At 59.1% G+C, this 111128-nt stretch carries 110 protein-coding genes, 6 tRNA genes and 1 pseudogene (2 of these 117 running past the window's edge); 65 read left to right on the top strand and 52 right to left on the bottom strand.

All coding sequences use genetic code 11. From position 1 onward, the window contains the following. A protein-coding gene (gene recB, locus L0Y14_RS13970) for an exodeoxyribonuclease V subunit beta (RefSeq protein WP_006474746.1) crosses the window boundary here: on the top strand, positions 1-1664 show its final stretch. Its footprint begins 1873 nt before the window's first position; only the last 1664 of its 3537 coding nucleotides appear in the window; its start codon lies off the left edge, out of view; it ends in the stop codon at positions 1662-1664. After that, positions 1661-3496, top strand: a complete 1836-nt coding sequence (recD, locus tag L0Y14_RS13965; protein WP_251859217.1) for an exodeoxyribonuclease V subunit alpha — start codon at positions 1661-1663, stop codon at positions 3494-3496. Before recB ends, recD begins: the two co-directional genes overlap by 4 nt. A 40-nt stretch (positions 3497-3536) precedes the next feature. On the opposite strand, the gene L0Y14_RS13960 is transcribed toward recD, so the two are convergent. Both L0Y14_RS13960 and thiO read right to left on the bottom strand, forming a co-directional pair. Continuing rightward, positions 3537-3612 (bottom strand) — tRNA-Thr (locus L0Y14_RS13960). Between the two features lie 53 nt (positions 3613-3665). Next, positions 3666-4754, bottom strand: coding sequence for a glycine oxidase ThiO (gene thiO, locus L0Y14_RS13955; protein ID WP_006474748.1), 1089 nt, complete (start codon positions 4752-4754; stop codon positions 3666-3668). A gap of 239 nt (positions 4755-4993) precedes the next feature. On the opposite strand from thiO, the gene L0Y14_RS13950 reads away from it, so the two are divergent. From L0Y14_RS13950 to L0Y14_RS13920, 7 genes are read left to right on the top strand one after another with little or no spacing between them, the layout of a single operon-like run. Next, the gene (locus L0Y14_RS13950; protein ID WP_240991645.1) at positions 4994-5533 is read left to right on the top strand and encodes a GspH/FimT family pseudopilin; all 540 of its coding nucleotides are present in this window, start codon (positions 4994-4996) and stop codon (positions 5531-5533) included. A 3-nt stretch (positions 5534-5536) separates the two neighbouring features. After that, a complete protein-coding gene (gene pilV, locus L0Y14_RS13945; RefSeq protein WP_005959911.1) occupies positions 5537-6073 on the top strand; it encodes a type IV pilus modification protein PilV in 537 nt (178 codons plus the stop codon). Between the two features lie 8 nt (positions 6074-6081). Further along, the gene (locus tag L0Y14_RS13940) at positions 6082-7101 is read left to right on the top strand and encodes a PilW family protein (RefSeq protein ID WP_251859216.1); all 1020 of its coding nucleotides are present in this window, start codon (positions 6082-6084) and stop codon (positions 7099-7101) included. Beyond that, positions 7098-7778 carry a pilus assembly PilX family protein gene (locus L0Y14_RS13935; protein WP_005959740.1) on the top strand — a complete coding sequence of 227 codons (681 nt, stop codon included), beginning with the start codon at positions 7098-7100 and terminating at the stop codon, positions 7776-7778. The genes L0Y14_RS13940 and L0Y14_RS13935 overlap by 4 nt, the downstream gene beginning before the upstream one ends. A gap of 20 nt (positions 7779-7798) precedes the next feature. Further along, positions 7799-11617, top strand: a complete 3819-nt coding sequence (locus tag L0Y14_RS13930) for a pilus assembly protein (RefSeq protein WP_006474754.1) — start codon at positions 7799-7801, stop codon at positions 11615-11617. A 41-nt stretch (positions 11618-11658) separates the two neighbouring features. After that, positions 11659-12024, top strand: coding sequence for a hypothetical protein (locus tag L0Y14_RS13925; protein ID WP_005959744.1), 366 nt, complete (start codon positions 11659-11661; stop codon positions 12022-12024). Positions 12025-12043: 19 nt separating this feature from the next. Further along, positions 12044-12523 carry a type IV pilin protein gene (locus L0Y14_RS13920; protein ID WP_005959745.1) on the top strand — a complete coding sequence of 160 codons (480 nt, stop codon included), beginning with the start codon at positions 12044-12046 and terminating at the stop codon, positions 12521-12523. Between the two features lie 169 nt (positions 12524-12692). Here L0Y14_RS13920 and L0Y14_RS13915 read toward each other — a convergent pair whose 3' ends face one another. The 5 genes from L0Y14_RS13915 to L0Y14_RS13895 all read right to left on the bottom strand — a co-directional run bounded on the left by L0Y14_RS13915 (position 12693) and on the right by L0Y14_RS13895 (position 19962). After that, positions 12693-13310: a c-type cytochrome gene (locus tag L0Y14_RS13915; RefSeq protein ID WP_005959746.1), complete on the bottom strand. Its 618-nt coding sequence runs from the start codon at positions 13308-13310 to the stop codon at positions 12693-12695. Positions 13311-13392: 82 nt separating this feature from the next. Next, positions 13393-14382, bottom strand: coding sequence for an oxidoreductase (locus L0Y14_RS13910; RefSeq protein WP_006474755.1), 990 nt, complete (start codon positions 14380-14382; stop codon positions 13393-13395). Positions 14383-14386: 4 nt separating this feature from the next. Next, on the bottom strand, positions 14387-15910 hold the full coding sequence (locus L0Y14_RS13905; RefSeq protein ID WP_006474756.1) for a fumarate hydratase: 1524 nt from the start codon (positions 15908-15910) through the stop codon (positions 14387-14389). A 30-nt stretch (positions 15911-15940) separates the two neighbouring features. Beyond that, on the bottom strand, positions 15941-17113 hold the full coding sequence (gene odhB / locus L0Y14_RS13900; protein ID WP_006474757.1) for a 2-oxoglutarate dehydrogenase complex dihydrolipoyllysine-residue succinyltransferase: 1173 nt from the start codon (positions 17111-17113) through the stop codon (positions 15941-15943). Beyond that, entirely contained in the window at positions 17110-19962 is a 2853-nt protein-coding gene (locus L0Y14_RS13895) for a 2-oxoglutarate dehydrogenase E1 component (protein WP_050799380.1), read from the bottom strand. The genes odhB and L0Y14_RS13895 overlap by 4 nt, the downstream gene beginning before the upstream one ends. A gap of 171 nt (positions 19963-20133) precedes the next feature. Here L0Y14_RS13895 and L0Y14_RS13890 point away from each other — a divergent pair, with 171 nt between their 5' ends. Then, entirely contained in the window at positions 20134-20355 is a 222-nt protein-coding gene (locus L0Y14_RS13890) for a hypothetical protein (RefSeq protein WP_006474759.1), read from the top strand. Positions 20356-20368: 13 nt separating this feature from the next. Here the strand turns inward: L0Y14_RS13890 and L0Y14_RS13885 are convergent, their stop codons facing one another. Together L0Y14_RS13885 and L0Y14_RS13880 are read right to left on the bottom strand one after the other, a co-directional pair. Further along, entirely contained in the window at positions 20369-20818 is a 450-nt protein-coding gene (locus tag L0Y14_RS13885) for a thermonuclease family protein (RefSeq protein WP_006474760.1), read from the bottom strand. An 18-nt stretch (positions 20819-20836) separates the two neighbouring features. Beyond that, positions 20837-20913 (bottom strand) — tRNA-Arg (locus tag L0Y14_RS13880). A gap of 174 nt (positions 20914-21087) precedes the next feature. Here L0Y14_RS13880 and L0Y14_RS13875 point away from each other — a divergent pair. From L0Y14_RS13875 to L0Y14_RS13860, 4 genes are all read left to right on the top strand, one after another. Beyond that, positions 21088-21164, top strand: a tRNA-Pro gene (locus tag L0Y14_RS13875). A 9-nt stretch (positions 21165-21173) separates the two neighbouring features. After that, positions 21174-21250: transfer RNA gene (locus tag L0Y14_RS13870), tRNA-Arg, on the top strand. Between the two features lie 28 nt (positions 21251-21278). Next, positions 21279-21354, top strand: a tRNA-His gene (locus tag L0Y14_RS13865). Positions 21355-21408: 54 nt separating this feature from the next. Next, positions 21409-21484 (top strand) — tRNA-Lys (locus L0Y14_RS13860). Here the strand turns inward: L0Y14_RS13860 and L0Y14_RS16725 are convergent. The 4 genes from L0Y14_RS16725 to L0Y14_RS13845 all read right to left on the bottom strand — a co-directional run bounded on the left by L0Y14_RS16725 (position 21443) and on the right by L0Y14_RS13845 (position 23645). Then, positions 21443-21742 (bottom strand): hypothetical protein, encoded by a 300-nt coding sequence (locus L0Y14_RS16725; RefSeq protein WP_420887024.1) that lies wholly within the window; start codon positions 21740-21742, stop codon positions 21443-21445. The genes L0Y14_RS13860 and L0Y14_RS16725 overlap by 42 nt on opposite strands. 202 nt (positions 21743-21944) lie before the next feature. Continuing rightward, the gene (locus L0Y14_RS13855; protein ID WP_040819559.1) at positions 21945-22628 is read right to left on the bottom strand and encodes a hypothetical protein; all 684 of its coding nucleotides are present in this window, start codon (positions 22626-22628) and stop codon (positions 21945-21947) included. 3 nt (positions 22629-22631) lie between these two features. Continuing rightward, positions 22632-22886, bottom strand: coding sequence for a hypothetical protein (locus tag L0Y14_RS13850; protein WP_006474761.1), 255 nt, complete (start codon positions 22884-22886; stop codon positions 22632-22634). 432 nt (positions 22887-23318) lie between these two features. Next, the gene (locus tag L0Y14_RS13845) at positions 23319-23645 is read right to left on the bottom strand and encodes a hypothetical protein (RefSeq protein ID WP_006474762.1); all 327 of its coding nucleotides are present in this window, start codon (positions 23643-23645) and stop codon (positions 23319-23321) included. Positions 23646-23892: 247 nt separating this feature from the next. Between L0Y14_RS13845 and L0Y14_RS13840 the strand changes: the two genes are divergently transcribed. The 4 genes from L0Y14_RS13840 to L0Y14_RS13825 are packed head-to-tail and all read left to right on the top strand — an operon-like array spanning position 23893 to position 25453. Continuing rightward, the gene (locus L0Y14_RS13840; RefSeq protein WP_006474763.1) at positions 23893-24426 is read left to right on the top strand and encodes an RNA polymerase sigma factor; all 534 of its coding nucleotides are present in this window, start codon (positions 23893-23895) and stop codon (positions 24424-24426) included. Beyond that, complete coding sequence (locus tag L0Y14_RS13835) at positions 24423-24773, top strand: hypothetical protein (protein ID WP_005959759.1); 351 nt, start codon at positions 24423-24425, stop codon at positions 24771-24773. Before L0Y14_RS13840 ends, L0Y14_RS13835 begins: the two co-directional genes overlap by 4 nt. Next, entirely contained in the window at positions 24760-24957 is a 198-nt protein-coding gene (locus L0Y14_RS13830; protein ID WP_006474765.1) for a hypothetical protein, read from the top strand. The genes L0Y14_RS13835 and L0Y14_RS13830 overlap by 14 nt, the downstream gene beginning before the upstream one ends. Further along, positions 24950-25453, top strand: a complete 504-nt coding sequence (locus L0Y14_RS13825; RefSeq protein WP_005959760.1) for a DUF3106 domain-containing protein — start codon at positions 24950-24952, stop codon at positions 25451-25453. The genes L0Y14_RS13830 and L0Y14_RS13825 overlap by 8 nt, the downstream gene beginning before the upstream one ends. On the opposite strand, the gene L0Y14_RS13820 is transcribed toward L0Y14_RS13825, so the two are convergent. Genes L0Y14_RS13820 through L0Y14_RS13800 form a run of 5 tightly spaced genes read right to left on the bottom strand, consistent with a single transcriptional unit; the run spans position 25450 to position 32584 of the window. Then, the gene (locus L0Y14_RS13820) at positions 25450-25749 is read right to left on the bottom strand and encodes a circadian clock KaiB family protein (protein WP_005959761.1); all 300 of its coding nucleotides are present in this window, start codon (positions 25747-25749) and stop codon (positions 25450-25452) included. The two genes, L0Y14_RS13825 and L0Y14_RS13820, sit on opposite strands and share 4 nt — an antisense overlap. Positions 25750-25761: 12 nt before the next feature. Further along, positions 25762-26148 carry a response regulator gene (locus tag L0Y14_RS13815; protein ID WP_005959762.1) on the bottom strand — a complete coding sequence of 129 codons (387 nt, stop codon included), beginning with the start codon at positions 26146-26148 and terminating at the stop codon, positions 25762-25764. 51 nt (positions 26149-26199) lie between these two features. Further along, positions 26200-28533 (bottom strand): PAS domain-containing sensor histidine kinase, encoded by a 2334-nt coding sequence (locus L0Y14_RS13810; RefSeq protein WP_240991647.1) that lies wholly within the window; start codon positions 28531-28533, stop codon positions 26200-26202. Beyond that, the gene (locus L0Y14_RS13805; protein WP_005959764.1) at positions 28530-29798 is read right to left on the bottom strand and encodes an urea ABC transporter substrate-binding protein; all 1269 of its coding nucleotides are present in this window, start codon (positions 29796-29798) and stop codon (positions 28530-28532) included. The genes L0Y14_RS13810 and L0Y14_RS13805 overlap by 4 nt, the downstream gene beginning before the upstream one ends. Beyond that, a complete protein-coding gene (locus L0Y14_RS13800) occupies positions 29795-32584 on the bottom strand; it encodes a sensor domain-containing protein (RefSeq protein WP_005959765.1) in 2790 nt (929 codons plus the stop codon). Before L0Y14_RS13800 ends, L0Y14_RS13805 begins: the two co-directional genes overlap by 4 nt. 226 nt (positions 32585-32810) lie before the next feature. On the opposite strand from L0Y14_RS13800, the gene L0Y14_RS13795 reads away from it, so the two are divergent. The 4 genes from L0Y14_RS13795 to L0Y14_RS13780 all read left to right on the top strand — a co-directional run bounded on the left by L0Y14_RS13795 (position 32811) and on the right by L0Y14_RS13780 (position 37206). After that, a complete protein-coding gene (locus tag L0Y14_RS13795) occupies positions 32811-34031 on the top strand; it encodes an argininosuccinate synthase (RefSeq protein ID WP_006474768.1) in 1221 nt (406 codons plus the stop codon). A 229-nt stretch (positions 34032-34260) separates the two neighbouring features. After that, complete coding sequence (locus tag L0Y14_RS13790; RefSeq protein WP_240991648.1) at positions 34261-34404, top strand: aliphatic amidase expression-regulating protein; 144 nt, start codon at positions 34261-34263, stop codon at positions 34402-34404. 150 nt (positions 34405-34554) lie between these two features. Further along, entirely contained in the window at positions 34555-34728 is a 174-nt protein-coding gene (locus L0Y14_RS13785) for a hypothetical protein (protein WP_240991649.1), read from the top strand. 153 nt (positions 34729-34881) lie between these two features. Further along, positions 34882-37206: a putative bifunctional diguanylate cyclase/phosphodiesterase gene (locus L0Y14_RS13780; RefSeq protein WP_006474771.1), complete on the top strand. Its 2325-nt coding sequence runs from the start codon at positions 34882-34884 to the stop codon at positions 37204-37206. Here L0Y14_RS13780 and L0Y14_RS13775 read toward each other — a convergent pair. Genes L0Y14_RS13775 through L0Y14_RS13765 form a run of 3 tightly spaced genes read right to left on the bottom strand, consistent with a single transcriptional unit; the run spans position 37203 to position 39577 of the window. After that, positions 37203-37592, bottom strand: a complete 390-nt coding sequence (locus L0Y14_RS13775) for a gamma-butyrobetaine hydroxylase family protein (RefSeq protein ID WP_005959771.1) — start codon at positions 37590-37592, stop codon at positions 37203-37205. The two genes, L0Y14_RS13780 and L0Y14_RS13775, sit on opposite strands and share 4 nt — an antisense overlap. Then, a complete protein-coding gene (hemH, locus tag L0Y14_RS13770; protein WP_006474772.1) occupies positions 37592-38644 on the bottom strand; it encodes a ferrochelatase in 1053 nt (350 codons plus the stop codon). The genes L0Y14_RS13775 and hemH overlap by 1 nt, the downstream gene beginning before the upstream one ends. Before the next feature lie 6 nt (positions 38645-38650). Beyond that, entirely contained in the window at positions 38651-39577 is a 927-nt protein-coding gene (locus tag L0Y14_RS13765) for a hypothetical protein (protein ID WP_006474773.1), read from the bottom strand. A 123-nt stretch (positions 39578-39700) separates the two neighbouring features. Here L0Y14_RS13765 and L0Y14_RS13760 point away from each other — a divergent pair, with 123 nt between their 5' ends. The 14 genes from L0Y14_RS13760 to L0Y14_RS13695 all read left to right on the top strand — a co-directional run bounded on the left by L0Y14_RS13760 (position 39701) and on the right by L0Y14_RS13695 (position 55279). Beyond that, positions 39701-40204 (top strand): 2-thiouracil desulfurase family protein, encoded by a 504-nt coding sequence (locus tag L0Y14_RS13760; protein ID WP_138921836.1) that lies wholly within the window; start codon positions 39701-39703, stop codon positions 40202-40204. Between the two features lie 84 nt (positions 40205-40288). Beyond that, positions 40289-40711 carry a substrate-binding domain-containing protein gene (locus tag L0Y14_RS13755; protein ID WP_240991650.1) on the top strand — a complete coding sequence of 141 codons (423 nt, stop codon included), beginning with the start codon at positions 40289-40291 and terminating at the stop codon, positions 40709-40711. Further along, positions 40698-41912: a TonB-dependent receptor gene (locus L0Y14_RS13750; protein ID WP_139042053.1), complete on the top strand. Its 1215-nt coding sequence runs from the start codon at positions 40698-40700 to the stop codon at positions 41910-41912. Before L0Y14_RS13755 ends, L0Y14_RS13750 begins: the two co-directional genes overlap by 14 nt. Positions 41913-41917: 5 nt before the next feature. After that, entirely contained in the window at positions 41918-44779 is a 2862-nt protein-coding gene (locus tag L0Y14_RS13745) for a bifunctional diguanylate cyclase/phosphodiesterase (RefSeq protein WP_005959777.1), read from the top strand. Between the two features lie 84 nt (positions 44780-44863). Continuing rightward, the gene (locus tag L0Y14_RS13740; RefSeq protein WP_005959778.1) at positions 44864-45577 is read left to right on the top strand and encodes an SDR family NAD(P)-dependent oxidoreductase; all 714 of its coding nucleotides are present in this window, start codon (positions 44864-44866) and stop codon (positions 45575-45577) included. A 51-nt stretch (positions 45578-45628) separates the two neighbouring features. Beyond that, positions 45629-46321: a rhodanese-like domain-containing protein gene (locus L0Y14_RS13735; RefSeq protein WP_006474777.1), complete on the top strand. Its 693-nt coding sequence runs from the start codon at positions 45629-45631 to the stop codon at positions 46319-46321. Between the two features lie 135 nt (positions 46322-46456). Then, positions 46457-47251, top strand: a complete 795-nt coding sequence (gene pssA / locus L0Y14_RS13730; RefSeq protein WP_005959780.1) for a CDP-diacylglycerol--serine O-phosphatidyltransferase — start codon at positions 46457-46459, stop codon at positions 47249-47251. 335 nt (positions 47252-47586) lie between these two features. After that, entirely contained in the window at positions 47587-49137 is a 1551-nt protein-coding gene (locus L0Y14_RS13725) for a 2-isopropylmalate synthase (RefSeq protein WP_005959782.1), read from the top strand. Positions 49138-49158: 21 nt separating this feature from the next. After that, complete coding sequence (locus tag L0Y14_RS13720; protein ID WP_040819574.1) at positions 49159-50022, top strand: uracil-DNA glycosylase; 864 nt, start codon at positions 49159-49161, stop codon at positions 50020-50022. Continuing rightward, a complete protein-coding gene (gene rimI, locus L0Y14_RS13715) occupies positions 50019-50483 on the top strand; it encodes a ribosomal protein S18-alanine N-acetyltransferase (protein WP_005959784.1) in 465 nt (154 codons plus the stop codon). Before L0Y14_RS13720 ends, rimI begins: the two co-directional genes overlap by 4 nt. 73 nt (positions 50484-50556) lie before the next feature. Continuing rightward, positions 50557-52140 (top strand): peptide chain release factor 3, encoded by a 1584-nt coding sequence (locus L0Y14_RS13710; protein ID WP_005959785.1) that lies wholly within the window; start codon positions 50557-50559, stop codon positions 52138-52140. A gap of 103 nt (positions 52141-52243) precedes the next feature. Next, entirely contained in the window at positions 52244-52474 is a 231-nt protein-coding gene (locus tag L0Y14_RS13705; RefSeq protein ID WP_005959786.1) for a BolA family protein, read from the top strand. A gap of 132 nt (positions 52475-52606) precedes the next feature. Then, positions 52607-52816, top strand: a complete 210-nt coding sequence (locus L0Y14_RS13700) for a hypothetical protein (RefSeq protein WP_005959787.1) — start codon at positions 52607-52609, stop codon at positions 52814-52816. A gap of 372 nt (positions 52817-53188) precedes the next feature. Continuing rightward, on the top strand, positions 53189-55279 hold the full coding sequence (locus L0Y14_RS13695) for a putative Ig domain-containing protein (protein ID WP_240991651.1): 2091 nt from the start codon (positions 53189-53191) through the stop codon (positions 55277-55279). Between the two features lie 133 nt (positions 55280-55412). On the opposite strand, the gene ispH is transcribed toward L0Y14_RS13695, so the two are convergent. From ispH to L0Y14_RS13680, 3 genes are read right to left on the bottom strand one after another with little or no spacing between them, the layout of a single operon-like run. Continuing rightward, complete coding sequence (ispH, locus tag L0Y14_RS13690) at positions 55413-56354, bottom strand: 4-hydroxy-3-methylbut-2-enyl diphosphate reductase (protein WP_005965666.1); 942 nt, start codon at positions 56352-56354, stop codon at positions 55413-55415. 17 nt (positions 56355-56371) lie between these two features. After that, complete coding sequence (locus L0Y14_RS13685) at positions 56372-56851, bottom strand: FKBP-type peptidyl-prolyl cis-trans isomerase (RefSeq protein ID WP_006474782.1); 480 nt, start codon at positions 56849-56851, stop codon at positions 56372-56374. Then, on the bottom strand, positions 56844-57611 hold the full coding sequence (locus L0Y14_RS13680; protein WP_040819568.1) for a ketopantoate reductase family protein: 768 nt from the start codon (positions 57609-57611) through the stop codon (positions 56844-56846). Before L0Y14_RS13680 ends, L0Y14_RS13685 begins: the two co-directional genes overlap by 8 nt. Positions 57612-57718: 107 nt before the next feature. Here L0Y14_RS13680 and L0Y14_RS13675 point away from each other — a divergent pair, with 107 nt between their 5' ends. The 4 genes from L0Y14_RS13675 to rimO all read left to right on the top strand — a co-directional run bounded on the left by L0Y14_RS13675 (position 57719) and on the right by rimO (position 60935). Then, positions 57719-57910 carry a hypothetical protein gene (locus tag L0Y14_RS13675; RefSeq protein WP_005965660.1) on the top strand — a complete coding sequence of 64 codons (192 nt, stop codon included), beginning with the start codon at positions 57719-57721 and terminating at the stop codon, positions 57908-57910. A 495-nt stretch (positions 57911-58405) separates the two neighbouring features. Continuing rightward, positions 58406-58738, top strand: coding sequence for a hypothetical protein (locus L0Y14_RS13670; RefSeq protein ID WP_005965658.1), 333 nt, complete (start codon positions 58406-58408; stop codon positions 58736-58738). Continuing rightward, the gene (locus L0Y14_RS13665; protein WP_005965655.1) at positions 58735-59598 is read left to right on the top strand and encodes a tetratricopeptide repeat protein; all 864 of its coding nucleotides are present in this window, start codon (positions 58735-58737) and stop codon (positions 59596-59598) included. Before L0Y14_RS13670 ends, L0Y14_RS13665 begins: the two co-directional genes overlap by 4 nt. An 11-nt stretch (positions 59599-59609) precedes the next feature. Continuing rightward, positions 59610-60935, top strand: coding sequence for a 30S ribosomal protein S12 methylthiotransferase RimO (gene rimO, locus L0Y14_RS13660; RefSeq protein WP_005965654.1), 1326 nt, complete (start codon positions 59610-59612; stop codon positions 60933-60935). A 209-nt stretch (positions 60936-61144) separates the two neighbouring features. On the opposite strand, the gene L0Y14_RS13655 is transcribed toward rimO, so the two are convergent. Then, positions 61145-61360, bottom strand: coding sequence for a YgaP family membrane protein (locus L0Y14_RS13655; RefSeq protein ID WP_005965650.1), 216 nt, complete (start codon positions 61358-61360; stop codon positions 61145-61147). A 102-nt stretch (positions 61361-61462) separates the two neighbouring features. On the opposite strand from L0Y14_RS13655, the gene L0Y14_RS13650 reads away from it, so the two are divergent. Then, the gene (locus L0Y14_RS13650) at positions 61463-63040 is read left to right on the top strand and encodes a bifunctional aminoglycoside phosphotransferase/ATP-binding protein (RefSeq protein WP_005965648.1); all 1578 of its coding nucleotides are present in this window, start codon (positions 61463-61465) and stop codon (positions 63038-63040) included. Between the two features lie 37 nt (positions 63041-63077). After that, entirely contained in the window at positions 63078-63416 is a 339-nt protein-coding gene (locus L0Y14_RS13645; protein ID WP_005965646.1) for a hypothetical protein, read from the top strand. Between the two features lie 6 nt (positions 63417-63422). On the opposite strand, the gene L0Y14_RS13640 is transcribed toward L0Y14_RS13645, so the two are convergent. Next, positions 63423-64298: a DMT family transporter gene (locus tag L0Y14_RS13640; protein ID WP_251859215.1), complete on the bottom strand. Its 876-nt coding sequence runs from the start codon at positions 64296-64298 to the stop codon at positions 63423-63425. A gap of 21 nt (positions 64299-64319) precedes the next feature. After that, entirely contained in the window at positions 64320-65261 is a 942-nt protein-coding gene (gene dusA / locus L0Y14_RS13635) for a tRNA dihydrouridine(20/20a) synthase DusA (protein ID WP_305790650.1), read from the bottom strand. 204 nt (positions 65262-65465) lie between these two features. Between dusA and L0Y14_RS13630 the strand changes: the two genes are divergently transcribed. The 5 genes from L0Y14_RS13630 to L0Y14_RS13610 all read left to right on the top strand — a co-directional run bounded on the left by L0Y14_RS13630 (position 65466) and on the right by L0Y14_RS13610 (position 70505). Then, complete coding sequence (locus L0Y14_RS13630) at positions 65466-65834, top strand: hypothetical protein (protein ID WP_040820033.1); 369 nt, start codon at positions 65466-65468, stop codon at positions 65832-65834. 384 nt (positions 65835-66218) lie between these two features. Beyond that, positions 66219-67316 carry a peptide-methionine (S)-S-oxide reductase MsrA gene (gene msrA, locus L0Y14_RS16720; RefSeq protein ID WP_305790609.1) on the top strand — a complete coding sequence of 366 codons (1098 nt, stop codon included), beginning with the start codon at positions 66219-66221 and terminating at the stop codon, positions 67314-67316. Positions 67317-67698: 382 nt separating this feature from the next. Then, positions 67699-69744, top strand: a complete 2046-nt coding sequence (locus tag L0Y14_RS13620; RefSeq protein WP_006475609.1) for a ribonucleoside triphosphate reductase — start codon at positions 67699-67701, stop codon at positions 69742-69744. Continuing rightward, positions 69731-69907, top strand: a complete 177-nt coding sequence (gene nrdD, locus L0Y14_RS13615) for an anaerobic ribonucleoside-triphosphate reductase (protein ID WP_006475610.1) — start codon at positions 69731-69733, stop codon at positions 69905-69907. The genes L0Y14_RS13620 and nrdD overlap by 14 nt, the downstream gene beginning before the upstream one ends. Further along, entirely contained in the window at positions 69894-70505 is a 612-nt protein-coding gene (locus L0Y14_RS13610; protein ID WP_050799412.1) for an anaerobic ribonucleoside-triphosphate reductase activating protein, read from the top strand. The genes nrdD and L0Y14_RS13610 overlap by 14 nt, the downstream gene beginning before the upstream one ends. Positions 70506-70517: 12 nt before the next feature. Here L0Y14_RS13610 and L0Y14_RS13605 read toward each other — a convergent pair whose 3' ends face one another. The 4 genes from L0Y14_RS13605 to argE all read right to left on the bottom strand — a co-directional run bounded on the left by L0Y14_RS13605 (position 70518) and on the right by argE (position 77280). Beyond that, positions 70518-73739: an EAL domain-containing protein gene (locus tag L0Y14_RS13605; protein WP_050799413.1), complete on the bottom strand. Its 3222-nt coding sequence runs from the start codon at positions 73737-73739 to the stop codon at positions 70518-70520. Continuing rightward, on the bottom strand, positions 73736-74716 hold the full coding sequence (locus L0Y14_RS13600) for a cytochrome-c peroxidase (RefSeq protein WP_040820036.1): 981 nt from the start codon (positions 74714-74716) through the stop codon (positions 73736-73738). Before L0Y14_RS13600 ends, L0Y14_RS13605 begins: the two co-directional genes overlap by 4 nt. 67 nt (positions 74717-74783) lie before the next feature. Continuing rightward, positions 74784-76118 (bottom strand): amino-acid N-acetyltransferase, encoded by a 1335-nt coding sequence (argA, locus tag L0Y14_RS13595; protein ID WP_005964157.1) that lies wholly within the window; start codon positions 76116-76118, stop codon positions 74784-74786. Positions 76119-76134: 16 nt separating this feature from the next. Next, positions 76135-77280, bottom strand: a complete 1146-nt coding sequence (gene argE, locus L0Y14_RS13590; protein WP_251859213.1) for an acetylornithine deacetylase — start codon at positions 77278-77280, stop codon at positions 76135-76137. Between the two features lie 79 nt (positions 77281-77359). On the opposite strand from argE, the gene L0Y14_RS13585 reads away from it, so the two are divergent. From L0Y14_RS13585 to L0Y14_RS13565, 5 genes are all read left to right on the top strand, one after another. Continuing rightward, the gene (locus L0Y14_RS13585) at positions 77360-77797 is read left to right on the top strand and encodes a secondary thiamine-phosphate synthase enzyme YjbQ (protein WP_005964151.1); all 438 of its coding nucleotides are present in this window, start codon (positions 77360-77362) and stop codon (positions 77795-77797) included. Between the two features lie 5 nt (positions 77798-77802). Beyond that, positions 77803-78519, top strand: a complete 717-nt coding sequence (locus L0Y14_RS13580) for a transcriptional regulator domain-containing protein (RefSeq protein ID WP_006475616.1) — start codon at positions 77803-77805, stop codon at positions 78517-78519. A gap of 95 nt (positions 78520-78614) precedes the next feature. Beyond that, entirely contained in the window at positions 78615-79022 is a 408-nt protein-coding gene (locus L0Y14_RS13575) for a PilZ domain-containing protein (protein WP_006475617.1), read from the top strand. A gap of 52 nt (positions 79023-79074) precedes the next feature. After that, positions 79075-80193: an FIST signal transduction protein gene (locus tag L0Y14_RS13570; RefSeq protein ID WP_005964140.1), complete on the top strand. Its 1119-nt coding sequence runs from the start codon at positions 79075-79077 to the stop codon at positions 80191-80193. Positions 80194-80221: 28 nt separating this feature from the next. Next, positions 80222-80419, top strand: a complete 198-nt coding sequence (locus L0Y14_RS13565) for a hypothetical protein (RefSeq protein ID WP_006475618.1) — start codon at positions 80222-80224, stop codon at positions 80417-80419. A gap of 4 nt (positions 80420-80423) precedes the next feature. Here the strand turns inward: L0Y14_RS13565 and L0Y14_RS13560 are convergent, their stop codons facing one another. Continuing rightward, a complete protein-coding gene (locus tag L0Y14_RS13560; protein WP_006475619.1) occupies positions 80424-80735 on the bottom strand; it encodes a YqfO family protein in 312 nt (103 codons plus the stop codon). A 184-nt stretch (positions 80736-80919) separates the two neighbouring features. Here L0Y14_RS13560 and L0Y14_RS13555 point away from each other — a divergent pair, with 184 nt between their 5' ends. After that, positions 80920-82608, top strand: coding sequence for a radical SAM family protein (locus L0Y14_RS13555; RefSeq protein WP_251859212.1), 1689 nt, complete (start codon positions 80920-80922; stop codon positions 82606-82608). 95 nt (positions 82609-82703) lie between these two features. Here L0Y14_RS13555 and L0Y14_RS13550 read toward each other — a convergent pair whose 3' ends face one another. From L0Y14_RS13550 to L0Y14_RS13545, 3 genes are all read right to left on the bottom strand, one after another. Continuing rightward, entirely contained in the window at positions 82704-82967 is a 264-nt protein-coding gene (locus tag L0Y14_RS13550; protein WP_005964128.1) for a hypothetical protein, read from the bottom strand. Between the two features lie 11 nt (positions 82968-82978). Next, positions 82979-83101, bottom strand: a complete 123-nt coding sequence (locus tag L0Y14_RS16385; protein ID WP_006475620.1) for a hypothetical protein — start codon at positions 83099-83101, stop codon at positions 82979-82981. Between the two features lie 166 nt (positions 83102-83267). After that, positions 83268-83951, bottom strand: a complete 684-nt coding sequence (locus L0Y14_RS13545) for a PEP-CTERM sorting domain-containing protein (RefSeq protein WP_005964125.1) — start codon at positions 83949-83951, stop codon at positions 83268-83270. Positions 83952-84157: 206 nt separating this feature from the next. Between L0Y14_RS13545 and L0Y14_RS13540 the strand changes: the two genes are divergently transcribed. Further along, entirely contained in the window at positions 84158-84925 is a 768-nt protein-coding gene (locus L0Y14_RS13540; RefSeq protein WP_240991731.1) for a poly-gamma-glutamate hydrolase family protein, read from the top strand. A 51-nt stretch (positions 84926-84976) separates the two neighbouring features. On the opposite strand, the gene L0Y14_RS13535 is transcribed toward L0Y14_RS13540, so the two are convergent. The 3 genes from L0Y14_RS13535 to L0Y14_RS13525 all read right to left on the bottom strand — a co-directional run bounded on the left by L0Y14_RS13535 (position 84977) and on the right by L0Y14_RS13525 (position 88613). Beyond that, entirely contained in the window at positions 84977-86254 is a 1278-nt protein-coding gene (locus tag L0Y14_RS13535; protein WP_006475622.1) for a peptidoglycan -binding protein, read from the bottom strand. A gap of 2 nt (positions 86255-86256) precedes the next feature. Beyond that, positions 86257-87129: a hypothetical protein gene (locus L0Y14_RS13530; protein WP_005964116.1), complete on the bottom strand. Its 873-nt coding sequence runs from the start codon at positions 87127-87129 to the stop codon at positions 86257-86259. A 143-nt stretch (positions 87130-87272) separates the two neighbouring features. Continuing rightward, positions 87273-88613 carry a GGDEF domain-containing protein gene (locus tag L0Y14_RS13525; RefSeq protein ID WP_251859211.1) on the bottom strand — a complete coding sequence of 447 codons (1341 nt, stop codon included), beginning with the start codon at positions 88611-88613 and terminating at the stop codon, positions 87273-87275. Between the two features lie 334 nt (positions 88614-88947). Between L0Y14_RS13525 and L0Y14_RS13520 the strand changes: the two genes are divergently transcribed. Together L0Y14_RS13520 and L0Y14_RS13515 are read left to right on the top strand one after the other, a co-directional pair. Next, positions 88948-89904 carry an SLAC1 anion channel family protein gene (locus L0Y14_RS13520; RefSeq protein ID WP_006475625.1) on the top strand — a complete coding sequence of 319 codons (957 nt, stop codon included), beginning with the start codon at positions 88948-88950 and terminating at the stop codon, positions 89902-89904. 279 nt (positions 89905-90183) lie between these two features. Further along, positions 90184-90768, top strand: a complete 585-nt coding sequence (locus tag L0Y14_RS13515; RefSeq protein ID WP_005964106.1) for a rhodanese-like domain-containing protein — start codon at positions 90184-90186, stop codon at positions 90766-90768. A 6-nt stretch (positions 90769-90774) separates the two neighbouring features. On the opposite strand, the gene L0Y14_RS13510 is transcribed toward L0Y14_RS13515, so the two are convergent. Then, positions 90775-91614, bottom strand: coding sequence for an alpha/beta hydrolase (locus tag L0Y14_RS13510; RefSeq protein WP_006475627.1), 840 nt, complete (start codon positions 91612-91614; stop codon positions 90775-90777). 10 nt (positions 91615-91624) lie between these two features. On the opposite strand from L0Y14_RS13510, the gene L0Y14_RS13505 reads away from it, so the two are divergent. Next, positions 91625-91915 carry a hypothetical protein gene (locus L0Y14_RS13505; RefSeq protein ID WP_006475628.1) on the top strand — a complete coding sequence of 97 codons (291 nt, stop codon included), beginning with the start codon at positions 91625-91627 and terminating at the stop codon, positions 91913-91915. A 91-nt stretch (positions 91916-92006) separates the two neighbouring features. Here the strand turns inward: L0Y14_RS13505 and L0Y14_RS13500 are convergent, their stop codons facing one another. Together L0Y14_RS13500 and L0Y14_RS13495 are read right to left on the bottom strand one after the other, a co-directional pair. Continuing rightward, the gene (locus L0Y14_RS13500; protein WP_006475629.1) at positions 92007-93197 is read right to left on the bottom strand and encodes a ribonucleotide-diphosphate reductase subunit beta; all 1191 of its coding nucleotides are present in this window, start codon (positions 93195-93197) and stop codon (positions 92007-92009) included. A gap of 112 nt (positions 93198-93309) precedes the next feature. Beyond that, positions 93310-96099, bottom strand: a pseudogene (locus L0Y14_RS13495) (ribonucleoside-diphosphate reductase subunit alpha); the annotation flags it as partial. 645 nt (positions 96100-96744) lie between these two features. Here L0Y14_RS13495 and L0Y14_RS13490 point away from each other — a divergent pair. Continuing rightward, entirely contained in the window at positions 96745-97140 is a 396-nt protein-coding gene (locus L0Y14_RS13490) for an ANTAR domain-containing protein (protein ID WP_039960203.1), read from the top strand. Positions 97141-97364: 224 nt separating this feature from the next. Then, the gene (locus L0Y14_RS13485) at positions 97365-97826 is read left to right on the top strand and encodes a CBS domain-containing protein (RefSeq protein ID WP_039960201.1); all 462 of its coding nucleotides are present in this window, start codon (positions 97365-97367) and stop codon (positions 97824-97826) included. A gap of 130 nt (positions 97827-97956) precedes the next feature. Here L0Y14_RS13485 and L0Y14_RS13480 read toward each other — a convergent pair whose 3' ends face one another. Continuing rightward, a complete protein-coding gene (locus L0Y14_RS13480) occupies positions 97957-98466 on the bottom strand; it encodes a DUF302 domain-containing protein (protein ID WP_005963135.1) in 510 nt (169 codons plus the stop codon). A gap of 55 nt (positions 98467-98521) precedes the next feature. Then, a complete protein-coding gene (locus tag L0Y14_RS13475; protein WP_039960199.1) occupies positions 98522-99133 on the bottom strand; it encodes a c-type cytochrome in 612 nt (203 codons plus the stop codon). A 500-nt stretch (positions 99134-99633) separates the two neighbouring features. Here L0Y14_RS13475 and L0Y14_RS13470 point away from each other — a divergent pair, with 500 nt between their 5' ends. Together L0Y14_RS13470 and L0Y14_RS13465 are read left to right on the top strand one after the other, a co-directional pair. Then, positions 99634-100422: a c-type cytochrome gene (locus tag L0Y14_RS13470; protein WP_005963131.1), complete on the top strand. Its 789-nt coding sequence runs from the start codon at positions 99634-99636 to the stop codon at positions 100420-100422. A 360-nt stretch (positions 100423-100782) separates the two neighbouring features. Beyond that, positions 100783-101373 (top strand): response regulator, encoded by a 591-nt coding sequence (locus L0Y14_RS13465; RefSeq protein WP_006475482.1) that lies wholly within the window; start codon positions 100783-100785, stop codon positions 101371-101373. A gap of 241 nt (positions 101374-101614) precedes the next feature. Here L0Y14_RS13465 and L0Y14_RS13460 read toward each other — a convergent pair whose 3' ends face one another. The 4 genes from L0Y14_RS13460 to L0Y14_RS13445 all read right to left on the bottom strand — a co-directional run bounded on the left by L0Y14_RS13460 (position 101615) and on the right by L0Y14_RS13445 (position 105375). Next, entirely contained in the window at positions 101615-102907 is a 1293-nt protein-coding gene (locus tag L0Y14_RS13460) for an FCSD flavin-binding domain-containing protein (RefSeq protein WP_040819936.1), read from the bottom strand. Positions 102908-102922: 15 nt separating this feature from the next. Further along, positions 102923-103537 (bottom strand): c-type cytochrome, encoded by a 615-nt coding sequence (locus L0Y14_RS13455; RefSeq protein WP_005963126.1) that lies wholly within the window; start codon positions 103535-103537, stop codon positions 102923-102925. Positions 103538-103833: 296 nt separating this feature from the next. After that, positions 103834-104775 (bottom strand): ankyrin repeat domain-containing protein, encoded by a 942-nt coding sequence (locus tag L0Y14_RS13450; RefSeq protein WP_005963124.1) that lies wholly within the window; start codon positions 104773-104775, stop codon positions 103834-103836. Positions 104776-104799: 24 nt separating this feature from the next. Beyond that, positions 104800-105375, bottom strand: a complete 576-nt coding sequence (locus L0Y14_RS13445) for a NapC/NirT family cytochrome c (RefSeq protein WP_006475486.1) — start codon at positions 105373-105375, stop codon at positions 104800-104802. 297 nt (positions 105376-105672) lie between these two features. Here L0Y14_RS13445 and L0Y14_RS13440 point away from each other — a divergent pair, with 297 nt between their 5' ends. The 3 genes from L0Y14_RS13440 to L0Y14_RS13430 all read left to right on the top strand — a co-directional run bounded on the left by L0Y14_RS13440 (position 105673) and on the right by L0Y14_RS13430 (position 107858). Then, a complete protein-coding gene (locus L0Y14_RS13440) occupies positions 105673-106191 on the top strand; it encodes a hypothetical protein (RefSeq protein WP_040819939.1) in 519 nt (172 codons plus the stop codon). Positions 106192-106257: 66 nt separating this feature from the next. After that, positions 106258-106944 (top strand): hypothetical protein, encoded by a 687-nt coding sequence (locus L0Y14_RS13435; protein WP_040819941.1) that lies wholly within the window; start codon positions 106258-106260, stop codon positions 106942-106944. After that, positions 106884-107858 (top strand): methyl-accepting chemotaxis protein, encoded by a 975-nt coding sequence (locus L0Y14_RS13430; RefSeq protein ID WP_006475487.1) that lies wholly within the window; start codon positions 106884-106886, stop codon positions 107856-107858. Before L0Y14_RS13435 ends, L0Y14_RS13430 begins: the two co-directional genes overlap by 61 nt. Before the next feature lie 4 nt (positions 107859-107862). Here the strand turns inward: L0Y14_RS13430 and L0Y14_RS13425 are convergent, their stop codons facing one another. Together L0Y14_RS13425 and L0Y14_RS13420 are read right to left on the bottom strand one after the other, a co-directional pair. Beyond that, the gene (locus L0Y14_RS13425) at positions 107863-108495 is read right to left on the bottom strand and encodes an MBL fold metallo-hydrolase (RefSeq protein WP_005963117.1); all 633 of its coding nucleotides are present in this window, start codon (positions 108493-108495) and stop codon (positions 107863-107865) included. Beyond that, positions 108495-108869, bottom strand: coding sequence for a thioredoxin family protein (locus L0Y14_RS13420; RefSeq protein ID WP_006475488.1), 375 nt, complete (start codon positions 108867-108869; stop codon positions 108495-108497). The genes L0Y14_RS13425 and L0Y14_RS13420 overlap by 1 nt, the downstream gene beginning before the upstream one ends. A 200-nt stretch (positions 108870-109069) precedes the next feature. Here L0Y14_RS13420 and L0Y14_RS13415 point away from each other — a divergent pair, with 200 nt between their 5' ends. Then, positions 109070-109774, top strand: a complete 705-nt coding sequence (locus L0Y14_RS13415) for a hypothetical protein (RefSeq protein WP_005963113.1) — start codon at positions 109070-109072, stop codon at positions 109772-109774. Between the two features lie 12 nt (positions 109775-109786). Here L0Y14_RS13415 and yacG read toward each other — a convergent pair whose 3' ends face one another. The 3 genes from yacG to L0Y14_RS13400 all read right to left on the bottom strand — a co-directional run. Next, positions 109787-109981, bottom strand: a complete 195-nt coding sequence (gene yacG / locus L0Y14_RS13410; protein ID WP_081417735.1) for a DNA gyrase inhibitor YacG — start codon at positions 109979-109981, stop codon at positions 109787-109789. A gap of 5 nt (positions 109982-109986) precedes the next feature. Beyond that, on the bottom strand, positions 109987-110754 hold the full coding sequence (zapD, locus tag L0Y14_RS13405) for a cell division protein ZapD (protein ID WP_006475490.1): 768 nt from the start codon (positions 110752-110754) through the stop codon (positions 109987-109989). A 153-nt stretch (positions 110755-110907) separates the two neighbouring features. Continuing rightward, a protein-coding gene (locus tag L0Y14_RS13400) for a dihydroorotate dehydrogenase-like protein (RefSeq protein WP_006475491.1) crosses the window boundary here: on the bottom strand, positions 110908-111128 show its final stretch. It continues 787 nt past the right edge of the window; 221 of the gene's 1008 nt are visible here — the last part of the coding sequence; the start codon falls outside the window, past its right edge — the gene reads right to left on this strand; its stop codon occupies positions 110908-110910.

Here is a 111128-nt window from a genome sequence, read left to right as displayed (position 1 = left end):
GCGATCTGGCTGCGTTGGCGGTGGACGAACTGGCCTGGGGGGAGCTGCTGCAGCGTTTTCGCCGCTACCGGCAGGCCTGGGTGCAGCAGGGGTTTATGGTTGGCTTTCAGGCACTGCTGCATCGCGAAGCGATCCCGCAACAGCTGCTGTCGCAGCCGGGCGGTGAACGGCGCATCACCAACCTACTGCAGCTGGCCGAGCTGCTGCAACTGGCCTCCCGCGAGCGGCCCGGCATCGACGGCGTGTTGCGCTGGTTTGCCGAACAGCGTGCCGATACCTCACCGTCGGATGAGAGTGAGCTGCGGCTGGAGAGTGATGCGGCGCTGGTGCAGATCGTCACCATCCACAAGAGTAAGGGGCTGGAGTATCCGGTGGTGTTCCTGCCCTTTCCCTGGGGTATCGGAAAAAAGAGCGATCTGCTGTTGTTCCACAATCCAGCGTCGGGCCGACTCTGTCTTGATTTGGGCAGCGATGATGCGGCGGCTCATCTGGCCTTGGCGGAGCGGGAGCGTCTGGCCGAACGGTTGCGGCTCTTCTATGTGGCGCTGACCCGCGCCAAACACCTCTGCGTGATGAGCTGGGGGCGGATCAAAGGTGCCGAGCAGTCGGCCCCCGCCTGGCTGCTGCACCAGACGAGTGATGGCGGTGAGCCGCGGGTCGCGATGCCGGAGACGCTGCAGGGGATCGCCGCAGATATCCAACGCCTGGCGGAGGAGACGGGCGCGGAGTTGCTGATCGAGGCGCTGCCGAATGAGGCGACAGCTAGCTACCGGTCGTCCGGGAAGGAGTGTGTCGGGCTGCGGGTCGCCGAACTCGCGGGGCTGGTGCCACATCGCTGGCGCCTGGCCAGCTTCTCCTCGCTGGTCGCCGGGGTGGAGAGTGAGTGGCCCGATCACGATGCCGCAGATGGCGGCATCGACACAGCCCGGCAAACGGCGCCGTTGGAGGATATCTTCCGTTTTCCCCGCGGCCCGCGGGCTGGCACCTTCATCCACAGCCTGCTCGAACACTGTGACTTCGGTGCCATCGACCAGGAGGGGCTGCAGGCTTTTGTGCAGCGGCAGCTGCAGAGCCACGGTTTTGAAAGCCACTGGGGCGAGGCCCTGAGCGGTATGTTGCGCGACCTGCTCACCACCGAGTTGGATCAGAACGGCTTGCAGCTGTGCCAAATTAGTCGTGCTGATCGCCTGGATGAGATGGAATTTTTCTATCCGCTGGCGAGCTTGAGCCAGCCGGGTTTGCAGGAAGTGCTGGCCAAGTTTGCCGACTATCGCAGCAGCGGCGAGGGTTTGAGCTTCGACTCGACCGAAGGGCTGATGCGCGGCTTTATCGACCTGGTTTTTCAGCATCAGGGGCGCTTCTATCTGGCCGACTACAAATCGAATCATCTGGGCAACCGCCCCGAGGAGTACCACTGTGAGGCGCTGGAGCAGGCGATGCAGGCACACCGCTACCGGCTGCAGTATCTGATCTACACTCTGGCGCTGCACCGCTATCTGCGGCAGCGTTTGCCTGACTACGACTACCAGCGTCACTTCGGTGGGGTCTACTACCTGTTTGTGCGCGGCATCCGCCCCGGCAGCCGCCACGGCATATTTTACGACCGCCCGCCCTTGGCGCTGATCGAGGCGTTGGACCGTCTCTGTGCGGAGGGGCAGGCATGAGTGGCACAGGCATGCGTGAGGCGCTGGCGGCAGGCAGCCTGCGCGAGCTGGATCTCTACTTTGCCGAGCGCCTCACGGCGAATCTGCAACAGGGGCGGGAGCTGGTGGCGATCGCCGCCGCGCTGGTCAGTCATGCGGTGGGGGAGGGTGATGTCTGTGTTGATCTGGCCAAGCATGCGGAACAGCGCCTGTTCGTGACCGAAGGCTTTTCCGGAGTGGCGGCACCGCCCCTGGCGGACTGGCTGCAGCAACTGGCCGACAGCCCGCTGGTGGGTGGACCGGGGCAGTCGCAGGCGCTGATCCTGGATGAGCAGCGCCTCTACCTGGGGCGCTACTGGCGGTTTGAAGCGGATCTGGCCGACCGGCTGCGGCAGCTGGCGACAGTGCCGCTTGAGGCTGTGGATCGGGTGTTGCTGCGTGGCGGGCTGCAGCGCCTTTTTCCCGACTGCGATGATGAGATCGACTGGCAGCGGGTGGCGGCGGCGATGGCGTTGCTGCGGCGGCTGTTGGTGATCTCCGGTGGGCCGGGTACTGGCAAGACCCACACCGTTGCCGCGATCCTCGCGCTGCTGATCGAGCAGGCTCAGGCGCAGGGACAAAGGCCACTGCGGATCGCTCTGGCGGCCCCCACTGGCAAGGCTGCGGCGCGCCTCACCGAGTCGATCCGCAAGCTGCGTGCCGGGCTGAATCTGAGCGAGGCGGTGCGCGAGGCGATCCCCGCTGAGGCGCTGACTCTGCACCGCTTGATCGGAGTGCGACCGGGGCGGGCGCAGCCCCGCTACACTGCGGAGAATCCGCTGCACCTGGATCTGCTGGTGGTGGATGAGGCCTCGATGATTGATCTGCCGCTGATGAACCGGGTGGTGGCCGCGCTGCCAGGCCAGGCGCGGCTAATCCTGCTGGGCGATAAGGATCAGCTTGCCTCAGTGGAGGCGGGTAGTGTGTTTGCCGATCTCTGCGGCCGCGGCGGCGAGCTGTTGTTGTCTGAGGCAATGCGTGAGGCGTTGGCACAGGTCGGTGTCGGTCAGCTGCCCGGTGCCGGCAGCACTGAGCCGATGGCCGACAGCATCGCCCTGTTGCGCAAGAGCTACCGCTTCGATCGGCAGAGTGGCATCGGTGAGTTGGCCGGTGCCATCAATGGCGGCGACACTGCGCGGCTGCGGGCAGTGTTGGCATCCGCCTCGGCAGAGCTGCGCTGGCGTGAGCTGGCGGAGTCTGAGCGCAACCGGCCGTTGGCCGAGTTTGCGCTGCAGGCGTTTGCGCCGGTGATGCAGGCGGCGGGGCCTGAAGCCGCCCTCGATGCACTGGATCGGGTGCGCATCTTGTGTGCGCTGCGTCAGGGCGCGGCTGGGGTGGAGCAGGTCAACCGTCAGGTGGCGCAGGCGCTGCAGGTGGCCGGGCTGATCCGCAGGGAGGAGGAGCACTATGCGGGACGGCCGATAATGATTAGCCGAAACGACTACCATCTGGGGCTGTTCAATGGTGATGTCGGTCTGCTCTGGCCCGATGCCGCCGCAGGCGGGGTGCTGCGCGCCTGGTTTCGCCTGCCGGACAACAGTCTGCGGCGGGTGTTGCCGGCGCGCCTGCCGCCCCATGAAACCGCCTTCGCGCTGACGGTGCATAAGTCCCAGGGCTCGGAGTTTGCGCGGGTGCTGCTGCTGCTGCCCGACAGCGACAGCCTGGTGTTGAGCCGCGAGCTGCTTTACACCGGGGTGACCCGGGCCTCCGGGACGGTGGAGCTGTGGGGGCGCTGGGAGATCCTGGCGGCAGCGGTGGGGCGCAGACTCAGCCGCGCCTCCGGCTTGTCGGAGCGGCTGCGGTTGCCGGGATGAGGCCTTTGGCCAGCCAGAATCCGGGCCCTGCTGGGAAGTATGGAGCCGATGAGCGGAATTGAACCGCTGACCTACTGATTACGAATCAGTTGCTCTACCGACTGAGCTACATCGGCCAAAAAGGGACGCAATTATAGACTTGGATGGTCTGAAGGGTCCAGGTCGGCTGTTACTCTCTCGCTGCGTCCAGCGCATAGGGGGCGGGGTCGAGGATCGGCTCCCGTTGCAACACCAGGTCGGCCATCAGGCGCGCCGAGGCGGGGCCGAGCACCACGCCATTGCGGTAGTGGCCGGCGTTGAGGTAGAGCCCCTCCATGCCTGGCACTGGGCCGATGAAGGGGATGCCCTGGGGTGAGCCGGGGCGCAGTCCAGCCCAATGGTGTTCGACCGGGGCATCGGCCAGCGCCGGGTAGTGATCGCAGGCGAACTGCCGCAACTCCTTTTGAGTCTCGGTTGTGGTGGTCTTGTCGAAGCCTTTGTGTTCCAGGGTGCTGCCGACCAGCACCCGGCCGTCCAGGCGTGGGATCAGGTAGCGCTGGTTGTGCAGCAGGATGCGGTTGACCCTGCCGGGGTTGGTTTTGAGCAGGATCATCTGCCCCTTTACCGGCTCGATGGCCGGTGGGATGGCGGTTTCGGCGAGCAGCTTCTGGCTCCAGGCGCCGGCGCAGATGATGACCCGTTCACTCTCGATCTTGGTGGTGCCTACGCGCACCCCCTGAATCTTGCCATTATGGCTGATCAGCTCGGTGATTTCGTGTTCTTCAAGGATGTTGATGTTGTGATCAATGGCGAGTCGGGCGGCCTTGACCAGCCGCGGATTGCGGACTTGGGCGACCTCGGGCATCCAGATGCCGCCCCTGCCGCCGGTCTTTAGCCCGGTGTCGTAGCTGACTGCCTCGTCGGCGGTACAGGAGTGGAGCGCTATGGCGTGGCGTTTGCCCCAGCTGAGTGCCTGGGTCTTGTCCTCCACCTCAAGCACCAGTAGGCCGCTGCGTTGGTACTCGGGGTCGATGCCGCTCTCCTGGTGGAGGGCTGCGGCCAACGCCGGATAGCGTTGCTGGCTCCAGGTCGCCAGTGCGGTGACCGCATCGGCATAGCGCCAAGGGTAGAGAGGGGAGACGATGCCGCCGCCGGCCCAGGATGATTCCCGGCCGGTCTCACGGCGTTCGATTAGGGTGATACGCATGCCGGCCTGGGAGAGCTCGTGGGCGGTGAGCATGCCGATAATGCCGCCGCCGATGATGAGACAATCGCTCATGGTTACTGCCTTCAAAAAAATGGTGCTGCGGTTTTTCGTCAGAGGAAAAAACCGATACTCTTTTCATTCTCCATCCACGGCGGGTGTGCGTCCAGCTGCCCAGTGGCGTGTTTGGGGTGGATGATATTGTGGGTTTTATCACATTCAGGCGCACCGTGGTGCCGTTTGTCGGGCAGATGGGGCAGCTCATCGGAACAGCTACCCCGGCGTTCGTGAGGTTTGCTATACAGATGCACAAGATGAAAAGTACACAAGGTTTTACCCTGATCGAGGTGATGACGGCGCTGGTGGTCGGGCTGATCATGCTGCTGGTGGGGATCCCTGCCTACAACGCGTTGATGGCAAGCAACCAGGTGACGGCACACGTCAACGACTTTGCCGGTGCAATACAGCTGGCGCGCAGTGAGGCAGTGAAGCGGGGCGGGGCGGTCACCATCTGTCCGCAGGCGGCGAATGGCAGCTGCAGCGGCGCCTGGGCTAATGGCTGGATGGTCTTCCCCGATCGCGATGGCGCCGGCGTCCGGGATATGAATGACCGGGCAGAGGATCCGGTGCGAGTCTGGCAGGTCGCAGCTGGCGATGTCACACCGACCTTCACCAATATGCCGGCTTATATCCGGTTTCTTGCCAGCGGTGAGTTGGATACTACCAATGCAGCGGGTGGGATGACCTTCAGCTTCGAGTTTCCGCACTGTGAGGGCAACCAAGTGCGGCAGTTCGCGATCTCCACTACCGGTCAGATGACGGTAACGAAGACGAGTTGCACAAGCGGGAGTTGAGGTATGTTCAAGCGAAACGGCAAAGCATACAGGCGGCAGCGGGGGTTTACCCTGATGGAGGTGCTGGTGACGATGGTGATCCTCTCCATCGGTCTGCTCGGGGTGGCCGGGCTGCAGTTTCGCTCCCTGCAGGGCAATGTGGGGGGGATGGAGGGCACTCTGGCGACCCTGATGGCGCTGGATGCGGCCGACCGGCTGCGGGCCAATCCGGCCGGTGTGAGCGCAGGGAGTTACGATCTGGCGGTTGCCGATGGTAGTGATCCGAATTGTATCACCAGCACCTGCACGGCCGCACAGGTGGCGCAGTACGACATCTGGCAGTGGCGTACCGAGCGGCTCTCACAGCTGCCACAGGGCCAGGGTGTAATTTGCCTCGACAGCACCCCGGATGATGGCGCCTCGGCCGCTGAGCATGCGTGTGATGGCCTAAATCCCAATGGTGTCTATGCGATCAAGCTCTGGTGGGACCATGATAAGGATGCCTCTTTGGCTAACGATGCCACCCCGCTGCGCCGATATGTGTTGAGCCTGATCCCCTGAGGTGTTGCATGAATAGCTATCTGAAAAAATATCCGATGCGACGCCTCTGTCAGGGTCTGACCCTGGTGGAGTTGATGATCGCCCTGGTGCTCAGCCTGCTGCTGATGAGCGGCGCCATCTCTATCTTCATGTCGAGTAAACAGACCTTTAAGTTGGAGGAGAATGTCTCACGCATCCAGGAGAGCATGCGCTACGTCGCCTCCCGCTTTATCAACGACTTTGCTGGCGGTGGCTTCTACGGCTGTGCCCAATCCTCCAAGGACGGCAACTCCAATGTCACCAATGTGGTGAGCTACTCTGGTGGCGATGACTGGAAGACGCCTCTCTATGACTTCGCGCAGCCGCTGATCGGTGTGGAGGGTGCCAGCGGTGCTCCCGATTCGCTGACCATGCACTACGCCAAGGCGGGGGTGGCAGTGCCGGTTACCACGAGTATGGGTTCACAGACCGGATCGGTGCCAGTCGACCAGAATGTGGCCACATACAGTGAGCTGGAGGCGGGGGATATCATCTCCGTTAGCGACTGTGACGCGCTGGCGATCTTCATGTTGACCAATGATCCGGGCAACAGCGGTCTGCTGGCCCACGACACAAACACCACCCTCAATAACGTCAGCAATAGTGAGGCGGGGATCCAGCATGTATTTGGTGATACCCGCTTCTCGGCCGCCACGGTCTACGAGATGGAGGCGGTCAACTATCAGGTGCTCGCCACGGGGCCGGTCGGTAGCAAGATTAGCGGCCTGTTTGCCACACGCTTGGGGGGCGAGCGGCAGCTGCTGATTGCCGGGGTGCAGGATTTTCAGATCACCTATGGGGTGGATCAGGACAATGATGGTTCTGCCGATCGATATACCGACTGGGACTCAGTGGGCAGTGCCAATCTCGATTTAATCACCAGTCTGCGGATCTTTCTCGAGATCAATCCGGGCACGCCTGTGGCGGATAGCCAAGGCAAGATGGCCGACGATGAGACCCGCGAGTTCACCTTCACCATCAAACTGCGTAACCGTGGAGGCACCATATGAGGTTTCCATCCGTAATCAAACCGCATCGGCAGCAGCGTGGCGCGGTGCTGGTGCTGGCGCTGATGCTGCTGGTGATAATGACCGTGTTGGGCATCTCGGGCATCGGCAACTCGGTGCTGGAACAGCGCATGGCGGGCAACTTCCATCAGTCGAATACCGCGTTGCAGGCGGCGGAGGTAGCGCTGCGAGTGGCGGAGCGCTGGCTGACGGCCAACATCACCAGCACGGCAAACCTGAGTAGTTTCAAGAGTGGTAGCACCGGCCTCTATTCGGCGATGCGGCATACGGTCAATATCTCCCCGCCACTACAGGCGGAAGACTCAGACCGGATCTGTGCCGGCACCGAGTCGGGCGGCTGCAGATTCGATCCGATCCGTGAGGAGCACTGGTGCAACGATGCGAGTCCTCCCACCTGCCCGCTTGGCAAGGGCTATGTCACCCTGGGACAGGATGACTTGGGTACCGGAGTGCTGCCCAGCTTCGACCAACAGGTGGCACAGCAGCCACGCTTTATCATCGAGTATGTCGGTCCGGCCGACGTCAAGATCGATCTGACCATGGGCAAGGTGAGTGCCAGTACCAGTGCCAGGCAGGCCTTTCGCATCACCGCCATCGGCTGGGGGCAGGACCGCGCCGCCCGGCAGGTGTTGCAGAGCCACGTTTTGATGCCCTTGTGAATAAATAGGAGGAGGGCGGAATGAAAAGCAGACAGACCTATCGACCAAGCTGGCGGGCCGTTTCCGCACGCCGTTTTTCGCGTCTGGCTGGCGCCGCACTGTTGGTGATCTGCAGCAGCCAAGGGCAGGCGGCCCCCGGTCCGCTGGCGCAGGTTCCACTGTTTCTGGCGCAATCAGTGCAGCCGAATATCTTCTTCATGCTCGACGACTCGGGAAGTATGAGTTGGGAAGTGTTGTTTCGGGAGGGAGTCGATACCAACAGGTGGTCACCCCGTACTTACAACCGCTACAACATCCGTTTCAATCCTTACCATGATTCGTTTAGCGCTACGGAGCGGGAGTACGCCAAACTAACCCTGTGCGCCGGCTTCAACGTCATGGCCTATGATCCGAGTAAGACCTATACCCCTTGGCGTGGTGTCGATATCGATGGAAACGCCTTCACCGACCAGTCGATCACCAATGCCCGGATCCACCCCTTTACCGGTGAGGCCAGGGCCGGCCTAAGCTGTGAGTCGACCAGCAATAACTTTTCATTCGCTGGTAGCGCCAAAGACATCAAAGATACTACAGGTAATGCGGGCTATACGTGCGACCTGACCAGCGAATTCAACCCCGGCGGTGTCTTCTACTACCCTTGGAACGATGCAGATGGTGATGGGGAGTATGACGAGGGTGAGTGCCCCATTGCTGACGATAACGCGAGGGTCTGGGTCAATACCGATCTCACCGCTGAGCAGCAGACCAATTTCGCTAATTGGTTTAGCTACTATCGTAAACGCCACTATGTAATGAAGCGGGCGATCTCCGAGGTGATCGAAGATTCGCGGGCTCGCCTCGGCTTGGGGCTGATCAATCAGAACGATAGTGTGCCGGGCAGTGGTTCACGTGAGGTAGGCACCCCGGTCGCCTCGGTGGATACGTTTACCAACCCCGATAATAATGCCACCGAGACGGCCAACAAGGCTCAGATCATGGCGAACCTGCTGCGCGGCCGAGTCGGTGGTTCGACACCGCTGCGCCGCGGCTTGGCCCGGGTCGGTGAGTATTTCATCGGCTCAAGCGGGGCAGATAGAGATCTGTTTGGCTTCACGCTGGGTGATGATCCAAACAGCGCCAACGGCTTTTCGCCGATCTTAAAGGCCGATCTGGGCGGCACCTGCCAGCAGAATTTTGCAGTGCTGCTCTCCGATGGCTTCTGGAACGGGGATGACCCCGGCGTGGGCAATGCCGACAATGATGGTGTGCCTGGAGGCTATGATCAGGCCTCCTATGGCGATGCCTTCAGCAACACCCTGGCTGATGTCGCCATGCACTACTATGAGCGGGATCTGAACGGGAATCTTGCCAATAATGTGGGTGAGGTTGATCTCGATATTGGTACGGACAGTAATCCACAACAACATCTGGTGACCTTCACGGTGGCCTTTGGCGTCACCGGCAACATCCCCTTGAAAAAGGCAGATGGCAGCGACTGTCTGCCCGGTAACCGTACCGACAGCCTGGCCACCCAGAACTGGCCCAGCGAGTGCGACCCGACTCTCGCCACCGGCTGGCCGGAGGCTGTCGGCGATACAAGCACCGCCGTGGATGACATGCTGCACGCCGCCTGGAACGGTCGTGGCCTTTATCTCAATGCGAAGAATCCCGAAGACCTGATCGCCAGCCTCAACCGGGCGATTCAGGAGATCACCTCCCGCGACTCCTCTTCGGCGGCAGCGGTGGCGGTGGACACGGTGGATGTCAGCGGTGGTGGCAGGATCTTTCAGGGGCGCTTCAACTCATCAGATTGGAGTGGCGAACTCTATGCCGCCGTTATCGATGCCAATGGTGTGGGGGCGGATGTCTGGGCTGCCCATGAGCTGCTGGCAAACCGTGCTTCACCACGGGTGCTGATCACTCGCAATGACACCGGTGGTATCCCGTTTGCCTTTCCGGCGGACTATACCGCACCGGCAGCAAACGAGATGACCGCTGCCCAGGTGGCCGATATCCTGGCGGCCGATACCGATCGCTCCAGTTTTGCCGATGAACAAGCGTTTGGCGAGAGTCTGGTTGCCTATCTGGCTGGAGCAACCGCCAACGAAGGTGACAGTAGCGGCCAGTTCCGCGCGCGCGGCGGTCTGCTCGGTGACATCATCCACTCCTCGCCGGTGTTTGTTGGAGCCCCCAATCCTGGGCTCTATCCCGACGGCATAGAGGGTGGCGGTGTTAACTCCTACTATCAGTGGGCAAATGTTGATGCAGCCAATCGTATCCCGATGGTCTATGTGGGGGCCAATGACGGCATGCTGCACGGCTTCCGTGCAGAGGATGGTGAGGAGGTGTTCGGTTACTTTCCGCAGCAGCTGTTCTCCAGCGCGACCGGTAAAGGGCTGCATTGGCTGGCTGAGCAGGGCTATAGCCACCGCTACTATGTCGATATGACGCCGACGGTGGCGGATGTGTTCATCGATACCGGTGATGGTGCTGGTGCGAGTTGGCACACCATTCTGGTGGGTGGGTTGCGCGGTGGTGGTCGTGGCTTTTTCGCCCTGGATGTCTCCGATCCCAGTGAGTTCACTACTACTGCCGGCGCTGCAGCGAATGTGCTTTGGGAGTTCACCCATGATGATCTGGGCTATACCTACAGCGAACCGACCATCGTCAAGACCAACGGACCCATTGTGGATGGGGTGAATACTGGACGCTGGGCGGTCATCTTCGGCAGTGGCTATGAGCCGGGACCAGCATCTGATGGCAGGGCCAAACTGTTTATCAAGTTCCTCGACAACGCTTTACCATCAGAGATTGTGATCGACACCGGAGTGGGGTCGATCGTCAATGGTGATTGCCAGAGTGCGGCCAGTGACTGCAACGGTCTCTCCACCCCGTCGGTGATCGATCTGAACGGCGATGGTATTGCCGACCGGGTCTATGTTGGTGATCTGCATGGCAATCTCTGGGTGTTCGATATCTCCAATGCCACCTCGGCCCGCTGGGATGATGCGGATCAACACTACCGGCTGTTCAGCGCTCAGGATGAATTCGGTAACAGACAACCGATCACCACCCAGCCGGCGGTGGCTTTCCACCCAACCGAACGGGGCCTCTCCACCGAGCCCAACGTGATGGTGTTCATCGGTACTGGTCAGTATGTCGCGGAGGGTGACCCCAGCAGCACCGGTGTGCAGAGCTTCTACGGTGTCTGGGATGCGGGTGCGAGCGTCGGCACTCTGGGTTTGGACGGGGTCCTGACCAATTCAAGAGACCAACTGATCGAGCAGACCCTTGAAGAGTCCCTGCAAACCTTCGGTGAGGGGGCGGATGCCGTTGAGTTGACGGTGCGCCTGCTGAGCAGCAATCCGGTCGATTATGATACAAAGAAGGGCTGGTATGTCGATTTCAACACAGCCTCCTCCAACAGTAGAGAGCGGGTCATTGTCAATCCAGGCATCTTCGGTGATCTGGTTTTCTATACCACCCTTGTGCCGGCGGAGAATCTATGCGGCACCGGTGCTGGCTACAGCTGGTTGATGGTGCATGATCTTGCCAGTGGCGGTGAGCCTAGTTTTGTAGCCCTCGATGTCTCGGGTAACAGCAATTATGGCGCGGAAGACACGGTGAACGGCAGAGAGGTGGCAGGTGTGAAGTCTGACAATATCTGGTGGCAGCCCTCGATCGTGAAGTCGGGTCCCGGTGAGGAGGGCACTATCGAGCTGCCCACCGACCGGGAGCAAAATGATGCTAATGGTGGCGGAGGCGGTGGTGGTAGCGACAATGTGACCGTCGATTCGATGGATGTGCAGGGTGGCAGCAGTACAGGCACCCGCTCATCCTGGGCCCACTACCAGTTTTGATCTGCTTGGCCGGCATCGGGCCAGTTGGATAGGAGAAGCACATGAATGGCAATAAGCGCAGAATAGGCCGAGGCTGCTGGCTGCTGGCGGCGGCCTTGCTGATGAGTGCGGCGTTGCCTGCTGTGGCAGGCAACTATGCGGTCAGGCCCATGGCAGGCATGCCGGGTATGCCTGCGGCGCAGGGAGTCGAGATCTCTGGTCCCTTTGATGGGGTTAACCTCAAGAGACGACGGATCTGGATTGATGATACCGTCTTTTCTATGTCGAGAAAGCTCAGGGTGGTGGGCACATCGAAGAAGCTGGGGCTGCTCTCTGACCTGCGTCAGGGTGAAGCGATCAAGGCCCTGGTGACTCGTGGAGAAGATAAAAATGGCCTGCGGGAAGTGCTGGAGATCCGCCGCCAATAGGCCGGGATAAGGAGAGACAATGATGAGATTTGATCGCGCCAACCAGGGCTTCACCCTGATCGAACTGATGATCACCATTGCGGTGCTGGTGATTCTGGTGGGCATTGGCTATCCGCTCTACAGCGAACAGTTGCAGAAGGCCCGCCGGGTGGATGCGCGCAGCGGCCTGATGCGGTTGGCGATGGCGGAAGAACGCTTCTACGCTCTGAACGGCAGCTATGCCTCTCAGGTGGCTCTGGGCAACGAATTCACCAAGATCATGAGCGAACTCGATTACGATAACGATGTGGATGGCAATCCTGACTACTACAGTTTCAGCATCACCCTTGATCCCGATGGGGATGCTGCCACTCCCGACTACAGCATCACCGCTACTCGTGTCGGTGCCCAGGCGGGAGATAGCGGCGATACTGACTGCGATACCTTCACGATCACTGAGACGGGGGCCAAGTCGGCGACGAATAGTGCTGGCGATGACAATACGGCCAGGTGCTGGTAGGGCCTTAGGGTGAGGGCCGCCGGGCTCAGATATAGGGCGGCTGGTGGCCGCCGCGTATCATAGATTGAATCAAGGATGGTGTTGGGCGCAGCCCAACCTATACATGTGCCATGTTCAATTGCCGGGTTGGGAAGAGGGTGACCCGCAGCCCGATGCGGTGTTATAGACCTCAGTTGATCTGTTGGCGGCTGGCATAGAATTCAACCAAGGCGCGCCGGTCGCTCTCATCGAGTGTGTTGAAGCGGCGCGCCATCTTTTTGGTGGTTGGGCGTGCGTTTGCGATGAACAGCTCGAACTGCCGCTCCAGATAGGGTTTCCACTGACCGGCGATGATACCGGTGTCGTCCTCAGGAAAGGCGCCGCCATCATGGTGGCACTCTTCGCACTTCTCTTCGTGGATACGCGCGCCCAGCGCAGCCAGATCCGCGTCATACTTCTGTGTTGCTGGCCTGAATGGCTGCTTGGCAAAAAACTCACCCAGCGCTTTGATCTCTTCCGGCCTCAGGGATTGGGTGACCCGGTTCATGTCGGTCTTGCCCAGGTGGGGGGTTTGAATGCTCTTTCCCTTCCGGTCGCCATACTTGTAAGAGAGCAGGGAGTCGAGCAGGTTGTTGGTGGAGAAGCCAGCAATCGATGGGATCTGGGGGCGATCGCTGTTACCTGCTGTGCCGTGGCACTCTAGACACTTATCAGTGAGTGCGGGCAGGTCTGCCTGAGTGGTGATGGGTATTGAGGCCAGCAGCAACAGGGTGCTGACGACAGCGATGTTCGGTTTTATCCTGATCATGGTACTGCTTGGTCATGGACTCCACTCTACTACTTTAAGGGTAGTAGTATACTTAAAAATTCCCTCTGATTGTTGATTAGTCTCAATTTGTTTGAACCAGTGTGCGTCCGTGGGTCTCGCCATTGAGCATCTTTTCGAAGATTTTGGGCAGCTCTTCCAGAGTTACAACCTGGCCGACAATATCCTCCAGATGGCGCGGGTGCAGGTCTGTGGCAAGCCGTTGCCAGATCTCTTCGCGAATCGAATAGGGGCAGTCAGCGCTGTTGATGCCGAGCAGGCTGATACCACGGAGAATGAACGGCATCACCGTGGTATTGAGTTCGTGGCCGCCGGCCAGACCAATGGCAGCAATGGAGCCCCAGGGCCGCACCGACCGGGTCAGGCCGGAGAGCATGGCACCGCCCACCGTGTCGACAATTCCGCTCCAGACCCCTTTCTCCAAGGCATGATGCCCCAGTTGCAACTGCTCGCGGGTGATTACCTCGCTGGCGCCCAGATGCTCCAGCCAGGCATGCTGCTGCGGCTTGCCGCTGACAGCCGTCACCGCATAGCCTTCGCCGTCGAAGATATTCACCGCCAGGCTGCCAACCCCACCGCTGGCGCCGGTGACCAGGATCGGCCCCATCTCCGGGGTCTGACCGTTGGCCTCCATGCGGTGCAGCGCCAGCGCGGCGGTGAAGCCAGCAGTGCCCAGCGCCATCGACTCGAGAGGCCCCAATCCCTCCGGCATGGGCACCGCCCACTCTGCTGGAACCTTCAGGTATTCGGCATAGCCGCCGTCGTCGGTGGCGGAGAGGCCATAGCCGGTGACGATCACCTCGTCCCCCTCGCTGAAGCGCGGATCGTTCGACTGTGCCACCTCGCCACAGCTGTCGATGCCGCCGGTGAGCGGGAAATGGTGCAGGATCTTGCCGCGCCCGGTACCTGCCAGGGCATCTTTGTAGTTGATACTGGAGTAACGGGTGCGGATCAGGATCTCGCCTTGCTCGGGTTCGACCACCTCGAGCTGCTCGATGCCGGCGCTGTGTTTACCCTGATCGTTGTGGATGCGGAAGGCGTTGTAGTGGGGCATCTTGCTACTCCTCAATCACTGGGATCTTGCCGATCCGCGCCCGCCACTCGGCAGGGCCGCTGGTATGGACTGACTCACCCCGGCTATCCACCGCCACGGTGACCGGGAAGTCTTTCACCTCGAACTCGCGGATCGCCTCCATGCCGAGTTCCTCGAAGGCGACCAGGCGCGAGCTGCGGATCGCCTTGGAGACCAGATAAGCGGCGCCGCCCACCGCCATCAGATAGACCGCCTGGTGCTTTTTGATCGACTCGATACCACTCGGGCCGCGCTCCGACTTGCCGACCATGCCGATCAGCCCCAACTCGCCCAGCATCATCTCGGAGAATTTGTCCATGCGGCTGGCGGTGGTGGGACCGGCGGGGCCGACCACCTCGTCGCCCACCGGATCAACCGGGCCGACGTAGTAGATGAAACGGTTCCGCAGGTCGACTCCATCGGGTAGCGGTTCGCCCCTGGTTAGCAAATCAGCGATGCGCTTGTGGGCGGCGTCGCGGCCGGTGAGCAGCTTGCCGGAGAGCAGGATGCGCTCGCCGGGCCGCCAGTCGGCGATCTCTGCCTTGGTCAGGTTGTTGAGATCGACCCGGCGGGCGTCGTCGGAGGCCTCCCAGGTGACCGCGGGCCAATCCTCCGCTCGGGGTGGGGTCAGCTCGGCCGGGCCAGAGCCATCGAGGGTGAACTCGATATGCCGGGTGGCGGCGCAGTTGGGGATGATCGCCACCGGCAGCGAGGTGGCGTGAGTGGGGTAGTCGCTGACCTTTACGTCCAGCACCGTGGTTAGTCCGCCTAGTCCCTGGGCGCCGATGCCCAGCGCATTGATCTTCTCATGCAGCTCCAGGCGCAGCTCCTCGGCGCGGTTGGCGGGCCCACGCGCCTGCAGTTCGTGGATGTTGATCGGCGCCATCAGCGACTCCTTCGCCAGCAGCATCGCCTTCTCTGCCGAGCCGCCGATGCCGATGCCGAGCATCCCCGGTGGGCACCAGCCGGCCCCCATCAGTGGCACCTGCTCCAGCACCCAGTCGACCACCGAGGCAGAGGGGGTGAGCACCGCAAAGCGGCTCTTGTTCTCCGAGCCGCCCCCCTTCGCCGCCAGCTTCACCTCCAGTTTGTCGCCGGGAACCAGCTCCATGTGGATGATCGCTGGGGTGTTGTCCTTGGTATTGGTGCGGGCGCCGGCGGGGTCTGTGACCATGGAGTAGCGGAGCAGGTTGTCGGGGTGGCTGTAGGCGCGCCGTACCCCTTCGTTGACCATCGCTTCCACGCTCATCTGCGCATCCCACTGCAGTTCCATGCCGATCTTGAGAAACACCACGGCCATGCCGGTATCCTGGCAGATTGGCCGGTGGCCCTCGGCGCACATCCGTGAGTTGACCAGGATCTGCGCCATCGCATCTTTGGCGGCGGGGGACTCCTCCCGCTCCCAGGCCTCGCCCAAGGCGTGCAGAAAGTCAGCGGGGTGGTAGTAGGAGATGAACTGCAGCGCGTCGGCGATGCTCTGGATGAAGTCTTCCTGGCGGATAGTGGTCATGCGACGGCTCCTGTTGTGCGAATGGACGCATTATACCTGCAACAGCAGCCTGGCCGGATCTTCCAGATGTTGTTTGATGGTGACCAGGAACTGCACCGCCTCGCTGCCATCGATGATGCGGTGGTCGTAGGAGAGTGCCAGATACATCATCGGCCGGATCACCACCTTACCGTTCTCCGCCACCGGCCGCTGCTGGATCACATGCATGCCGAGGATTGCGCTCTGCGGTGGGTTGAGGATCGGTGTCGAGAGCATCGAGCCGAACACCCCACCGTTGGTGATGGAGAAGGTGCCGCCGGAGAGTTCATCAAAGCTCAGGGTGCCGCTCTTGGCCTTATGACCGAACGCCTTGATGCCCTTTTCGATCTGCGCAAAGCTGAGCTGATCGGCATTGCGCAGGATTGGTACCACCAGGCCACGCGGTGAGGCGACCGCGATGCCGATATCGTAGTAGCCGTGGTAGATGATGTCGCTACCGTCCACTGAGGCGTTTACCACCGGGAACTGTTTCAGTGCCTCTACCGCCGCGCGGACGAAGAACGACATGAAGCCGAGGCGCACCTCGTGCTGTTGTTCGAAGCGCTCCCGGTAGCGGGCGCGCAGCTCGGTGACGGTCTGCAGGTTGACCTCGTTGAAGGTGGTGAGGATGGCGGCGCTCTGCTGCACCTGCAGCAGCCGCTCTGCGATTCGCTGACGTAGCCGGGTCATTGCCACCCGCTGCTCCGGCCGGTCGTTGTCGATTATGTCGAGTGTCTCGTGGGAGTCCGCTAGCGCAGGCGGGGCGCTCTGGCGACTGGCTGCAAGGTGGGCCTCCACGTCACTCTTGAGTATCCGCCCATGCTTGCCTGAGCCTGTGATCTGATGAAAATCGAGCCGATGCTCATTGATCAGGCGGCGCACCGCGGGGGAGAGTGCCGGCTCCTCTTCGCTGATTGGTGTTTCAGCCTTGCTGCTGACGGCTGACTCGCCAACCTCGATCAGTGCTAGCAGCTCGTTGGCCTTGACCGTCTCTCCCTCGGCAACACGAATCTCGCTGAGTATGCCGCTGGCAGGGGAGGGCACCTCGAGCACTACCTTGTCGGTCTCCAGGTCGACCAGGGATTCGCCCTCTGTAATCGCCTCGCCCGGTTGTTTGTGCCAGCTGAGGATGGTGGCATCGGCCACCGATTCGGGCAGTTCGGGGACCAGGAGTTCTCGGCTCATAGTTGATTCACCATGGGATTCATCTCGGGGTTGATGCGGCCTGTGAGGGCCTCGTCGATCAGGGTCTGCTGCTGCTGTACATGCACCGGGCGGTAGCCCACTGCCGGTGCGGCGGTGCGTGGGCGGCCGACAAACCAGAGCCGCAGCCCAGCGGCAACCTGCTCAGCAAAGCGGTGTTTGATCTGATTCCAGGCGCCCTGGTTGAGCGGCTCCTCCTGGCACCAGATTAGCTCCTCAGCGTTTCGATAGGGGGCAATGGCTTGGGCGAAATCGTCGCTGGGGAAGGGATAGAGTTGTTCGATGCGGATGATGGCGGTGTCGGTGATGCCGCGGGAACGGCGCGTCTCCAGCAGTTCATAATAGAGCTTCCCAGCGCAGAGCACGATGCGCTTGACTGATTCAGGGTCGATTGCGTCGATCTCGCCGATGACGTTGAGGAAGCCATCTTCGGTAAAGGCCTGGATCGGGGAGGTGGCGAGCCGGTGGCGTAGCAGGCTCTTCGGTGTCATCACGATCAGCGGATGACGGAACGGGCGCAGGATTTGGTGCCGCAGCATATGAAATATCTGCGCTGGCGTGGTCGGCACGCAGACCTGCATGTTGGCGTTGGCGCAGAGCTGCAGATAGCGCTCCAGGCGGGCCGAGGAGTGTTCTGCGCCCTGGCCTTCGTAGCCGTGGGGCAGCAGCATCACCAGGCCGCACAGCAGCCCCCACTTCTCGCCGCCGGAGGAGATGAACTGGTCGATCACCACCTGGGCGCCGTTGGCGAAGTCGCCGAACTGGGCCTCCCACAGGGTCAGGGCGTTAGGCTCGGCGGTGGCGTAGCCATACTCGTAGCCGAGCACCGCCTCCTCCGAGAGCAGTGAGTCGATCACCAGAAAGTTTGCCTGGTCGTCGGCCAGATGCTGCAGGGGGATATGGGGAGTGCCGTCGACCTGATTATGGATCACCGCGTGGCGGTGAAAAAAGGTGCCACGCCCTGCATCCTGACCGGAGAGGCGCACCGGGCAGCCCTCGGTGAGCAGCGAGGCGTAGGCGAGGGTCTCACCGAAGCCCCAGTCGATCAGCTGGTCGCCGTTGGCCATGCGCTGGCGCTCGCGCCAGATCTTCTCCACTCGGGGGTGCAGTTCAAACCCGCTGGGAAGTTCGAGCAGTCGCTGAGCGAGGGATTTGAACTGCTCTGTCGGTAGTGAGGTCGTGGCTGGGCAGGTCCAGGCCACACTGTGAAAATGCCTCCAGTCCACCGCAAAGCGGTTCTTCACCGCGCAGATCACCGGGCGGGATACCACCCGTCCCTGCTCCAGTGATTTGCGATAGTTTTCCACCATTGCCTGGGCCTGGGATGGGCTGATGATGCTGTCGGCTATCAGTTGCTGAGTGTAGATCTCGCGCACCGTGGGATGGCGGCGGATCTTCTTATACATCTCCGGCTGGGTGACCGCCGGTTCGTCCGCTTCATTGTGGCCGAGGCGACGGTAGCAGACCATGTCGATCAGCACGTCCTTGTTGAAGCGGAAACGGAAGTCGAGCGCCAGTCGGGTGACAAACAGTACCGCCTCCGGGTCATCGCCATTCACGTGGAAGATGGGAGCCTGCACCATCTTTGCTACATCGGTGCAGTAGAGGGTGGAGCGGGTGTCGAGGGGATTGCTGGTGGTGAAGCCGATCTGGTTGTTGATGATGATGTGGACGGTGCCGCCGGTGCTAAAGCCGCGGGTCTGGGAGAGGTTGAGGGTCTCCATCACCACCCCTTGGCCGGCGAAGGCAGAGTCGCCGTGGATCTGCACCGGCAGCACCTGTTCGCCCTTGCGATCGCCGCGGCGCTGCTGACGGGCGCGCACCGAGCCCTCGATCACCGGGTTGATGATCTCCAGATGGGAGGGGTTGAAGCCGAGGGCGATATGTACGATGCCGCCGGGGGTGTCGATGTCGGTGGAGAAGCCCTGGTGGTATTTGACGTCACCGACGTAGCGCGCTGGGTCACGCTCAATGCGGCCTTCGAACTCGTCGAAGATCTCCTGTGGCGGCTTGCCGAGGATGTTGGTCAGCACGTTGATCCGGCCGCGATGGGCCATGCCGATCACTGTCTCTTCGACTCCATTGCGCCCGGCGTGCTGGATCAGCTCATCGAGCAGCGGGATCAGGCTCTCGCCGCCTTCGAGGGAGAAACGCTTCTGCCCCACGTAGCGGGAGTGGAGGTGTTTTTCGATCCCCTCGGCGGCGGTGAGCAGGGTCAGTAGCCAGCGTTTCTCATCGACACTGGCCCCCTCGATTCGGGGGCGGCCCTCGATACGCTCCTGAATCCAACGCTTCTCGTGGGTGTTGGTGATGTGCATGTACTCCGCACCGATGGTGCCGCAGTAGACGCGCCGGACTAGCTCGATGATCTGTTTCAGCGGCATCCGGTCGGGGGCCGCCAGGGAGCCGGTGTTGAAGTGGGTGGCGGGATCGAGCCGGTCGAGTTGCAGGAAGGCCGGGTCGAGGTCGGGGACCGCGGGTTGGGGGCGCAGTTTGAGTGGATCGAGGTTGGCGTTCTGATGACCGCGCACCCGGTAGCCGTTGATCAGTCTGAGCACTGCGGTCTGCTGTTCTGCCGCTAGTGGCGACAGGCAGTGTTGGGCTGAGCTGGTGTTGGCGCGCTCGCGAGCTAGTTTGCGAAAGGTCTCGCGGACTGGGGCGTGCGGAGTGTCGACCTCTTCGCGTCTATTCAGCCGTGCGAACCGGCTTCGCCAGTCCTCTGGTACGCTCTCCGGGTCACGAAGATACTCTTCGTATAGAGCCTCGATAAATGCTGCATTGGCACCGGAGTAAGCAGAATCGATTTGGAGTTGTGTGAACAAATGACAAATCTCGGCATGAAAAGGCTGGAAATGGGTATAATGCCGCGTTTTGCTGTCGCCTATTGGTTAGGATGTTAGCACAGGGATCGAACATGGTTTGGACGGGTCGGGCTGCTGAAAAAATAGGAACCGCTCCTGTAATGTATAGACGAATTGCATGTGCTGCCAACGGTGGGGCAGGTGTCTGAGAAGAAGAAACCGGGCGTTGCGGATGCCTCCTGGGTGCGGCTTAATCCCGCTGCGCTGGAGGCCGATGTGGCGTTTTTTGAGGCTCGCCTCGAATTGGTGGGAGAGCCTAGTACCGCTTATGAAGTTGCCCAGCGCAAGGCCTATCTGGCGTTGTGTGATTCACTGCAGGAGATGATTGACCGGTTGCGCGGAGACTCGGAGCGCGCTGGATAACCCCCTGTTTTTGCTAGCGCCTGCGCCCCGATTTCCAGATTCCCATACCGTACTGACGTGCCCGTGACTCAGCCTGCCGATAACGCCGAGCGTGGGCTGGATCGAGCGTCGAATCCGGTACAAATCTGGCAAGTCCCGCCTGGACCATTCGCAGATTAATCTCAGCTCCCCCATGAAACAGCGTTCCCAGCAGCGCGCCGTCTGGCATCAGCGATGAGTAGATGACCGTGACAAAACGTCCAGCGACCAGTGTCTGGAGCAGCTTGCGGGCGTTGTTGGCCGAGTGGGAGGTGGTTGGTGGTTCGATATGAGCCAGCAGAATAATGCGCTGCCGGCCATCTTGAGTCGAAAGGTGCAGCTGGTTGCCGCTCTCGACAGCGATGACCTGGCCGGTGATGCTGGCAGATGTCTCTGCTGCGACCAGCCCGGGCGGCAGCAGGAGAAAGAGCAAAAAAAGATGCATGTCGCTTCAGCCTTAGATTGGCGCCCTCGAGAGGATTCGAACCTCTGACCTATCGCTTAGGAGGCGATTGCTCTATCCTGCTGAGCTACGAGGGCAGGCAACAATTATCAGAAGAAACAGTAGTTTATCGTGCGGTAGGTGATCGGGCAAGCCCGAAAAAAGAGATTCCGATGCGGCTAGTAAAAACAGATTTGACCTGGTCGAGTCAGATCAGTATGATGCCGGCTCTTCGCGCTCCCTGGGTGGGTTGTGAGGCAAGGCCCAGGATTCGGGGTATAGCGCAGTCTGGTAGCGCGCCTGCTTTGGGAGCAGGATGTCGGGAGTTCGAATCTCTCTACCCCGACCAATTAACTCTGCGCCCGTAGCTCATCTGGATAGAGCATCGGCCTTCTAAGCCGAGGGTAGCAGGTTCGAGTCCTGCCGGGCGTGCCAGTTCACTCCAGGCGACGACAGTTTTATGGTGGACGTAGCTCAGTTGGTAGAGCTCCGGATTGTGATTCCGGCGGTCGTGGGTTCGAGACCCATCGTCCACCCCAGGTGACAATACGGCTTTCAGCTACGCTGCGAACCGTTAGAATATTCAGCTTATTGGGCCGTTAGCTCAGTTGGTAGAGCAGTGGACTCTTAATCCATTGGTCGAAGGTTCGAATCCTTCACGGCCCACCAATAGAATAAAAGGCTTACATCATTTTTTGATGTAAGCCTTTTTTGTTTTGTGAGATGGGGGATCGAAGGATATGTTCTTGTGCTCCTAGTTACTGTGCGAGGATTGGCTGACAGTCGGGTGTGCTCATCTCGTTTATCGGCGAATGCATCGAGGACTTGTTCGGTGTTCGCCAATGTTACGGTTGCGTAAATCCAGTGCGGCTTGGCAGCAACTCTTTTGCGCTGCTTCCAGTTGATGTAACGCAAGGAGTGGTGCACCTGATGGACGATACAGAGCTGAATCTGGGGTGTAGGTAAACGGACTCAAGAGCTGAAGGATTATCCTTCACGGTTCTCCTACCCAAGATCATATTTAGCCGCTCCTGGCTATAGGTCCAAAGCCTGCGGGTGGAAAACTCCTCAACCTCAGCGCCTTATTGTTTTACAAGCTGCTCTATTTAGTCGACATTCCATCGCCAATCTACCTTGGAGGAATTTCGAGCCACAATTCAACGACGCCAGGACGCGGTTTCTTCCCGCGGTAGGAGATGAACGATTCCGCCACGACATTGAGTACGTCGTGATCAGAATACCCTAAGCTTTGCAGGGCAGCGGTGGCCTCATCCGCGAGGCGCTCTGCGGTCTCCTTGTCGTCGAGATGGAAATAACGGACCTCATGCTTTCTGGCTGCCCCGCCTTCGCGGTCCTCTCCAGGAACATAGTAGCCCTTTGCCTTTAGAGCGGCTGACAGGGCCTCAGCCTGTTCGCGATGTCCTCCAGCGAACTGGAAAAACACTGTCGTCTTGTTGCGCGCCTGTATGAGACGCTGCTCTGCCTTCGTGGCATCTGAAATTACAGTCAAAATAGCGGCGGTTCTTTGATTTGGTGTTTGTGCTAGTTCACTCTCGGAACCAAAGTCAGCGGCTGTGGTGATGGTGTTCAGTTGATTCACCTGTTCCGCCAGCACTTTCAGTTGGCTTGAAAAGGACTTTACGCTTGAGGCAAGCGGTTGTATTTCTTGCGAATATATGGCTATTAGATTCTGTGCAGTAACATTTAGTGCTTTTACCCTTTCAATAGTCTCATCTAGGTTTTCCGCCTGAGGTTGGAATTCATCTAGCTGTTTTTCTAGGCGCTGGATGACTTGGTTAGCACGCTTGGCCATGAATCAAGTCTCGGCCACCCGTTCTGTGATTTCGGCACGCTTGGCTTTTATTTCTTTGTCGATTGAATCTGCGATCTCCGATTTAATCTCGGACTTGATGTCAGAAACAATATCCCAGCTTACGAATCCGAGCGCACCGATAACGGCCAACCCAACAGTTGCATAGAGCCGGAATAATGCGGAACGGACCCGTTCGGTTACCCTCTCGGCGAGTTGCCGTTCCAGAAGTTCGATCCGATCATCGTCCATATCTGCCATTATTGTCCCCGCTTGTCGCCATACTCATTTCTTATGGTTCACCTCTAATTCTCCAGAATTAATGAGGTGCCCACTATATCGGGCAAGTTCCGAGTCCGAGTGCATAGTGTTGTTAAGGAGCCTCTATCATCGGAATTTGGTTCCGAGTTGGTAGATACACTTACATCTCTTTCGTGACATCTACAAATGAATCAATCTGGCTGAGAGCATAGACTAGGAAGCCTCTGAACAAGTCATGGACCTACATCTTGCTGCCAAAATACGAGTTCATGACTTGATTAGAGGCTCCTTAAGGGGCACAGCATCCTTAATGGAACGAATGCTGGCTGGTCGCCTCTTCCAAGTATAAAAGTCGCCGGATGTTACCCGGAGTCAATGACACTATTGATTGGTGCCTTTTTACGGATAGGTGCAATCCGTCCTGTTGCCAGCTTACTGCTGACGCAGTCTTGCCAACTCTTCGCGCAATTCCAGTCGTTCTGCTTTGATGTGCTGGCGCAGGGCTTTTCTGGCCTCGCGTTCCGTTTGTTCGCAGGCGCGATAGACGTGGCGATCTGCTGCCTGTTGAATGCATTGCTCGGCGCTCTCCAGGATCTTTATCCGCTCCAGGTGGCTCTCTGATTCGGTCGCCTTGAATCGCTCAAACAGGTTCTTCCGTGCTTCAGGATCAAGCTGGTGGAGTGGCGGGGCTGATGCCCCTGCTGCTGGTAGGATGCTGAGCAAGCCTAACAGAGTGATGGTGAGGATTTTTCTGCACATGGATAACTCCTGTAACGGTTCACTCCAGATAACGCAGCATGTACTGAAAGGTTGACAGGGTATTGAGGTTTTTTTCAGGGGGCATCCCATGTCAACCGTGGAATGAATGGCGCGTTATTAGAGGTAGAGATGCCTTGGGATGGAGCACTAGCCGTTGCTTGTTCAGTTGGAGTATGGTGCCGGCACTATCCCCGCTGGTGAATGTGGGAAGAATGGATGTCGAGAGAGAAGAGGAGCCTAACGGTCCATGCGCGCCGAAATGGAGCGGTTTCTGGGGGGCGTCGAACGACGCGCCTATCGTATGAGTGAAATCGCCACAGGGAATCGTGAAGAGGCTCTGGACATCGTGCAGGATGCGATGCTGGCGCTGGTGCGGAAATATTCGGACCGGCCCGAGGCGCAGTGGGCGCCGCTCTTCCACCGCATCCTGCAGAATCAGATCCGCGATTGGCAGCGCCGTCGCAGTGTGCGCCAGAAGGTCTTTACCTGGCTGAAGATAGGCAACGAGGAGGATGTGGCGGGCGAGCCCCTGGAGAGTCTGCCTGACCCACGCAGTGAGCAGCCGGAGCGGGGGTTGCAGCGGGAGGCGCTGGCCGAGACCCTGGAGCTGGCGCTCAGACGACTGCCGTTGCGCCAGCAACAGGCGTTTATGCTACGCGCCTGGGAGGGGCTAGATACTGCCGCCACGGCCGATGCCATGGGCTGTTCCGCGGGCAGTGTTAAGACTCACTATTCGCGTGCGCTGGCGGCCTTGCGGGGGCACCTGGAGGTGTATCGATGAACAAACAGAGTGATGAACAAGCGCTGATTCAGTTATTGCAGCGTCGTCTTGATGAAGGCGTGGAGCAGCTCGACAGCGACACCCGTGAGCGTTTGCGGCAGATGCGTCACACAGCCCTGGAGACACTGCCGCAACCCCGTGTCTGGTGGCAGAGCCCGCTGCTGGGTGGAGTCATGGCCACCGCCTCGGTCACGCTGCTGGTGCTCTACCTTTGGGTTGGTACACCGGTGGCTGTTGATGAGGGGTTGCTGCTGGATGACCTGGAGTTGCTCAGCAGTGAGGATTTGGAGCTCTCCAGTGAGCTGGAATTCTATCTCTGGCTGGAGAGTGAACGTGGCACGGGTTGAGTGGCAGCTTGAAATTGTCTGTGTGCTGGCGTGCTGGCTGATCGTCACACCGCTCAGAGCGGAGGAGATGCCGGCGCTAGAGTTGCTGGAGTTTCTCGGCAGCTACGACGATGAGGAGCGCAACATGATCGAAGATGAGATTGAAGAGATGGCTCCGGTATCAGTGAGAGACGACCATGATTAATCGACGCACGATTCTGTCACTGCTGTTCTGTTTGAGTTGTGGTGCCGCTCCGCTGGCAGCGGCTCCGAGTTGGGATGCGCTGAGTGGTGAGCAACAAAAGGCGCTTGGCTCGTTGCAGTCCGAATGGGATGCTCTGCCAGAAAAGCGTCGGGAAAACCTGCTGCGTGGCATTGAGCGCTGGCAGAAGATGACACCGGAACAGCGTAAGCGGGCCAAAAAACGTCTCAAGCGTTGGCAAAATCTCTCCCCAGAAAAACGTAAAAAGATCCGTCAGAAACTCAAGCGTTTCAGGGCACTGCCTGCGGAGAAGAAGAAGGCCCTGCGGAAGAGTTTCAGGCAGTTCCAGGCGCTGCCAGCGGATAAGCGCAAGAAGCTGCGTGAACGCTGGAACAAGCTCCCCCCGGAGCGCAAGAAGCGGTTGCAGGAGCGTGTGCAGCGGATGTCACCAGAGCAGCGCAAAGCCTTCAAGCGGCGCATCAAGCGCAGCCTCCCTTAATCGTTGTGGCCCGGTGAATCCTGTTGAATCAGCCCCAGCAGCAGAAGGATGTGGTGGGGATCACTCAGATCACCGATCAGGCGTTGGGTGGGAGCCGGCAGCTCTCTGATCAGCGTAGGGGTGGCGAACACTCCGTCGGCAACGGCCTTTTGTACGTCTTTGAGGATGTCAGTCACCTGCAGGTCAAACTGCACCAGTTCGGACTTCTCCAGTGCATGACTTAAGGCCCTGGCGAGTTTCTCGACCACCGGGTCGCCATTGGCGACATAGAGTTTCAACAGATAATGCGTGCTCATGGGGGCTCCGGCTCAGTAGCTCTGGGCCTGTTCCAGTACACCCTGGACGATCAGGCGGATCTGCTCTCCACTGAGGGGCTTCTGCCCCAGCCCGAATTGCAGCCCCTCTTTGGCGGCGGCGGCGAGCTCCTGCAGAAACTCCGGCATGAAGGCGGTGACGATGTAGATAGGGATATCTGGCGCCATGCCCTGGCGGATTCGGCGCAGGGTCTCGACACCGTCCATGCCGGGCATCTTCAGGTCGAGAAAGATGAAGTCAGGCACCCGCTGTTTGACCTGGTCGATACCTGCGGCGCCGCCAGCGGCGCTGCTAACCTCATAGCCGGTCTCTTCCAGGGCCAGTTCGAAGGCTTCGCGCACTGCTGCATCATCGTCAATGATCAGGATCTGTTTGCTCACCGCTTCTCTCTTCCTGTTGGATTTGTCTCATAAGTATAGTTTTTTGCCGCATCAATGGTTCCACTTTGGTAGGCAGATGTGGAAACAGGCGCCCCCGGTGGTGTTGTTTTCAGCCTGCAGGGTTCCACCAAAGCCTTCGATGATGCTGCGTGAGACCGACAGACCCAGGCCGGTGCCCTTGCCCGCCGGCTTGGTGGTGACAAAGGGATCGAACAGCCGCTCTGCCACCTCCGTTGCGATGCCTGGCCCGCTGTCGCTGATTGCCAGGCAGACCTGCCTCTCCTCGACGCTGGATTCGACCAGAATCTCGCGTTTGTCACTCTCGTCAATGGCGTCGCGGGCATTGATCAGCAGGTTGAGTAGCACCTGCTGGATCGCGTTTTTACGGGCATCGACAGCAGGCAGGGCCTTAGGGAAATCGATCTTGACGGTAATCTGGTGATGATGAAGGTCGGCGCTGATCAGGGCCAGGGTTTGTTGCAGGGTCTCGATCAGATTAACCGCCTGACTCCCTCCGTCGCTGGGGTGTGCGAAGATCAGCATGTTCTGCACGATAGTCTTGATACGGTGCAGTTCATCCTCCGCCTTGCCGAGGATCTCTGCTGATCTGGCGTGTTCGGTGTGCCTGCAGGCGTACTGCACATAGTTAACCAATGCCATCAAGGGGTTGTTGATCTCATGGGCGACGCCGGCGGCGAGGGTGCCGAGGGCGGAGAGCTTTTCGGTCTGCACTAGCGCCGACTGGGTGCGGTGGAGCTCCGCCAAGGCGCTGTTCAACTCATAGTTGCTCGCCTCGAGGGCCGCCTCAGTGTTGCGCAGTTCGGTGATCTCATACATCCAATGGACATAGAGCGGTTCACCTTGGGGGCCACTGCCAGCAGACATGGAGTGGGAGAGGAAGGTGCGCCCATCTGCCAGGGTGAGTTCCTCCCGGTGCTGGTCGACTGTGCTTGGCTTGGGGTCTGAGCCACCGGCCGCACAGTCGGGCAGTGGGCCGTCGCCTTTTGGAAAGAGTTCCCAGTAGAGTTTGCCCAGCACCCGATCGTGCTCTGCCTTAGCCTCCACCACATAGGCCCGATTGGCGCGCACCACCCGTCCCGCCTGGTCATGCAGAAACAGGGGTGAGCGAATGGTGTCGAACACCCGGTGCCACTCGGCCCGTGCCCGTTCAGACTCCTGACGCCGCGCCTCTGTCTCTACCTGGGCGGCGGTGAGCGCCTTCAGATTGGTCACCATGGTGTCGAAACTGCGCGACATCTCGCCCACTTCATCTTGTGCATCGGTGGCCAGGCGATGTTCCAGATCGCCACTGCCGATGCGCTCGGCCCCGCGTGCTAGCTGCTGGATCGGTCCAGTGATGCTGTGTGCGAGACGCATCGCCGCAAACACCACTGCCAGCACCAGCGTGATCAGAATTGCGATGGTCCAGCGCTGCAGCTGCCGGATTGGGGCAAACGCCTCGCGGGCATCAATCTTCGCCACCAGTCCCCAGTTCGGATAGGGAAGGTAGCGCCAGACCGCGAGGATCGGCTCGTCGCGATAGTCGACCGAAAGCGCAGCACCCCGTTCTCCCTGAACCGCCTTCTGGATCGGCATGCCTGCCTTTGAGTCAAAAGCGATCTGCATCTTAAACGCAGCGTCCGGGGCGAACTTGAGCGGTGCCAGGATGGTTGCTGCATCCGTGCTGCGTTGCGCGAGCACAATTTCGCCGCTCTCACCCAGCCCGCGAGTGTCACGGCTGAATGTGTAGATCGAATCCGCATTGATCTGGATGGCGACCACGCCGATAAACCGGTGGACGTCGTAGACTGGAGCGGCGATGAAAGAGGCCGGGCGGTTGGAGGGGGCATAGTATTTGAAGTCGGAGAAGGCCACGTCGAGCAGGGTGAAGGCGCGCTTGAAGGCTGCGGCCAGCTCGCTTTCCCGGTAGGGGCCGTTGAGCAGATTGGTGCCCAGAGTATCCTCGCCAGCCAGAGTCAGGATGATGTCGCCATCGGCGGCGATGAGGAACAGAGCGTCGTCGCCCGAGTTCTCTTTGAGGGTGTACAGATAGGGCTGGATCCGTGCTGTGGCCTGCTGGTAGTCAGGCGAGCCGATGCCGGAATCGTGAAAGATCGGTTCCAGTCGGGCGATCGACTCGGCCACCAGGGGACTGCTGGCGAGGATTGAGATGTCCTGCTTGCGCTCCAGGAAGAAGCGGTTGATGAGGGCGGCCCTGGCTTCGGCGGCGGCAGTGAGATCGTCGAAGGTCTGGCGGTAAAGTGTCTCTCGGGCAGTGGTGAAACCGAGCACAGTGATCAGCAGCAGTGGCAATAGCGCCACCGCCAGCACTGTCGTGAGGAGACGGGGGTAGAGACCCCGGGACAGCGGCCAGCGGCGCTTCATGGGGTGGTCGCCTTGGGGGCCTGCCAGTTGCCCTGCCAGCGCCGCTGCAACTGATCCAGAAAGCGGTTCCACTCGGCGCGGTTGCGCGACAGCGGATAGGGGTTGGGTTGACTGGGGCGGCCGGCGCTCCAGACGATATCGAAATCACCCTCGCTGTTGATTCGGCCGATGCGCGGCGTCTTCCAGAGGTGGCGGCTGATCGGATCGACGTAGACCATGCCGCTGGGGGCGTCGAATGCCTGGTTGAGGATCATTGAGCGCACCACCTCTACATTGGCGGTATGCGCCTCCCTGACCGCCGCGGCCCATAGCTGCACCGCCAGATAGCCGGCTTCCATCGGATCGGTGATGCGCCGCCCGGCGCTGTAGCGTTTGCGGAAGCGCTCGATGAAGGCCTGATTCGCCCCGTTTTCGATGCTCTCAAAGTAGTTCCAGGCGGCGTAGTCGCCGGCCACCTGCGGCAGGCCGATGAACTCCAGCATATTCTCGTCGATGCTGAAGGAGAGGGTGGGGATCTGTTCGGTGCTGATGCCAGCGCGGCGCAGGGCGCGGAAGAAGCTGATATTGCTGTCGCCAGTGATGGTGTTGAGGATCACATTTGGGCGGGTCTTGCTGATTTCCTCCACCAGTTTATCGACCTGGTGCCCTCCCAGTGGCAGATAGTATTCGCCGACGATCTCGCCACCGAGCGCGCTGCTCAGGTCGCGGATAATGGCGTTGGCGGTGTGGGGAAAGATAGAGTCAGATCCCACCAGGAAGAGCCGCTGGCCGAGGTTGTCGAGCGCCCATTTGACCGCCGGGATGATCTGCTGGTTGGGTGCTGCGCCCAGGTAGATGATGTTGGGTGATTGCTCCAGCCCCTCATACTGTACCGGGTAGAAGAGCAGATGGTTGTGGCGTTCCACCACCGCCTTGACCCGTTTGCGGCAGCCGGAGTTCCAGCAGCCAAACAGGGCGGCGACCTGCTCCTGGGTGATCAACCGCTCTGCCTCGCGGGCGAAGGTAGGCCAGTCAGAGCGGCCATCCGCCTCGATCGCCTCCAGCGGTCGGCCGAGCAGACCACCAGCGGCGTTGATCTCCTCCACCGCCAATTTCATTGCATCCGCCACCGGACGTTCGCTGAGAGTCATGGTGCCAGTGAAGGAGTGCAGGATGCCAATGCGGATCGGCTCCTGAAACGGGCGTTGGTCAGTGTAGAGATACCAGAGCCCGAGTGCTGTCGCGCTCGACAGCAGCAGGCTGAGCAGGGTGGCGTAGCGTTTCATAGAAACTGCTTAGCAAAGTGCTCTGTTGGAACGGGGCGGCCCAGCAGGTAGCCCTGGCCGTAGGGGCAGTTGTGCTGGAGCAGAAACAGCCGTTGCTGTTCGGTTTCTATCCCCTCGGCGATGACCCGCAATCCCAGACTCTGGCCGATGCCGATCACCGCTGAGGCAATCGCGGCGTTACCCGGGTCGCCGGGGATGTCGTGGATAAACGACTGGTCGATTTTAAGCCGCTCCACCGGCAGGCGTTTGAGGTAGGCCAGCGAGGAGTAGCCGGTGCCGAAGTCGTCGATGGAGAAGGTGATGCCCAGCGCACGCAGGGCGTTGATCTGTTCCAGGATTGCTTCCGACGCATCGATGAACAGGCTCTCGGTGATCTCCAGCTCGAGGTTTTCTGGTGGCAGGCCGGTCCGCTGCAGACACTGTTTGACCTGGAGCTGGAGATTGCCGCGGGTGATCTGGATCGCCGAGAGGTTGATCGCGATGCGTTCAAAGCGGGCGCCGGCCTTGAGCCAGCGGGCTGCCTGATGGCAGGCCTGCTGCATCACCTGGGCGCCGATCTCGCCGATTAGGCCGCTCTGCTCGGCGATTGTGATGAACTCTCCTGGCCCGACCAGTCGGCTATCGGTCTGCTGCCAGCGCACCAGTGCCTCCATGCCGCTGAGGGCGCCGCTCAGCAGATCGAACTGGGGTTGGTAGTGGACCACAAACTGCTTCCGGGCAATCGCATGGCGCAGTTGCGAGGCGGTGTCGAGGTGGCGTTGGGCGTTGGTGGTGAGTGCGGTCTCGTAGAACTGGTAGGCGTTGCGGCCGCTCTCCTTTGCGCGGTACATGGCGCTGTCGGCGTGCTGGATCAGATCAGCGGCAGTGGCGCCGTCTCCGGGAAACAGGCTGATGCCAATACTGGCTGTGATAAACAGCTCACGTCCCTCCACCGGGAACGCCTCGCGGAACTGCGCCAGCAGCTTCTCTGCGATGATCGCCACATCTGCCTGCTGGTCGAGGCGTTCGATTACCACCAGGAACTCGTCACCTCCGAGCCGTGCCACCATGTCGGGGCCGCGTAGTGCCCGCCGCAGGCGATCTGCCACCTTCTGCAGCACCCGGTCGCCGACGCGGTGGCCGAGGCTGTCGTTGATGGTCTTGAAGCCGTCTAGGTCGAGGAACATCACCGCGCTGCGCTTATCCTCGCGCCGCGCCCCGCCGATGGTGTGTTCCAGCATTTCGTCGATCAGCAGCCGGTTGGGTAGGCCGGTGAGCGGGTCGTGTTGCGCCAGGTGTTCGAGTTTCTGCTGTGCCTGCTTGACGGTGGTGATATCGGAGAAGACCGAGACATAGTGGGTCAACTCGCCGTTGGGGTCGCGGACTTCAGAGATGGTGAGCCACTCGGGGAAGGATTCGCCATTCATGCGGCGGTTCCAGATCTCGCCCTGCCAGCGGCCGCTGTTGTGCAGCGCGGAACGGATCTGCTGAAAGAACTCGTTGTCGTGCAGTCCGGAAGAGAGGATCGATGGCTTCTGACCCACCATCTCCTCGAGGCTGTAGCCGGTGATCTCGGTGAAGGCGCGGTTGACCGCCACGATGCGGTCCTGCGGGTCGCAGATCATGACCCCTTCGGCGGTGCTCTCGAACACGGCGGCGGCCTGGCGCAGCTTCTCGTCGGTGGCTTTGCGCTCGGTGATGTCGCGAGCGGTGGCGATGATGTAACGGCTCTGATCTAGGTCCACCTGGGTGGCGTAGACTTCGACATCAAGCAGGTTGCCGTCGCGGCAGCGCAGGCGGTCGAGGAAGTAGAGCGAGCCTGCATGGGTGATCTGCTCGCGGAACTGGTCCCAGTCACTGATATAGGTGGAGATCTGCGGCAGCCGCAGCGTGAGTATCTGTTCATTACTGTGACCGGTGTAGTGGCAGGTACGCACGTTGACATCGATCAGCCGGCCATCTTCATAGGCGAGGACCAGGATCGCCTCCATGCTCTGGTCGAGCAGGTCGCGGAACAGCTGCAGGCGTACTGCCGACTCCTTCTCGGCAGTGATGTCGAATAGCAGACCGCCTAGGCAGCCATTTCCATCCTGCCCCTGGATCGGAAACTTGCAGACCCGCCAGGCGTGGGGCTGGTGGTCAGCGCCAATGCCGAGCTGTTCGGTTCTGAGTGGTTCGTTCTGTTGCATCGCCTGGCGGTCGGTGCGTTCGAATTCGATAGCGGTGGGCAGGGGGTAGAGGTCGCGGTCGGTCATGCCTAGCAGCTGCTCCAGCGGCAGCTCGAACTGCGCCTGCCAGGCGCGGTTGCCATAGAGATAGCGTCCCTGCGCATCACGAATGAAGGCCTGCGCTGGGATCAGGTCCATGAAGTGCTGGAAGCGTTGCTGGCTCTCCTGCAGGGCCTGCAGTATCGCGTGCTGCTTGGTGATGTCGGTGAAGATGCAGTAGCTCTGCAGCTGCCCCTGTGGGTTGCTGGCGATGCGTCCCTCGAAGGCGACCAGTCGTTCACTACCGTCCTTGTGGCGTATGCGGAGCTCTGTCTGGTGGGTCTGACCGTTCTGCTTGAATTTGGCGAAGTGGGTTCTGAACAGTGTGCTGTCGTCAGCGTGCAGAAAATCACCGAACCAGCGCCCGACCACCTCATCTCGCTGATAACCCAGTGTGTTGAGCCAGGCCTGGTTGACTGCCAGGACGTTTCCTTTGCCATCCAGTGACTGATAGGGTAGCGGGGCCTGTTCGAACAGCCGCTGAAAATCGAGAAAAGGGGCGTCGTGGCTCGAGGTACACTCTTGTGTGGGTGGTGTCATTGCATCGGCTCGGGGCTTCTGTTCCTATTTCAGCGGTTGCGCTGGATAGTTGAATCTGGATTCAGAAGTGGGTGAGAGTGCTGTTTGGTCCGCTGTTGTCCCGAGTGTAGTTGATGTCTTCTCTGACAGGTGGCGCTGACGTCGATTCAAGGCCACTGAAAATCGGTTATACTGCGCCGTTTTTCGGGAGATCCCCGTAGTTTTCACCATTGGGAGATGCAACGCGATGTCCAAAGACGGCGTGAAGAAAGTTGTACTGGCCTACTCGGGCGGTCTGGATACCTCCATCATCGTTAAATGGCTGCAGGATGAGTATCAGTGCGAGGTGGTAACCTTCACTGCCGATATCGGCCAGGGCGAGGAGGTCGAGCCGGCCCGCGCTAAGGCGGAGGCCGCCGGTATCAAGGAGATCTACATCGAGGATCTGCGCGAGGAGTTCGTGCGCGACTTTGTCTTTCCGATGTTCCGTGCCAACGCCATCTATGAGGGCGAGTACCTGCTCGGCACCTCCATCGCCCGCCCGCTGATCGCCAAGCGGTTGGTAGAGATCGCCAGAGAGACCGGTGCCGATGCTATCTCCCACGGCGCCACCGGCAAGGGCAACGACCAGGTCCGCTTTGAGCTGGGCGCCTACGCGCTGATGCCAGACGTCAAGATCATCGCCCCCTGGCGTGAGTGGGATCTGCTCTCCCGCGAGAAGCTGATGAGATACGCCGAGGAGCATGGCATTTCGGTGGAGCAGAAGCGAGAGGGTAAGAAGTCCCCCTACTCGATGGACGCCAACCTGCTGCACATCTCCTATGAGGGTTACGACCTGGAAGACCCCTGGACCGAGCCCGGCGAGGATATGTGGCGCTGGTCGGTCTCTCCCGAGCAAGCGCCGGATGATCCGACTTACATCGAGCTGACCTTCGAGCAGGGCGATGTGGTCGCCATCAACGGCGAGGTGATGAGCCCGGCAACGGTGCTCGAGAGCCTCAACAAGCTGGGCGGTGCCAACGGCATCGGCCGTGCTGACATCGTTGAGAACCGCTATGTCGGCATGAAGTCCCGCGGTTGCTACGAGACTCCCGGCGGCACCATCCTGCTGAAGGCCCATCGGGCGATGGAGTCCCTCACCCTGGATCGCGAGGCGGCCCACTTGAAGGACGAGCTGATGCCGCGCTACGCCAAGCTGATCTACAACGGCTACTGGTTCGCTCCCGAGCGCGAGATGCTGCAGGCGGCCATCGATAACACCCAGCAGGTGGTCAACGGTGTGGTGCGTCTCAAGCTCTACAAGGGCAACGTCTACGTTGCTGGTCGCAAGTCGGACACCAACAGCCTGTTTGATGAGTCGATTGCCACCTTCGAAGATGATGCTGGTGCCTACGATCAGAAGGATGCCGAGGGCTTCATCAAACTCAACGCCCTGCGGCTGCGGGTGGCGGCGTCGAAAAAAGCCTAGGGAAGCCCTGAGCAACCCTAGTCATTCCCCCCCAGCTTGATGGTAGAGGCCCGGCCGCTTGGCGGTTCGGGCCTTTTTTTGCGTAGTGATTGGTGTCTGCGGCTGTAAGCTTAAGGGTTCGCTATAGTCGCTAAAGCTTTTGAGTTGCATGTTTGTAATCCGGAAGACTGCATTTGTGCTGGGGAAAAGCTTTCCGGATGCGCATAAAACAAAAATTTATCGTGAGCATGTGGCAAAACGCCACAAGCTACTATTGGAAATATGTCCGGCACTTGGTTATGAGGTGGGCATCCACAACTTCAAAAACTATGTGTTGCGTGGCAGTGACAAATATTTTGAGCGCATCAGGAAGGGTCTGCAGCGTATCCCCTAGGCGGCTGAGGAATAATCGCTGATGTCTCTGCGCAAGAGCAGGCGGCCTTGGTGAGGTGATCAAACTAATCAATGGTATCGCTGAACAGGCCAAACTGCAGGTCCTGAATGTCGCTATTGAGGCGGCCTGGAGTGGTGCGGGCGGACGGGGTTGTGTGATCTAGCGCAAGAGACGGCCAGCTCTTCGGTGCAGGCAGCGGCTTCGGGCAAGGAGTTTATGTTGCTGGCCAAGCCGTTGGAGGGCCTGGTTTCATGGTTTCTGATAGCCGACAAGGCGAAGACTATGGCAGCGACGCCTGAGCGTGATGAGGTGGAGCTATACTGAGTGTAAACAGTAATCCATTTTTTCTTGTGTCTATCGAAATTCCAGATTGTGTTTAACCGGCCGATAGGGTCGGGTAGACGGGGTGATCTGGTGGAGTGCCGTCAGCCTAAGTCCAATAAACATTCTTGGATTCTTCTTCCGAAAAGTTATGTTATGGAAAACCAATTTAAAATAGATTGTTATGCGGACCGGCTGAATATCCTCTATGCCAATCTCAACCAGAGTATTCTGGTTACCCTGATGGTAATTTTGGTATTGGCGTCCATTCAATATGACGTAGCAGCACACTCGATCCTCACCAGCTGGATTCTTGTGCAGCTTCTGGTGCTGATCGGGCGTTTCTGGTTGGGGCTGAGGTTTGCCAGAAAAGCCCCGATGAATAGTGATCTGCGCAAGTGGGGGCGCAGATTTTTTATTGGTGCTGTATCCACAGGACTGGTCTGGGGCGCTGCCGGACTGGTCTTTTTCCCCAGTAACTCCATTGCGCTGCAGGTGTTTACCGTGTTGGTGTTGGCCGGCCTCGCTGCCGGTGCGTTGACGGTCCTCGCGGCTGATTTTCCCTCTTATGCTGCGTATGCCTGCACCACTCTGTTACCGGTGACAGTCAACTCTGCTATCTATGCCGATCGACTGCATATCGCCATCAGCGTATTGACCTTTTCGATGTTGATCTTTCTCTTGCGGGCCGCCAAACGGTTCAACGGATCGATCAAAACTTCGCTCCATCTTCGTTACGAAAACCGAGAGCTGATGCAGCAGTTGGAGTGTGAGAAAAAACGCCTCGATAACCGCCTGACGCGAATCCTGCAGGATTTCTCTTCGGAGATCTATCTGGTTGATCTGAACACACTCGATATCTTGCAGAGCAACGCGGGGGCTTCGCGTAACCTGGGTTATAGCGAGCAAGAGCTGTTGCAGCTGAGCCTCTCTGATGTCCATCCGGGGATCGATCAGGCGGTTTTTCTTGGGCTTGTTGAATCCAGCTCAGAGGCCGATCAGGGTGCGGTTGCATTCCGTGGCGACAATCGCCGACGTGACGGCACTCTCTATCCGGTGGAGATGCGTCTGCAGGTAGTGACATCGGAAGACCCGCCGATCTGCTTGGTGACCATGCTCGATATGTCGGAACGGTTCCACTACGAAGAGAAACTGCGCTATCAGGCCAACTATGATCAGCTGACTGGCTTGCCCAACAAGGTGCTGGCGTTGACTCGTGCAAGTCAGGCATTTGAACGCTGCCTGAACAACAATACCAAGCTGGCATTGATGTTTCTCGACCTGGACAACTTTAAAACCATTAATGACACCCTGGGGCACAAGACCGGTGATCAGCTTTTGCAGATGGTGGCAGAACGGCTCAACCAGGTGCTACGTACCAGTGATACAGCGGCGCGGATCGGTGGTGATGAATTCATCATCCTGATCCCCGATGTGGTTGAGCTGAGCTGTGTGGAAAAGGTTGCACATAAGATTATTGATACCATCACCCCCCCCTTTTTGTTGGACAATCGTGAGCTGTATGTGACTGCCAGCATTGGTATCAGCTTCTTTCCTGATGATGGCAATACGGCCGAGAAGCTACTGCAGCATGCGGATACCGCGATGTATAACGCCAAGGCGCAGGGCAAGAACAATTTTCAGTTTTTCTCCCGTGAGATGAAGGAGATGGCGGCGCGCCATCTGCTGATCGAATCGAAATTACGCAAAGCCTTGGAGCTGGACGAACTTGAGATCCATTTTCAGCCACAGTTGGATACCAGCAGCGGAATACTGTTGGGTGCGGAGGCACTGCTGCGTTGGAACAACCAAGTGTTAGGCCAAGTTTCTCCCGGTGAATTCATCCCGGTGGCGGAGAATTCCGGCCTGATTTTACCGCTCGGTAACTGGGTGCTGGAGCAAGCTTGTATGGAGGCGGCACGCTGGCCGCAGACGTTGGGGCGACCGCTGCGGGTGGCGGTGAATGTCTCATCGCCCCAGTTTCAGGATGGTGGACTGGTGGAGAAAGTGAAGGAGTCGTTGGAGAAGAGTTGTTTGCCGCCAGAGTACCTGGAGCTGGAGATCACCGAGAGTCTGCTGATGGCAGAGTCAAGCAACCTGATGGGACTGTTTCAGCAATTACTGGATCTTGGAGTGAAATTGTCACTGGATGATTTTGGTACCGGTTACTCATCTCTTAGCTATCTCAAACGCTTTCCGATCCACACCCTGAAGATCGACCAGAGCTTCATTCGTGAACTGCATACCGACCAGAATGATCAATCCCTGGTTACGGCCATCGTGGCGATGGCCCATGGGCTGAATATCGAGGTGGTGGCCGAGGGCGTGGAGTGTGATGAGCAGCTGGAGTTTCTGCGCCAGCGTGAGGTGGATATCGTGCAGGGTTTTCTGCTGAGCAAACCCCTCTCTGCTGACAACTTTCGCGACTATCTGGCCCAGCAATGTGAAGTGCCCGTCGATGCCTCTGTCGAACTAGTTTAGGCTTGACGCGGCGGCGGGAGTTCCGGCTCCTTGCGCTGATAGCCAATCGCCGCCAGCTTGTCGAGATAGGCCTGCCATAATTCATCGTGGAACTTCCCCAGATTGTAGAGATATTTCCAGTCGTAGAGGCCGGAGTCGTGACCATCATCGAAGATAATCTTCACTGCGTAGTTGCCGACCGGTTTCAGGTCGAGAATAGTCACCATCTCTTTTCCAGTCTCCAATTTTGCCTGCTCTGGAGTGTGGCCGCGGGTCTCCGCCGAGGGGGAGTAGACGCGCAGGTATTCGCAGGGCAGGGAGAAGTGGCGGCCGTCATCAAACGCGATATCGAGAAAGCGTGATGCCTGATGCAGCTTGATCTCGGTGGGGCGATAGTGTTTTTCCATCAGTCTTTCTCTCCTCGATTCTGTTCGGCCTCAGGCCAGCCGCATAGGTGGCGGCAGACTAGATTGGCGAGCATTCCGATATGGTCGGGATGTTCGTTGAGGGCGGGGATGTAGGCGTATTCGCCGCCGCCGGCCTGTTGAAAATAGTGTCGGTTCTCTTCACCCAGCTCCTCCAGAGTCTCCAGGCAGTCGGCGGAGAAGCCGGGGCTGACCACATGCACCCGCTGCAGTCGTTCTGTCCCCCAGGCTTTCAGGGTGACATCGGTATAGGGTTTGATCCACTCCTGACGACCGAAGCGGGACTGGAAGCTTAGTGCCCACTCATCCTCATCCAGTCCGAGAGCCTCGGCGGTGCGGCGGGCGGTCTGCAGACACTCGCTGGGGTAGGGGTCGCCCTGGTCGGCATAGCTCTGGGGGATGCCGTGGAAGGAGAAGAGCAGCCGCTGCGGTTCCCCCTTGGCCTGGCGAAAGTGGCGGATGCTGTCGGCCAGCAGCTGAATGTAGTCGGCCTGATTCCAGTAGCGGTTGATGAAACGCAGCTCTGGCAGGCGGCGCCAGTGCTGTAGTTCGCTGGTCACGGCATCGAAAGTCGAGGCGGTGGTGGTGGCTGAATATTGCGGGTAGAGCGGCAGCACCAGCAGGCGCTGCAGGTTCTTTTTGCGTAGTCTCTCCAGTGCGTTGGCGATGGATGGGTTGCCGTAGCGCATCGCCAGTTCCAGCTCGACCTGGCTGTTGAGGCGCTGCTGCAGCCGGCTGCGCAGGGCGATCTCTTGTTGCCGTGAGATCTCCATCAGCGGTGAGCCCTGCTCACCCCAGACGCTGCGATAGGCGGCGGCGGAGCGTTTTGGCCGGGTGCGCAGGATGATGCCGTGCAGGATCAGCATCCACAGCAGCCGGGGTAGCTCTACCACCCGCGGGTCGCTGAGGAACTCGGCCAGATAGCGGCGCACGCTGGCGGTAGTGGGGGCGTCGGGAGTGCCTAGGTTGACCAGCAGCACACCAAGACGGCCTGCCCCATCGAGGGGTTGGTCTGATTGGTCTTTGTATTTCATGACACCCTATTCGTTGACCGCGGATGTGCGGATTTTTGCCTCAACCCGGGCCCGATTCAACAGCTGTTTGTCGAGGATTTTGGGGTAGAGGCGCCAGCAGCGCTCCACCTCGATGGCGCTCTTCACTGCCCGTTGCTCCAACTCTGCGCGCCAGGCATCGGGGATCTGTGGCAGTTGCAGCAGTCTTGGCGCCTTCCAGTCGAGGTACTCTTCGAACAGGGCGCAGTCATCTGGATGTTCCCAGGCGTCGCTCAGCGGCAGTGGTGGAAAGGCATCGGCCGATGGGCTGGATTGCCTGGCATCGCAGGCGAGCACAGGCTCTCCGGGCTGGCGCAGGAACCAGCCGCGCCGGTGATTCGGCCCAGCCCGGCCGCGCACCATCGCCTCCAGAATCGAGGCGTGCACCCGGGGATTATGGCTGTCGTTGTTTGGTACCTGTTTGCCACTCAGGGTGGGAGAGATGAAGGAGAAATCTCCCTGCTGGGCGGCGACCCAGCGGCTGGCCTCTATGCTCTGCCGGGATGCGTCAGTGACCACGCTGGCGAGCAAGGCGATGGGTTGAGCGCTGTTTTCGTCGAGGGACCAGAGTTCATAAGGATCACCTGGCGGGAAGGGCAGGTGCGGCAGGGCGAGCTGCAACGGTTCGATCAGCTGTGCGGCGGCATCGATCATCTGCTGGATGTCGAACAGGGGATTGATCGGCACCTGTTTTAGTCCCTTTGCGGCAGACCAGATGCCAAAGCGAAAGAAGGCCTTGTCGCCGAGCGGGGTGTTGGCCCAGAGCCCCTGGGGTTGGTGGCTCAGCACCTGGATCTCCCAGCGCCTGCCATCGGCGCTGAAGGCACGTGCATGGTCGCTTTCAAACACCTGCAGGGTACCGTTGAGCGGGTTGAGCCGGCGCAGGCAGTAGGCTTGTGGTTTTGGTTGATCCATCTCGGGCGATCCTAGCATGGGCCGCGGGGAGAGGCAGCGTTAGTCGGGACTGGACTTTTTGATATCGCTCAGGCCTATTCCCGCTATGCACAGATATCGTTTTGATAGGTTGTGGGTGAACGGATGATGCGGCGGCGTCCAGTCGTCGGTATCAGCGCCTGCCTGCTGGGGGAGCGGGTGCGCTACGACGCTCGAGAGAAGCGGGCCACAGTGATCATCGAGGGGCTATCAGGCCGGGTGGAGTGGCTGCCGGTCTGCCCTGAGGTGGGGGCCGGGCTGGGGGTGCCGCGGCCTGCGGTGCGGCTGGTGGGAGAGCCAGGCAGGGCGCGGGCGGTTGGTGTCGAAGTGCGCACACTGGATGTGACAGAACGGTTGCTGGTGTTTGCGGCCGACTGGCTTGAACAGGTCAGTCGGCTTGATGGTTTCATCCTCAAGAGCCGCTCGCCCAGCTGTGGTCTGCACTCCACCCCTCATTACCCATCTGGTCAGTTCGGTGCCGGTCTGTTTGCCGATCAACTGCGTCGGGCCCTGCCTGCCCTGCCATTGCGAGAGGAGTCTGAGTTGGTTACCCCGGAGCAGCAGGAGTCGTTTCTGGCAGAAGTGATAAGGCATTCAAAATTACCATGATTTAATTACGGGATTTTGTCGTCTAAAATTGTGGGAGCTGATCCCGATAAGCCAAATGATATTTGGCTCACTCTGCTGTACGTGATGGAAGCACGATTTCAATTCACCATCTTCGCTCTGTTGATGACCTGCCTGCCGCTACAGTGCGGTGCTGTTGAGCTCGCTGCCAACAGCGGGAATTCAATCAGGACTCTCTCCCGCGCCACGCTTCGTAGCATCTTCACTATGCGCATGACCGAGTGGCCAGATGGCACTCCGGTCCGGGTGTTTGTACTGGGAGACAAGGTGCCGCTGCATGTGGAGTTCACCAAGCAGGTGTTGGGGGTGTTTCCCCACCAGTTGCGCCGCGCCTGGAACCGGCGCATCTACTCAGGTACGGGGCAGGCGCCGATCCGCGTGGGATCGGAGGCGGAGATGTATCTGCGGTTGTCGGTAACCCCGGGAGCTATCGGTTATCTGTCGGAAGGGCTGGTTGATGGGGAGGTCCGGACCATTGAGATCGAATAATCCTCTGACATTGGTCCTGTTGCTGTTCCTTCTTACCGGGCAGATGCAGCTCTGCGCCGCCGGGAGCCTTTTCGATGATGATTCGCCGTTGCAGATCCACGGCTTTCTCACCCAGGGCTATGTGAAGACCAGCGACAATAGTTTCTTTGGTAACAGTGAAGATGGCAGTACTGAGTTCCGCGAGATTGGCGTCAATCTCTCCTATCGCATCAGCCCGAAACTTATGGCTTCCGGACAGCTGTTGTCGCGTCGTGCCGGCGGCATGTATGACGGCTCACCGGCGGTCGACTATGCGCAGTTCGACTATTCGCCCTATATCTCTGAGACTGGGCGCGCCGGCATTATTGTCGGGCGCTACAAGAATGTGCTGGGTTTCTACAACGACACCCGTGATGTGGCCTCCACCCGGCCCAGCATCTTCCTGCCCCAGGTCATCTATTGGGACCGGGTGCGCAATACGGTGCTCTCCAACGATGGCATACGGCTCTATGGAGAGCTTCATCAGGGCGACCATAGTCTCTATCTGAACTTTGGTTCAGGTAAATCGCTGATCGATGAGAACATGGAGTCAACCTATCTGATCAACGATTTTAATCCGGACCTGAGCCAGCAGGGGCTCAATCTAATCGGTCGTCTACTCTACGAATGGCAGGGTGGGCGGCTGCGTATAGCATTGAGTGGTGTAAAGCTCGATCTGAATGGCACGATGTCAGGTCTGCCCTCGCCATTGCCTCCAACCCTCAGCGGTAGTCTGGGGATCGAGTACTGGCTCGCCTCTGCGCAGTACAACGAAGGCCCCTGGAGCCTGACCCTGGAATATATGCAGGAGCCCCTCGAATACAGTGGCTTTGGCTCGATTCTAGACAGCAACAACACAACGGTTGATGGTTACTACCTGCAGGGGAGTTACCGTCTTGCCGCTGACTGGGAACTGCTGCTGCGCTATGAAGAGGGCCACTTTGACAAGGATGACCCCGACGGCAGCGGGCGCAGTGCGATATTTGGCCGGCCGGCCCACACCAGCTTTAGTAAGTTGACCACCCTGGGTCTGTTGTGGGAACCGACAGAGCAGTTGATCCTGCGCGCTGAATACGGCCGTGCGAATGGCACCATGTTCCTCTCAAGTGTCGAGAATCCAGATCTGCTCTCGATGACGCAGCACTGGAATATGTTCAGTCTGCTGGTCTCATATGGTTTTTAGGCACCATGGCAGGACAGGCAAAAGAGAGCGCTCGATTTTTTAGCCTCAAATGGAAGGCGGGACTCCTCTTCAGTCTGATCCTGATTGGCGTCAATGGCGGACTGGCGGCGCTCGGCTATCTGCAGTTACAGCACCAGTTTGTCCAACATCAGCGTGAGATCAATCAACAGCAGGCCGAGGAGTTGCGGGCCCTGGTGCTGGATCGCTTTCAGCAATTGGAGCAGGTGGCAGCCCTGACCCCGGTGATTGCTGCCAGCCAGTCGGGCGAAAGCAGGCTGGCAAAACGGCTGGAGATGGTGTTTGAACAGAATGCGGCAACCCTGGAAATCGACTGGGGGCTCGACTTCGCCGCCTTCTTCTCCAGCAGCGGGGAGCCGCTCTACCACTGGCAGTCAGAGCAGACCCTGGCGTACTTCAAGCCGCAGGTCGCACAGGTCAACCGCACTCAGCAGCCATTCCATTGGATCGACTGCCAGCGGGGCTGCCGGCAGTTTGTGGCGGAGCCCCTGCTCGACCGGGCGGAGTATGCCGGTGTGACCCTGCTGGGACGGCCAATCTCAGACCTGATCCTCGCCTTCAATAGCATCACCGGCGCCGATATCGCGCTCCTCAGTCAATCAGCCCAGCCGGGTCCTGATCCGCTCGCGGGGACGCTGGCGGCCCATTGGGGAGTGGGGGTGGTTGCACGCTCCCAGGCAGATCAGCTGCTGCCGATGCTCAACGCGGCGGCATCCCGGATCGCGCTGACGCAGTTGCAGGAGGAGCCGCAACAGCTAACATACGCCGGCAACCGCTATGCCCTGCAGATCGTTCCGCTGAGTGCCAGCAGTGGTGTGCACAGGCCGCAGTTTCTGATCATCAACGACATCACCCGCTCGGTTGAACAGATCGAGCACTCGATCCGTACTGCCGTCATCGCCGGGCTGCTGGGGCTGTTGTTGTCGGAGGCCGTGCTGTTGCTCCTGCTGTGGAGCCCGATGCGGCGCCTGCGTCTGTTGTCGCGAGCCCTTCCGCTGCTGGCGCAGAATGCCTTTGCCGAGGTGCAGCACAAGCTGGCAAGGCCGATAAAGTGGATTGCCGCCGACGAGATTGATGTGGCGGGAGGCGCTGTACTCGATCTTGCCGCACGGCTTGAGGCACTGAATCTTGAGGTCAGGAAGCGCGCCATCAGCCTGATCGAACGCAGCGAAGAGCTGGCGCGTGAGCGCGATTTTGTCACCAGCCTGTTGCATAACGCCCAGGTGGTGATTCTCACCCAAGGCAGTCAAGGCCAGCTGTTGTCGATCAACCCCGAAGGTGAGCGGGTGTTCGGCTGTCGGGAGGAGCAGGCGGGCAAACTGAGTTTCCTCGAACTGATCGAAGTAGCAGGGGAGATGGATGACCCGGAGCCCTATCTGCAGCGGCTCAAACGGGGAGAGATCGATGTCTATCAGCATGACAGCCGGGTTGTGTCAGACGACGGCCGCCAGTTCAGCATCTCCTGGGTCCACTCGCGGCTGCCCGCCAAAGATGCCGATGATTTGCCGCTGCTGCTTTCGATCGGCCTGGATGTAACCGAGCGTAAGGTGGCGGAGAGGAACCTGGCGTGGCTGGCCGACCACGATCCCCTCACCGAGCTGTTCAATCGCCGTCGTCTGGTCGCTGAGCTGGAACGCCTGCTGGAGCGTTCCGAGCGCTATGATGAGAGTGGCGCGTTGCTCTTCATCGACCTAGATCAGTTCAAGTATGTCAACGACATCAGCGGCCATCAGGCCGGCGACGCGCTGCTCAAGATCATTGCCCGGCAACTGGCACAGGCCACCCGCAGCAGTGACATCCTAGCGCGCATTGGTGGTGATGAGTTTGCCATGCTGCTGCCGAATGCGGATGTCAGCGCGGCGGTGGATGTGGCTGGCAAGTTGCTGGATGTGATGAAGGGGATTGAACTGCCGAGCAAGGAGGCCAGCCAGAGGATCTCCGCCAGTATCGGGGTGGTGCTGTTCCCCGATCATGGCGTCAATCTGCAGGATCTGATGGCGAATGCAGATCTGGCGATGTATCAGGCCAAGGAGCGCGGCCGCGACCGCTGGCACCTGTTCGCCCAGGATGAGCAGATCCGCGAACAGATGAGCGACAGCGTCTCTTTGAAGGGCAAGATCGAGTGGGCGCTGGCGGAGGGTGGATTCTTGCTCCACTACCAGCCGATCATGGAGATCGCCTCACGGCGTATCTCCCACTATGAGGTGCTGCTACGGCTGCGGGAGGCGGATGCTCGCATTGTTATGCCTGGTGACTTTATCCCGGTGGCCGAGAAGACTGGGCTGATCCACAGCATCGATCGCCTGGTGCTGCGCGAGGCGATCAACCGGCTGGCTGAGCTGGGTAAGGCTGGGCAGCAGTTGATCAACCTTTCGGTCAACCTGTCGGGTTGGGCGGTCGATGATCCGGAGTTGTTGCCGTTGCTGAAACAGCTGCTGCAGCTGCGCGGTGTGAGGCCACAGCAGCTGGTGTTTGAGATCACCGAAACGGCGGCGTTGGCCGACATGGCCGCCGCTGAGAGTTTTATCCGTGAGCTGCAGGAGCTGGGCTGCCGCTTCGCCATGGATGACTTCGGTGTCGGTTTCTCCTCCTTCTACTATCTGCGCGAGCTGCCGCTGGACATCGTCAAGATCGATGGCTCTTTCATCCGCCAGCTGCCGCAGAACCGCAAGGATCAGGTGTTCGTCAAGGCGTTGGTTGAGATGGCCTCTGGACTAGGCAAAAAGACCATCGCCGAGTTTGTTGAAGATGAGGCGACCCTGCACATGCTCGAAGAGATTGGGGTCGACTATGCGCAGGGCTACTTCATCGGCCGGCCGCAGGCGGAGATCGAACTGCCGACCGGATAGGGGCCAGCGGCGCAGCCGGGGTTGTTTTTTTCGCCGCGGGGGAAAAGACTAGGGCTCGATGCACAACATGCAGAGAGGGCAGCGATGAGCGGCGGAAAAAATCTATTGATCACCGGCAATAGCAGCGGACTGGGCGAGGCGTTGACCCGCTTCTATTTGGCGCAGGGCTGGAACGTCTACGGTTGCAGCCGGCGGGGCTGTGCGGAACAGGCCGAGCCGCTGCAGGATATCCACTGCGACCTGAGTGACTTTGATGCCATCCCAGGCATGATGGATGTGTTGCTGGAACCCGCCGAGGGGCTCGACCTGGTGATCCTCAACGCCGGCATCTTGGGTGAGCTGGAGGCATTCCATAAGGTCTCGCTAGAGGATGCGCGGCAGGTGATGGACGTCAACCTCTGGGCCAACAAGGTGATCCTCGACTGGCTGCAGGGTTGGGACAAGCCGCTGCGTCAGATCGTCGCCATCTCCTCCGGTGCGGCGGTCAACGGCAGCAAGGGCTGGGCCGGCTATGCCCTCTCCAAAACGGCGCTCAACATGCTGATCAAGCTCTACGCCCATGAATTTCCCGCCAGCCATCTGAGTGCACTGGCGCCGGGGCTGATTGACACTGGCATGATGGAGTATCTCTGCAGCCAGCCTGATCCGGCAGAGTTCCCGGCGGTGCAGCGGCTGCGCGACTCTCGCGACACCGGGGGCACACCCCCAGCCGATGAGGCCGCGGCACGGATCGCCGCTGCAATCCCCCATCTTTACGACTATCCCAGCGGGGAGTTTGTTGATATCCGCACAATGTGAATAGGTCAGTCAGTGGCTGATACCATTTTGATAATGCCGGGAGCACACTCCATGCCCAGACCTTTTCTGCACAACCCTGTCGAAGCTGACTGCACCGCAGCGATGTCGTGGACGCGCCTGTTGTTGATCGCGATGGTCCTGTTGGCCTGCTCCCATCAGGCCCTCGCCCTCGAGGTGAATATCACCCCTGAGCTCGGTGAGTTCCAGGTCGAGCATGCGGGTAAGCCGCTGACTATCAGACGCAACCAGGATACCGAGGCGATGCTCGAATTCGACTTCGCCCGTACCTCCCGGCCCTGTCCGCCGTTCTGCGCTCAGCCGATGCAGCTGGCGGCGGGGGTGGAGACCATCGGTGAAGTGGAGTTGGTCGAGTTCATGCGGACGCGACTGGCTGATGGCTCCGGCCTGTTGATCGATGCTCGCACCTCCGACTGGTACGAGCGCGGCACCATCCCCGGCTCCATCAACCTGCCGTTCACCCAGCTCAACCCCAGCCAGGGCGCGGATGATCTGACCCTGGAGGATTCGCTGGCCCGGCTTGGGGTAGAGCTAAAGGACGATGGCTGGGACTTTTCCGCGGCGAAATATTTGGTGCTCTGGTGCAATGGCCCCTGGTGCGGCCAGTCTCCCACCGCCATCAAAGGGTTGCTGAGCATCGGCTACCCGGCCGAGAAGATCCTCTACTATCGCGGCGGTATGCAGCTGTGGCAGATCTTTGGCCTGCCGGTTGTGGTTCCGGAGTGAGCCTGAAGCACGCTCTTCTCGATCTGGCATAATCTCTTCGGTTCGGCGCTGGCGGGTTTCTGGGGGTGCCGTCGTACTTCGAGCCCATGGCGCAGTCGTTTATACTGAGCCCCCCACCAAAACAGGATCAGCCAGATGGAGACAGCTCCAGAGAAACCGAAAAAGCGCAGCCGCGGCATCTATCTGTTGCCCAACCTGTTTACTACTGCAACCCTGTTTGCCGGCTTCTACGCGATCCTCGCAGCGATGAATGATCGCTTTGAAGCGGCGGCGATTGCGATCTTTGTGGCGATGCTGATGGACGGGCTGGATGGCCGGGTGGCGCGCATGACCAACACCCAGACCGCGTTTGGCGCAGAGTACGACAGCCTTGCCGACATGGTGGCGTTTGGGTTGGCACCGTCGTTGGTGATCTATCTCTGGGCTCTTACCGACCTGGGTAAGCTGGGCTGGATCTCGGCCTTTGTCTACACTGCCGGTACGGCGCTGAGGTTGGCCCGTTTCAACACCCAGATTGGGGTGGCGGACAAACGTTACTTTCAGGGGCTGCCGAGCCCCTCAGCGGCCGCAATCATCGCCGGCAGCGTCTGGCTGGGTGTCGATTACGGGATCGCCGGGGGTGCCGTCGAATGGCTGGTGGCGCCGCTGACTATCGTGGTTGGGCTGCTGATGGTGAGCAATGTGCGCTACAACAGCTTCAAAGAGATCGACTTCCACGGCAAAGTCCCCTTCATCGTGCTGGTGGTGGTGATGCTGGGTTTTGCGATCCTGCTCGCCAAGCCGCCGGTGGTGCTGTTTCTGATCTTCTTCGTCTACGCTATCTCCGGACCGGTAATGACCCTGAGCCAATTGCGCGAGTGGCGCTCCCGGCGGACGGCCGGTGCGGAGGGTGAAGTGGCCGAGCCACAGAAGCCTGAAAAGAAGGGCTGAGTTTGGTTTGTGGCAGATTGCCTAGACGCTTGCCTGGACGGTTGGCAATACTGGGGGCTTGGGTTATATTCGAAGCCTCTTGAGCGGACACTCGATTGATGAATCAGATTGCGCATCACAAGCTGTTTGACCTGCCCTTCCAGGGGGCGGTGTCTGCTGCGCGTCTGACTGACCTCCTCTTTTCTCTGTTGCTGCGACTGCTGCCCTGAGGGGCATGCAACTGACGATGCCCCGGCGGGGGCCAGAATCTACGCCACAACTAGAGCAACATCCCAATCGACAGAATTAAACCTGTGGCGTATTCCAGTCAGGCGCGTCATAGATGGAGTTGAAGCATGAGCAACCCAGACAGATTGATCATTTTTGATACCACCCTTCGAGATGGTGAGCAGAGCCCCGGTGCCTCGATGACCAAAGAGGAGAAGGTGCGCATCGCCAAGGCGTTGGAGAAGCTGCGGGTGGACGTGATCGAGGCCGGTTTCCCGATCGCCAGCCAAGGTGATTTTGAGGCGGTGCAGGCGGTGGCCTGCGCGATCAAGGACTCCACCGTGTGCGGCCTGGCGCGCGCCTTGGACAAGGATATCGAGCGCGCCGGCGAGGCGCTGAAAGAGGCCAACTCAGGGCGTATCCATACCTTCATTGCCACCTCGCCGATCCATATGGAGCAGAAGCTGCGCATGTCGCCGGATCAGGTGGTAGAGCAGGCGGTGGCGGCGGTCAAGCGGGCGCGCAACTACACCGACGACGTGGAGTTCTCCGCTGAGGATGCAGGCCGTTCCGAGCTCGACTTTCTGTGCCGGATCTTCGAGGCGGTAATCGATGCCGGTGCCACCACCCTCAATGTGCCCGATACCGTGGGCTATGCGATGCCGGATCAGTTTGGCGAGACCATCCGTGCCCTGCGCGAGCGTATCCCCAATGCGGACAAGGCGATCTTCTCGGTGCACTGCCACAATGACCTCGGGCTGGCGGTGGCCAACTCCCTGGCGGCGGTGGCCAACGGCGCACGTCAGGTGGAGTGCACCATCAACGGCCTCGGCGAACGGGCCGGCAATGCCTCCCTGGAGGAGGTGGTGATGGCGGTGCGCACCCGTGCCGACTACTTCACCTGCAACAGCGGCCTGGATGCCACCCAGATCGTCGCCTGCTCCAAGCTGGTCTCCAATATCACCGGCTTTCCGGTGCAGCCGAACAAGGCGATCGTCGGCGCCAACGCCTTCGCCCACGAGTCGGGTATCCATCAGGATGGTGTGCTCAAGTCCCGCGAGACTTACGAGATCATGCGTGCCGAGGATGTGGGCTGGAGCCGGAACCGGATGGTGTTGGGCAAGCACTCCGGGCGCAACGCCTTCCGCTCCCACCTGGATGAGTTGGGCATCAGCTTCGGCTCCGAGGAGGAGCTGAACGCCGCCTTCTCCCGTTTCAAGGATATCGCCGACAAGAAGCATGAGATCTTCGATGAGGATCTGCAGGCGTTGGTCACCGATGCAGCGACCAAGGCGAAGAACGAGCGGGTCAAGCTGGTCTCGCTGAAGGTCTGCTCCGAGACCGGCGAGACCCCCCACGCCGATGTGGTGATCTGCATCGACGGCGAGGAGCGTGCCGACAGCGCCGCTGGCGGTGGCCCGGTGGATGCCGCCTTCAAGGCGATCGAAGCGCTGGTCAATAGCGAAACCGAGCTGCTGCTCTACTCGGTCAACAACATCACCAGCGGCACCGATGCCCAGGGCGAGGTGACAGTGCGGCTGGAGCGTGGCGGGCATATCGTTAACGGTCAGGGAGCCGACACCGACATCGTGATCGCCTCCGCCAAGGCCTATATCAACGCGGTGAACAAGATTATGGAGCCGGTGGAGAAGGCGCACCCGCAGGGCGGTGATGTCTGATCCGGGGAGGCCCTGATGTCGATGGATGAGGCGACTCGCCGGCGCTATCTCGAGACCATTGGGATCACGGTGTGGCAGCGCCGTGACTCCCTGACGGAGCTTCAGCCTGAACCGGCTGAGCCGCCTGCGTTGGACAAGCCACAGCTCGCTTCGCCGCCCGCGCCAGATCCGGTCGTGGCCCCGCCTGCGGAAAGTGGAGAGATGCCGCCCGCCTGGCTCGACGAGGCCCCGCCGTTGGAGGGGAACTGGGAGCCGCTGGAGATCGAGCCGGTGGTGCCGGAGGAGGCTTATCAGGCTTCGCCTGCCGAGTCGGATGTGGCCGGGCTCGACTGGCCTGCCCTGGAAAAACGGGTCAAAGGATGCCGTCTCTGTCAGTTGCGCGAGGGTTGCACCCAGACCGTGTTTGGTGTTGGTAACCGCCAGGCCGATCTGCTGATTATCGGCGAGGCGCCGGGTGCCGACGAGGATCGTCAGGGCGAGCCCTTCGTCGGTCGTGCCGGTCAGCTACTTAACGAGATGCTGCTGGCGATGGGTCTCAAGCGCCAGCAGGTCTTCATCGCCAATATCCTCAAGTGCCGACCGCCGGGCAACCGCGATCCACGATCGGAGGAGGCGCTTAAATGCGAGCCCTATCTGCTGCGCCAGATCGCCCTGATTCGTCCGCGGGTGATCCTCTCGGTGGGACGCATCTCGGCGCAGAATCTGCTCAAGACCGAGATCGCCGTGGGCAAGCTGCGTGGCCGCATCCATAACTTTGGCAGCAGCGCGATCCCACTGGTGGTGACCTATCACCCGGCCTACCTGCTGCGTTCACCGGAGCAGAAGGGCAAAGCCTGGGCCGACCTGCAGTTGGCACTGTCAGTATTGCGTGGGGTCGCCCGGTGAGTACCCAACTGCAGGACCCGCTGCTCGATCTGCGGCCGATGCAGGCAGAGGATTTGGAGCAGGTATTACAGATCGAGCAGCGCGTCTACCCCTTCCCCTGGACCCTCGGCATTCTGCGCGACTGCCTCAAGGTGGGATACTGCTGCTGGGTGGTGACAGTGGATCAGCAGATTGTTGGCTACGGGGTGATGTCGGTGGTGGTGGACGAGTGCCACCTGCTCAACATCTGTATCGACCCCGGCTGGCAGCGGCTTGGACTGGGGCGCAGACTGGTCGAACGGCTGCTGCAACTGGGGCGGCAGCATGGCGCCGAGGCGGCCTACCTGGAGGTGCGCGAGAGCAACCGCCCGGCGCACCGGCTCTATCGGCAGATCGGTTTCGTCGAGGTGGGGCGGCGGCGCGACTACTACCCGGCCATCGGCGGGCGTGAGGATGCGCTGCTGCTGACCCTGTCTTTCTGAGCGAACGGGCCGGGGGCTCGCAGCAGTGCCTATTGCGCTATAATGCTCTGTTTTCCCGACCCGATTCAGCACCATGTCAGACGAACTGCTCGAACAACTCAGCCGGCGGCGCACCTTCGCTATCATCTCCCATCCGGATGCCGGTAAGACCACTCTCACCGAGAAGCTGCTGCTCTACGGCGGCGCGATCCAGATGGCGGGTACGGTGAAGGGGCGCAAGGCGGCGCGCCACGCCACCTCCGACTGGATGGAGATGGAGAAGGAGCGCGGCATCTCGGTGACCTCCTCGGTGATGCAGTTCCCCTACCGCAACGAGATCGTCAACCTGCTTGACACTCCCGGCCACGAGGACTTCTCAGAGGATACCTATCGCACCCTCACGGCGGTGGACTCGGCCCTGATGGTGATCGACGTGGCGAAGGGCGTGGAGGAACGCACCATCAAGCTGATGGAGGTCTGTCGCATGCGTGACACCCCCATCCTCACCTTCGTCAACAAGCTCGATCGGGAGGGGCGCGACCCGCTGGAGATCCTGGACGAGATCGAGGATGTGCTGAAGATTCAGTGCGCGCCGGTCTCCTGGCCGATCGGCATGGGCAAGCGTCTGAAGGGGGTCTACGATCTGCGTTCCGACACCACCCATCTGTTCAGTGCCACCCACGGCGGTAAGATCCAGCTGGGCGAGGTGATCGAGGGACTCGACAACCCCAAACTGGATGAGATGATCGGCGACATGGCTGATGAGTTGCGTGAGGAGATCGAACTAGTGCGCGGCGCCTCCAATGAGCTGGATCTGGAGGCCTACGCCCGCGGCGAGCAGACTCCGGTCTTCTTTGGCTCGGCGATCAATAACTTCGGTGTCAAGGAGTTGCTCGACGCCTTCGTTGAGTACTCCCCATGCCCATTGTCGCGCAACACCCAGCAGCGCGAAGTGGCACCGTCGGAGAAGAAGTTCACCGGGTTTGTGTTCAAGATCCAGGCGAATATGGACCCACAGCACCGTGACCGGGTCGCCTTCCTGCGGGTTTGCTCCGGTAGTTACCGCAAGGGCATGAAGATGAAGCATGTGCGCATCGGCAAGACGGTGCAGGTGAGCAACGCCATCACCTTCCAGGCCGACCAGCGCAAGCACGTGGAGGAGGCCTGGCCCGGCGACATCATCGGCCTGCACAACCACGGCACGATCCAGATCGGTGATACTTTCACCGAGGGCGAAGAGCTGAAATACGAGGGCATCCCTTACTTTGCGCCAGAGCTGTTTCGCCGGGTGGTGCTGAAAGATCCGCTGCGGCAGAAGGCGCTGCTGAAGGGGGTGCTGCAGCTCTGCGAGGAGGGCGCCACTCAGGTGTTTCGGCCGCTGAAGAACAACGATCTGATCCTCGGCGCGGTGGGCGTGCTGCAGTTTGAGGTGGCGGTGCAGCGCCTGAAGGGCGAGTACAACGTGGAGGCGATAGTTGAGTCGGTCAGCGTCGCCACCACCCGCTGGGTGGAGTGCGATGACGAGAAGATGTTGCAAAAATTCAAGGAGAAGAACCAGGCAAACTTGGCTCTCGACGGCGACGATCAGCTGGTCTATCTGGCGCCGACCCGGGTCAACCTGAGCCTGGCGGAGGAGCGCTGGCCCGAGGTGCGCTTCCTCGCCACCCGCGAGCTTTAGAAGCGGGGGACGCTAGGGGAGGCGGTGCGTCGATGGGACCCGTCACCAGCTGAAGCCTGCCGATGGGATATTTTCTCACCACGATTCTATTTGGAGGAACAAGATGGAAACCACAAGGGTTGAAGAGCTCATCCGCGCCGGGCTGTCGGGTGCTGAGGTGACAGTGACGGGTGATGGTCGCCACTTTGAGGCGGTGGTGATCAGCGCCGAGTTTGCGGGGAAATCCCTGATCCAGAAACACCGCATGGTGCTGGCGACGGTGCAGGAACAGATCGCCAATGATGAGCTGCACGCGCTCTCTATCAAGAAGGCCTGTACCCCCGAGGAGTGGTAGGCGCAGCAAGGCTGAATTTGCCTGCTGGCTGGTTTCAAGGACCTGGAGCATTTGAAAAATGAACGGGGGACCCCATAATTAAAGTACAAGGTAAGTCGATTCGGCCCTTTTCCATTTGCTAGGAGGTATGCCATGTTCCTGATGCAGAAAAACACGGAAAAGCTGGTTGAGGTGCTGACGCAGGTTGATCTCTTCGACCCCAACCACACGGAGATCGTCGGTCGTATGCATGCCGGCGAAGAGATGCAGGATCCGGAAAGCTTCACCAAAGGTGATCTAATCTTTCCTTCCGGAGAGACGCTGCCGAGGTGCTGGACAGATGTCCGCTATCGTGAGCATTAGAGAGTTTCACAGTTGAATCCAAGGGCCGGGGGGCAGCAATGTCCGCCGGTTTTTTTGTCTCTGCGTGTTGCAGATTTTCCCCATTGCCTGCCTTCTAATCGGAAAAATACGCTGACAACGCAGCGCACAAAACGACTGAAACTGCTACAGGCTCGATGCTTGGCTCGGACCTCCATCGCTGTTTGGAAGACTCCCTTTTAACTTCCGCCATTACTGCATTCAGAATGAAATGCATCGATCGCTACAGGTGGTATCAGAGGGTATTTCACCCCTGGTTCGGGGTGTGGTGGATCAGGCGGGAAACCAAATTGGGAAGCAGATATGTTGAAGTGTAGAAGAGTGTTATCGAACGGGACCAGGCTGGCGCTTACAGTGCTGCTCCTGTTTGGTCTGAGCGCCTGTGGCGGTGGCAGTGTGAGCGAGACTGCCGCAACGGCGGTTAGTAGCAGCCAGCCTGATGCCTCTTCCGGCACTGATTTAAGTGGCGAGTCAGGCGGCACCGCGGCAACGATGCCCGCGTCCCTCGCCTCCGGCACCGCCGGGCGCTCCTACGAAGTCGAGTTGCAGGCATCCACGCTCGTCAGCGGCATGAGCTGGAGTGTCTCCAGCGGTATGCCGCCGGGACTCACATACGCGCCAGGCGCCACTGCAGATCGCCTGCGCATCTCCGGTATACCGAATCAGGCGGGAACCTATGAGTTCACCGTCAGCATCTTGGCCAATGGTGAGATCAGCAGCAGCCGGTTTCGGATTGTTGTTGATGCAGGCACAAGCACAGCGCTGAGTGTAGATGCCAGTGGTGTCGGTCAGGCCACCCTGGGGACAGCCTACAGCGCTAATATCACCGGCAGTGGTGGTGAAGGCAGCTACAGTTGGTCGCTCAGCGGTACGTTGCCGGCGGGCCTGAGTTGGGCGGAGGCGGCGGATAATCTCTCCATCGATATTACTGGCACACCGACCCAGGCTGGCCAGTTCCAGTTCGCTGTTAATTTGCAGACAGCGGGCGATAGCGTCAGTGAGACGCTCAGCATCACAGTGGTTGAGACGATCGAGCCAGTGGCCCTGACCACCAGTTTGGTACCGGCGGCCACCAAGGACAGCGCCTACAGTACCACCCTGCAGGCGAGCGGTGGCGTTGCTCCGTTCAGCTGGAGCATCAGCAGCGGCACGCTGCCGGCGGGCCTGAGCCTGGATAGCTCCTCCACTCTGGCCAGCGTCAGCCTCTCCGGTACCCCCACTGAGAGCGGCAGCTACAGCTTCAGCGTGCAGGTGACTTCTGATGGCCAGAGCGCCAGCCGCGACTATCAGTTGACTGTGGCTGATGGTGGTACGACTGGTGGTGGCAGCAGTGATATCGAAGGCTTTGGTCGAAACACTCTCGGCGCGCTGAGTTCACCGACTGGTTATGAGACCTATGTGGTGACCTCGCTGGCAGACAGTGGCCCGGGTACTCTGCGGGATGCGATCTCCCAGGAGAAGCGACTGATCCAGTTCGCGGTGGCGGGTGAAATCAATCCGCAGACCGATATCCTGATCAAGAAGCCCTATATCACCATCGATGGTGCGAGCGCACCTGCGCCGGGCATCACCCTCAAGAAGACCCAGCGGATGGGCGGTGCGTTGATCGTTGGCGGTACCCACGATGTGGTGATCCAGCATATCCGGGTTTGGGGTGCTTACAAGGCGGGTGATGGCACAGTCAACAATGCCGGCACCCTCGGCATTGATGGTGACTGGGATCCTGACTATGTGGCGCGCAATATCGTGCTTGATCACATCACTGCACGCAACGCCACCGACTCCGGTCCTGATATCTGGGGCGAGGTGCAGGATGTGACGGTCTCCTGGAACCTGATCTTCCACAACTATCATCCGACCACCATCTCGCACTACCCGTCGCCCTACCAGACGCGGCAGCGGATCTCGATGCACCACAATGTCTATGCGGAGAATGGCGAGCGCAATCCGCAGATCCGTGGTGATGTGCAGGAGCTGGACTATGTCAACAACATCGTCTATGGCTGGGGATGGGCAAATGTGGGCTGCTACGGCATCCGTATCAAGAATGACTGGGCAAATGGCGAGCCCCAGTCCAATCTCAACATCGTCAACAACCACTTCCTCACCGGTCCGGCGGGTCGCTGCGATGATTCGGCGCTGATCTACGGTTGGGATCCGGGTCCGGACCAGTACGATGGTGGTCCGAGTGGCACCCCTGAGCAGGGCACGGTGATCGACACGAGTCGTATGGGCTCCCTCTGGGTCAACGGAAATATCCTGCCCAGCGCCAACCGGGACCACTACTCGACCATTGCCCAGCCGCTGTTTATCCCCTCTGAGGCGCAGGTCACCACCTGGCCGGCGAGTGAGCTACGGGATCGGGTGCTGCCCGGGGTGGGGATGAAGTTTCGCGATGCGGAGGAGCAGGCGCTGCTTAACGATATCAAAAACTCCGCTCCCTGAACGCAGCAGCCTTGAGGAGATAAAAGCGTCACCGATTGGTGGCGCTTTTTTTTGGCACAGCCAAGCGTGGGATCAGGCTGCCGAGCAGTTCTGGCTGAAATCGGAGCTGCATGCGATCTGTTTGAGTATCGGGTCAGTTCTGTAGCGCCTTCGGTAAGGAAAAGACCACCTCTTCGGTCTTTCCGGCCCCCTCATTGATCTGATCGGCACCCCACTCCTGTAGTCGCTCGAGTACTCGTTCTACTAGCACTTCCGGGGCTGAGGCGCCGGCGCTAACGCCGATCCGGGCCTTCCCCGCGAGCCAGCTACGGTCGATATCTTCCGCGCCATCGATCAGATAGGCGGGGGTGGAGTGTTTTTTTGCAATTTCGCACAAGCGGTTGGAGTTTGAGCTGTTGGGAGAACCGACTACCAGCACCAGATCGCACTGCTCCGCCAACTCTTTCACCGCATCCTGACGGTTCTGGGTGGCGTAGCAGATGTCGTTTTTCTTCGGCCCCTCGATGTTGGGGAATCGCTGCTGCAGCGCCGCGATCACCAGCGCCGTGTCATCTATCGAGAGGGTGGTCTGGGTGACGAAGGCGACCCGCGATGAGTCGCTGATCTGTAATTGCTCCACATCTGAGGGGGTGACCACCAGGTGGATGCGCGCGGACTCCTCCTTGCTCCGACACTGTCCCATAGTTCCTACTACCTCCGGGTGGCCGCGATGACCGATCAGGATCACCTCATAGCCATCCCGGCAGCGTCGTGCCACCTCCAGATGGACCTTGGTCACCAGTGGGCAGGTCGCGTCGAAGATCCGCAGATCGCGCCGCTGTGCCTCCTGGCGCACTGTCTGGGAGACGCCGTGGGCGCTGAAGATCACCGTGTTGCCGTCGGGGATGTCGGAAAGTTCATCGACAAAGATGGCGCCGCGCTGGCGTAGACTCTCCACCACAAAGCGGTTGTGCACCACTTCGTGACGCACATAGATCGGGGCGCCGAGCATGTCGAGGGCGCGCTGTACGATCTCGATGGCGCGGTCGACGCCGGCACAGAAACCGCGGGGATTGGCAAGGATGATTTTAGACATGGTCGTTTCGTTGAGTATCAGTTATCGCGGTTGTCCGGGAGGGGGTTCTGCACCTGCAGGATTTTCACCCGGAAGTGGAACTCTCGTCCGGAGAGAGGATGGTTGAAGTCGACCCGCACACTGTCACCGTTGCACTCCAGTACCACTCCAGCGATCTCATCGCCGGCGGGGGTGACGAAGCCCACCAGGGTCTCGGGCTCGGCCGATACCCCCTCGGGAAATTCGCTCAGCGGGATCGGTTGGATCTTCGCCGCGTCGCGCGGGCCGAACACATCGTCTCCCGAGACCAGCAGGCTCTGATCCGCTCCCACGCTGAGGCCGTAGACCGCCAGTTCCAGGGGGCGGGCCAGGGTGCCGTCTCCGACAGTGAACTGGAGCGGTTGCTCGTCGAAGGTGGAGACTACCTCGGTGCCGTCGGGAAGGCTCATAGCATAGTGCATCTCCACCCGGCTGCCGTGGGTGATGGCGCCTGCGGGCAGTTGATCCGGATCAGTCATGGGTCTGTTCCGCATGAATCTCGTGCATCAGCGGCAGCTCAAGGCCGAGACGCTGGCCGTGCTCCAGCGCCCGGGTGAGTCGCGCCGGTGCGCTACGGCCCATACATTTGTGTTCAGGGTCGCCGTCGAAGGCGCGCTTCATCGACTGGATCAGCGCTTCGCGGTCGAACTGTGCACCGCTGAGCGCCTCTTGCAGATCGATTACCTCATTGGCTAGCTGGCGGCAGAAGCCCTGGTGCTCTTGCCAGAGCTCCCCCACGGTGCCGCCAGTACGCAGACCGGCGATGTTGCTGGTGAGGATGTAGAGGTTCTTCAGCACCAGCTCAAACAGCAGTTCTGCGTCGTTTTGCAAGATGCGGGTGGGGATATCCAGCGCGCCCAGCGCGTCGGCGATCAGTCCCGCCCGGGGGCCATAGAGCGGTGAAGGGATGATCACCTTGGTATCCATCCCCTTCTTCTTCTCAAACCAGACTGAGATCACGGTGGGGTGCTCAATCCCCGCCCAGTCGGCTGGTAGCAGTTCGTTCTGCAGTAGACAGAGTCGATCTTTCCAGACGCTTGGTAGCTGCCCTAGCAGGGGTTGCAGGTCGGCTTCACCCACCGCCACCACTACCACCTCAGGACTGGGCAGAGCTGCGGCCAGCTCGCCCATATCAGTGTTGCGGGTCACCGGGTAGAGCGGAACCCCAAGCCTGAGCAGTCCCCGGGAAAATACGCCGCCCATCTCCCCGACGCCGATGATAACTATCGGGCTTTGCATGGTTTTTACTACCTTTGATCGGAAAATGCTTCGTAGAATACCGGATTTGTAATCAGGTCTGAAAGGACTATTCTTAGGATGAGCGATCGAATGATGGGTATAACATCATGAATATTATAGAAAACTCATCTGATATGCCGATTCCTGTCTATGAGGTGGAAGAAGTGACAGTGAAGGAGGCACTACTGATGTTGGCTGAGGGGAAGGGGGAGTTCCAAATCGAGGTCGCTCCGGGTGTGGAGCGCAGCCAGTTTGCTGTGGACCTCTTCGGCTCGGTGGTCTTCAATAGCCTGAACTAAAGCTGAGGCGGCATCAAAATGGCGGGGGGCTGTAGATGTCGGTATCTACAGGAGGTGCGCGCATGCCACAGAGTCAGCAATGAGCTGCCCGGAATCGCCTCTCTATGCGATATCCCTGAGGTATCCGCCGCTTTAGGTAAGTATCTCCTGGGTGATAAATAGAAACGCGAGAGCGCCAACCAGGATCGCCACGGCAGCATATTGGAACAGGATGCAGATTCCCGGCAGGTCATTGCAGACTGAGCTGAAACGACAAAGTTTGCAGTTTTTCAAGGCTCTCAACCTCACTTACAACAGAGGTACATAAGCGGTGACTCCTGGCCATACAGAAGACTCCGTTTCAGATTAGCCGCATCCTTGCACACTTGCCTGCTGTCACACAACGATTATCGTCAATGATCCCATTTTGAATATAAGCCCATGGTTTGTGGCACTATTCTGCGCAGAGGGATCGTATTAACATGTGCGATCTAAAACAGACGGGGATCTGATGCGATGTTGATCGAAGGGCCTTTGAAGATAGGGGTGCTGGACCAGCCGGAGATGCCGGGCCGGGAACTACACATCGATTTTACGCCGGAATTCATCGCCCTTGATGCGCAGGCGCAGGGGCAGCAGTTCCAGGATTATCTCAAGAGTCTGCATGAGGGTATCGCCAAGCTCGCCGAGGATGACCCGAACCGGGCCGGCATGCTGATCGTGCAGCAGATCTCGGAGCAGCTCTTTCCTCATCTGGCAAGTGGCGACCTGGAGCTGGATGAGACCATCGTCGTTGAGATGGGCCGCGACGCCTCCTCCGCCTCACTGATGAACCTGCTCAGTTTATGAGTGATCGTGCCTTCATCTTCGAGGCGAGCAGCGACAATTTCGACCGGCTGGTGCTGGAGAATTCGAAGAAGGGGCTTGTGGTGGTCGACTTCTGGGCTCCCTGGGCGGGTCCGTCGCATCGCCAGAAGAAACTATTGATAGGACTGGCCAACAGTTACCGCGGACGCTTCCTGCTGGTGTCGGTCAACACCGATGAGCAGAAGGCGCTGGCCGCCCGCTTCGGCGTGCGCACCCTGCCTTCGCTGAAACTCTTTCTCAAAGGGGAGTGTGTCGAAGAGTACCAAGGGATGCAGGCGGAGGCAGACTACCCGCAGATGATCGACCGCCATCTAGGCAGACAGCTTGACCAGACTGCCAGCCAGGCGATTGCCCTGTGGCAGGCTGGCAAGCCGGAGCAGGCGCTGCAGCTGCTGGCTCAAGCGGCAGTGGATGTGCCGGATAAACTCGACTACCCAGCGCTGATGGCGAAGATCCTGATGCGCCAGCAGCGCCTCGAAGAGGCGCATCAACTGCTTAGCGCACTGCCGGAGGCCGCGCAGAAAGAGACGGAGATCAGCCAACCGCTGGCCCACCTCGATTTCATGTTGACCGCAGCTAAGGCAGCGCCAAAAGAGCGGCTTGAGGCAAGCCTGCAGCACGACCCAGATAATCCTGAAACCCACTATCAGCTGGCGGCCCTGGAGCTCCACGAGGAGCAGCTCGAAGCGGCGCTGGAACGCCTGCTGGCACTCTCCCGTAGCCACCCCAACTTTCGCAGCGGCATCGCCCGTAAGGGGATGCAGGCGGTGCTGGCACTGCTCGATCCGCAGGATGAGCGGGTGATCCACTACCGTAAAGAACTCTTCCGTCTCAACTACTGAGGCAGCCTCCCATGCAGAAAGAACCCCAGATTGGCTTTATCAGCCTCGGCTGCCCGAAAAACCTGGTCGATTCCGAGGTCATCCTCAGCCGCCTGCGCGCCGAGGGCTACCAGATCTCCCCCAGCTACGATGGCGCCGACCTGGTGGTGGTGAACACCTGTGGTTTCATCGATGCGGCGGTGGAGGAGTCCCTCGACGCGATCGGTGAGGCGCTGCGCGAGAATGGCCGGGTCATTGTCACCGGCTGTCTCGGTGGTGATGAGGCACGCATCCGCGCCGCCCATCCGCAGGTGCTGGCAGTGACTGGAGCGCACACCTACGACGCGGTGCTGGAGGCGATCCACGCCGAGCTGCCGCGCCCCCATGAGCCCTTCGCCAACCTGCTGCCCTCCAGCGGGGTCAAGCTGACACCGCGCCACTACGCCTATCTGAAGATCTCCGAGGGGTGCAACCACCGCTGTAGCTTCTGCATCATCCCGCAGCTGCGTGGTGATCTGGTAAGCCGGCCGCTGGCCGAGGTGATGGGAGAGGCGCAGCGGCTGGTGGAGGCGGGGGTGCGCGAGCTGCTGGTGGTCTCCCAGGACACCAGCGCCTACGGCCTCGACACCAAATACCGGCCCGATTTCTGGCAGGGTCGGCCACTGACCACCCGCATCCATGATCTGGCCGCCGCCCTGGGTGAGCTGCCCGCCTGGGTGCGGCTGCACTATGTCTATCCCTATCCCCACGTGGATGATCTGATCCCGCTGATGGCGGAGGGGCATATCCTGCCCTATCTCGACATGCCGCTGCAGCACGCCAACCAGCGGGTGCTGCAGGCGATGAAGCGGCCGGCGGCCAAGGAGCGGGTGCTGGAGCGGATCCAGCGCTGGCGCACCGAGTGCCCCGAGCTGGTGCTGCGCAGCACCTTCATCGTCGGCTTCCCCGGCGAGACCGAGGCGGAGTTCGAGGAGCTGCTCGCGTTCCTGCGTGAGGCCCAGCTCGACCGGGTCGGCTGTTTCGCCTACTCGCCGGTGGCGGGGGCCACCGCCAACCAGCTGCCTGGCGCCCTGCCGGATGAGATCCGCGAACAGCGCCGCGCCCGCTTCATGGAGGTGCAGTCGGCGATCAGTGCCGAACGGCTCGCTGCCAAGATCGGCTCGGAGATGATCGTGTTGGTGGACGAGGTGAACGAGAAGCAGCTGATCGCCCGCGGCCCGGGAGATGCGCCGGAGATCGATGGTCGGGTGATTATTCCCGGCAGCTGGGAGCTGGATCCGGGTGAGTTCATTGAGGTGAGGATTACCGGCGCCACCGCCCATGATCTGAAGGCGGAACCGGTGGATTTCGAGGAGTAAGTGGGGAAAACAGAGGCAGATCCCCCGCCAGCTCAGTTGCGGGAGTTAGATGCTGTTGGGGGACCAACTCTGTGTGGCGTCCATGTCATTTGCCAACCATCTGCAGGGCTGGATTCCAAAAAAGTGCGCCCGCGATCGGGCTTTATGCAGCTGTTTCTCTCATCCCGAGCTGAGGTTGCCAGTCGGGATGAGATCAGGCCAGAGGCTCTTTAGAACGCAGAACCGCTGCTCTTGCCCATACTGCGCAGCATGCTGGCCAGTGGGCAAAAGCCGGTGAAGGCGGACTGCAACAGGTTGAGGCCGACAAACGCGGTGAAGTAGAGCCAGTAACCGGAATGGAAGATCGGGCTCTCTGCCACGCCCAGCGCCAGGCTGAGCAGGATAGCGAAACCGGCGAATGCGAGTACGATGCGATCGATGTTCATAATCTCTCTCCGAAAAAAGATAGTGGTGCCGCATCGAATTACACCGCGGCAGGAAAGCGCGAAATATTAGAGTGATCTAATATTCAAGTCAAGGGTGAGGCAATGTCACAGCAGCTCGACACACAGGCAAGGCTCATTGAAGCGCTGCAGCAGCCAGCGGCCTACCCCCATCCGGTAGGGCAGGTCGAACATATTGAGACCCACATCTCCCACCTGCTGCTGGCCGGGGCGTTCGCCTACAAGATCAAAAAGCCGGTCGACTTCGGCTTCCTTGATTTCTCAACCCTGCAGCGGCGCCACCATTTCTGCGAGGAGGAGCTGCGCCTCAACCGTCGCCTCGCGCCGCAGCTCTACCTGGCGGTTGTCGCTATCCGCGGCACGCCGGAGCAGCCACACTTTGATGGCGACGGAGCGGTGCTGGAGTACGCGGTGAAGATGCGTCGCTTTGCGCAATCGGAGCTGCTCGACCGGCAGCTGCCCGATCTGGCGCTCTGCGAGCTGCTGGCGCGAGAGCTGGCGGCGTTTCACCAGCAGCTTCCCGCCTGTGATCCGCACACCGCTTACGGCACCCCCGAGCGGGTGGCGCAGCCGATGCTGGAGAACTTCGAACAGATCTGCTCTGTGCTCGATGCCGTGCCACTGGCGCAGCGGCTCGATCGGCTGCAGGCGTGGATCGGGGAGCAGCTACAGAAGCTGCGGCCTGAGTTGCAGAAGCGCCGCGCCGACGGCCATATCCGCGAGTGCCACGGCGACCTGCACCTAGGCAACATCACCCGTTTTCGCGGCCAGCTTTGCATCTTTGACGGTATCGAGTTCAACCCCGCGCTGCGCTGGATCGACAGCCTCAGCGATCTAGCCTTTCTGTTGATGGATCTGCACCACAAGGGGCTGCAGGGTGAGGCGGCGGTCTGTCTCGACTGCTATCTGGCTGAGACCGGCGACTATCAGGCGCTGCCCCTGTTGCGACTCTATCTGGTCTATCGCGCTATGGTGCGGGCCAAGGTGACCACGCTACGGCTCGCCCAGGAGCGACCGGGGGCGGCTGATTGGCAGCAGAGCCGGGCAGAATTCGAGAGCTATCTCGAGCTGGCGGAGCGGCTCTGCCAACCCGCCAAACCGCTGCTGATGATCAGCCACGGCCTGTCGGGCTCGGGCAAGAGCCACTTCAGCGGGTGGCTGGTGCAGCATTGGCCAGCGATCCGGCTGCGCTCCGATCTGGAACGCAAGCGGCTGTACGGGCTGCAGCCTGCTGAGCACAGTAGCTCAGGACTGGCCGGGGGAATCTACACAGAAGCCGCGGGGGAGGCGACCTATGTGCGGCTGGCACAGCTAGCGGAGGTGATCGTCAGGGCCGGCTACAGTGTCATCGTCGATGCGACCTTCCTGCAACGTGAGCGGCGTGAACACTTTCGGCAGCTGGCCAGGCGGCTCGGTGTGCCGTTCCTACTGCTCGACCTGCAGGCCCCGCTCGAGCTGTTGCAGCGGCGCATCGTCGAGCGCCAGCGCCAGGGAGAGGATGTCTCGGAGGCCGATCTGGCGGTGCTGCAGTCGCAGTGTGCCAGCGCCGAGCCTCTCGACGCCGCCGAGCGCCGCTCTGCGTTGGCGATTGACAGCCGACAGTTCCCGCCAGAGGGGTTGCTGCAGCGGATCACCGAGCAGCTGAATCGAGATTCGGATTAATCGGGGTGCAGTCCCAACCAGATCAGGAGCACTATCCATGCGTTTTCCCCAATTGGCAATGGGTCAGCGGTTTCGCTTTCAGGGCCGAGTCTTCACCAAGAGTGGGCCGCTCACCGCCCGGGAAGAGGGCAGCCAGAACAATCAGTTGATGAGGAAGTCGGCGGAGGTGGAGCTGCTCGATAATGCAGCGCCGCAGTCGGAGAAGCCACAGGGCCAGTTGCAGCGCCAGCAGCTTGAGAGTGCGATGCGCTCCGGTCTGGCGCGTCTCCGCCAGAGTGCGGAGCAGGTCGCCGAGGTGGATGGGCGGATGCCGGTAGAGAGGCTGCTGTTGTTGGTGGAGGCGGAACTGGAATCGATCCTCAAGGATCTCAGCTGACTCGCCTCAGCCAAGCACGATTAGGGCCACCCCAGCGACCATCACCGTGCCTGCCAGCAGATGGTGGCCGAGTCCGGTTTCGCGGAAGATCCAGGCGCCGTAGAGGATGCCAAACAGTAGACTGGTGCGCTTCACCGCGATCATGTAGGCGGTCTCCACCTGCTGCAGAGCGAGGAAGTGGGTCACCAGCATCAGCGCCATTAGCCCGGCGGTGAGCAGCACCGGCCACAGCTGGCGGCGGATCCGGCAGAGGGTGGAGCGCGCCTTCAATCCCAGCAGCGGCAGCAGCGCCAGCCCCACCAGCACAAAATAGAAGGGGCCGAATAACCCTGGTTCCATGTACTGCATCGCTCCTTTGCCGGTTACCGCGGTGAAGCTGTAGATGAAGGCGACCACCAGCATCAGCAGCGAGCCAGGGTGGCGCAGGATCGCCCGTAGCGGCTCCAGCCAGCTGCGCCAGTTGTTGCCGTCGGCCTCGTCGAAGTTGAGCAGCCAGGCCCCCGCCACCACCAGCAGGATGCCCAGAAGACCCTGGCCGGAGACCCGCTCGCCAAGCAGCAGATAGCCCACTAGGATCACAAACACCGGCGTGAAGGCAAGGTAGGGCAGGGTCAGTGACAGCGGGTAGTCGCGGATCGCCTTCATGTAGAGCAGCATGGCAAGGATCTCCAGCGGCACCGCCGCCAGCACCCAGCCCCAGAAGGCCGGTGGTAGCGCGGGGAATGGCTGCAGCAGCAACAGCGGCGAGACCAGCAGTCCGGCCAGGGAGAGGCGAATGAAGGCCAGCTCGCGTGCCGAAAAACCGCCCAAGCGCGCCTTGGTCAGGGCGTCCGCTGAGGCGAGGGCGAAGGCGCAGAGCAGGGTGAGGGGGAGCCACTCCATCGGGTTGATGCCTGTGTGCGATCAGTTCGAGCCGTGGACCAGCGCTGCCGCCTCGGCGATCAGCGCGGCGCCAGCCCCGGGCTGGTGGGCCTGCTCGCTGAGCAGACGTCGCCAGGCCCGCGCGCCGGGGCAGCCGTGGAATAGGCCGAGGATGTGGCGGGTGATGCGGTTGAGCGGGATGCCGCGTTGCAGCTGTTGCTCGACAAACGGCATGAACCGCTCCAACACTTGATGACGGCTCAGTTGTGGCTGGTTGTCGCCGTAGATGCGGCGGTCTGCTTCCGCCAGGATCCAAGGGTTGTGGTAGGCCTCGCGACCGATCATCACGCCGTCGAGCCCCTGCAGCAGCTGCTCGGCCAGCGTCAGAGTCTGGATGCCGCCGTTGATGGTAAAGCCCATCTCGGGGAAGTCTTGCTTCAATTGTTGCACTATCTCGTAGCGCAACGGCGGCACCTCGCGATTCTCTTTCGGACTCAGCCCCTGCAGCCAGGCCTTGCGGGCGTGGATGATGAAGTGGTCGCATCCCGCTCCGATCTGAGCTGCGACGAATCCCTGTAGCGCGGCGTAGCTGTCGTTGTCATCGATGCCGATGCGCGTCTTCACGGTGACCGGGATGGAGACCGCCTCCTTCATCGCCCGTACACAGTCGGCCACCAGCTCAGGATGGGCCATCAGGCAGGCGCCGATCATGCCGTTTTGTACCCGGTCTGAAGGGCAGCCGACATTGAGGTTGACCTCATCGTAGCCCGCCGTCTCGGCCAGCCGCGCCGCCTCGGCAAGCTCCGCCGGGTTGCTGCCGCCGAGCTGAATTGCCACCGGGTGCTCGCTGATATCAAACTCGAGGAACCGCTCTGCATCGCCGTGCAGCAGCGCGCCAGTGGTGATCATCTCGGTATAGAGCAGGGTGTGACGGCTGATCAGCCGGGCAAAGTAGCGGAACAGGCGGTCAGTGTAGTCCATCATCGGGGCGATGGAGAGGCGGCGGTTTGGCTGGAGTGAGTGCTGTGGCATTCCCGGATTCTACAAGAGCCAGCGGGAAGATGGTGTGGCTTTACCCCGTTGATATCCTGGTAAGTTAAGATTTTCGGCTGCTTAAAATGGAATAACATCCATGCTTATAAAATCCCCCATCGCAATTGGAGCGCAGGTCGTCACTGCAGTCAGGCAATGAAAATGCTTTTTCTATTGGTGTTGCTCAGCCGTAACGGAGCAGGTGATATCAACGCATCATTCGTTAATACACAAAACTTTGCCCAATGTCAGCAGAAGGCGTTGCTGGTCAAGGGGATCTTTCTATCGGCACAGATCCCAGTCGTCGAGAGCCGCTGTATCAGCAGTGAGTTGCAGTTTTCAGAGTTTGGGCACGCCACATCATCTGGTATGCCCCGTCACTTCTATCTGGTCCGTTTCAACAGCGAGGCCGTCACCATTCGCCCGATCGCCGATTGGCAGAGCTGCATGGCGATGCAGCAGCGTGACACCGGGCCGGGGCGGCTCTACTGCAGCAGTTCTATCCAGTCGTTAGGGAGCCTCTGATTAAGTCTGGACGAAGTGGATTGTGATTCAGAATTTTCAGATTCAAGGCGCAAATCGCCCGTAAAGCTACCGCTCCCTGCTCACGCGCCTCCCCGACATCCCTGTCGGGGATAGCTGGCTATTGCGAACGACGGCATGGATGCAGGAGGTAGAACAACGCATGGAGCCGTTGCCGAGATTTGCCACGCAGAAGCTGGATATTCTGGGCACAAGATACGCGTTCATGACTTGATCAGAGGCTCCTTAGAGCGTTAATCCATGCCCAACCTGTCTTAATTGGCCGCGGGTGGTGTGATAGAAATGTGAATGATTCGTGATGGCATCTCGATCTGCTGCTTCCATACTTTTGTCTAGATCCTGACCAATCACATCATAGGAGGAGAGATGATGAGAAGCGCGCTGTTGTATGGGGTGATGATACTGATCCCGTTGCTCTACGGCTGTTCCGAGTCGATTGCCGGAAAACCGCTCGAGATGCAGAAGATGGACGACAAACTGGAGCTGGCGACCTTTGCCGGCGGCTGTTTCTGGTGTGTCGAATCGGATTTCGAGAAGCTGGAAGGGGTGCAGGAGGTGATCTCCGGTTACACCGGCGGTAGTGTCGACCAGCCAAGCTACGAAGCGGTGTCGGCTGGTGGTACCGGCCATCTGGAGGCGGTGCAGGTCTACTACGATCCGCAGCGGATCAGTTATGAGACGCTACTGGAGGCGTTCTGGCGACAGATCGACCCGACCGACAGCGGCGGGCAGTTCGTCGACAGGGGCGAGCAGTATCGTTCGGCGATCTTCTATCACAACCCGCAGCAGCAGGCCGCGGCGGAAAAGTCCCGTGCTGCGCTGGCCAGCTCGGGGCGCTTTGATCGCCCCATTGTGACCGAACTGCAGGCTGCTTCCAGGTTCTGGCGGGCTGAGTCCTACCACCAGGACTACTACAAGAAAAATTCGCTGCGCTACAAGTTCTATCGCTACCGCTCGGGGCGTGATCAGTTTCTGCGCAAGACTTGGGGGGATGAGCTGCACCCGGTTACCAGCAGCCACTCGAAGTACCGCAAGCCAGACCAGGCCGAACTGCGCCAGCAGCTGACGCCGCTGCAGTTCAGAGTAACCCAGGAGGAGGGCACCGAGCCGGCTTTTGACAATGAGTACTGGGATGAGAAGCGCGAAGGTATCTATGTCGACCGGGTCAGCGGCGAACCGCTCTTCTCCTCCCACGACAAATATGACTCCGGCACCGGCTGGCCCAGCTTTAGCCGGCCGATCAATGATGCAGCGATCGTCGAGCAGCAGGACTACAAGCTGATTATCCCGCGTACTGAGGTGCGCAGCCGCTATGGCGACTCGCATCTTGGCCACCTGTTCGACGATGGTCCTGAGCCCACCGGCAAGCGCTACTGCATCAACTCTGCCTCACTGCGGTTCGTCGCCAAAGAGCAGCTTGTCGAGAAGGGTTACAGTGAGCTGGAGGCGCTGTTTCGCGAGTGATTCGTATGGCAGCGTCACTGGCGGTGCGATCACTCTGGGATCGACTCTTGCCGCCAGTGGCTTTCTGTCCAGTGGTCTCAACCAACCCGATCCTGAACCGACTGCTGTAACCGAAAGTCCTGCCTCACAGCGGGTGACGCATCTCAAAATCCTCCTGGAAGCACTGCTCCAAGATACCTCTCGGTGATCATCGCACTGCCTAGCAGCAGCCAGTCAGGGAGCTTCAGCTGGCGGGCCGGGCTGTCCTTGCTGAGTGATCCGCCAGGGCCAGCCGATGAACCTGTTGGATGGCTTCATGATAAATCTCACACAATATGTTGTGGTCAAGATGCAATAATTGTCTATATATTGTGTTCACAACTATTGTTTGAGGAGATGGAAGATGACCGCAGGCATCGCCAACAGCCCGCTCTACTTACCGACCAAGGTACGCAAGCGCGACGGTAGCGAGGTCGATTTTGATCTCGACAAGATTAGAACGGCGATCCGCTTGGCCGGTCAGGCCAGTGGCGAGTATGAAGATGCTGAGGCGCAGCTGCTCACTGCCCAAGTGTTGAAGGTGCTGACCCACACCGGGTACCGCGAGCATGTGCCCGATATTGAGCGTATCCAGGATATCGTCGAGCAGGTGCTGATCAGCTCTAACCATCTGAAGACTGCCCGCGCCTACATCGTCTATCGTGAGCAGCACAAGAAGCTGCGTGAAGATCGCCGAACCCTGGTGGATGTCTCAGCCTCGGTGAACGAATATCTGGATCAGGCTGACTGGCGGGTCAACGCCAACGCCAATCAGGGCTACTCCCTGGGTGGGTTGATCCTCAACAGCTCGGGCAAAATGATCGCCAACTACTGGCTCAATCATGTCTATCCGCCTGAGGCGGGAGAGGCGCACCGCGAGGGGGATATCCATATCCATGACCTCGACATGCTGGCCGGCTACTGCGCTGGTTGGTCGCTGCGCACCCTGCTCCACGAAGGGCTCAATGGGGTGCCGGGCAAGGTGGAGGCGGGACCGCCGAAACACATGTCTTCCGCCGTGGGGCAGATCGTCAACTTTCTCGGCACCCTGCAGAACGAGTGGGCCGGGGCGCAGGCCTTCAGCTCCTTCGACACCTACATGGCCCCCTTCGTGCGCAAGGATAAGCTCAGTTACGCGCAGGTGCGACAATACATCCAGGAGCTGATCTACAACCTCAATGTGCCATCGCGCTGGGGCACCCAGACCCCCTTCACCAACCTGACCTTCGACTGGGTCTGCCCGGAGGATCTGCGTGAACAGGTGCCAGTGATCGGCGGTGAGGAGCAGTCCTTCAGTTATGGTGATCTGCAGGCGGAGATGGATCTGATCAACCGCGCCTACATCGAGGTGATGACCAAAGGTGACGCCAAAGGGCGGGTCTTCACCTTCCCGATCCCCACCTACAACATTACCCCCGACTTTCCCTGGCAGAGCGAAAACGCCGAGCGGCTGTTCGCGATGACCGCCAAGTATGGCCTGCCCTACTTTCAGAACTTCCTCAATTCTGAGTTGAAACCGAACATGGTGCGCTCCATGTGCTGCCGCCTGCAGCTCGACCTGCGCGAACTGTTGAAGAGAGGCAATGGCTTGTTCGGCTCGGCGGAGCAGACTGGCTCGCTGGGGGTAGTCACCATCAACTGTGCGCGCCTGGGATACCTCTACAAAGGGGATGAGGCCGCACTAATGCAGCGGCTCGACGAACTGCTTTGCCTCGCCCGCTCCAGTCTGGATATCAAACGCAAGGTGATCCAGCGCCACATGGACGCCGGCCTTTTCCCCTATACCAAGCGCTATCTAGGCACTCTGCGCAACCACTTCTCCACCATCGGGGTGAACGGTATCAACGAGATGATCCGCAACTTCAGCGCTGATCAGCACGACATCACCAGCGAAGCGGGCAGCGCCTTCGCCATCCGTTTCCTCGACCATATCCGGGAGCGCATGGTTGAGTTCCAGGAGCAGAGTGGCAACATGTACAATCTGGAGGCCACCCCGGCGGAGGGTACTACCTACCGGTTTGCCAAAGAGGACCGCAAGCGCTGGCCCGAGATCCTGCAGGCCGGCACCCCGGAGCGCCCCTACTACACCAACTCGTCGCAGCTGCCGGTAGGCTTCACCGACGATCCTTTCGAGGCGCTGGCCCGCCAGGAGCCGCTACAGCAGAAATATACCGGCGGCACCGTGCTGCATCTCTACATGAACGAGCGCATCAGCAGCACCGAGGCCTGCCGGCGACTGGTGCGGCGTTCCCTGGAGCGGTTCCGCTTGCCTTACATCACCATCACCCCGACCTTCTCAATCTGCCCGACCCACGGTTACCTCAGCGGCGAACACGAGTTCTGCCCGAAGTGCGATGAGGAGGCGATCGCCCACAAACAACAGGAGCAACACAGCCATGTCCACCAATAAGATCGAACTGAAAGACGAAGAGAGAACCCGCTGCGAAGTCTGGACCCGAGTCATGGGCTACCACCGTCCAGTAGCCGCCTTCAACCCGGGCAAAAAGTCGGAACATGCCGACCGTGTCTGTTTCCGGGAACAACCGCAACAAACAGCTGATGTCCGGATCTGAACTCACCCTCCGGGTGGGCGGTCTGACGCCGCTCACCACCGTGGACTACCCGGGGGAGCTGGCGGCGGTGATCTTCTGCCAAGGTTGCCCCTGGCGCTGCCACTACTGTCACAACCCGGACCTTCTGCCACGCCAGGGCGAGCAGCAGATCCCGTGGGATCAGATTCTCGCCTTTCTGCAGACCCGCCGGGGCCTGCTGGATGCGGTGGTCTTCAGTGGTGGCGAGCCGACCCTGCAGCGAGGGCTGCCGGATGCTATTGGGCAGGTGAAGGCGATGGGCTTCAAGGTAGGGCTGCATAGCGCTGGCCCCTATCCTGAACGGCTGCGGGAACTGCTGCCACTGCTCGACTGGATCGGGCTGGATATCAAGTCCTTGCCGGAAGATTATGCTGGACTGACCGGGGTCAGGCGGAGTGGTGAGCGGGCTTGGGAGAGTGCAGCTCTAGTGATCGAGAGCGGCCTGCCGCATCAGATCCGCACCACCCTGGATCCGGCCCTGTTCACTGAAGCCAAGCAGCAGAGGCTGTTAGACAGACTGCGGCAGCTCGGCCCGCTCAAGCACTCTTTTCAGGTCTGTAACCCTGTGGTGTCGATATAAACAGGTGGGTGCTCAAGTGGACTCCCCGGCCAACTGCTCAGTGAATTCGCTGGCGGGTTTTGGCTTGCTGAAGTGATAGCCCTGCAGATAGTCACAGCCAATATCGTCAAGGAACTTGGCCTGCTCAGCGGTTTCGACTCCCTCCGCGATCAGTTTCAGCTCCAGGCTTTGGGCGATGGCGACGATCGCCTCCACCAGCGAGGCATCCTCCTGGTCATCGGGCAGGTCGCTGACAAAAGCGCGGTCGATCTTCAGGACATCCACCGGGAAACGCTTTAGATAACTGAGCGAAGAGTAACCGGTGCCGAAGTCGTCGATCGCCAGCGCCACCCCTAGTGCCTTGAACGACTCCAGCCAGGTGACTGCCTCTTCGGTATCCTCCATCAACAGGCTCTCGGTCATCTCCAGGGTCAGCAGGCTGCTGTCGAGGCCGGTCTCCTGCAGGATCAATTCGAGTAGTTTGGCGGAGAGCCCCAGCTCCCGCTGGCGGCTGGAGATATTGACCGCGATCTTCAAGCCCGGCTGCTGGGCCTGCCAGAGTGCTGCCTGGCGGCAGGCGGTGCTCATTACCCATACGCCGATCGGGCCGATCAGCCCGGTCTCTTCAGCCAGAGGGATGAACTGGTCGGGTGGGATCAGCCCCTGATCGGGATGGTGCCAGCGCAGTAGCGCCTCCATGCTGACCAGCCTGCCATCTGTGGCACTCACCACCGGCTGATAGTGCAGCTCCAGCTCATTCCGCTCCGGGGCTCCGCGTAGATCCTGTTCCAGATGCTGACGGATGCTGACCTGCTCCTGCATCGCAGTGGTGAAGAACTGGTAGCGGTTGCGGCCGGTCTCCTTGGCGCGATACATCGCCATGTCGGCGTTGCGCAGCAGGGTGTCGGAGTCGCTGGCATCATCGGGAAACAGGGTGATGCCGATGCTGGCGCCGATGATGACCTCACGACCGGCCAGCAGAAAGTAGCGGGAGAGCTTTTCGATGACCTTGTCGGCAATCTGGGCGGCATCGTCGGCCCCGGAGATGTCCTGCAGCAGAATGATAAACTCGTCACCGCCGAAGCGCGCCACCGTGTCGCTCTCCCGCACGCAGGATTTCAGACGTTCAGCGGCATGTTGCAGCAGTTCATCGCCCATGACATGGCCAAAGGTGTCGTTGACGATCTTGAACTGGTCCAGGTCGACGAACAGCAGTGCCAGTTCCCACGCTTCACGTTCGGCCGAATTGATGGCATGGGTGAGTCGGTCGAGCAGCAGTGAGCGGTTGGGCAGACCGGTGAGGGCGTCGTAGTTGGCCTGAAAGCGGATCTGCTGTTCGCTCTCCTTGCGCTGGGTGATGTCGGAGAAGACGGCGATGTATTCCGAGACCGTTCCGTGTTCAGTACGGATGGCGGCGACCGAGAGCCACTCTGGGTAGATGCTGCCATCCTTGCGCCGGTTCCAGACTTCTCCCGACCAGGATCCCTGCTGTTTGACCGAGACCCACATCGCCTTGTAGAACGCCTGGTCGTGGCGGCCTGAGCTGAGCAGGCGCGGGTTTCGCCCGATGACCTCTTCTGCTTGATAGCCGGTGATACGGGTAAATGCCGGGTTGACGGTCTTGATGCGGTTGTCGGCATCGGTGACCATGATGCCTTCTGTGGTGGTTTCGAAGACCGTGGCATTCATGCGCAACTGCTCTTCAGCGCGTTTTTGGGCGGTGATGTCCTCTTTGACGGCGATGAAGTGGGTGATCTCGCCCCCCTCGTTACGTAGTGGAGAGATTGACGCGGACTCCCAATAAATCGTGCCGTCCTTGCGTTTGTTGTGGAAGGCGCCACGCCACTCCCGACCGGCTTTGATGGTCTCCCAGAGCTCTTTGTAATCCTCGCGGGATTTGTCACCGCTCTTGAGTATTCTCGGGTTCTTTCCGATCGCCTCCTCAGAGGAGTAGCCGGATATCTGCTCGAACTTGGGGTTGACGTACTCGATGGTGCCCTCGGTATCGGTGATCAGGACCGATGCCGGGCTCTGCTCCAGGGCGCGGCTCAGCTTACGCAGCTCCAGCTCAGCCCTTTTCGTTTCTGTGATGTCGGTGCGTACACAGACTAGCCCCCCCTCCGAGGTGGGATTGTTGCTCGCCAGATACCATTTTCCCTGATCCAGGCGCTCCATGAAGAGATGGAGCGGCAGCTGTTCATGGATGGGCTGGCCATCCATATCGGCCTGTTGTAACTGCGAGCCGTTCTGCTCCTGGATGGTGGTTAGTGCCAGACCTTGGGTGAGCTGTTTGCCAAGCCAGGGGTAGAACATACGGTAGCGTTGATTGTGCAGCACCAGTCGTCCTTTAGCATCGAACAGGGCGAATGCCTCGGAGAGACTCTCGACGCCATCGTGCAGATGCTTCAGCGCGGTCTCTGCGGTCAGCCGGGCCCGTTCAAGTTTGCTCAGCAGCCACCACAGGCTGGTCAGTAGCACGGTTAGCGCCAGCGCCAGCAGCATGCTGATCTGCTGAGTGTGTCGCCGGTCACCGGTGCGATGTAGTTCATAGACATCGTGCAGATAGTCAAAGCGCTGCTGAGTCTGGATGGCGATGAAGCGTTGTTTCAAACGGTTGAGTCGTGACAATCCCTTGAGGATGGCTCGCATGTGAAACAGAATGTTGCGCAGGACTTTCTGCGGCTCCCCTTGGGCTTCTGTCTGCTGTTGCAGCCTGTCGATCTGCTGCTCGATCTGCTGTAGCCGGGTCGTGCTAGAGATGAGGTAGTAGATGTAGAGCTGATTGAGCAGCTGCAGAACCTCCTGGTAGTGCTTGCTATTGGTGGCCTCCAAGCCTTTGGCCGCCAGCGGCAGATAGTGAATGCCGTTGCGTACCACGGCGGCCTCTGACTTGATACGCTCAAGTAGTTGCAGCTTCTCTTGCATCGACTCCCAATAGGCGTCGAGGGCACCATCCACCAGCTGATCCATGCTGCCGTAGAAGCCTTTCGATGGTGACCCGAGTCTCTCCTTGAGGCGGCGCAGTCGGTTGGTGGTCTCCACCAGGGGATCATACTGAACCAACAGGAAGGAGGTGATCCGCAAAACATCCCGATCGAGACGGGCATCGAGTTCCTTCAATTCCAGCAGCATATTAGATTGCTGAGCATGGTGCTGGGCGCCGCCGTTCCAGCTGGCGGCATAGAAGATAAGGATGCTTGCGATGATCAGCAGGCCCGCCAGCATCCAGCGTGAAGCAGGACGAACTGGCATCATGGGTGCAACCTGGGGTGGTTGCCCACCAGGGTGTGGAGAAAGGCAACGATTGCCTGCACATCCTTTGGTGGGATCTCCCGACCCAGCTGGTAGAGCCCCATGATCCTGACCGCCTCCTCCAGGGTCTTGGCGCTGCCATCATGGAAATAGGGTGGGTTGATCGCTGTCAGCCGCAGACAGGGCACCCGGAACAGGTGTTTGTCCTCCTCCAGGCCGGTGATATTGAAACGCCCCATGTCTGCCTGGGTAAGTGGTGTGCCGCGGTCGGCAAAGTAGTCCCCCATCGCCCCCATGTAGCCATACATGTTACCGCCGACGTTCATGCCTTGGTGGCAGCTGATGCAGCCGTAGTCTTTGAACAGCAGATAGCCTTGTAACTCATGTTCATTCAATGCCTTCTCGTCACCGCGTAGCCACTGGTCGAAGCGGGAGTTGAAGGTGATCAGCGAGCGTTCAAAGGTGGCAATGGCATCTTTGATGTTGGCTGAGGTGATGCCGTCGGGGTAGCTCTTCTTGAAGGTGCGCGATAGTTTGGGGTCGGCCTGCAGTTTTTTGATCACATTCGGCCAGCTGCTACCCATCTCCAGCGGATTGTGCACCGGTCCCTCTATCTGCTCCTCCAAAGTAGCGGCGCGCCCATCCCAGAACTGGACAAAGTGGAAGCCGCTGTTGAAGACCGTGGGGGCCTTGATCCTGCCCAGCTGACCGTTGATGCCGGAAGATGTGGCGCGATGGTCGCTGCCGCCGGTAGCCAGGTTGTGGCAGTGGGCGCAGCTGATGGTGTTGTTGCCGGAGAGGCGTGTGTCGTGGAACAGGAGATCCCCCAGCGCGACCTTGTCGGGATTCAGATCGATCGTTAGGGGTAGAGGGCGGATCGGTTCGTTGCGGTCAGACCCGATAGCAGGGGTGCCGGACACCATCAGGATGAACAGTGGCAGGATCACGCTTTTTAATCGATTGAATCTGCAGGTAGCCATGGTGATTGATGGAGCCTGGGCGTTTTTATTCGGCTGGTTGCGAAGCAGAATGTGAATGTAAATCCATTTAACAGCCGGTTAGCGGTTTAATGAAGACCTTGGCGTTGCGCTGATAATTGTAGAGCGCCTGACGCTGCATCGGCAGTGTCTGGATCTCGGCCGCCTCGAAGCCCCGCTCGCGGAACCAGTGGGCGGTCCGGGTGGTGAGGATGAAAAGTTGATGGATATTTTGCGCCGCTGCCATTTTCTCCATCTGTTCGAGCAGCCGATCGCCGCGACCGCCGTCCCGGTAGTCGGGGTGTACCACGACGCAGGCCAGCTCCGCCATCGATTCCTTCGGATAGGGGTAGAGCGCGGCGCAGGCGACGATCATGCCGTCTCGCTCCATCACGGTAAAGTGGTCGATCTCGGTCTCCAGCAGCTCCCGTGAGCGCCGCACCAGAGTGCCGTTGGCCTCCAGTGGCTCGATCAACTCGAGCAGGCCGCCGACATCGTCGATCTGGGCGGTACGGGTCGTCTCGTAGGGTTTCGCGGTGATCAGGGTGCCCACGCCGTCGCGGGTGAAAAGCTCTTTCAGTAGCGCGCCGTCGAGCTGCCGCTCAAGCAGATGGATGCGTTTGACCCCGCTGCGACAGGCGCTCACCGCTCCCCGCAGGTGTTGGCAGAGATCCTCCGCCAGCGGCCCCTGTTGCGCCAGCAGGGTGTCGATCTGCCGCGGGATCGCATGGGTGATTGCTCTGCCGTCGGTATCACTCAGCCCCTGGCCCTCCACCAGGCTGATCAGCTTGTCGGCGCCTAGGGCGATGGCCACCGAGGCGGCCACGTCGGCGGCGCTCAGGTTAAACACCTCGCCGGTGGGGGAGTAGCCGATCGGTGGTACGATGGCGATGGCGCCGCTGTTGAGGCGCTGCTGGATTGCCTCCGCATCGACCCGCCGCACCTCGCCGGTGTGGCAGTAGTCGACTCCGTCGCGCACCCCGATCGGCCGGGCGGTGACGAAGTTGCCAGAGGCGGCGCAGATGCGAGCCCCGGCCATCGGTGAGTTGGCCAGCCCCATCGAAAGCAATGCCTCGATCTCCACCCGCACTGTCCCGGCGGCCTCCTTGACACAGGTCAGCGCCGCATCGTCAGTGACCCGTAGGCCGTTGATGTAGTGCAGCTGGGTACCTTGCGCCTGCAGCCGCTGTTCGATCTGCGGGCGGGCGCCGTGCACCAGCACCAGACGGATACCCAGCCCGTGCAGCAGGGCGATGTCGTGGATCAGATCGGCAAAGCCGCTACTGGCCACCGCCTCGCCGCCGAAGCTGATGACAAAGGTGCGACCCCGGTGGGCATGGATATAAGGGGAGGAGCCGCGGAACCAGGCGATAAAGGGGTCTGATTGTGGGGATCTCTCGGCCATTGGCGTAACAGCTTGTCTATAAACAGAATCTTCCGATCAGCGACTCTATCAGTTTGATCGCTGGGGCGATATGTTCAAGCGGCAGATACTCATCCGGCTGGTGTGCCTGAGCGATATGGCCGGGGCCGCAGATCACTGTTTCCATGCCCATGCTGTTGAGATAGGGGCCCTCGGTGCCGAAGGCGACTGCGCCGGCGCTTTGCCCCGTCAGGCTCTCCACCGCCCGGACTATGGCCGCCTGGGCCGGGGTCTCCAGCGCAGGGATGCCGTCGAACACCGGCTCGAGCTGCCACTGCAGCTCGCTGCCGGCGAGCAGCCGCTCCAGCCGCTGCGACAACTCGTCGCGCAGTTCACCAAGTTGCATGCCGGGCAGCGGGCGCAGATCGAACTGCAGTTCACATTGGCCGCAGATGCGGTTGGGGTTGTCGCCGCCGTGGATGTGGCCCAGGTTGAGAGTGGGCACCGGCACGGCGAAGGCGGGGTTGTGGTAGCGCTGCTGTAACTCGCTGCGCCAGGCCATCACCTCGCCGATCACTTTGTGCATCCCCTCCAGGGCGTTGACCCCCAGGGCTGGGTCGCTGGAGTGGCCGGAGCGGCCGGTGAGGCGCACCGACTCCATCGAGATCCCCTTGTGCATGCGCACCGGTTTGAGCCCGGTAGGCTCGCCAATGATGGCGTGGCGTCCCAGCTGGCGATGCAGCTCGACCAGCGCCTTGGCACCGCACATGGTGCTCTCTTCGTCGGCGGTGGCGATGATCGTCAGCGGCTGCTTCAGCCGCTCCAGTGGGACCTGCTTCAGCGCCTCGATCACCACCGCAAAGAAGCCTTTCATGTCGCAGCTGCCGAGGCCATAGAGGCGGCCGTGGCTCTCGCTGATCTTGAGTGGATCCCGGTTCCATTTGCCCTCGTCGAAGGGCACGGTGTCGGTGTGGCCGGAGATCACTAGTCCCTCTGGGCCGGAGCCGCGGCTGGCGATCAGGTTGAATTTACCGTCACAACCCGGCACCGGCAGGATCTCGATCTGGAAGCCAAGAGGTTCGAGCCAGCCGCTGAGGTGTTCGATCACCTGCTGGTTGCCCATATCCCACTCGGGGTTGACGCTGCTGACCGAGGGGGCTGCGATCAGCGCCCGGGCCAATTCGATGAATTTGGGTGTGGTCATGGGTTGATTCTGGAAGGCCAGTCCCACGCATGCAAGCCAAAAAGGTATGCTTTGCTCTTTTGCATAGGGAGAGCGGGGCATGCGGATGCACTACGAAGAGATTGAGCTGAGCACCGGCACAGGGGTGGCACTGCACGATATCACGCTGCAGTTGCAGGATCTGTTGGCGCGCCAGGGCCTGCAAAATGGCTTTCTGCTGGTGTCGAGCCAGCACACCACCACCGCACTCACTATCAACGAAAACGAGTCGCGCCTGCTCGATGATCTGCGGCTGTTTCTGCATCGTCTCGCGCCGCCGGGGGATGCCTATCTGCACAATGACATCCATCTGCGCGATTGCCCGCCGGGTGAGCCAAAGAATGCCCATGCCCATCTCGGTGCGATGATGCTCGGCTCCAGCGAGGCGATCCCGGTGGAGCAGGGTCAGCTGGTGCTGGGGGAGTGGCAATCGCTGATGCTGGTGGAACTGGATGGTCCGCGGGAACGCAGGGTGGCGGTGCGGCTGGTGGGAGAGTGATCCCGATGTTGGATTGGCGCGATGCCGACGCCTATAGGTTTGCGGCTGAACTTGATGCCGGCGGCTGGGCCTGGGAGTTCCTGCGCCGCAACCCTGACTATCAACAGGAGTGGCAGGCGTTCATCACTACCTGGCGGGCGCTGGAAGCAGAATATGGGCGGGCGCCGAACCGCGATTTCTGTGCCTGGAAGCGCGATCCACGCGCCTGGCTGGCGGCGGCTGAGTGTGAGGAGGGCGACTGCCGTATCGACGGCGACAAGGTGTTGATCGAGTGCGCCCTGGGCGCCCGTTGGGGTTTCTATAAATTCCCGCCGGATCCGGCGGCCGACGCGGTGGTGCAGCAGGAGCGGCTCGCCTGGAGGGCGGTTGAACTGCCCACGCACCTGCAGTCAGCAGATGAGCGACCGGACTCGGGTCAGGTGGCGCTGGTGTTCGATCTGCAGCTGCCGCTGGCCGCTCAGCTCGAGCAGGCCAAACGTCTGCTGCAGATCGAACAGCGCCGGCAGATCAAAAAAGCAAGCCTGTTGCCGCCACGTATCGCCGCCCATGGTCCTCGTTTGACCCGGATGCTGCAGCTGCTCGACGGGGCTCAGGCAGGTGCGGAGCCATCCCGCATGGTGCAGGTTCTTGGCTTTGATTCCGTAGAGGCGTTGGATCACGCCCTGGAGGAGGCGAAGCAGCTCCGCGACGGCGGCTATCGTCGCCTGCTACTGCTCGATTGAGCTAGGCCCTTGCGTAGTGGACAACTCTCTGTTTTGCTATGGATAAGCCTCCGCGACGCTACTGATCAGATAAATCAAAGAAGGATCTCAATGCCATGCGGCAGTTTATCCGTCACCCGTCGACTATCCCGATCCATTACCAGCTGCAAGAGGTGGTGGGGGACAGCAAGGAGTATCTGCGCAATATCAGCGAGGGGGGGCTCTGTTTCATCTCGCACTCAAAGGTTGAACTCGGTGTGATGATCGACATCAGTATTCCGCTGGTCGACCCGCGCTTCCATGCTGCCGGTATGGTCGTCTGGTGTCACGAGAAACCGGGGGGCTTTGAGGTGGGTGTGCATTTTGACAATCCGCGGGTTGAATTCGCGGTACGCATGGTGGAGCAGGTCTGTCAGATCGAGCAGTATAAACAGCAGATACTCGAGCAGGATGGACGGAAACTTTCCGGTGAGGAGGCGGCAATGGAGTGGATCGAGAACTTCGCCGACCGCTTTCCTCGCTGAGTTTGAGATTTACTGACCCGACCTTAACGAATATGGAGGCGAGCTGTCGCGTATGAAGCCGTTTCCCTTTGCACTGGCCCAGGGTGAGAATCTAGAGGATCTGCTCGACTCCTGTCTGGCGCAGCTCGGCTCGCTGCCAGCGGATGCCAATCTGGGCTTTCTCTACGCCACCGACCAGCTGGCGCGACAACTGGCGGATCTGGTTTCGGCGCTGCGCCAGGCCTATCCGCGGGTGCACTGGGTCGGCACCTTGGGGGGTGGTATCTGCGCCGGCAGCCAGGAGATCTACGAAACCGCGGCGGTGGCGGTGATGGTCGGTAGCTTCCCAGTCGCCAATTTTGGTCTGCTCAGAGAGACCCCGCGGGGGCCAGTCAGCCGGATGGATCCCCCCGCATGGTTGCTTGATGCTGAGCCGCTGTTCGCTCTGCTGCACGCCGATCCCTCTAACCCCGAGACCGCCGTCTGGCTGCAGACGCTGGCGCAGCATCCTGATCGCCCCTTCATCAATGGCGGTATCACCTCTTCGCAAGGGGCACAGCTGCAGGTCTTCGACGGGGTGATCAGTGGTGGTATCTCCGGGGTGCTGTTTGGCAGCGAAGTGGAACTGATCACCGACCACACTCAGGGCTGTTCGCCGATCGGGCCGGTGCATCAGTTGAGCCACAGCGATGAGAATCTGCTGATTAGCATCGATGAGCGTCCAGCGCTGGAGGTGATGCGCGAGGAGATGGGTGAGGTGCTGTCACGGGATCTGCAGCGGGCCGGCGGCTATATTTTTGCCGCCCTGCCGATCAGCGGCTCCGACAGCGGCGACTATCTGGTGCGCAATTTGATCGGGGTCGATGAGGTGAGCGGCGTGATTGCGGTGGGTGATTACCTGCAGGATCAGCAGCACATCATGTTCTGCCGGCGCGACGGCAACAGTGCGCGTCAGGATATGCAGCGCATGCTTGACCGGCTGAAGCGGCGGCTCATCGGGCGGCAGATCCGTGGCGGTATCTATGTCTCCTGCCTGGGGCGCGGGCGCTACCAGTTTGGCCCCGGTTCGGAGGAGCTTGGGATGATCAGCGCGAGCCTTGGGCCGTTCCCACTGGTGGGCTTCTTTGCCAATGGCGAACTCTACAACGGGCGAATCTACGGTTATACCGGGGTGCTGACACTGTTTCTGTGAGGCTCCCTCAGTGGATGCGAGGTGGTTGATGTTAAAAAGTTTCTGGCTGCTGGGTGGGCTTCTGCTGCTGGCCGCCTGCTCTGAAAACGATACGATGCAAGTGGAGTATTTCGGCTACCAGGATTGCAAACGCAAGCTGGCGGCGAAGTATGAAAAACAGGGTAGCCAGCCGGCGGCAGCAGATATGAAGGCGAAGGCCGAGTGCAAGAGGCAGTTCAAGCGCTAGCGGCTCAGAAGCCAGCCATTTGGATGACATGATAGGCGGGTTGTTCATAGGGGTGGGTTCGTAGCAGCTCATCGATCACAGCCTTAATTCGTTCTTCGGCACAGATCATCTCCACCTTGTATTCAATTAGTTGCTCGGTCCTGCCTGTTTCCCCAATGAATGGGCGGCTGCCCGCCAATGGCCGGAACTGGCCGCGCCCCTCAGTCTCCCAGGCGCAACGGTCGTAGCCGGCAAGGCGCCCGGCACCCTTGTCGAACAGTGCCTGCTTGAGGCTTTCCAAGTGGCTCTCGGGGACATAGAAGGCGAGCAGGTACATAGGGTCGATCTCCAGAGCAATGTCTTTTCGCAGTATATCGGCAGGTGCCGGTACGGCAATCGGTCGATGCGGAAATCCTCTGCCATCTCCTGTGTTTCTTCCGGTGCAAATTCCCTAAGATTGTGAAACTTCTGTATGAATCGAGAGGCCAGCCAGAGCGATGTCCGCCCGCGCAGCAAAAACCGTGCAACCCGCCAGCCAGGCGGTGCTGAAAAAACACTATCTCACCGGTCTGCGGCAGCGCTTCAAGTGGGAGATCAATCGCATGACCAGCGGCGCCATGGGGGAGTTGCTGGCGGAGCGGCCCGATGCGGCCAATCTCAGCTTCCTGATGAGCTACCTCTATGGTTACCACTGGCTACGGCACAATGTTCATCCCAGCTATCTGGCTGATCTGCTGGTTCCGTTTCGTCGCTCTCGTGGCTTTCTGATGGATCTGCTGCTGGAGTCTGAAGATGCCGAGGCCTTTGTCCGGGGCTATATCGACCACTGGTTGCAGGCGCCTGCCGATGCGCCGGTACAGCGGGCGCAGCTGCTGGCGTTGCTGGAGTCTGCTGATGGTGATCCGGAGCGGTTGACCGCGCGGGTGGTGCGGCTCTGGCAGGGGCTGGGGTTGTTAACGGAGAGCTACAAGCTCGCCTACAGTGGTCTGGCGCGAGAGGAGCGGCAGCGCTATGGCGAGATGCTGAATGAGGCGGATCGTGAGCGGTTGGCACTGCTGGATGGGCTGCCCGATCCAGGTGGTGAGACGCGTTTTGCCAAGCTGGGGCTGATCCCGGCGATGGGCTGCCCACAGACCTGTCGCCACTGCATGTTCATCTGGCGGCCACCGGTGAAGCAGCAGCTGGAACCGCAGTCGCTCTACCAACTGGTGGATGGTCTGACCGAGAGTGTGCTCTTCACCGGTGGCGATCTGACCCGTCATCTCGACCATTTCTATGCGGCGATCCGCAGTATGCGTCATATCCGCCAGTTTGCGATCCTGCTCAATGGCGACTTCGCGGACAACCGGGCAAGTACCGAACGGGTGTTCAAAGCGATGCAGCGAGCCCTGAAGGATCGCCCCGTCCATTGGCCCGATGCGAGTCTGCTGCTGCAGATCAGCTTCGACGAATTTCATCAGGAGGTGGTGGTCGACAAGCGGGGGGCGCTGAAGGAGCGTATCCCGGTGGCGAAGATCGCCAATATCGTCGAGACCGCACCCCACTTCAAACGGATCCAGCTCTGTCTGCTGCATAAGCAGACCAGCCTCAACTTCTCCATGGAGCTATTTCAGAAAGGGGTGTTCGGGCGTCTGCTTGAGGAGTTGAGGGAGCGGGGGCAGCAGGTGCAGCTGCTCTCTTCGGCGCCGTCGCCGCGGCTCAAGCGCAATCCGTTGGATAGCAGCCAGCAGGGGCAGCTGATCAAGGATGCGAGTTTTGTTTTGGCCCGTCATCCACAGCGCCCGATCTTGCTCACCAGCTCGACCATCGATGCCTATGGCCGGGCGGAACTGCTGGAGGCGGGGGAGTTCGTGAAGGAGCATGATCTGCTGCAGCAGGTATTGCAGAGTGGCCCACCGCCGGGGGAGAGCTTCGATACCGATCTGATGTTCTGGTTCAATGGCTGGGTGACCCTGTTCAACGCGGTGCACATCAGTCTGGGGAATCTGCAGCAAGAGGGGGCGGAACGGATTCTGGCGCGTCATCGGAAGGATCCGCTCAGCGCTGCGCTGCAGCGTTTCGACCGACGGCTGCTGGAGTACTACGCTGAGATCCGTGATGATCTGCAGCCGCTAATCGACAAGGCGACCGGGCCGCACCATCTGTTCCACATGCTCACCGAGCAGGCTGAGGCGCGGCTGCATCTGACGCGGCGGTTGCTCGGGCATTAATCGGTTAGCCAATCCAACGCTGCCGGCGGGCATGGCCCGCCCTACGTGGCTAAATATTGCCTATAGGGCGTCCCGTGGGCGCCAAATCTGAGGGCTCAATGGGTGTGGGGTGTGACACCTGCCGCGCTGAGGAACTTGCGCAGGTTGCGCACACTCTCCTTGGTCAGGGCGGCGCTGTGGTGGGGGCGGTGCAGGGTCTCTTCCAGGCCGTTGAGCAGCACCCGCAGGCGGGCGCCGTGGGACTCTTCCAGCTCGGCCCCTGCTGCCTTCAATAGCGATTCGATCTCACGCCAGTGGATATTGGCGCTGACTGGATCGTGGAAGATGGCCGCGAGGGTGTGTTGCTGTTTGTGATTCATGATGGGAGAGGCTATTTGAAGAGATCCTCAGCCGCGTTGAGCAGGGCCTCTGCTGAAGCGGCTGTCGTTGTGGCGGCCTCGCGGTCGGCAGGCTTGAAGTAGTCGCAAAAGTTGGCCCGTTCTTTCTCCGTCACCTGCTCTGCGATCGGTTCCAGGCAATCATTGTGTCGGCCGGGTGTGTAGAAGCGGCAGTTTTTGCAAACGTGGGTGTAGCGGTTGCATGCTGGACAGGTGGATTCCCGCCGGTAATCCAAAGCCTGTAAGGGCTGGTTGCAGTGCCAACAGTTTCCGGAGGCTTCGCTATCCATCGCTATGCGCCGATAGATGCGGCTTGTTTCGCTTCCGGCGGGCGATGCCGAGCCCGGCAATGCCCAGACTGAACAGCAATATCGCAGAAGGTTCCGCCGCCGGTGTGGGGGGGGGCACGATCGGATCGTGGCCAGTGAGCAGAAAATAAGTGTCGTTGGTGGGAACGGTGTAGCCGCCGGAGGTGCCAATCTCGTCGCCGATCATACCGTCCAGGCCGACCGTGCCGATCCGGGTCCAGTGCATGGCGAACTGGGCGGGATCGGCCTGCAGCGCGATCCAGTAGTCACCGGGGCCGAGCAGCCAGTCACTGAGGGTGAGCGAGTAGCTGCGCTGAATGTCGCTGCCAAAGATGCCGGTGATCTCGATCAAGTCAATAGCGAAGGTGCCGCGAAACAGCTCAGTGCCGACACTGCCGGTAGCGTTGTTGTAGAGGGCAACCTGAACGGTTGGTGTCAGGGTCGATGCCTTGGTGATGGCGTTGAAGGTGAGTCCGTCCAGCAGGGTCTCGCTGCCGACGCTGAAGTCCATTGCGACAAACTTGTCGAGGAAAGAGAAGGTGTTGTCGCCAACGCTCCCTAGTTCCGCAGTGGAGCCGTTTTCATGCACCACATAGGCGTTTGCCTGAAGGCTCGCCAGGATCAGGGGGAGGAGTGCTAATGCCGCGATTTTTTTCATATTTTTATCTGTCCGTGTGCACTGTTCAGCTCAAACAGGATGCCTGTTCCTAAGGAACGAGACGATTTTGCGCCATGGATATTGTAGTGCAAAAGTGATCGACAGAGGATGAGTTTTTTAGGTCTGCTGTGTTGGGGGGCTGGCGTATAGGTTATGCTGGCGGTGCGTGAAGAATAAGATTCCTATATCAATGGATGGAGCCGACGATGAAGATGAGATCCATTTTGTTCCCAGTGAGCGGTGTTACCTTGGGCCTACTGATTATGGTAGCGCCCGTTGCAGCCGATTATTTCAAGTGTGTGGAGTCGGGCAGTTGTAGTGGACCGGTACTGTTGGATTCAACCAGCTGTCTGCAGGGGCGGGACTACCACATCAACATCAATGACCCAGGTAGTAGTGTGGTGGTGCTCTCGATTCATGGTGGCCGCATCGAGGCCAAGACCAGCCAGATCGCTCAGGCGCTAGCCGACCGTTATAGCTGGAGCCACTACGGATTTCAGGGGCACGGCCAGGCTGCCTGCCTCGATGGGCTGAGTAACTACCGCCGATTGCATATCACCTCCAGCCATTTTGATGAGACGAATGCCATTGCTCTGGTGGCAAGCCGCAGCCACAGCGTTGCCATCCACGGCTATAGCAGTCGTCGTGGTTACCCCACAGGCACCATCTGTGTGGGAGGGAGAAACAGCGCCCAGCGGGCCGCCTTTATCGACTATATCGAACAGAATCGGAGTGTTTTCGGTGAATATGAGCTGATTCCGGTGGATGCGACCAAGGCTGGCACAGGGGAGAGCTGTGACGGGTTGTCGGGACGTTCTCGTCGCAATATCGTCAACAAGAATGCCAGCGGCATGGGGCTCCAGATCGAGTTGCACAAGACCATGCGTTACGATCTGGTAGATCCGGAGCCGGAGTACGATGCACTGCGGGAGCTGTTTTATGGCGCGGTGCATCATGCCATAGCAAACGGCTAGGAGGCTGTGCCTTACCGCATCCTATGCTGTCTGAAAGAGTGAGCCAGGCATTCAGAGTGAAGTTAGCTTAATCTCGATGCGGCGGTTGTGGCTCAGTGCTTCCGGTGTGTCCCCTGTGTCGATAGGGTGGAACTCGCCGAAGCCGGCGGCGGTGAGGCGTCGCTGGGGGATGCCCTGGCTGGCCAGGTAGCGCACCACTGAGACTGCCCGTGCTGAGGAGAGCTCCCAGTTGGAGGGGAACTGCTCGGTGTGGATCGGTAGCCGGTCGGTGTGGCCGTCGATCCGTAGGATCCAGTTGATCTCTTTGGGGATGCGGGTTGCCACCTGCTTCAATGTGACCGCCAGTTTGGTCAGCTCCGCCTTGCCCTTGGCGCCCAGCCTGGCGGAGCCGGAGGCGAACAGCAGTTCCGATTGGAACAGGAAGCGGTCACCGACGATGCGCACCGCCGGGTTGTCGCCAAGTAGTGTGCGTAGTCGGCCGAAGAATTCCGAGCGATACTGCTCGAGTTGGTTGACCTGCCTCGCCAGTTCAATATTGAGTCGTTCGCCGAGACGTTTGATCTCGTTCTGCTGCGTCGTCTTCTCCTGTTTCGACAGCTTCAGTGCTGCGCTGATCTCCTGCAACTGGCTGCGCAGCAGGCCAATCTTCTGGCTCAGCGCGGCCACCTCGATCTGTGCCTCTTCGCTCAGCCGGCGCTCTTTGTTGATCGCCTCACGCTGCAGGCCAACTAGGGTGTTGAGGGCCTGGATGTTGATCTCTTTGTGTTGCAGCTGCTGTTGGGCCAGCAGGGTGCGCTCCTGCTGATCCGCCAGTTCCGCCTGCAGTGATTGGCCGCGATCGCGCAGCTGGCCCAACGCTTCGTCTTTCTGTTGTAGGTTGCTGGCGAGTTGGCCGACCTCCTGTTCGAGCTTTTGGCGCATCGCCTGCAGGGTGGCGATGTCCTGCTGCAGACTGGCGATGTTGAGCAGCTGCTGTTCGATCTGTTTTTGGTCGGCCTCGCCCTGGGTAGTCAGCTGGCCGATCTGGCTGGAGAGCTGAAACTTTTCGTCGGTGAGTTCACTGATCATACCGGAGAGTTGGTTGACATCCTGCTCCAGGCTGGCGCGCTGGGTGCGTTCCAGCCCCAGGTCGTGGCTGAGGGCGGCGATCTGCTGGTTGAGGTTAGCCAGCTCGCTCTCCTGATTGCTGAGAATCTGCGACAGCAGAAACTGGGCGAAGGTGAAGATCAGGATGACGAAGATGACCAGGATCAGCAGCGCGGAGAGGGCGTCCACATAGCCCGGCCAGACGTTGATCTGGTGTCGTGAGCGGCGTGCGCTGGTGAACATGGCTAGCTTCCGTTGGCTGTGGTGTCGTCCTCAGCTACACCCTTTTCATAGTGCGCCAGCAGTTGTCGCATCAGCTGGCGATCGGTCCGCATCTCCTGAATCAATAGATCGAACTGATCCTGGCGCCCCACTGGAACCTCAGTGCTGCGGCTCGCCTCTTCACTTATCGCATCGGGATCATCGATCAGCTGGGTGACGCCGGAGAGCCACTCCTCCAGGCCGTTGAAGAAGCGGTTCTGAGCGTGGCCGGCCTGGATGTCGAGAAACCCCAGCACCAGCGATCCGCCAAGGCCGAACAGGGAGGAGCTGAAGGCGGTTCCCATGCCGTCAAGGGGTTTGCGCAGCCCGGTTTTGAGTTCAGTGAAGACGGCGGCGAAGTCGTTGTTGCCGACGTCGAGGGCGCCGATCACCTGGCCCACCGCGGAGATGGTGCCGAGCAGTCCCCAGAAGGTGCCAAGCAGGCCAAGGAAGATCAGCAGGCCGATCATGTAGCGGGAGATCTCGCGGGACTCATCGAGGCGTTCGCGGATGCCGCCCAGCACGGTACGCAGTGACAGGGCGGAGAGGCGGAAACGGTCTTTGCGCAGTCCGGAGAGGTGTTTGGCCAGCGGCTTGAGCAGGCGCGGTTCGTCAGCTACCGAAATGCCGGACTGACCGGTACGGAACAGCTTGATCCAGTTGATCTCGGTTTCCAGCACCAGCACCTGGCGGAGGGTGATGCCGATTCCCACTAGCAGCAGGCTGAGGATCAGGGTGTTGAAGCCCCAGTTGGCCATGAAGGCGGATTTTAGTGGCAGGAAGAGCAGGCCGCAGACGACGCTCACCACCGCCAGGTAGATCCCCATCCAGAACAGGGAATGACGCGGATTGATCATAACGGTCCTTCAGTTGATTCGATCCTGGGGTAGTGCACAGCATATATCCCTGGGACCAAGAGTTAAACAGCGGCTGTCTGCCTGGCGCGTAGCCGGCCAGACTGCTTGTTACTTGAAGGGGATAACCACATCCGTGTGACAGTTCAGCCGACGATAACCCGATTGCGTCCCTGTGCCTTGGCATTGTTCAGGTGACTGTCGGCCCGTCTGAACATGCCATCTGATTTCTCGTCACTGGGTGAGTAGAGGGTGGCGCCAATACTCAATGTCACCCCGATTGATTCGAGATCGGTTTGTATCGGCGTTTCTGCCACCTTTGCGCGCAAACGTTCGGCAAGCTGGCCGACCTCCGCGATATTGTCGGCGTGGATCAGTGCGCCAAACTCCTCGCCTCCCCAGCGAAATACGGTATCTCCACCGCGCATCATGGCTTGCAGCATTTGTGCTACTGATTTCAGTACCAGATCACCGATGCTGTGGCCGTAGCGGTCGTTGATGGTCTTGAAGTTGTCGAGATCCATGAACAATAGGCCAAAGCCGGAGTTGTGGCGTTGCGAATGGGAGATCCGGCGGGCGAGCTCGCGATCAAACATGCGGCGATTGCCCAGGCGGGTCAGATTGTCTTCCACTGCCAGCTGGTAAACCTCCTGTTCGATGCAGTTGCCCAGAATCGTTGCCATCTCTTCCGAGGCCGCTTCAAGATCCATTAGATAGTGGCTGATATCCTGTGGTTGCTGGTTTTTTGCCTTGTCGAGGATGATCGCCATCAGATGGTGAAGGCGTTCGTGGGCCGCCAGCAGTCCTTCTTGAACATCCTCCGGAAATCGCCTGATGCCGCCTTTGTCGAGCCAGCGCCCTAACTCGCATTCGTGCGGGCTGATTGGCACTTCCTCCTGCTGCAGTGGTTCGCCAAGGGCCAGCGAATAGGCGCGCACCTTCCAGCGATAGTGGGCGATATAGGCCTTTACGATATCGTCCTGATCTATGTTGCCCAGAACGCTGCAGCTGCGGCTGATGCGGTTGATATCCTGTTGCGCAGCTTGGCGTAGCTTCTCCAGGGTGTGTTCCAGGTGGGCAACGGTTGCCTGGATCGATTGTGAGAGGTCGACGACTCGACAGAGCGAGCGGGCCAGATCCATCTGCTGCCAGGATTCGGTCAAGTGGATAAAAAACTGCCGGATCTGGCTGAGTGAACCGATGGCCTGGGATGGAGCGATGCCCTGTGCCAGCCAGTACAGCGCCTGTTGATATTGAGTGGCGTAAAAGGTTTGGTCGTATCTAGCGCAGACAAATGACTCGAAATAGCCGTCCATCAGGAGTTCAGGGCTATTCTCAGAGCAGCTGGTTTTTGTGTGCAGCCAGCTGGTGAATTCCGGGGTCCACTCGGTCAAGGCTTTCAGCAGCGGTTCTTTATGTTGAGCGATGATATTTTCATCCAGCCTGGAGAGTTCCACTAGTTCACTCAGTTGCTCAATGGATGTCATAGATCGTTCCTCTGATCGCTTCGGGTAACCCCCAGCTAACGTGAGGTATTTAAATGGCATCCATAATACCTACTGGATCGCTAAAAAAATGCTGGTAGTTGCCTTTGGATGTCTAGGGTTGTTCCCTATTTTAATTCGTGGAATATCCCGTCCCCCCCTTACTCTTGCCGTTGCCACACATCTCTGCAACGGTTGTTGGAGCAGTCGTAGTCGCGCCGCCGTTCTCCAGTGAACTTGATGGATATTGATATTTTTCAATGCCGATGCCGCGACAATTCCTTACCATTTTCGTCAACTATTAAATCGCGCTGACTCGCATGGCGGAGGATTGGATATGTCACAGCAAGAGAGACTGGAGAACCTGCCGATCTCATTTTTTTCCATGGTGATGGGAATGGCGGGACTGACGATTGCTTGGCAGAAGGCGCAGCATGTCTGGCAGTGGGAACTGCAGATCAACCCCTGGTTGGTGGGATTCACTAGTGGCTTGTTTCTGGTGCTGCTGGTGCTCTACGGCGCCAAACTGATCCGTCACCGCAAGGCAGTTCTGGCGGAGCTGAAAAATCCGGTAAAGCTGAATTTTTTTCCGGCGGTCTCCATCAGTCTGTTGCTGTTGTCGGTCTGTTTCCTGATGGTCAGCGAAGATATCAGCCGCCTATTGTGGATGACCGGCACGGCGTTGCACCTGCTCTTCACTCTCTATGTGGTGAATGTCTGGATTCACCATGAGCATTTTGAGGTGCATCATCTGAATCCGGCCTGGTTTATTCCGGCGGTGGGTAATGTGCTGGTGCCGGTGGCGGGTATGCCTCTCGGTTACGTGGATGTCTCCTGGTTCTTCTTCAGTGTCGGACTGTTGTTCTGGATGATCCTCCTGACGATCATTTTCTATCGCATCCTGTTTCATGACCCGCTACCGGCCAAGCTGATGCCGACCCTGTTTATCCTGATTGCACCGCCGGCGGTGGGTTTCGTGGCCTACATGAAACTGACCGGGGAGCTGGACAGCTTTGCCCGCATCCTCTACTACAGCGGCCTATTCCTGACGCTGTTGCTGTTTATCCAGGTGGGGCGTTTCACTCGGCTGCAGTTTTTTCTTAGCTGGTGGGCCTATTCCTTTCCGGTGGCGGCGATCACTATCGCCAGCCTGCTGATGCATGAGCTGACCAACAGCATGATTTACCTCTATATCGGCAGCGGCCTGCTGTTGCTGCTGACCCTGATTGTCGGCCTGTTGTTGGTGCGTACCAGCCGGGCGGTGAGGATGAAAAAAATCTGTGTGCCGGAGTAGTGAAAATGCTTGCCAAGGGTTGAGCCTTTTCAATGTTCCTGAGCCCTCTCCGGCGCCGTACACGGGCGTACAGATGCCGCGATTGCAGGATGCAATGAAACGTTCCATCCCCTTTGGTTACACGACGGCATGGATGCACCCCAAAGGAAGTGCCCTTGGGGTACAGGAGGTAGAGCGATGCTTGGAGCCAAAGTCGAGAGCAATGCATGGAGCCATTACCGAAGTAAAAATCGCATTTTTGCGCAGTAATCTGAATAGCTAAATCTCAGGAGTAGTAACATGAGAAAAACCATACTTACCCTCGCAAGCATTGTTTTGGCTGCCGGTGCCAGTGCCCTATGGGCTGCCCCCGAACCGGAAGACCCGACGAAACAGACTCCCTGGCACCTCTACGTCGATTCCGTGGAGGCGAATGCGATGAAGCAGAAACAGGGCGATCAGGTGCTGTTCGTCGATGTGCGTGATCCGGTGGAGATCATGTTCACTGGTTTTACTGATGTGGTGGATATCAATATCCCCTACAAGCTCGCCAACCGAAGCAAAAAGAACCCAAAGAAACCGGTCTTTTTGATGGAGACGAATGTCAATTTTGAGAAGCAGGTTGCCGCGGCGCTCGAGGCCCGAGGCCTGAGCAAGGAGGCGCCGGTGATCCTCATGTGCCGTTCCGGCGGCACTCGGGGCGCGCCCAGCGCCAAGATGCTGTGGGGCAAGGGTTACACGCAGGTCTATGTGGTCACCGATGGTTTTGAAGGTGGCAAGATCAAGTCGGGCGAGCGAAAAAACTGGCGTCTGAAAAACGGTTGGAAGAATGCTGGCCTACCCTGGTCCTACAAGCTCAATATGGAAAAGATGTACATGCCTTAGGGCGATTCATAATGGGTGGTCTGCTGGAGAATCAGGGCACCTAAAAAAACCGTGCAATAGTGGGGAGAAGTCGGGGTGTTGGGCGATGTTGTTGTGAGTAGTGCCGGACAGCTGCACAGCTTCTACCCTGGCCGTCTTGAGGGCGGTAATCAGGGCCTGGGTGTTCACCGCTGGGACCACCTCATCCCGCTCGGCGTAGAGGATCAGGGTATCGGCGGTAATTGCCTCGGCCTTGTCGCTGGAGAGATAGCGATCCTTCAGCAGTAGCCGTACCGGAAACAGCGGGTAGGCGCGGGCGGCAACACTCTCCACGCTGTCGAAGGGGGTGATCAGCCCCAGTCTGGTGATCGGGCGTCGACTGGCGAGATGGATGGCGATGGCGCTGCCGAGGCTGCGTCCCAGCAGTGAGATCTGGCGGTGTTTGGGCTGGATCTGGTCGTAGATCGCCTCGGAATCGGCGAGCAGTGCTGCCTCGGATGGACGACCTGGGTTGTTGCCATAGCCCCGGTAGGGGATCAGGTAGAGGCTCTTTCCGGCAAGTATCCGGCTGAACTGGTCGATGTTGTATTCGATGTGTTCAGCGTTGCCGCCGAAGTAGAGGATCGCCTCGTTAGCTCCCGGGTTGATCAACCAGCCGTGCAGCGTCAGACCGTTGACCTCAATGGTGTAATTGGTCGGCACGGCGGCCGGTGAGGTTGCCCCGGTAAAGTAGAGCAGGGTGCGCTGATTGAGGTAGAGGTAGCCGGTAAGCAGAAGGTAGGCGGCTGCCAGCAATGCCAGAAGCTGTTTCATCGGAATAGGGGCGTTGCCGGTGATGCGGGGAAACCCAGGGGAGGCGTGATCCACGCGGAGCCTGTTGCGCGATCAGCCGCTGCCAGAGGATAAGGAGGTGCCGAAACTCGAGTGGTTTGTTGAACGGGCTGGCTCAAGCCGCCAGCCCGTTTCGATGCAAAGTGGCACGGCTGATGATCTATGCTCAGCCCGGGTGGAGAAGGTGACGGCTCGCGGCTGGTGGTTGAGGATCGTCGGCATGCCTGGGGTGGAGGCTCTCCTGGATGCGCCGGGTCAGCAGCTCTCCGCGACCGCAGTTGGGGCATTCGTAACGTGTCTGTTCGGTGTGGCCCTGACGATTCTGTTCGGCCATTAGCATCAGGGATCGGCAACGCTGGCAATACATGGTCTCTCTCCACTGATGGGAGGGCTGGCGGCCTTCCAGCCGCTGCGCTCCCGCTTTCAGGTCAGTCCCAGTTGAGTGCGCCACCGGTCTGGTACTCGGTGACAGTAGTCTCAAAGAAGTTCTTCTCCTTGCGCAGATTGGCTTGCTCGTCGAGCCAAGGCAAGGTTGCCTCGGCGCCGGGGTAGGGCTCTGACAGTCCGATCTGCCGGGCGCGTCGGTTGGCGACATAACGAAACTGTCCCATGTGGTCATCTTTACTGTAGCCGAGGATCGGATCGCGCAGGATATAACCGGCGTAGGCATCTTCCGCTGCCTCGCACTCGTCCCACATCTCACGGATCGCCTGGGGATCGGGGGCGATGTTCTCTTCCAGCATGATCTGCTTGGCGACGCGGATGCCGAAGGAGGCGTGCAGCACTTCATCGCGCATGATGTATTGCAGTTGTTCGGCTGTGCCCTTCATCAGGCCGCGGCGCTGCAGGGCAAAGATTGGCGAGAAACCGTTATAGAACCAGACCCCCTCGAAGATGCCGGCGAAAAAGAGGTAGGCCATCAGGAAGTTTTCCAGCTCATCGCGGTTGGACAGGTCCACATCGGAGCGCAGGATCGAGTGTAGACGGCGGTTGGCGATTTGGATCTTGCCGTTGATTTCCGGCACCACCCGGTAGCGGTTGTAGATCTCCCCCTGATCGAGGCCGATGGTCTCGATGCAGTGCTGGTAGGTCCAGGTGTGCAGGGCCTCCTCGTAGACCTGACGCGCCTGGTAGATCTGCAGCTCAGGTGCACTCATCTTTTCCATCACCGCCAGGCCGATGTTGCGCATCGCCAAGATGTCGGAGGTGGTCAGGTAGGAGAGCACGTTCTCGTAGATGTGGCGCTCTTCCAGGGTCAGCTTGTGGTGGTAGTCGTGAACGTCCTGGGCCATGTTGATGTCCAGCGGCGTCCAGTGGTTCTTGTTGGCGTTGAGGAAGTACTCCCAGGCCCAAGGGTATTTGAATGGCGCCAGCTGGTTGACGTCGGTGAGACCGTTGACCACCCGCTTGTCGTCCGGGTTGACCGGCTTGGTGTCAAGCGGCGCTGCGACAGGCAGGGGCGTAGCCTCGGTTTGCACTGCAGCGCGGTTGCCGAGTAGCGGGTTGGCCTCCGGATGAGGCGACTGGGTTGACTCGGCCTGAGGTGCCGGTTCGGTTGCAGGCGCGGGGGGCGTCTGTTGGCTGGCCAGTGGCGCCAGCGGGTCGTCCCAATTCAGCATATCGTGTACTCCTTTGATCTCTCTGCCCCTGCAGGCGCGGTGTTCGCAGCCTGGTCGCTGGGCTTCAGTGCGCCGCTCACGGCGCTCTACATGTCGTGTTGCCGGTGGCGCGTTATTGGCAGGCCTCGCAATCCGGGTCGAGGATCGAGCAGGCCTTGGGCGCCTCAGCCGGAGCGCCGTCGCCAAGTCGATTGACGTCACCACTGCTGCTGGCGGTGGTTTTCTCGACTGCGGTAGCGCCCATCGAGCGCAGGTAGTAGGTGGTCTTGAGGCCGCGCACCCAGGCTAGTTTGTAGAGGTTGTCGAGCTTCTTGCCCGACGGCTCGGCCATGTAGAGGTTGAGCGACTGGCCCTGGTCGATCCACTTCTGGCGGCGGGCGCCGGCCTCCACCAACCAGCGCGGGTCGATCTCGAAGGCGGTGGCGTAGAGCACCTTCAGCTCCGCCGGGACGCGCTCGATGGGCGCCAGGCTGCCGTCGTAGTATTTGAGATCGTTGATCATCACCTCGTCCCACAGCCCCTCGCGCTTCAGGTCATGCACCAGATAGGGATTGACCACGGTGAACTCGCCGGAGAGGTTCGATTTGACGAACAGGTTTTGGTAAGTCGGCTCGATCGACTGGCTGACGCCGACGATGTTGGAGATGGTGGCAGTGGGAGCGATGGCCATGGTGTTGGAGTTGCGCATGCCCTGGGTCTTCACCTTTTCACGCAGTGCATCCCAGTCGAGGCTGCTGCTCTGGTCGATCTGCAGGTAGTCGCCACGGGCCTGCTTGAGCTGCTGCAGTGAGTCGATCGGCAACACGCCCTGGCTCCACAGCGAACCTTCATAGCTGGAGTAGCGGCCGCGTTCTGCCGCCAGCTCGGAAGAGGCCTGGATAGCATAGTAGGAGACCGCCTCCATGGAGCGGTCGGCGAAGGTCAGCGCCTGTTCCGAGGCGTAGCCGATGCGCTGTTTGTAGAGCGCGTCCTGGAACCCCATGATGCCGAGCCCCACCGGGCGGTGGCGCAGGTTGGAGTGACGCGCCTGGGGCACACTGTAGTAGTTGTAGTCGATGACGTTGTCGAGCATGCGCATGGCGGTGGTGACTGTGCGCTCCAGCTTCGCTATGTCGAGGCCGTTCTCGTCGACATGGGCGGCCAGGTTCACCGAGCCTAGGTTGCAGACCGCGATTTCACTGTCGTTGGTGTGCAGGGTGATCTCGGTGCAGAGGTTGGAACTGTGTACCACGCCGGCGTGCTGGTTGGTGTAGCGGATGTTGCAGGGATCTTTGAAGGTGATCCAGGGGTGGCCGGTCTCGAACAGCATGCCGAGCATCTTGCGCCACAGATCCACCGCTTTGAGGCTGCGGAAGACTTTGATCTCGCCGCGCGCGGCCTTCTCTTCGCAGGCGGTGTAGACGGCCTCGAACTCAGCCCCGGTGAGGTCGTGCAGGTCGGGCACCTCGTTGGGGGAGAACAGGGTCCAGTCGCCTTCCTCGGCGACCCGCTTCATGAACAGATCGGGGATCCAGTTGGCGGTGTTCATGTCGTGGGTGCGACGGCGCTCGTCACCGGTGTTCTTGCGCAGCTCGAGGAAGTCCTCGATGTCGATGTGCCAGGTCTCCAGGTAGGCGCAGACTGCGCCCTTGCGCTTGCCACCCTGGTTGACGGCGACGGCGGTGTCGTTGGCCACCTTGAGGAACGGCACCACGCCCTGGCTCTTGCCGTTGGTGCCCTTGATGTGGGCGCCGAGGCCGCGCACCCGGCTCCAGTCGTTGCCCAGGCCGCCGGCGAACTTGGAGAGCAGGGCGTTGTCCTTGATCGCCGAGTAGATGCCGTCCAAGTCGTCCGAGATGGTGGTCAGGTAGCAGCTGGAGAGCTGTGGCCGTAGGGTGGCTGCGTTGAACAGGGTCGGCGTGGAGCTCATGAAGTCAAAGGATGAGAGCAGATTGTAGAATTCGATGGCGCGGCCTTCGCGATCGATCTCGTTGATCGCCAGCCCCATTGCCACGCGCATGAAGAAGGCCTGTGGCAGCTCGAAGCGGGTGCCCTCTTCCGTGTGGATGAAGTAGCGGTCGTAGAGGGTCTGCAGCCCCAGATAGTTGAACTGCAGGTCGCGCTCGGGTTTGATCGCATCGGTAATGCGCTGCAGGTCGTACTGCTGCAGGCGGCTGTCGAGCAGCTCCAGTTTGACGGCGCGTTTGACGTAGGCTTTGAAATAGTCGGCATAGTGTTTGCCCATCTCGGCCTGGGTCTGCACTGGGTTGTCGAGGTCGAGGTCGAGAAAGCTGAGGGCCTCGCGGCGCAGGATATCCAGCAGCAGTCGCGCTGAGACCTGGGAGTAGTTGGGCTCCTGGTCGATCAGGGTACGGGCGCTCATCACCAGCGCCTGGGAAATGTCGTTCTCGGTGACGCCGTCGAATAGGTTGCGGCAGGTGGCGTCGAGCACCCGCTGGGCGTCGACCTGGTCGAGGCCATTGCAGGCCTCAGCGAGCAGGGTCTTCAGGCGGGCGATGTCGAGGGGACGCTTGGAGCCATCCGCCAGGGTCACCATCACCTGGTGCTCGGGTTGTTCTCCCTCGACCTCGGCGCGGAGGGCGGCCTCTTCAGCACGCTTCTGCGCCTGCTGCTCGCGATAGAGTACGTAGGCGCGGGCCACCTTGTGCTCGCCGGAGCGCATCAAGACGAGTTCAACCTGGTCCTGGATGTCTTCTATATGCACGGTGCCGCCGGCGGGCAGGCGGCGGGTGAGGGCCTTGACCACCTGTTCGGTGACCTGCTCGACCGCATTGTGGATGCGGCTGGAGGCGGCGGCACTGCCGCCCTCCACAGCGAGGAACGCCTTGGTGATGGCAACCGAGATTTTGCTGGCGTCGAAGTGGGTGACTTTGCCGTTGCGGCGGATCACCTGCAGGTTACCCTGGGTGTCGTCGATAGCATCCGGGCTGAAACTGCTGGCAGTTAGCGGGGGGATAGATGCGTCTGCAAAATTCTCTGGGGTCGCTTCGATTGCCATGTCTCCTCCGGACTCAATCTTCTGTGGCTGTGCGCAACGATGCTCTGAAGCCGGGTGGCTTGGGTTGCGGTACAGGCTGTCAATGATTCGCAGCAGGCATTGGTGCGGCTCCGGTACTCCACTTCCCGTTCGCAGGGAGGTTGCCGGGGGGGGCTGTGTTGATTTTGTGCCCTGTCCGCAGAATCTGGTGTGCCGCTCAGCTGCTGAAGCACAATATATACGCATATTTCTTGCTGTCAAACACAATATGTTGTGTATGGAAGGGTGATAACTGGTGTGCAGATTGTGGGCGAGCTGTGGATAAGTAAGGTGGGATTTGCTGCATTTTTAGTAAAAACACAGGCTTAGCTTGCTGTTTAACGGCTGCTGTAGATGCTGCTGTGGGGGGAGGGTGGGTGGTGTCGAACGAAGAGGTAAATTCCTGTGACCCACTGCGGTTTTTCTGTGCCTTGTGGAAGCAAAAAAATGAAATGCATGTAGGGTTAACGAGGTCGGCCGTAAATAGAAAAAAGGAGCTGTTGCCCGCTTGGGTGAGGAGATGGTGAGGTTATGCGTTCAGTACTTTATGTTAGTGATCAGTTGGCTTCTGAAGTCTATCTGCGTCGGTGCCTGGACGGAGCGCATCTCTCCCTGGCCGCTGCTGTTCGTACCAATACGGATCTGTTGACCTGGGTGGCCAGACTAAATCCCGATTTTCTGCTGGTGGATGTGGATGCTCCGACTCCACGTCTGCTTGACGCTTTGGAGACACTGGTCGAGTTGGCATCCCTGCCGGTTGTGATGTTGTCCCGAAACGGGGACCGGCACTTGCTGCAGCGTGCCGAGGTGGCGGGGGTTGCCGGGGTGGAGCCCGGGTCGCTGGATTCTGTCGATCTTGCTTGTCTTGTGGCCTCAGCCTCTGAAGTATTTGCGCAAAGACAGTTGTCAGCCAGACGTCAGCCATAATCCCATTTTGTATTTGTGATTTGAGGCGGCATGCCTGCCTCACCGTTCGTTTCGGGTGTAATGCACTTGAGTTTGATGGGGTGTTTGCATATCAGAGAATAAGAGTATGCTGCGGTGTTTATGCTGCTTACCTAAAGGTTGGAAATACTATCCGGATTGCGTATGGTTTGTCCCATGGAGAAACCCGAGAGAACAATCAAGCGTATGAGGAGGAGTTATTTTCAATGTTAGTACGCGACATAATGACAAATGCGCCTAAGACTGTGAGCCCCGATGCGAAGTTGTTGGAGGTGGTCTCACTGATGTGCCTGTTTCGTTTTAGTGGCCTGCCTGTTGTGGAGGATGGGAAGGTGAAGGGGATCGTAGCGGAGAAGGATGTGCTGCACCGCATGTTCCCGGGCCTGGAGGATTTCAAGGACGGTATGGTCGCTCCTGATTACGACAGTATGCTGACTCAATACAAAGATGTGGTGACTCTGAAGGTCGCAGATGTGATGACTTCGCGGGTTATTACGGTTGATCCTGATATGCATATCCTGAAGGCAGCAACTGTTATGATACGGCACAAGTTTCGCCGGATTCCGGTTGCAGAGGATGGTGAGTTGCTCGGTATGCTGAGTTTGGGGGATATCCACAAAGCGATCTTTCAGTACAATATTTCGAGCAACATGTGCGGCACTTCATAGGAATAAACTGGAGCAGGTTGCTGCTTCAGGCATAAAAAAACGGCGATTTCCGCCGTTTTTTTATGCCTGATCATTCCAGGTGCGGAAGAATACTCTTCCGCACCTGTAGTTTTGAATTTGAACTATATGCTCAGAATTCGCCGGTCGCTCCAGCAACCATTACGTCCAACATTGCCTGGTTAACGCGGATTGCAATTTCTGTCAGTTCAGGCGGCAGCATCTGACTGTTGATCAGCATGTCGAGGTTTAACATCATCAGCCATAGTTGTCCTTGCTTGTCTTCAACCATGGCGATGCGGCAGGGCATATAGGCTGCGTAGATCGGGTCATGCATGATCATCTTCCGGGCATCTTCAGGGTTACAGAACTGGAAGATGTCGAGGTAGGGGGTCTTCAGTCCGCGGGCTTGCAACTCTTTGGATACTTGCTGGCGGGACACAAACTTCAGATTGATCTCTGCTGCACGCGACATGAGTGCCTGGATGGCATCTTCTCGCGGAACCTTGACGCTCATCTGAACTACGGTTTGTTTGATGTCGGTGATGTTGATCTGGGGATCATTGTTGTCAGCAGCATATGCAGGTAGCAAAAGAATTGCTGACAACGCAAGGGTGAACCAGAGGGTTTTGATCGTATTCATAGATTTCTCCGAAATGGGGGCGCCTTCAACGCATCATGAACTGTAGTGTTATGCCTTATTTTTTATTGTTTGGAGCCAATGACGAGATGTAGGCGAGGATGCTTTCGACCTGTCGGTCGTCAAACTCATCGAAGGTATCATCTTCTGGGTCATCGTCATGCACACGCTGTTTCCACTGGAACATCTTTATCTGCCGGAACAGGTACTGGGAGTACTGCAGCGCCAGAGCAGGGATGCTTTTTCGGGATTTGCCCATGCCGTTCTTGCGGTGGCAGCTCTTACACTCTTCGTTGTAGATAGCCTTGCCCGCATCAATAGCACCGGGCCATAGGGGGATTTCCGCCAGCCTGGGAGCGATAGTCTCAAGGTTGATGCTTGCATAGTAAGCGGAGATATCGTCAATATCATCTTCGCTCAAGGACCTGAGTGAGGAGGTAATGACCATTCGAGGGTTGAGGCGATCGCCCCTGATATAGGCCTCTATCTGCTTGGTCATGTAACCGGCTGGCGTACCGGCTAGACGGGGGGAAGCGGGGCCTGGGGTGCCTTGGCCGTAGATACCATGGCAGAGGGCGCAGCTGCGGCTGAGCTTTTTGCCATTTTCAAGGTCAATCGCCTGTGACGTTAACGGCAGAGTAAGCAAGATCGTTAGTAATAACCGTTTCATTGGAAGCCTCCTGGTTAACGGTCGAATTGCGCAAGTAGCAGCCCTGATAGGGGGGGCTGCTTTGTTTGGAATGGCCCCGGCATGGTTGCGGAAGGCCATGCCTCCACCTCCAGGCGAATTTCTTCCCCCCAGCCAAGAGCGTGGTCTCTGCTGGCGGAGAAAAATGGCAATATTTTTTTCAATTTGTGTGCCGGTCCCTGCGGCTGATTGTTTTGATCCGACAAGGACGCGGGCATTGTGACAAAAGCATTGATGCGATTCAATTTTCTTTAAATTTCAAAAAATTAGCGGTTTAATGGGTTCTAATTGTTGGGTGATCATCAAAAAAATTGTGCTGTTTATGCCCCTTAATATATATTGCCCGACCGGCAGTTAACCGATATTCTGCTCCCCATCGTATGATCGTGCGCGGTCCCGGTTATGTTCTTAGCCATGGGTTCTTCCTTTTGTTGGGGGGCATCCTCTGATTGGGGCCTGGCAAGCAGGTTGGTGAGGTTTAGATGAACAAGTATTTAGCGGGTGTAGTTGCGTTTGCTTGCATGTTCGGGCTGTCTAACGTGTGGGCGAGTCCAGCAGAAGAGGCGATGAAAGAGTATGATCAGGCGCTCTCGCGGACGCCGAATCTCGAAAATGGCAAAAAGGTTTACAAAATCTGCGCTGTGTGTCACACGCCGGAAGGCTGGGGGCGGGTTGACGGCACCTACCCACAACTTGCAGGGCAACTGAATACAGTGATCATCAAACAGCTGGCTGATATCCGCGCCAGAAATCGTGACAATCCTACTATGCGGCCTTTTACCTCTTCGCGCCTACTTGGAGGTGTGCAAGAGATTGCAGATGTTGCAGCCTATATTGCACAACTTCCGATGACGCCAACTAATGGCCGGGGGTCGGGGATGGACCTGGAGCACGGCGAAAAGCTTTACGTAGATAACTGCGTGGAATGTCATAGCGAGCATGGCGAGGGAAATAGAAAAGAGCACATCCCAATGATTCAGGGGCAGCACTACCGCTATTTGATGCGACAATTTGAATGGATCAGAACCGGTCGTCGCCGTAATGCTGATTCCAGTATGGTAAAACAGATTCGGCGCTTCACTGCGCGTGATGTGGCTGCTGTGATGGATTATGTCTCTAGGCTGGTTCCTCCACCAGGCAAACTGGCTGAACAGGGTTGGGTGAACCCTGACTTCCCCAGCTATTCAAGGGCGAATCTTCCCCGTGATCGAGGCAACCAGATGCCACTTCCAGGAGTGCCTCCACGTTATAGGCCAGGCCAGTATCGCTAACCGAAGAAAGCGATTGGAATGGCCAGCGGGGCATCGGTTCTCTGCAGAGTACAGACAAAGCCCTTGCCGCCAGGCAGGGGCTTTTTTATGGGACCTGGAAGAACTGCTTTCGAAAGACCAACTGTTACGCAAGATATGTTGCCATATCGCTTTTTCTGCCTCATGCACGCTTAAGTTCGATGTCTCTATTGTGATATCAAGCAGTCTATCGTCGGAGCGCAAGTCGAGCAGGCTGCTCCCGGTATAATTCCTGGGATGTGTCATTACGCAGAGCGGGGCGCTAGTTCCACTTTTTTGTTCGTATCGACTATCCTCTAATTCGGTGGCAGTACAGCTGTGTGGAAATGCTTTGGAGACGAGATGCTTCAGAAGGTGCTCTTTGTTGATGATGAACCCCAGGTACTGGCAAGTCTGCAGCGAGCGCTTCGCCGCGAACCCTTTGAAATAGTTGTGGCCGGCTCAGCGCAAGAGGCGTTGGCAATCTTGGAGCGTGAGACTGTGGATGTGGTGGTTTCTGATGAAGAGATGCCTGGTATGTCTGGCTCTGAACTGCTAGCCGAAATCTATCGGCTTTACCCAGACACGGTAAGGATGATTTTGACCGGCAAGGCGAGTCTGGAAGGAGCGATCAAGGCCATAAATGAGGGGCAGATCAGCAGGTTTTTTACCAAGCCTGCGAATACAATCGATTTGGTTGTGACTATTCGACAGGCGTTGCAGCAAAAGGCGCTGATGTGTGAGAGTCGCCGATTACTCAGGGCGGCGAGAGATCAATCCTCCCTGCTCGAAGAGCTGGAGCGAAGGCAGCCTGGAATCAGCGCTATTCAGAGGGATACTGCGGGAAGAATCCTTATCGAGGAGGAGCAGGGAGACTTCAACTCGCTGATTCAAGAGATTCAGCAGCAGGTAAAAAAATCGGAGCGGGCTCTCTCCCTGCGAAAAAGGAAGTGAGTGGTCGAGCAGGGAAGGCTGCTATCTGCTGCTGGGCGGCAATTTAGTAGAATAGGTCAAGTTGAGGCTGGTTTTCGTTGGGCGTCATGTGCTTTTGGATTTAAGCAGGTCGAAATAAAAAACCGGGGCGTTGGCCCCGGTTAGAAGTTTTATCTCATCCTGTGAGGGTAATCTTCTCCGCCATCCTTGGCGAATGCGCGATCATCCGTGTCAGCCTAGCAGGCTAACCGCGTACATGATCTTACCCAAAGATGTCGTTTGTGATGTTCTGGAACCAGCTATAGGCATACTGAACCTCGCGCTTGCGAGTCTCGGCGCTGGCATCCTTTGCGGTCAGGCCACCGGATACTTTGGTGATCTTGGAGCCGTCCTCGGCCAGACGATAGACCGCTGCCACGGAGATGCCATAGTCCTTGCCTACAATTGAGTAGCAGGTGTTGACGTAGGCCGGAGTGCCGGGCTCTTGACCGCTCAGCAGGGCGGCTACAGAAGCAGCACAGACCTTGGCTTCGGAGTTGGCGGCATAGCCGGATTTCGGCATACCTTTTGCGATCGAAGCATCACCAATCACGTGGATGTTCTTGTGAATGGTGGACTCGAAGGTGTGCAGGTTGATCGGACACCAGTCACCCTTAGTCAGGCCGGCTGCAAAGGCGATCTTGCCCGCTTTCTGTGCAGGAATCACGTTCAGCACGTCCGCCGTCACCTCGTTGAAACCGGTGGTCACGGTGCGGGTCTTGGCGTTGACGCTCTTCAGCACGTTGTCGTCAGAGCCCTTGGGTGTGCCCTGCCAATCGATCATGGAGTCCGCAGTGCCATAGCCGTAGAGATCCTTCCAGCCCTGTACGAACAGGCCCATCTTGGAGAACTTCGGTTTTGGATCCAGGATGATGATCTTGGACTTGGGCTTCTTACGCTTCAGGTAATCAGCGATCTGAGAGGCACGCTCGTAGGGCCCAGGTGGGCAACGGAAGGGATTCGGCGGCGGGCAGATGGCAACGGTGCCACCGTCCTTCATCGCTTCCAACTGCTTGCGCAGGGTGACGGTCTGGGAGCCTGCCTTCCAAGCGTGGGGGATATCTTCGGCGACCTTGGCGTCATAACCTTCAATACTCTCCCACTTGAAGTCGATGCCTGGGGCGACGATGCAGCGGTCGTAGCTGAAACTCTTACCACCCTTGGTCTTGACGACGCGGGCGCCGGCATCGATGCCGATGACGATGTCGTTGACCACATTAACGCCGTGCGTGGCCAATCCAGTGTAGCCGAAACGGATTGAGTCAATGGTGCGGTTGCCACCCAGCACCTCGTTGGACATGTAGCAGGTGTAGTAGTTTTTGTTGGCCTCGATCAGCGTCACGTCGATGCTGGAGTCAGCCATCTTCAGGTACTTGGCTGCAGTGGCGCCAGCGGTGCCGCCGCCAACCACTACTACTTTTTTGCTAGCGCCCAGTGCGAGTGTGGGTGCTCCAATAATGCCAACTGCAGTGGCAGCACCTGCACCTTTGACAAAATTTCTACGGGTAATCTTCATGTTCAAAACTCCCCCTTATTTCTGGCTGGCGTAGAAATTGACCAAGGCCTCAATGCCCTTGTCGCCTTCTTTCTTCAGCATCTTGTTAAGCTTCTTTTTCATCTTTTTGGGTGCTTCGCGATCACCCGCCTTGTAGTCTGCCAGCGACCATTTCAGGTACATGGCGAGCTGACCAGCAAGTACACCGGAGTCATCTTCAGCGGAGGAACCGCCTTCGGCATGGCACTTTTCGCAATATTTGTCATGTAGCTTGGCACCTTTCTTGGCCAGAGTTGCGTCATACTTTTGTTCTGCGCCGACAAAAGGCTTTTTGCCAAAATAACTGGCCATCTGCTTAAACTCGTCGTCAGAGTAGCCTTTGGCAATGCGGGCCATGATGGTGGTGGGGATATCGCCACTCTTGAAACCTTGCATTGCCTCAACAAAGTACTCGGTGGAGAGTCCCGCAATGCTCGGGGTGGCAGGGCCGGCGCTTGCGCCATTGGTTCCGTGACAACCTGCGCAGGTGTTGGCCAGCATGCTGTCGCTTGCGCCCATCATAAGGGGCTTTTTATCAGCTGCGAAAGCCATTGAGGAAGCGCTGATAGCCAGCGCGCCAATCAGGGCCTTCTTGAGGGTGGTGTATGCCATGTTACCTCCTTTGGATTTTGAACAGGCTTACGTGGTAACGGAGGGATCAGTATCCCTCAAGGGTGTGTTGGTCCTCTTTTTAGAGGGTTCCAACATTACGCACACGTCGGATGAAAGCGGCACTCGCCAACAGCTTGAACACTCCATCCGTCCGTATATTGCTCTTCTAACGGCAACAAAGCCGTAACGCGCGGCCGCTCTAGCGTCGCGCAGGCTTCGCCTCATAGGTTTCTGTTTATTATTATTTCCCAGGATCTAGCGTTACGGCTAAAGCCTTAGATCCTTTGTTAACGGCCTTACTTCGCCTGGCTAAGCAGAGCCAGGATCTGTTTCATTCGTTTCTTTGTTGCGATGCTGATGGCAGTTCTGCCATCTCTGTCTTTTAGATTTTTGTCTGCACCTTTTTGTAACAACAGCTTGACCATGTCCGGGGAGCCACTGCTAACGGCTTCCATCAGTGGTGTGATGCCATCGCTATCAGCTGAATTAATGTCAGCGCCGCTCTCGAGAAGGAGTTGCGTGGTCTGGATATGACCCTGCCCCACTGCCCATGTAAGCGCTGTGGCGCCATCCCGATCTTTTTTGTCGATGCTGGCGCCGTGGGTGAGGAGTTCTTTGACTACCTCGGTATTGCCCCGGTCGGCTGCCAGAATTAGGGCGGTTGATCCATTCTTGTCCTGGGAGTCGATATCAGCGCCATTTTTTGCCAGTATCGCAACAGTTTCTACATGGTCCTTTTCGGCCGCCATCATCAGGGCGTTTTTGCCGTATTTGTCCGATGCTTTGGGGTCGGCCCCTTTGTAAAGCAGCTGCTCCACCATGTCGGTTATGCCGTAGCGGGCTGCTATCATCAGTGAGTCCCAACCGGCGCGTGTGCGGTCATGCAGATTTGCGCCACGTTCGAGAAGAAAAGCGGTGATTGCCGGGTGCCCATTCTCAGCGGCAAATGTCAGGGCTGTACAACCCTCTGTGGTGCGAAAGTTGACTTTGGCGCCGCGGCTGAGAAGAAGCACTATGGTGTCCATATTGCCATTCTCTACTGCCATCATGAGGGCGGTTTTGCCTTTAATGTTGGCAGCATCGACGGCAACTCCCTCATCTAGGAGCTGCTCCATGGCTTCGATATCATCAATGATGGCGGCCTGTCGCAACTCCCGTTCTTTCTCTTTGTCACCCGCAAAGACCTGGGATGACAAGAGAAGACTCAACAGCAGGGCCGGGATTTTGGTTCTTTTCATTGATTTTCCGTAGCGCTTCTGGGATCAGGAGTCTTCTCTCGCCTCTGTCTCGTCGGGCTCATCAGGTTCCTCATGAGCAATGCCTTTGTGACAGTCGATGCAGGTTTTACCCTGGTCCATGGCTCTGGAGTGGCGTTTCCGCGCACTGCGATCTTGTTCACTGAAGTCCATCTGGGTGAAGTCGTGGCAGGTGCGGCATTCACGGGAATCCGAGTTACGCATCTTTTCCCAGACGCGATTCGCCATATCCCAGCGATGTGCCTCGTATTTCTCCTTAGTGTCGATAGTACCCATTATCTCATGGTAGACATCTTTGGCTGCCATGACCTTTGCGATCATTTTTGGCACGAACACTTTGGGTACATGGCAGTCGGAACATGTGGCTCGCACACCTGAGGCATTTTTGTAGTGGACAGTCTCTTTGTACTCTTCCAGATTGACTTTCATGGTGTGGCAGCTGGTACAGAAATCCATCTCATTGGTGAGCGCCAGTCCGACATTGAACAGACCGGCAAAAATTACACCGCCAAGGAAAATTACAGCGATGAAAATGATGGACGCTTTACCGCCAGTTCCTCTACCGGAAGCGACAAATGACATATTCCACACCCTCTTTCTTAGTATGAGTCGGTGCATGAACGGGTAATTGGCGGATACCAAACGAACAACCGACATCGGCCCGGATGAAAAGCATCTCTCAGGCGGAACAACGCAGGGCCGGATGTTACGGCAACTCGGTTCCCGATGTAAAGCTAAAAAGCGGCTCAGAAGCATATGAATTTATTAGATAAAACTGATATTCGTCACTTTTCGGCCCAGCTATTTTTTCTGTGGATCAAGGTTCTTTCCAACTGGCCGACTACTTTTTAGGAAGCAGAGAATGAGGAGTATTGGGCGATGAAAAAACTTGGAGCTTTGGTGTTTGTCCTGATATGCGGGGTTGGTGCAGCTGGTAGGTTGCTTGCAGGGAGTGAAGTGCCTTTCCCTGCCGACTGGAGGAGTTGGAACGCTGTCTCTACTCCGCTGACTGCCATTGGTGCTCTGCCGGGGTGTGATGCCGATGTGAGTGCTCTGCCTCCGATCTATCAGGAAACGGTCGAGACATATTGTGCGGTTCGCCCTCAAGGCCCCGGTGCTGTAGCTGTTTTGGTGAGGCCTGACTCTGTTGCTGCATACAAATTAAGAAATGGTGGGATGGGGGATGGTGCCAACATGATTCTCCACTTGAAGGAGTTGCAGCTTTTGTTTATCTCAGGGCATAAAGCTGGCGCCGTCAGCTACGGTGTTTTTAAGGAAGACGGAAGCGATGTGACTGATGCCAACCCGGATGCACCATTGGGCGTAAACACCTGCCGCGTGTGTCACAGTGGGTATGAGGCGTTTTGTGTTCAGGGGCAGTGCGGGACTCATAAGTAGCCGGTAAGCAAAGAACCACTACCCCGTTGATTTGTTGGAGTAGTGTTCTGAACAACAGGTGGGGCCATGCCGATCAAAAAAGCCAAACAGCGATACCACAGTTTGGGTTCTACCATCCTGTTGGGGATTTTGGGGACAGGGCTGGCAACTCTGCTGACATTCAGCTTCGTGCTCTATAAAGTCCAAACGGATGCCGATGAAGTTAGACTGCGGGAGACTGCCGAAGCGGTGCTACAGCCGATCATTGGCCTGGCGACTCGGGCAGTCAATGGCAGCAATGTGATGAAGCTGCGGGGGCGTGATGCCCAGTTTCTCTATGCCAGTTCAGGCCTCAAATATCTGGCAATAGTCGGTACCTCCAAAGGTGCCCCAAAATCTGCCTTTGGTGAGGCCCGCCCGCCCTCTCCGGTCGCATACACCTTTATTGGAAATGGCGTGGATGGGGAGGCAATGAAGCGGCTGGCTGCCAATGTTCAGCAGACGCTAATAGATGAAGAAGGCTGGAACTATGTGGTTCGCCGTACCCTACCGGATGTAACAAACGGAGGCGAAATCCTGGCGGTGTTCTCCGCACAAAGCCTCCAGGGCTCGGTCTGGCGCACAGTGAAGCAGGTTGCTGTGGTTGCGTTTGTGGTGATGGGCCTGACCTTGGGGGGGGGATCCTTATCGGTCGCTGGATCTCAAGGCCTATTGTGGCAACCTCAAAAAGGATCAAGGCGATCAGTGATTCACTGGATCTGTCGGCGCGTGTAGAAGTTGCCAGTCAGGCAGAAGTGGGTGAGATGGCCGAAGCATTTAACAATCTGCTCAACAAGATGCAGGAGATTATTCATCATGTAGAGAGCTCTGTTGCTGAGTTGAGCCGCTCGGCAGAGCAGCTTTCACAGACCACCAGCTCCTCAAATCATCGCACGATTGAACAGGAGGGGCAGACCCGGCAGGTTGTGGTGGCGATGAACGAGATGGCGGTGGTGGTGGAGCATGTCGCCGAGAATGCTTCTCATGCTGCAGGTGCGGCGAAGGATGCCAATGACAAGGCGGCAGAAGGTCAAACGGTGGTTGAGGAGACTATCGGGGCGATTAATGGCTTGGCAGAAAGTGTTGAAATGACCCTTGCTGTCGTCCGTCAGTTGGGCAAAGAGAGCGATAATATCGGTGGCGTATTGGAAGTCATCCATGGGATTGCCGAACAGACTAATCTGCTTGCCTTGAATGCGGCGATCGAAGCGGCCAGGGCGGGTGAGAGTGGTCGTGGGTTTGCCGTGGTGGCAGATGAAGTGCGCACCCTGGCCGGCCGAACAGCTCAGTCGACCCAGGAGATCCAGGCAATGATTGAGCGTCTGCAAGCCGGTGCTGGAGGGGCGATTCGCGCCATCGAGAATGGCAGTGAGCGGGCGGCTAAAAGTGTGGCCCAGGCGAGTGAAGCTGGTATCACCCTGCAAGCGATCGCTGATGCCGTCGCCACGATTACAAGCATGAATAATGAGATTGCCAATAGCTCGCTTGAGCATGCCGCGGCGGCAGAAGAGATCAATAAAAATATCTCACGCATCAGTGAGTTGACCGAGTTGGCGACAGAGGATTCCAGCGAGACGGCGGCGGCTGCGGAAAGTCTTGCGGCGCTGTCAGATCAACTCAAGGTGATGGTGGGTCAGTTTAAAACCTGAAACATTAGTCGCGGAGAAATGGGTTGTGCAGCCGCTCCTCACCAAAGGTCGATTCGGGACCGTGCCCTGGAACAAATCGACAGTCGTCCCCCAGCGGCCAGAGTCGCTCACGGATTGAGCGAATCAGGGTAGCATAGTCGCTGCGTGGAAAATCGGTACGGCCGATTGAGCCCTGAAAGATCACATCACCCACCAGTGCCAGCTTGGATGGAGCATGGTAGAAGGTCAGATGACCTGGCGTATGGCCGGGGGTGTGGATCACCTCAAGCTGCTCATCTCCCACAGTGACCCGATCGCCCTGTTCAAGCCAACGCTCTGGCGTAAACGTCTCTACCTGGGGAAAACCAAATATTTCGGCCTGTTGTGGCATGTTTTCGAGCCAGAATCGGTCCTCCTGGTGAGGCCCTTCGATAACCACCCCCAGTGCCTTGGCGAGTGCCGCGGCTCCACCAGCATGGTCGATATGGCCATGGGTGATGAGAATCCGCTCCGGTATCAGCTCCTGACTTTCTATGGCCGCAATGATCTTGCCGATCTCACCGCCAGGGTCGACAATGGCGCATTTCCGGCTTCTCTCACACCAAAGCAGGCTGCAATTTTGCTGAAAGCTAGTGACTGGGATGATCTGATATCGCATCAGACTACTCGCTGCAGCAGTTTTTCCAATTGCCGTTTCGATTTGGCTCCCAGCGCCACTTCGGATACCACATTGTTGAGTACCAGGATGGTTGTTGGAGTGGCTCGGGTGCTGAATGCCTGCGCCAGCTTCGGCTCTTTGCTGACATTGACTTTGCGAATGTTCGGGTAGTGTTCAGACAGCTCGTCGATCAGCGGCGACATGCTTTTGCAGGGGCCGCAATGGTCGCTGTAAAAATAGAGCAGCCGCGAGGCAGGTTCCCCAGTTTCTGCCTCTACCTGTTGTCCCACCAGCTTGCGGGCTGAATGGTAGGTCAGCAGGGTCATCAACAGTAGGGCACCGGCGATTGTGCCGATGATGATTGACCAAGACATGCGGTTTACCCTCTCGCAGCAGTGGAGTCACACTTGTTCGACACATTCCAGAACAATCTGTCATCAATTTCAACCTGCCGGTAAGCTGGCCGCTACTATTGGCAGGCGCTGTTGCATCGCCGGCCTGTTTTTTTAGCCCAGGAAGACTCTCCTCTGGTGGCTAATGATAAGCGTGCGGAAACCGCTGCTGAAGGAAAAAAATGGAACAGTACACACTAATCGCAATCTTGGGAGGGCTGTTGGTCTTGGCGCTCTTCCTGTCCGGAATCGTCCAACGTCACCAACAGGCAGTGGAGGCAAAACGAATCAAGATCCAGCGCCTTCTGCGTGGTGTCGACCTGGTGGAAAATATTCTGTTTCGTCTGCAAGGCTGTCATCTGCCAAATGAGGTGGAGCGGTTGCTGCGGGAGGACCTGCTTGCCCGCTATCGGGCGGTGAAAAAAGTCGAGCCAAAATATGAGGGCATAGATGAATTGCTCGAAATGACCGAGCAGGCACTTGCTACCCTGGGTGATGCAGCAAAAGCTGACGAGATCACAGATAAATTCCATCTGCAGAAGTTGACGAGCGTTATCAACGAGCTGATCGACTTTATAAAACAGGGCGGTCTGCTGACGCCGATCACGGCAGAAGCAGTTCGCGACCTGGTGGACCTGATCGGCACCCGTCGGGCGGAATGTCTCGCCACATTTCATATGCAGAAGGCCCGGGAGTTGCAATTGGAGGGTGATATCCATGCAGCACTGGGGCACTGCAGCGCCATCAAGGATTATCTGAACCGCAACGGGCCGGTCAATGAGCGGGTTAAAGCCCTCTTCAGGGAGGCAGAGGCGCTTCGGAAAGCACTCAGTGAAGGCGAAACGGTGCTGGAGAGGGAGTCAGCTTCAGACAGTGGTGGTGATTAGCCGGGATGCAATTCAACGCTCTGGATCGAACCCATCGGGTACTACGTCGGTCGGCATGGGGATGCGGTGCTCCTCATCGAACCATTCACCCAAGTCGATCAGGCGACAGCGTTCACTGCAGAAGGGGCGCCAACGCGACGAAGCTTCCCAGGTTACCGGGAGACCGCAGGTGGGGCATTTAACTGTTCGCTTCTCTGTTGCGCTCATCTTCGTCAAAGAATACAGCTGGTGAATTGAAACCTGACGTCTTCGCTCGCCTGGATCGGACGTCCTGACTCGACGGGTTCGAGGAAACGGATATTGAAGCGGTTCTTGTTGCCTGACACTTCGACAAACAGCGGCGTCTCCCTGGGCAGCCCGATGCGCACCATCTGTGCAGGGGTTTGCGAATCGAGGGTCTTCAGATAGAGACCGCTCTTGGCGATCTCCCAACTGGGGTGGCTGCTGTTGCGCACCAGTTCGAGCAGCAGGATGATCGCTTTGCGGACGGGCGCCAGCTCCTGCAGCCAATTCTCCATCTGGCGCTGGCGGACCTCATGGGGCTGATTCAGCCAGTGGTGAAACTGCGGTAAATCGAAGCTGCAGTTACCGCCGGGGATGCTGGTTCGTTGAGCGATGGCGCTGAGGAACTCGTTTTTCTTTAGCTTGTGGGCAATCTGCCCCTCCAGCCGATAGACTTGATGGATCGACTGCTCCAAGCGTTCCAGCACCGCTCCCAGTGCCTCTATGTCGACATCTGGCTGGCGGCGGATTCGCTCAAGGCTGGTGGAGTGGCGCTCCAGCTCCTTGAGGATCTCGGTCTTCAGGTCGGAGCGGGCGAAGATGGCGGTGACGTCGAGCAGCGTGTAGATGGCTGCACGGCTACTCCAGATGTCCGTCATGGGCACAAAGTGATCGATCTGCAGCAGCAGATGTTCCAGGCGCAAAAAAATGCGAATCCTTTCGTTCAGCGGATGTTCGTAAACGACGAGATCGGCCACGTTGCTTTTGATTTGTGATGGTAGGAAGAGACAATTGTCCACTATTTATCCGGGTGAGGCAAAAGGAATAAGAGGGCCTGCTTCACACCTCAGCTGCAACCACGAGCAGGGAAGGGGAAGCCGTCAAACAGTGGTCCTGGCTCTGTCATTTTCCTAAAAAACGCCGGGGCCGCTGCGGAAGCTGTCGAGGATATGCACATAATTAGCCCGCTCAAACTCCGCAGGGTGCGGTACGCTGATCTGACTGACACGTCCGCGTACCTCGTCGATCGAGTCGAAACCCTTTTCTTCCATCCATGCCTTGATGCCGGTGAGCACCTGACCCAAGGCGCTGGGCCCCTGTTCCAGCAGCAGGCTACAGATGTGTACCACGT

The organism is Candidatus Endoriftia persephonae, from assembly GCF_023733635.1.
Classification (GTDB): Bacteria; Pseudomonadota; Gammaproteobacteria; order Chromatiales; family Chromatiaceae; genus Endoriftia; species Endoriftia persephonae.
The sequence above is the reverse complement of the archived record's forward strand: the minus strand, read 5'-3'. Positions and strand labels throughout refer to the sequence as shown.

What these genes read in the sequence shown, in the direction of transcription:
- recD (WP_251859217.1), top strand. Translation starts at nt 1,661, where the DNA reads ATGAGTGGCACAGGCATGCGTGAGGCGCTGGCGGCAGGCAGCCTGCGC.
- thiO (WP_006474748.1), bottom strand. Translation starts at nt 4,754, where the DNA reads ATGAGCGATTGTCTCATCATCGGCGGCGGCATTATCGGCATGCTCACC.
- L0Y14_RS13950 (WP_240991645.1), top strand. Translation starts at nt 4,994, where the DNA reads ATGAAAAGTACACAAGGTTTTACCCTGATCGAGGTGATGACGGCGCTG.
- pilV (WP_005959911.1), top strand. Translation starts at nt 5,537, where the DNA reads ATGTTCAAGCGAAACGGCAAAGCATACAGGCGGCAGCGGGGGTTTACC.
- L0Y14_RS13940 (WP_251859216.1), top strand. Translation starts at nt 6,082, where the DNA reads ATGAATAGCTATCTGAAAAAATATCCGATGCGACGCCTCTGTCAGGGT.
- L0Y14_RS13935 (WP_005959740.1), top strand. Translation starts at nt 7,098, where the DNA reads ATGAGGTTTCCATCCGTAATCAAACCGCATCGGCAGCAGCGTGGCGCG.
- L0Y14_RS13930 (WP_006474754.1), top strand. Translation starts at nt 7,799, where the DNA reads ATGAAAAGCAGACAGACCTATCGACCAAGCTGGCGGGCCGTTTCCGCA.
- L0Y14_RS13925 (WP_005959744.1), top strand. Translation starts at nt 11,659, where the DNA reads ATGAATGGCAATAAGCGCAGAATAGGCCGAGGCTGCTGGCTGCTGGCG.
- L0Y14_RS13920 (WP_005959745.1), top strand. Translation starts at nt 12,044, where the DNA reads ATGATGAGATTTGATCGCGCCAACCAGGGCTTCACCCTGATCGAACTG.
- L0Y14_RS13915 (WP_005959746.1), bottom strand. Translation starts at nt 13,310, where the DNA reads ATGATCAGGATAAAACCGAACATCGCTGTCGTCAGCACCCTGTTGCTG.
- L0Y14_RS13910 (WP_006474755.1), bottom strand. Translation starts at nt 14,382, where the DNA reads ATGCCCCACTACAACGCCTTCCGCATCCACAACGATCAGGGTAAACAC.
- L0Y14_RS13905 (WP_006474756.1), bottom strand. Translation starts at nt 15,910, where the DNA reads ATGACCACTATCCGCCAGGAAGACTTCATCCAGAGCATCGCCGACGCG.
- odhB (WP_006474757.1), bottom strand. Translation starts at nt 17,113, where the DNA reads ATGAGCCGAGAACTCCTGGTCCCCGAACTGCCCGAATCGGTGGCCGAT.
- L0Y14_RS13885 (WP_006474760.1), bottom strand. Translation starts at nt 20,818, where the DNA reads ATGCATCTTTTTTTGCTCTTTCTCCTGCTGCCGCCCGGGCTGGTCGCA.
- L0Y14_RS13855 (WP_040819559.1), bottom strand. Translation starts at nt 22,628, where the DNA reads ATGGCCAAGCGTGCTAACCAAGTCATCCAGCGCCTAGAAAAACAGCTA.
- L0Y14_RS13850 (WP_006474761.1), bottom strand. Translation starts at nt 22,886, where the DNA reads ATGGCAGATATGGACGATGATCGGATCGAACTTCTGGAACGGCAACTC.
- L0Y14_RS13845 (WP_006474762.1), bottom strand. Translation starts at nt 23,645, where the DNA reads ATGTGCAGAAAAATCCTCACCATCACTCTGTTAGGCTTGCTCAGCATC.
- L0Y14_RS13840 (WP_006474763.1), top strand. Translation starts at nt 23,893, where the DNA reads ATGCGCGCCGAAATGGAGCGGTTTCTGGGGGGCGTCGAACGACGCGCC.
- L0Y14_RS13835 (WP_005959759.1), top strand. Translation starts at nt 24,423, where the DNA reads ATGAACAAACAGAGTGATGAACAAGCGCTGATTCAGTTATTGCAGCGT.
- L0Y14_RS13825 (WP_005959760.1), top strand. Translation starts at nt 24,950, where the DNA reads ATGATTAATCGACGCACGATTCTGTCACTGCTGTTCTGTTTGAGTTGT.
- L0Y14_RS13820 (WP_005959761.1), bottom strand. Translation starts at nt 25,749, where the DNA reads ATGAGCACGCATTATCTGTTGAAACTCTATGTCGCCAATGGCGACCCG.
- L0Y14_RS13810 (WP_240991647.1), bottom strand. Translation starts at nt 28,533, where the DNA reads ATGAAGCGCCGCTGGCCGCTGTCCCGGGGTCTCTACCCCCGTCTCCTC.
- L0Y14_RS13805 (WP_005959764.1), bottom strand. Translation starts at nt 29,798, where the DNA reads ATGAAACGCTACGCCACCCTGCTCAGCCTGCTGCTGTCGAGCGCGACA.
- L0Y14_RS13800 (WP_005959765.1), bottom strand. Translation starts at nt 32,584, where the DNA reads ATGACACCACCCACACAAGAGTGTACCTCGAGCCACGACGCCCCTTTT.
- L0Y14_RS13795 (WP_006474768.1), top strand. Translation starts at nt 32,811, where the DNA reads ATGTCCAAAGACGGCGTGAAGAAAGTTGTACTGGCCTACTCGGGCGGT.
- L0Y14_RS13780 (WP_006474771.1), top strand. Translation starts at nt 34,882, where the DNA reads ATGGAAAACCAATTTAAAATAGATTGTTATGCGGACCGGCTGAATATC.
- L0Y14_RS13775 (WP_005959771.1), bottom strand. Translation starts at nt 37,592, where the DNA reads ATGGAAAAACACTATCGCCCCACCGAGATCAAGCTGCATCAGGCATCA.
- hemH (WP_006474772.1), bottom strand. Translation starts at nt 38,644, where the DNA reads ATGAAATACAAAGACCAATCAGACCAACCCCTCGATGGGGCAGGCCGT.
- L0Y14_RS13765 (WP_006474773.1), bottom strand. Translation starts at nt 39,577, where the DNA reads ATGGATCAACCAAAACCACAAGCCTACTGCCTGCGCCGGCTCAACCCG.
- L0Y14_RS13760 (WP_138921836.1), top strand. Translation starts at nt 39,701, where the DNA reads ATGATGCGGCGGCGTCCAGTCGTCGGTATCAGCGCCTGCCTGCTGGGG.
- L0Y14_RS13755 (WP_240991650.1), top strand. Translation starts at nt 40,289, where the DNA reads ATGGAAGCACGATTTCAATTCACCATCTTCGCTCTGTTGATGACCTGC.
- L0Y14_RS13745 (WP_005959777.1), top strand. Translation starts at nt 41,918, where the DNA reads ATGGCAGGACAGGCAAAAGAGAGCGCTCGATTTTTTAGCCTCAAATGG.
- L0Y14_RS13740 (WP_005959778.1), top strand. Translation starts at nt 44,864, where the DNA reads ATGAGCGGCGGAAAAAATCTATTGATCACCGGCAATAGCAGCGGACTG.
- L0Y14_RS13735 (WP_006474777.1), top strand. Translation starts at nt 45,629, where the DNA reads ATGCCCAGACCTTTTCTGCACAACCCTGTCGAAGCTGACTGCACCGCA.
- pssA (WP_005959780.1), top strand. Translation starts at nt 46,457, where the DNA reads ATGGAGACAGCTCCAGAGAAACCGAAAAAGCGCAGCCGCGGCATCTAT.
- L0Y14_RS13725 (WP_005959782.1), top strand. Translation starts at nt 47,587, where the DNA reads ATGAGCAACCCAGACAGATTGATCATTTTTGATACCACCCTTCGAGAT.
- L0Y14_RS13720 (WP_040819574.1), top strand. Translation starts at nt 49,159, where the DNA reads ATGGATGAGGCGACTCGCCGGCGCTATCTCGAGACCATTGGGATCACG.
- L0Y14_RS13710 (WP_005959785.1), top strand. Translation starts at nt 50,557, where the DNA reads ATGTCAGACGAACTGCTCGAACAACTCAGCCGGCGGCGCACCTTCGCT.
- L0Y14_RS13705 (WP_005959786.1), top strand. Translation starts at nt 52,244, where the DNA reads ATGGAAACCACAAGGGTTGAAGAGCTCATCCGCGCCGGGCTGTCGGGT.
- L0Y14_RS13700 (WP_005959787.1), top strand. Translation starts at nt 52,607, where the DNA reads ATGTTCCTGATGCAGAAAAACACGGAAAAGCTGGTTGAGGTGCTGACG.
- ispH (WP_005965666.1), bottom strand. Translation starts at nt 56,354, where the DNA reads ATGTCTAAAATCATCCTTGCCAATCCCCGCGGTTTCTGTGCCGGCGTC.
- L0Y14_RS13685 (WP_006474782.1), bottom strand. Translation starts at nt 56,851, where the DNA reads ATGACTGATCCGGATCAACTGCCCGCAGGCGCCATCACCCACGGCAGC.
- L0Y14_RS13680 (WP_040819568.1), bottom strand. Translation starts at nt 57,611, where the DNA reads ATGCAAAGCCCGATAGTTATCATCGGCGTCGGGGAGATGGGCGGCGTA.
- L0Y14_RS13675 (WP_005965660.1), top strand. Translation starts at nt 57,719, where the DNA reads ATGAATATTATAGAAAACTCATCTGATATGCCGATTCCTGTCTATGAG.
- L0Y14_RS13670 (WP_005965658.1), top strand. Translation starts at nt 58,406, where the DNA reads ATGTTGATCGAAGGGCCTTTGAAGATAGGGGTGCTGGACCAGCCGGAG.
- L0Y14_RS13665 (WP_005965655.1), top strand. Translation starts at nt 58,735, where the DNA reads ATGAGTGATCGTGCCTTCATCTTCGAGGCGAGCAGCGACAATTTCGAC.
- rimO (WP_005965654.1), top strand. Translation starts at nt 59,610, where the DNA reads ATGCAGAAAGAACCCCAGATTGGCTTTATCAGCCTCGGCTGCCCGAAA.
- L0Y14_RS13655 (WP_005965650.1), bottom strand. Translation starts at nt 61,360, where the DNA reads ATGAACATCGATCGCATCGTACTCGCATTCGCCGGTTTCGCTATCCTG.
- L0Y14_RS13650 (WP_005965648.1), top strand. Translation starts at nt 61,463, where the DNA reads ATGTCACAGCAGCTCGACACACAGGCAAGGCTCATTGAAGCGCTGCAG.
- L0Y14_RS13645 (WP_005965646.1), top strand. Translation starts at nt 63,078, where the DNA reads ATGCGTTTTCCCCAATTGGCAATGGGTCAGCGGTTTCGCTTTCAGGGC.
- L0Y14_RS13640 (WP_251859215.1), bottom strand. Translation starts at nt 64,298, where the DNA reads ATGGAGTGGCTCCCCCTCACCCTGCTCTGCGCCTTCGCCCTCGCCTCA.
- dusA (WP_305790650.1), bottom strand. Translation starts at nt 65,261, where the DNA reads ATGATGGACTACACTGACCGCCTGTTCCGCTACTTTGCCCGGCTGATC.
- L0Y14_RS13630 (WP_040820033.1), top strand. Translation starts at nt 65,466, where the DNA reads ATGAAAATGCTTTTTCTATTGGTGTTGCTCAGCCGTAACGGAGCAGGT.
- msrA (WP_305790609.1), top strand. Translation starts at nt 66,219, where the DNA reads ATGATGAGAAGCGCGCTGTTGTATGGGGTGATGATACTGATCCCGTTG.
- L0Y14_RS13620 (WP_006475609.1), top strand. Translation starts at nt 67,699, where the DNA reads ATGACCGCAGGCATCGCCAACAGCCCGCTCTACTTACCGACCAAGGTA.
- nrdD (WP_006475610.1), top strand. Translation starts at nt 69,731, where the DNA reads ATGTCCACCAATAAGATCGAACTGAAAGACGAAGAGAGAACCCGCTGC.
- L0Y14_RS13610 (WP_050799412.1), top strand. Translation starts at nt 69,894, where the DNA reads ATGTCCGGATCTGAACTCACCCTCCGGGTGGGCGGTCTGACGCCGCTC.
- L0Y14_RS13605 (WP_050799413.1), bottom strand. Translation starts at nt 73,739, where the DNA reads ATGATGCCAGTTCGTCCTGCTTCACGCTGGATGCTGGCGGGCCTGCTG.
- L0Y14_RS13600 (WP_040820036.1), bottom strand. Translation starts at nt 74,716, where the DNA reads ATGGCTACCTGCAGATTCAATCGATTAAAAAGCGTGATCCTGCCACTG.
- argA (WP_005964157.1), bottom strand. Translation starts at nt 76,118, where the DNA reads ATGGCCGAGAGATCCCCACAATCAGACCCCTTTATCGCCTGGTTCCGC.
- argE (WP_251859213.1), bottom strand. Translation starts at nt 77,280, where the DNA reads ATGACCACACCCAAATTCATCGAATTGGCCCGGGCGCTGATCGCAGCC.
- L0Y14_RS13585 (WP_005964151.1), top strand. Translation starts at nt 77,360, where the DNA reads ATGCGGATGCACTACGAAGAGATTGAGCTGAGCACCGGCACAGGGGTG.
- L0Y14_RS13580 (WP_006475616.1), top strand. Translation starts at nt 77,803, where the DNA reads ATGTTGGATTGGCGCGATGCCGACGCCTATAGGTTTGCGGCTGAACTT.
- L0Y14_RS13575 (WP_006475617.1), top strand. Translation starts at nt 78,615, where the DNA reads ATGCGGCAGTTTATCCGTCACCCGTCGACTATCCCGATCCATTACCAG.
- L0Y14_RS13570 (WP_005964140.1), top strand. Translation starts at nt 79,075, where the DNA reads ATGAAGCCGTTTCCCTTTGCACTGGCCCAGGGTGAGAATCTAGAGGAT.
- L0Y14_RS13565 (WP_006475618.1), top strand. Translation starts at nt 80,222, where the DNA reads ATGTTAAAAAGTTTCTGGCTGCTGGGTGGGCTTCTGCTGCTGGCCGCC.
- L0Y14_RS13560 (WP_006475619.1), bottom strand. Translation starts at nt 80,735, where the DNA reads ATGTACCTGCTCGCCTTCTATGTCCCCGAGAGCCACTTGGAAAGCCTC.
- L0Y14_RS13550 (WP_005964128.1), bottom strand. Translation starts at nt 82,967, where the DNA reads ATGAATCACAAACAGCAACACACCCTCGCGGCCATCTTCCACGATCCA.
- L0Y14_RS13545 (WP_005964125.1), bottom strand. Translation starts at nt 83,951, where the DNA reads ATGAAAAAAATCGCGGCATTAGCACTCCTCCCCCTGATCCTGGCGAGC.
- L0Y14_RS13540 (WP_240991731.1), top strand. Translation starts at nt 84,158, where the DNA reads ATGAAGATGAGATCCATTTTGTTCCCAGTGAGCGGTGTTACCTTGGGC.
- L0Y14_RS13535 (WP_006475622.1), bottom strand. Translation starts at nt 86,254, where the DNA reads ATGTTCACCAGCGCACGCCGCTCACGACACCAGATCAACGTCTGGCCG.
- L0Y14_RS13530 (WP_005964116.1), bottom strand. Translation starts at nt 87,129, where the DNA reads ATGATCAATCCGCGTCATTCCCTGTTCTGGATGGGGATCTACCTGGCG.
- L0Y14_RS13525 (WP_251859211.1), bottom strand. Translation starts at nt 88,613, where the DNA reads ATGACATCCATTGAGCAACTGAGTGAACTAGTGGAACTCTCCAGGCTG.
- L0Y14_RS13520 (WP_006475625.1), top strand. Translation starts at nt 88,948, where the DNA reads ATGTCACAGCAAGAGAGACTGGAGAACCTGCCGATCTCATTTTTTTCC.
- L0Y14_RS13515 (WP_005964106.1), top strand. Translation starts at nt 90,184, where the DNA reads ATGAGAAAAACCATACTTACCCTCGCAAGCATTGTTTTGGCTGCCGGT.
- L0Y14_RS13500 (WP_006475629.1), bottom strand. Translation starts at nt 93,197, where the DNA reads ATGCTGAATTGGGACGACCCGCTGGCGCCACTGGCCAGCCAACAGACG.
- L0Y14_RS13490 (WP_039960203.1), top strand. Translation starts at nt 96,745, where the DNA reads ATGCGTTCAGTACTTTATGTTAGTGATCAGTTGGCTTCTGAAGTCTAT.
- L0Y14_RS13485 (WP_039960201.1), top strand. Translation starts at nt 97,365, where the DNA reads ATGTTAGTACGCGACATAATGACAAATGCGCCTAAGACTGTGAGCCCC.
- L0Y14_RS13480 (WP_005963135.1), bottom strand. Translation starts at nt 98,466, where the DNA reads ATGAATACGATCAAAACCCTCTGGTTCACCCTTGCGTTGTCAGCAATT.
- L0Y14_RS13475 (WP_039960199.1), bottom strand. Translation starts at nt 99,133, where the DNA reads ATGAAACGGTTATTACTAACGATCTTGCTTACTCTGCCGTTAACGTCA.
- L0Y14_RS13470 (WP_005963131.1), top strand. Translation starts at nt 99,634, where the DNA reads ATGAACAAGTATTTAGCGGGTGTAGTTGCGTTTGCTTGCATGTTCGGG.
- L0Y14_RS13465 (WP_006475482.1), top strand. Translation starts at nt 100,783, where the DNA reads ATGCTTCAGAAGGTGCTCTTTGTTGATGATGAACCCCAGGTACTGGCA.
- L0Y14_RS13460 (WP_040819936.1), bottom strand. Translation starts at nt 102,907, where the DNA reads ATGAAGATTACCCGTAGAAATTTTGTCAAAGGTGCAGGTGCTGCCACT.
- L0Y14_RS13455 (WP_005963126.1), bottom strand. Translation starts at nt 103,537, where the DNA reads ATGGCATACACCACCCTCAAGAAGGCCCTGATTGGCGCGCTGGCTATC.
- L0Y14_RS13450 (WP_005963124.1), bottom strand. Translation starts at nt 104,775, where the DNA reads ATGAAAAGAACCAAAATCCCGGCCCTGCTGTTGAGTCTTCTCTTGTCA.
- L0Y14_RS13445 (WP_006475486.1), bottom strand. Translation starts at nt 105,375, where the DNA reads ATGTCATTTGTCGCTTCCGGTAGAGGAACTGGCGGTAAAGCGTCCATC.
- L0Y14_RS13440 (WP_040819939.1), top strand. Translation starts at nt 105,673, where the DNA reads ATGAAAAAACTTGGAGCTTTGGTGTTTGTCCTGATATGCGGGGTTGGT.
- L0Y14_RS13435 (WP_040819941.1), top strand. Translation starts at nt 106,258, where the DNA reads ATGCCGATCAAAAAAGCCAAACAGCGATACCACAGTTTGGGTTCTACC.
- L0Y14_RS13425 (WP_005963117.1), bottom strand. Translation starts at nt 108,495, where the DNA reads ATGCGATATCAGATCATCCCAGTCACTAGCTTTCAGCAAAATTGCAGC.
- L0Y14_RS13420 (WP_006475488.1), bottom strand. Translation starts at nt 108,869, where the DNA reads ATGTCTTGGTCAATCATCATCGGCACAATCGCCGGTGCCCTACTGTTG.
- L0Y14_RS13415 (WP_005963113.1), top strand. Translation starts at nt 109,070, where the DNA reads ATGGAACAGTACACACTAATCGCAATCTTGGGAGGGCTGTTGGTCTTG.
- yacG (WP_081417735.1), bottom strand. Translation starts at nt 109,981, where the DNA reads ATGAGCGCAACAGAGAAGCGAACAGTTAAATGCCCCACCTGCGGTCTC.